Here is a 111,886-nt window from a genome sequence, read left to right as displayed (position 1 = left end):
CTGGGCCTCGTGCTCATCGCCTACGGTTTCCACCTCTATCGCCAGTCCGGCTACATCGCCGTGTGGGACCCGCCGGTCTGGACCCGCCACCTGGCCCTGCTCCTGACCGCCCTGGCCTTCGTCGCCCTGGCCTCCGCCTACCTGCCGGGCCACATCCGCGCCAGGGCCAAGCACCCGATGCTGCTGGCCGTGAAGATCTGGGCCACCGCGCACCTGCTGGCCAACGGCGACCTCGGCTCCATCCTGCTGTTCGGCAGCTTCCTGGCCTGGGCGGTCATGGCCCGGATCAGCGCGAAGCGCCGGGCGCTCGCCCCCGGGGCCGTGGTCGCGCAGCATGCCGGCCCGGCCGCCGCGCCGGCCGGCTGGCGCAACGACGCCCTGGCGGTGGTGATCGGGCTCGCGGTCTGGTTCACGTTCGCCCGCTACCTGCATCCGCTCCTGATCGGCGTCGCCGCCTGGCCGGGCCAGGCCTGAGGCGCATCCGCACCGGAGGCCCTGCGTCGAGGCGGGGCGCGCCGCGTCGTAAGCCGGTCGCGCCGCGTCGTGAGCCGGCCGGGCCGCGTCGAAGCCGGTCGCCAACGGCCCGCGCCTGTGATAGGCGCAGGCCTTCCTCTTCATGCAGCGGCCGCTCGGTTCCCGATCGGCGTGAGACGACATGGCCGAAAACAACGAGTTCATCCGCGAGGTCAACGAGGACTATCGCCGCGATCAGGTCGCCGAGATCTGGCGCCGCTACAGCGGCGTGATCATCGCCCTGGCGATCCTCGTGGTGGCCGCCGTCGGTGGCTGGCGCTACTGGCAGCATGACCAGCGGGTGCGCGCCGAGGCCGCCTCCGAGCGCTTCGAGGTCGCCAACCGCCTGGCCCGCGAGGGCAAGTCGGCGGAGGCCGACAAGGCCTTCGAGGCGATCGAGAGCGACGCGCCGTCCGGCTACGCCCTCCTGGCCCGCTTCCGGTCCGCCACCGAGACCGCCAAGCGCGATCCGAAGGCGGGCGCCGCCGAGTACGACGCGCTGGCCAACGACACCAAGGTGAGCACCGGCCTGCGCGACCTCGCCCGCCTGCGCTCGGCCCTGCTGCGCGTCGACGGCACGGAGCCCGACGCCGCCCTGGCGACGCTCCAGGGCCTCGCCGCGCCGAACGGCCCCTTCCGCCACACCGCCCGCGAGATGCTCGGCCTCGTCGCCCTGAAGCGCGGCGACTACGACGGCGCCGGCCGCTGGTTCGACCAGATCAACGCCGATGCGCAGACGCCGCAGAACCTGCGCCAGCGCATCGAGGTCTACGCGGCCCTGGTGGCCGGCGGACCCATCACCGTGACCGCTGCGGCCCCCGCCGCCCCGGCCGCTCCCCCACCCGTCACGCGCTGAGCCCTCGACCCGCTTCTCACGGACGCCTGATCGAAACGAGCACACCATGGATATGCCGACCGTCGCGATCGTCGGACGGCCGAACGTCGGCAAGTCGACCCTGTTCAACCGCCTCGTGGGCAAGAAGCTCGCCCTGGTGGATGACCGCCCCGGCGTGACCCGCGATCGGCGCGAGGGCGACGTCAATTTCGGTGGTCTCGTCTTCCGCATCATCGACACCGCCGGTCTCGAGGAGGCCGATCCCGGCTCCCTCCTCGGCCGCATGCGGGCCCAGACCGAGGCCGCGATCCTCGAGGCCGACGTGGTGCTGTTCGTCATCGACGCCCGCGCGGGCGTCCTCCCGGCCGACCAGCCCTTCGCCGAGATGGTGCGGCGCGCCGGCTGCCCGGTGATCCTCATCGCCAACAAGGCGGAGGGGGGCGCCGGCATGTCGGGTGCCTACGAGGCGTTCTCCCTCGGCCTCGGCGATCCCATCCCGTTCTCGGCCGAGCACGGCGAAGGCATCGGCGAGTTGCACGATGCGCTGATCGAGTCGCTGCCGAAGCCGGACGACGAGGACGAAGACTATGACGACGATCCGTCGAATCGCTCGCTCAAGGTCGCCATCGTCGGCCGCCCCAATGCGGGCAAGTCCACGCTGATCAACCGGATGCTCGGCGAGGAGCGCCTTCTCGTCGGCCCCGAGGCGGGCATCACCCGGGACTCGATCTCCCTCGACTGGGAATGGCGCGGCCGCCGGATCAAGCTGCACGACACCGCCGGCATGCGCCGCAAGGCGCGCATCGACGACAAGCTCGAGAAGCTCGCGGTCTCGGACGGCCTGCGCGCCGTGCGCTTCGCCGAGGTGGTGGTGGTGCTCCTCGACGCCACGATCCCGTTCGAGAAGCAGGACCTGACCATCGTCGACCTGATCGAGAGCGAGGGCCGCGCCCTCGTCATCGGCCTCAACAAGTGGGATCTGGTCGCCGACCAGAACGGGCTCCTGAAGAAGCTGCGCGAGGATTGCACCCGCCTGCTGCCCCAGGTCCGCGGCGTCGCCGTGGTGCCGCTCTCCGGCCTCGCCGGCGAGGGCATCGACAAGCTGATGCAGGCGGTGACCAACGCCGAGTCGATCTGGAGCACCCGCGTCTCGACCTCGCGGATCAACGACTGGCTCAGCGAGGCGACCCAGCGCAACCCGCCGCCGGCGGTTTCCGGCCGGCGCATCAAGATCCGCTACGCCACCCAGGTGAAGAGCCGCCCGCCGCACTTCGCCCTGTTCGGCAACCAGCTCGACGCCCTGCCGAAATCCTACACCCGCTACCTCGTCAACGGCCTGCGCGAGTCGTTCGAGCTGCCCGGCACGCCGATCCGGCTGTCGCTGCGGACCTCGAAGAACCCGTTCGACCGCGAGAACAAGGGCTGAGGCCTGGGATCAGGCCGCGCCGCAGGTCGTCTGCGCCAGCCAGTCCACCACCGCGTCCAGGGCCTGGCGGTTCGAGGTGTCGCCGTCGCGGGCGCCCTCGAACGTCGCGGCCTGGCGCTCGGCGCTGGTGCCGTTCGCGAGGATGCTGCGGGCCCGGGCGACCTCCGCTTCGCAGCCGAGGGCGGCGGCGTCCTCGGCGATGAGCGCGAGGACGTTGTCGAGAGCCTGGGCGAAGGGCAGGGCCTCCTCGCTCGCCTCGTCGATCAGCTCCGCCTCGGTGCCGCTGCGCTGGGCGCGCCAGAGATTCTCCTGGGCGAGCGCCCGCGAGACGCCGTCGAGGTCGGCGTTGAGGTCCGGCCGGCGCACCGCGAGGCGGACGAGGCAGCGGTAGAGGGCCGCGATGGTGAGCGCGTCCTCCAGCCGGGTGCAGGAATCGGCGATCCGCAATTCGAGGGTCGGGAACTTGATCGACGGTCGGAGCGACCACCACAGGAAGCTCGCATCCTGGATCGAGCCCGCCCGGGTCATGATGCGGACGTAGCGTTCGTAGGCGGCATTGTCGGCGAAGAGGTCGGGCAGGCCGGTGCGGGGCAGCTCGCCGAAGGCGCTGAGGCGATAGGCGCTGAGGCCCGTCGGCTTGCCCTGCCAGAACGGCGACGAGGCCGAGAGCGCGAGCAGCAGCGGCTGGTAGGGCAGGAGCCGGTTCATCAGGTCGACGCGCCTGTCGGGCTCCGGCACCTCCACGTGGACGTGCATGCCGCAGATCAGGCTGCGGCGCCCGGCGAGGCCGACATCGCGCAGGATGCCGCGGTAGCGGTCGCCCTTGGTGGGGAGCTGGCGGGCCCAGTCCGCCACCGGATGGGTGCCGGCCGCGAAGACCAGCAGACCGTGCTCGCGACCGAGCTTGCCCAGGGCCGAGCGCTGTCGGGTCAGGACGTCGCGCGCCTGGGCGAAGTCCGTGGAGGGCGGGGTGCAGACCTCGACCTGGCACTGGAGCAATTCGCGCCCGATCTCGGGCAGTTCCTCGCCGGCCTGGACATGGAAGGGCTTCACCGAACGACGCGGCGTACCGCGCGTCTCGGCATCCGCCAGGAAATACTCTTCCTCGATGCCGAAGCGGAAGGGGGCGGACGTCATCGGGAGCCTTGTCGTTGGGTTGCTCCCCTCAACCCCCCAGCGGAGGGTTTGTGCCCTCAGGCGCGCAGGGCGCCGCCCACCAGCCAGGCCGGGTCGAACCAGCGATCGGCCTCGCCGTCATAGGGCAGGCGGGTGATGTCCCAGTGCTGGATATACCGGGCGTAGACGTTCCAGACCGCGATGCCGCCGCCCACGAAGATGCGTCGCCCGGGATAGCGCGCCAGCACCGCCTCCGGGTCCTCGTGGCTGCGGATGACGTCGATGGTCCGGTCCTTGAAGGCGAATTCGGGCACCGACGCGATGGTCTTCGGGCCGGCGATCAGGACGTGGCCCATGGTGATGGCGAAGAACCGCGTCACGTCCTCGACGAAGAGCGGATCGGTGTTGCCCTCCCAGGGCAGGTGCCCGTTCAGGCCGAGCTGTCCGCGAAGGCCGATGGCGCAGATGCAGCGAACGTCGATCATGGGCGTCTCGGGAAACGGGAGGAGGGAAGGCGGCGTCCGGCGTCAGCGCGCCATCTGCGGCGTCAGGATCCGGTCGCTCGGGAAGTCGTAGATCTTGCCGGATTCGGCGAAGTCCGGATGCGCGAGGCGCACGAAGTGCGGCGCGAGGTCGTCCGGGGTCTTCAGGGTCATCTCGTCCTCGCCCGGCATCGCGGCCTTGCGCATCGCGGTCCGCAGCGGGCCGGGATTGAGCAGCATCGCCCGCACCGGGGTGGTGGCGGTCTCGGCCGCGTAGGTGCGCACCAGGGCGTCGAGGGCGGCCTTGGAGACGGAGTAGGGTCCCCAATAGGCCCGGCACTTCTGCGCGGCGCCCGAGGTCACGAAGATGGCCCGGCCGGCATCGGAGGCCCGCAGCAGCGGATCGAGCGAGCGGATCAGGCGGTAATTCGCCGTGACGTTGATGTCCATCACCTGCGCCCAGGTCTTCGGCGTCACGTGCCCGATCGGCGTGAGGTTGCCGAGGATGCCGGCATTGCCCACCAGGATGTCGAGGCGCTGCCAGCGCTCGTGGATGCCGGCGCCGAGGCGGTCGAGGGCGTCGTAGTCGGTGAGGTCGAGGGGCACCAGGGTGGCGCTGCCACCGACGCCCCGGATGGCGTCGTCGAGCTCCTCGAGGCCCCCCTGCGTGCGCGCGACGGCGATGATGTGGGCGCCGGCCTGCGCCAACGCGAGGGCGGCGGCGCGGCCGATTCCCCGCGAGGCGCCGGTGACGACGGCGAGGCGGCCGGCGAGCGGCTGGGTCGGGCTGCTCATCGTGCGCTCAATCGGCTTCGGCGAGCATGGCGAGGCGGCGCGGTCCGGCGATGGCGAGGTCGGTCAGGCCGGTCGGATAGTCGCCGGTGAAGCAATGGTCGGTGTATTGCGGGCAGGCCTCGTTGCGCCGCTCCTCGCCCATGGCCTTGTAGAGGCCGTCGATGGACAGGAAGGCCAGCGAATCGGCGCCGATGTAGCGGCGCATGCCCTCGAGGTCATGGGTGGCGGCGAGCAGCTTCTCCCGCTCCGGCGTGTCGATGCCGTAGAAGTCCGGGTAGGTGATCGGCGGCGAGGCGATCCGGAAATGCACCTCGCGGGCGCCGGCCTCGCGCATCATGCGCACGATCTTCACCGAGGTGGTGCCGCGCACGAGGCTGTCGTCGACGAGGACGATGCGCTTGCCCTCCACCACCGCGCGGTTGGCCGAGTGCTTCATGCGCACGCCGAGCTCGCGCACCGACTGGGTCGGCTGGATGAAGGTGCGCCCGACGTAGTGGTTGCGGATGATGCCCATCTCGAACGGCAGGCCGGTCTCCTGGGCGAAGCCCAGGGCGGCCGGAACGCCGGAATCCGGCACCGGGATGACCACGTCGGCCGCGGTCGCGGATTCCCGGGCGAGCTCGTGGCCGATGTTCTTGCGCACGGCGTAGACGCTCTTGCCGTTCACCACCGAATCCGGCCGGGCGAAGTAGATGTACTCGAAGATGCACGGCCGCATGGGCTGCGCCGGGGCGAAGCGGATCGACTCGATGCCCTCTTCCGAGATCACCACGATCTCGCCGTTGTCGATGTCGCGGATGAACTTGGCGCCGATGATGTCGAGGGCGCAGGTCTCGGAGGCCAGGATGTAGCGGCCGTCGAGCTCGCCCAGCACCAGGGGGCGGATGCCCATGGGATCGCGGGCGCCGATGAGCTTCTTGTTGGTCAGGGCCACGATGGCGTAGGCGCCCTCGATCTGGCGCAGGGCCTCGGTGAAGCGCTCGACGATGCGCGGCGCCCGGGAGCGCGCGGCCAGGTGCAGGATCACCTCGGTGTCGGAGGTCGACTGGGTGATGGCGCCGTCGCGCACGAGGTCGCGGCGGATCGACAGGGCGTTGGTCAGGTTGCCGTTATGGGCGACGGCGAGGCCGCCGCTGGCGAGCTCGGCGAAGAGCGGCTGCACGTTGCGCAGGATGGTGCCGCCGGTGGTGGAGTAGCGGACGTGGCCGATGGCGGCCGGGCCTTCGAGATGCTCGATGGTCGAGCGGTCCGAGAAGGAATCGCCGACGAGGCCGGGCCGGCGCTCGGAGTGGAAGACCGCCCCGTCGAAGGAGACGATGCCGGCCGCCTCCTGGCCGCGATGCTGCAGGGCGTGCAGGCCGAGGGCGACGATGGCGGAGGCATCCGGATGGCCGAAGATGCCGAAGACGCCGCATTCCTCGCGCAGCGTGTCGCCGTCGCGGTCGAGCCCGTCCACGACCTCGACAGGGGGGCGGGCGCTCGACTTGGCTACAGACATGATGATGTCGATCCCTGCTTGGTCCCGCGCGAATCCCGGGCGGGCACCGTCAAGAAGCCGTCATGTAGTCGGCCTTCGCGCTGCAACCAAGCACGCAGAGACGCAGATCAGCGTCGCGGAGCGGGCGTGGCTGGTGCTTCGGTCCGGCGCTGGGCCGGGATTTCTCCTTCCGGCGGCTCGACGGGATCGGCCGGCGCGTCGGTCTTGGGCTTCTTGAACTGCTTCAACAAGCCTTCCGGATTCTCGGGCAGCTGGGCCACCAGGGCCTCGCCGGACTTCTCGAGCATCGGGCGGCTGCGCGCCTCGGACGCCCAGGGGGGCATCTTGCCCTGGACGAGCCAGGCCAGGAACACCCAGCCGATGACGCAGATCAGGAAGCCGCGGCCGGCGCCGAACAGGAAACCCAGCGACCGATCGATCGCGCCGATGCGCGAATCGAGGATCATGTCCGACACCTTCACGGTGATGATCGACACGACGATCAGCGTCACCAGGAAGATCGCCGCGATCGAGGCCACCAGGGCGACGGTGGCGTTCGACACGTGCTGGCTGACCGTGGGCAGCAGGTAGGGATGGAATTTCCACGCAATGGCGGCGGCGGCGACCCAGGCGATGATGGCGAGCACTTCGCGAGTCGCGCCACGCACGGCCGCCAACAGCGCCGAGACGACAACGATACCCAGCACAACGAGATCGAGAACGGAGAACGGCATCTCTGACGATTGTCACTTCATGGGGCGGAGCGGCGACGATGACCGGATCGTGCGGCTTCCCCCGGCCGCGGCCCTGTATATCGCGCGGAAACTCGGCCGTCACCCTGGCGTGGAGGCCCATTCCCGCCCGGTGCTCGCGCGGGTCCGGCGTGACGCGGGCGCGGCCTCACGCCGTCGTCCGCCCGTTTCGGACGGGCATCCGGCTTCTCCCGCGTCGGGCTGTTCAGCGGCGTGCCGGCCGATGACTTGCTTCGTGCCGGAATATTCGTCCCGGGGGCGGGCCAGACCTTCTGCGCGGCCGGGATCGACTGTCGATCCTCCACCATCGCCGGCCCCGTCTCCAGAGCGGGCCCACGCCGGGCCCAGGGCGGGCTCCGCCGGTCCGGGCCGACACCCTAATCGTCGTCGCCGTAATCGGGCGGATTGTGCCCGCGGCGCTGGGCGACCCGACGGGGACCGTTGCTGGCGATGCCCGCCACCATGTCGGCGATGTGGCGCAGGGCCTCCGTCGAGAGGGCGCTGTCGCCGCCCTCGCCGCGCCCCTGCGGCGTCACGGCCTTGGCGAAGCCGAGCTTCAGCGCTTCCTTGAGCCGCGCCGGCGCCTGCGCCACCGGGCGGACCGCACCGGAGAGGCCGATCTCGCCGAAATACACCGTCTCGGGCGGCAGCGTCGCCCCGGACAGGGACGAGACCAGGGCGGCGGCCACGGCGAGATCGGCGGCGGGCTCCGAGATGCGCAGGCCCCCCGCCACGTTCAGGTAGACGTCGTGCGTGCCCAGGCGGATGCCGCCATGGGCCTCCAGCACCGCCAGCACCATCGACAGGCGGTTCGGGTCCCAGCCGACCACCGCCCGCCGGGGCATCCCGAGGGAGGAGGGCGCCACGAGGGCCTGGATCTCGACGAGGAGCGGGCGCGTGCCCTCCATGCCGGCGAACACCGCGGTGCCGGGCGCCGCGTGGTCGCGGCCGGCGAGGAACAGCGCGGAGGGATTCGGGACCTCGGCGAGGCCACCATCGGTCATCTCGAACACGCCGATCTCGTCGGTGGGTCCGAAGCGGTTCTTCACCGCCCGCAGGATGCGGAAGTGGTGGCCCTGGTCGCCCTCGAAGGAGGCGACGGCATCGACCATGTGCTCGACCACCCGGGGTCCGGCGATCTGCCCGTCCTTGGTGACGTGCCCGACGAGGATCACCGCCGTGCCGGTGGTCTTGGCGAAGCGGATCAGGGTCTGGGCCGAACCGCGCACCTGCGTGACGGTGCCGGGGGCCGATTCCACGGTCTCGGTCCACATGGTCTGGATCGAGTCGATGATCGCCAGGGCCGGGGGGCGCCCCTGCGACAGGGTCTCGACGATGTCCTCCACGTTGGTCTCGGCCGCGAGCTCCACCGCGGCCGAGGACAGGCCGAGGCGCTCGGTACGCAGGCGCACCTGCGCCACCGCCTCCTCGCCCGAGATGTAGACGACGCGCTCGCCCGTGCGGGCCATGGCGGCGGAGGCCTGCATCAGCAGGGTCGACTTGCCGATGCCGGGATCGCCGCCGAGGAGGATCACCGAGCCGCGCACGAAGCCGCCGCCAGTGACGCGATCGAGCTCGTTGATGCCGGACGGGATGCGCGGCGCCTCCTTCACCTCGCCGGTGAGGCCCTCCAGGGCGAAGACCCGGCCGCGGGCCCGGCTCGGCCGTGTCTTGACCGGGCCGGATTGCGGGCCGGTGGCGCCGGTCTCCTCGACGATGGTGTTCCAGCCGTTGCAGGCCTCGCAGCGCCCGCGCCAGCGATTGTAGACCGCCCCGCAGGACTGGCAGACGAAGGTCTGTTGGATCTTGGCCATCGCGATTCCGCTGGGAGGGACGCCTCGGCGCCCATTCGTCCGGCGCCCATTCGTCCGACGGGCTTCAGGCCTCGTGTCCTGTCACATAATGGCGAACATAGCGAGAACCTAGCCCCGTCAGGATCTCGTACCCGATGGTGCCGGCGGCGCGTCCGACCGCGTCGACGTCGAGCCCGTCGCCGATCAGGGTCGCGGTCGCGCCGCGCCGGGTCGCGGGCGCCTCGGTCACGTCGAGGATGATGAGGTCCATCGAGATCAGCCCGAGGATGTGGCAGCGCACGCCATCGACCAGGGCGATGCCGCGGCCGCTCGCGGACCGCGGATAGCCGTCGGCATAGCCCATCGAGAGGGTCGCGAGGCGCCGCGGCTCGGTGGCCCGCCAGCGTCCGTTGTAGCCGCAGGTCTCGCCGGGAGAGACGTCGCGGATCTGCGCGACCTGCGCCTCCAGGCGGACCACCGGCCGCATCGGGTTGGGCTTCCACGGGGTCGGGTTGCCGCCGAACAGGGCATAGCCGGGCCGCAGCAGGTCGTGATGGGCTTCGGCTCCGAGGAAGATCCCGGAGGAGTTGGCGAAGGAGCCCGGCAGTCCGGGATGCGCGGCCCGGACCCGCGCGAAATCCGCCATCTGGCGCGCATTGATCGGGTCGCTCGCCAGTTCGGCGCTGACGAGGTGGGTCATCAGCAGCGCGATGCCGGCGCGCGCGATCAGGGGATCGCCCGAGAGCCCCAGGGCCTCGGGCACGGAGAGGCCGAGCCGGTTCATGCCGGTATCGACATGCAGGGCGGCCGGGCGGGGACGACCGGCGGTCTCCGCCAGGGCGGCCCATTCGGCGAGTTCCTCCCGGCTGCCGAGCACCGGGCGCAGATCGTGCGCGACGAGGATCGGGCCGAGGCCGGGCAGGAGACCGTTCAGGACGTAGATCGTCGCCTCGGGCAGGACGGCCCGGGCCTCCACCGCCTCGCTCAGGTGCGCGACGAAGAACGTCCGGCACCCGGCCGCCCACAGCGCGGGCGCGACCCGGGACAGGCCGCAACCATAGGCATCCGCCTTGACCACGGCCGCACAGCGCGCCTCCGGCGCCTGGGCATCGAGCCGCCGCCAGTTCTCCGCGAGGGCCGCGAGGTCGATGGTGAGGTGGGCGCCGTGGGTCGCTTCGCGCATCGGGCGCCGTTCCGGATCAGTCAGGCCTAGGATGGGTCGCGCGCCTTCTCAACGGCCGCCGGGGGCCAGGAAACCTCGCGGTTCAGAACCGCGTCGATGCCGCAGGGAGATGCCTCCGGGAAGGTCGCCTCCGCAAGGTTGGTTTCGGCCGCCGCCTCGATACGGGCACGACGAGAGGCGCGTTCGCAGCGCGCTTCCATCCGGCTCCCGAGGCTGGGGCTGTCCTCGACCCGTTCCTGGACAGCGAGACGCTGCACGCGGATGGATGGCGCCCCGTTCCGGGTCCGCAGGTCGGGCTGATGATCCCGTTTCAGCACCTGGAACAGGCTGATTCGCAGTGCGCTAGTCGGGGTATTTCGTTCCGCGCGCGCCGCCGCTTCCACCCCGTCGATCGGATGGGGAAGGTCGAGCTTCGCCCGGGCCCGCCGGCGCAGGTCTGCGGCCTGCTCGGTGAACCGGGCTGCGCGGCCGGTGTCAGAGGCAGTGCCGGGGCGCGGACCGACCTCGACGCGCTGGGGATGTGCCACGGTCGCTCCTTCTCGCGTCCGGGTGCGACGGTTCGCGGGTCCCGTCGACCATACGGGGTTTCGCGCTCGTTCGCGAGGCGCGTCCGCGCCAAGCGAGCCTGTCCAGGGGCGGCCCGCCTACATCTGCTCCGGCAGGCGGTCGGACTGCGCGAGGTTCGAGAAGCGCGTGATGTTGGCGTCGAACTGCAGCTCGACCGTGCCGGTGGGGCCGTGGCGCTGCTTGCCCAGGATGACCTCGGCCTTGCCGTGGACGCGGTTCATCTCGGCTTCCCAGGCGAAGAACTCCTCGGTGCCTTCGCGGGGCTTCTTGTTGTTGACGTAATATTCCTCGCGGAAGACGAACATCACCACGTCGGCGTCCTGCTCGATCGAGCCCGATTCGCGGAGATCTGCCAGCTGCGGACGCTTGTCGTCGCGGTTCTCGACCTGACGGGAGAGCTGCGACAGGGCGATGATCGGCACCGCCAGTTCCTTAGCGAGCGCCTTCATGCCGGTGGTGATCTCGGTCATCTCCTGCACGCGGTTGTCGCTGCGCTTGCCCGAACCGGAGAGCAGCTGCAGGTAGTCGACGATCAGGAGATCGAGGCCCTTCTGGCGCTTGAGGCGGCGGGCGCGCGCGGCGAGCTGCGCGATGGAGATGCCGCCGGTCTGGTCGATGTAGAACGGGATCGTCTGCATGTCCCGGGCGGCATCGGTGATCTTGTAGAACTCCGCCGGCTGAATGTCGCCGCGACGGATCTTGTAGGACGGCACGCCCGACTGCTCGGCGATGATACGGGTCGCCAGCTGCTCGGCCGACATTTCGAGCGAGAAGAAGCCGACGATGCCGCCGTTCTTCGTCTCGGTCCGGCCATCCGGCAGCTTCTCGGCCTGGTAGGCCTTGGCGACGTTGAAGGCGATGTTGGTGACGAGCGAGGTCTTGCCCATGGCCGGGCGGCCCGCGAGGATGATCAGATCCGAGCGCTGCAGGCCACCCATCTTGGCGTCGAGGTCCGACAGGCCGGTGGCGATGCCCGAGAGCTTGCCCTCGCGCTGGTAGGCCTTGGCCGCCATGTCCACCGCGGCCGTGAGGGCGTCGGAGAACTTCTGGAAGCCGCCGTCGTACTTGCCCGATTCGGCGAGCTCGTAGAGCCGCCGCTCGGTGCCCTCGATCTGGTCGCGGGGGGAGGATTCCACCGGCGCCTCGTAGGCGCCGTTCACCAGGTCCTCGCCGATGGTGATGAGCCGGCGGCGGATGGCGAGGTCGTAGATGGTGCGGCCGTAATCGCCCGCATTGATGACGGTGGTGGCCTCGGCCGCGAGGCGGGCGAGGTACTGCATCACCGTCTGGCCGCCGAGATCGGCATCGCCCAGGTAGGTCTTCAGGGTGATCGGCGTGGCGAGCTTGCCGGCCTTGATCAGCTGGGAGGCCACCTCGAAGATCTTGCGGTGGACGTCCTCCATGAAGTGCTCGGGCAGGAGGAAGTCCGAGATCCGGTAGAAGGCGTCGTTGTTCACCAGAACCGCGCCGAGCAGCGCCTGCTCGGCATCGATGTTGTGGGGCGCGACGCGGAATTCCTGCGCGACGGGCTGAAGGTTGGCCGTCAGGGCGTTGGGCAGGGCCATGGGCTGATTCGAGGCTCCGACTCGTCGATTCATCGTCCGCGCGGGGGTCCGCCGCCGCACGTCGCTATCGCCCGACCATGGCGCCGGCATGGTTAGCCGAACCTTAGCCGATTCGCGGTTTGCGGCCTTCCATCCCGTCCGTTCCGCACGTCGCGGAAGAGCGAGCGAGGGGACCGGTCGCAGAAACGCCCGCCATCCGGGGGGATGACGGGCGTCCATGCTGGAACAAATGCGGAACTAGTCAACCGTTAAGGCCGGTCATCCCCATTGTTCACCGTCCTGTGGCGCGATTACTCGCGGTCGTCGCCGGCCTCGGCGAGGGCGGCGCCGACCTCGAGGCCGAGGTCGTCGAGGTTGAACGCCTCACGCTCGGTGGTCGACTCGCCGCGGGCCTGACGCTCGGCCTCTTCCGGCGAACGGGCGACGTTCACCGTGATGCTGACCTCGACCTCGGGGTGCAGCACGATCGGAACGGTGTGCAGGCCGAGGGTCTTGATCGGCTGGTTGAGGGCGAACTGGTCGCGGCCCACGGTGAAGCCGTCGGCGGTGACGACCTCGGCCAGGTCGCGGGTCGAGACCGAGCCGTAGAGCACGCCGGTCTCACCCGACTGGCGGATGAGCACGAAGCTCTTGCCCTCGAGGGTCTCGGCGACGGCCTGGGCCTCGGACTTGCGCTCGAGGTTGCGGGCCTCGAGCTGGGCGCGCTGGGTCTCGAAGTGCTTCTTGTTGCCCTCGGTGGCGCGCAGGGCCTTGCCGCGGGCGAGGAGGAAGTTGCGGGCGTAGCCCGGCTTCACGTTCACGGTCTCGCCCATCTGGCCGAGCTTGGCGACGCGCTCGAGGAGAATGACTTCCATGGTGTTGGTCCTTCGGTTGGGGGGAGGATCAGGGTCGTCCGGCCGCGTCGCGGGGACGGCGGCGGTCGAGGGCGGTATCGGCCATGCCGAACAGGGTCAGGGCGAGGAGCGCGACGCCCTGGGTGAAGAAGAGGATCAGGTAGAGGCCGAGCAGGAGGGCGAGGCGCCCGGGCCGGCCGCGGCTGCGGTCGTGGAAGGCGGCGAGGCCCTGGATCGCGAAGGCGGCGCTGAGCGCCCCCGCCACGGCGACGCCCAGCGTGCCCGGATAGCCCGGCACCAGGGCGAGCACCACGGCGCCCACGAGCACGCCCAGCACGCGGCGCGGCATCATCGTCGCCGCGAGGTCCGGCCAGGGACGCAGCAGGCGCCCGGAGATCCGTACGATGCGGGCGGCGGCCCAGAGATAGAAGGTCAGCAGGACCGTGAGGCCGTGGGTGGCCAGCCCCGGCGCGATGGCCGCGAGGGCGTTGGCGACCTCGGTCCGCGTCGCCTCGGCGGGATCCTGCTGGCCGGACTCGGCCGGAGCTTCGGCGCCGGCCTCGGGGGCGTCCGGCTTCGGCGCGGGCGCCACCGGGCCGGGAACGGGAGCCGCCGGGTTGGCGGCGCGGTCGGCCCGGACCTGGATCAGCGTCCGGGTCATGCCCCGGAGCTGGGACTGGAAGGTCTCGTAGTTCGGGGCGGCGATCACCGCGATGGCCACGAAGGCGAGGCCAGCCGTGCCGGCGGTCCAGGCCAGGAGGCGCCCGGTCGGATACCACTCCATCGTGCCGTCGGCGCCCGGTCGTCCGAGCAGGGCCAGGTAGGCGAGCCACCAGGCGGGCAGGGCGAGATAGGCGAAGAAACCGAGGCCAAGGAAGGGCTGGACCACGAGGGCGAGGGCGAGCGCGCCGGTGACGGCCGCGACCAGGGCGGCCCGGTGGCTCCAGCCGAGCCCCACGATCAGGATCGGGAGCGGGGCGAGCAGGTAGAGCAGGATCGCGAGCGCCGTCGCCTTCAGCAGGACGCCGAAGAGGAGGGCGGAGACGAGACCCGCGCCGATACCGATGCCGAGAAACTGTGTCATCAATCCCGCTGTCCCACTGTCCCGTCCCGGGCAGGGTTAGAGGCGCCTGGCGCCCCAACGATTCCCGGCCCTCCTGTCGGATCGGCCGGTACGAACCCGTGTGCCGCGCGAGCGGCGTGGTGCCCCGGCCCGTGGATGACGGGCCGGGGCGCGCGCCGGGGCGCTTACTTGATCACGTAGGGGAGGAAGCCGAGGAAGCGGGCGCGCTTGATCGCCTGGGCGAGCTCGCGCTGCTTCTTGGCGGAGACCGCCGTGATGCGCGACGGCACGATCTTGCCGCGCTCGGAGACGTAGCGCGACAGGAGCTTGACGTCCTTGTAGTCGATCTTGGGCGCGTTCGCGCCCGAGAAGGGGCAGGTCTTCCGACGACGGAAGAAGGGGCGGCGTCCGCCACCTGCACCACCACCACCACCACCGCCGCCAGCGGCGGGTGCACCGGGTCCAGCACCAAATGCCATGACTTAAGCCTCCCCGCCGAAGCTGCGCTCGGGGCGGTCGCCCCGGTCGCCGCGATCACCACGGTCGCCGCGATCGCGGTCGCCGCCGAATCCACCACCGCCGAAGCCTTCGTCGTCACGACGACGGCCGCGCTCACGATCCTTGCGGTCGTCGCGGTCGCGCTTCTGCATCATCGCCGACGGCTCGGACTCGAGCTCCTCGACGCGGACGGTCATGAAGCGGAGGACGTCCTCGGAGATCTGCATCTGACGCTCCATCTCGGCGAGGGCCGCCGGGGGGGCGTCGACGTTGAGGAGCGTGAAATGCGCCTTGCGGTTCTTCTTGATGCGGTAGGCGAGGGACTTCACGCCCCACATCTCGATCTTCTCGACCTTGCCGCCATTGGCTTCGATGACGCCCTTGTAGGTCTCGACCATGGTCTCGACCTGCTGGGCCGTCACGTCCTGGCGCGCCAGGAAGACGTGTTCGTAGAGAGGCATTAACGGGCCCTTCATATTCAAAGGGACCCGACGGCACGAAGAACGTGCGGGAAAGGAAGCGTCGGGCCGGTTCATACGCAGTCGCCCGGCGCCAAGCCCTTCGAGCCGTTTGAAGGCCCGAGCGGTTGATCGAAGGCGGAGACACGGGACGACGGGATCGGCCCTTCGCAAGGCTTGACCCTGTGCCGAACGAATCGACACCGTCCGTTCAGCCCCCAGCCGGAGCGAACGCGAGGGGTGGCGCATAAACGAGTCGGCCGGGATTGGCAAGGCGGCGGGCGCGCGCGCGGATGCTGTGCAAGCCGTCGTCCGCAGCCTCGTCGGCGCCGGACGGACGGGGTTCGCCTCTGCGGTCGTCGACGCGGTCCGCCGCAGGGCGCAGGGACGCGTCCCGGACGCGGCGGGGAGGGCCGACTGACTTGTCGGGCGTCCCCGTGAGTATCGCGCCGGTCTTCGGGTCGGCATGGAACGGCATCCTGACGCCGTTCTTCACGCCCTCGCCCTCCCAGTGGCCGTCATCGGCCTCGAACGCGGTGATGCGGGTGTATCCGGCGGCCATCAGCTTCTGCTTGACCTGATCGGCCGGCATCCAGTCGGCGCCCGGCGTGTCCGCCAGGGCGAGGCTGGCCGGGCCCGTGCCGAGGGCGAGCGCCAGGAGGCGCGTCGGGAGTCGGTTCATGCGGATCACGGTTCGGGTAGGCGTTTGCCGATCCGACAGGTCGAGCAGGGTCCGGTTCCGGACCGATCAGGGCGCGTCGCCGGCGAAGATCGCGGCGATTTCCGCTTCGCCGAGAACGCGATGATCGCCGGGCGCCAGGTCGTCCGGCAGATCGAGACCCCCGACGCGGTCGCGGTGCAGGGCGGTGACGTGGTTGCCCAGGGCGGCGAACATGCGGCGGACCTGATGGTAGCGCCCCTCGTGCAGGGTCACCACCGCGCCGGTCTCGCCCTCGGCCTCGAACCCGACCGGCAGGAGCGGCTTCTCCTCGCCGTCCAGCATCAGCGTGCCGGAGGCGAGGGCCGCGCCCTCGGTGCCGGTCAGCGGACGATCCAGGGTGACGCGGTAGCGCTTGGCCACGTTCGCCTTCGGGGCGATGATCCGATGCAGGAGGGCGCCGTCATCGGTGAGGAGCAGGAGGCCGGAGGTCTCCTTGTCGAGGCGCCCGACCGTGGAGAGGGCGGGGTCGCGCCGGCGCCAGCGCTCGGGCAGGAGAGCGTAGACGAGTGGGCCGGCTTCCTTGTGCGAGCAGGTGACGCCGAGCGGCTTGTGCAGCATCAGGGTCAGGCCCGGCGGCGGGTCGAGGGGGGCGCCGTCGACGGTCATCCGCTGGGCGAGGTCCGGCGTGACCGGGATGCGCTGATCCGCGTCCCGCAGGGGCGCGCCGTCGAGGACCACGAGGCCCGCGCGGGTGAGGAGCGCGATCTCCCGCCGCGAGCCGTAGCCCATATTGGCGAGGAGCCGGTCGAGGCGCAGCTGCGCGATCTTGGCCGGCCGCGTCATCGGCGCGCCTCGTAGATCTTGTAGCCCCCGGCCGAGGCCTTTAGCGCCACGCTCTTGAAGGCAGCCTTGAGAGGCGCCTCGTAGGGCAGGTGGGTGTTGGCGGTGAGCCAGAGGCTGCCCCCCGGGCGCAGGGCTTCGGCCGCCCGGGCGATGAAGGCCTGGCCGAGGGCCTGGTCCTCGGTGCCGCCGTCGTGGAAGGGCGGGTTCATCACCACGAAGTCGAGGCGCGTCAGGCCGAGGCCGCCGGCGCGGATATCGGCCCAGCGCAGGGTGGTGCGCGGATCGCTGACGTTGCGCGTCGCCATCTCGATGGCGCGCCGGTCCAGGTCGATGAGGGTCAGGGCCGTGACCTTGGCCGAGCCGAGCACGGCGCGGGCGAGGATCCCGAGGCCGCAGCCGAAATCGGCGCCCGTTCCGGCGAGCGTCGGCAGGTTGGCCAGGAGCAGGGCGCTGCCGGGGTCGAGGCGGTCGTAGGAGAAGATCCCGGCCTGCGTGCAGAGGGCGAGATTGTCGATGTGGCGCGGACCGCCCTCGTGGATCGCCTCCTCGAGATCGCCGACCGCCTCCGGGCGCGTGCCGACGCAGATCCGGTGGTGGCGCCGCGCCTCCTCATGCACCGGGCAGCCGAACCCGGTGAGTTCCTTGGCGAGGCGGCTTCCGCCGCGATCCTTGAGCGCCAGTGCGGTCAGGCGCCCGCCGGGCCGCAGGGCCTTCAGGCCGAGCGCCAGCACGTAGCGCCGCTCGATCGTCCCGGCCGGCGCCAGGATGTCGAGCCGCTCCAGGCTCCCGGGCTCGAGATCCTCGAGGCGGGCCGCCCCGGGGCTCAGGGGCGAGACCTGGACCGCGTGCGGGGGCACCTCCACCAGTTCCAGGGGCGGCGCGCCGTAGACGGCTTCCGAGACAAGCATGGTGGACATCGTAACGGGATCCGGCGCGACGACGCGCGCGCCTCGACGGCTCAGGGCGTGACAGGAAATCGGGAGGCTCGGCCAGCACGCGACAAGAATCGCCGCGGCGTCGATCTCCCGTTCTCATAGCCCATGCTCAGCCGCGCGGGAACTCCAGACCCATCTCCCGGTAGCGCGCCGGATCGTCCGCCCAGTTCTCGCGGACCTTGACGTGCAGGAAGAGATGCACCGTCTGCTCGGCCGCTTCCGCGATCTCGTGGCGGGCCGCCTGGCCGATGGCCTTGATGGTCTGGCCGCCCTTGCCGAGCACGATGGAGCGCTGGCTCTCGCGCTCCACGAAGATGGTCTGCTCGATGCGGACCGAACCATCCGGACGCACCTGCCACTGGTCCGTCTCGACGGTGGAGCGGTAGGGCAATTCCTCGTGCAGGCGGTCGTAGAGCTTCTCGCGGGTGATCTCGGCGGCCAGCATCCGGATCGGTGCGTCCGAGACCTGGTCCTCCGGGTAGAGCCACGGGCTCTTCGGCATCATGCCGGCCAGCGTCGTCTTCAGCGTCTCGATCCCGTCGCCGTTCAGGGCCGAGACCATGAAGGTATGCACGAACGCGATGCGCTCGTTCAACGCGGCCGCGAGCGCCAGCAGGCGGTCGCGCGGGATCAGGTCGATCTTGTTGAGGATCAGCACCTTGGGGCGCTTCACGTCCGGCAGCTTGGCCAGGATCGCCTCGACCTCCTCGGTCACGCCCTTGCGGGCATCGATCAGCAGACAGACGGCATCGGCATCCGAGGCGCCGCTCCAGGCCGAATGCACCATCGCACGATCGAGGCGGCGCTTCGGGGCGAAGATCCCCGGCGTGTCGACGAGGATGATCTGCGCGGTCTCGTGCATGACGATGCCGCGCACCAGGGCACGGGTGGTCTGCACCTTGCGGGAGACGATCGAAACCTTGGTGCCCACGAGGCTGTTCAGCAGCGTCGACTTGCCGGCATTGGGGATGCCGATCAGCGCGACGAACCCCGCAGTGGTGTTTTCCGGCATCCGCACCGCGGGCAGCGGCTGCAGCGGTGGCGGCGCGAAATCGTCGTCGCCGTCGAAATCGTCGTCCGGCACATCGGCGTCAGGCATCTGGGGTATGTCCTTCAGCGACGTCCGCCGACGTCTCCTTGGTTTGCGAGGAATCATGGATTCGCGCGGGATCGGGGCCGGTGATCTCGCGCTCCAGCACGAGGCGGGCGGCCTCCTGCTCGGCGAGGCGCTTCGAGGGGCCGACGCCGATGCCGGCCTCCAGTCCCTCGACGCGGACCGCGATGTGGAACACCGGCGCATGGTCGGGCCCCGAGCGGTCGACCACTTCGTAGAACGGGATCGGCAGGGCACGGGCCATGGCCCATTCCTGCAGGGCCGACTTCGCGTCGCGGCCGCGGGGGGCCGCCGTGTCGGTGTCGGGGGTGAAGGCCGCGTTGACGATGCCCTTGGCGACGTCGTAGCCGGCATCGAGGAAGACCGCCCCGAGGATCGACTCGCACACGTCCGCAAGGATGGTCTGGTTGCGCCGACCGCCGCTCTGGACCTCGCCGGGGCCGAGGGCGAGGTGCGGGCCGACGTCCCAGGTGGTCGCGACGGCGGCGCAGGTCTCGCGCCGAACGAGCCCGGCCAGACGCCGCGACAGCTCACCCTCGTCGGCCTGCGGAAAGGCCTCGTAGAGCAGGTCGCCGATGGCGAGGCCGAGGACCCGATCGCCCAGGAATTCCAGGCGCTGGTAGCTGCCGAGCCGGCCGTTCCCGCCGGCCTTGCTCACGTGGGTGAGCGCCTGGACCAGCAGCTTCGGGTCGGCGAAGACGTGACCGATTCGCGCCTCGAGCACCGCGAGGTTGGGCTTCGGACGGGTCGCGCGCCGCGCCCGGTTCGAGGGACGCGCCTCTTCGGTCACGATGGATAACGTCCTAGTGGATGGTCGTGAATAGCCGGTTCCAGCGTACCTTCGCCGGCCAGTTCCAGATCTGCCATGCCGGCGTGCCTTCGTCGATGGAGAAGAAGATCATCTCCGCGCGGCCGACGAAGTTCTCGAACGGCACGAAGCCGACATTGGCGAGATCGCGCGAATCCGTCGAGTTGTCGCGGTTGTCGCCCATCATGAAGAAACGGCCCTGCGGCACGGTGTAGGGCTCGGTGTTGTCCCAGTAACCGTTGTCGCCGTCGCGCTCGATCACCCGGTGGGTGACGCCGTTGGGCAGGGTCTCGAGGTACTGCTCGGCCTTGGCCTGCTCGCCGTACGGCCCGGTGGTCTCGAAGGGCGCGATCTTCTCCCGCTTCACCGGCACGTCGTTGATGTAGAGCAGCCCGGCCTTCATCTGGATCTTGTCGCCGGGCAGGCCGATGACGCGCTTGATGTAGTCGGTGGAATTGTCCTTGGGCAGCTTGAACACGGCGATGTCGCCGCGCTTGGGCTCGGCGCCCCAGACCCGGCCGTCGGCCGTGAAGGGCAGGTACTCGCTCAGCGGCAGGGAGTACTTCGAGTAGCCGTAGGAATATTTCGAGACGAACAGGTAATCGCCGATCAGGAGCGTGGGAACGAGCGAGCCCGAGGGGATGTTGAACGGCTGGAACAGCAGCGTGCGCACCACCAGCGCGATCAGCAGCGCCTGGCCGCCGACCTTGAGCGTCTCCTTGATGCTCGCCCAGGTGCCGGTGTCAGCAGCCTTCAGGTCACGCTTCGTCTGCTGGTCCACGCGGGCACGTTCCATCTGGCTGCCATCTCCGGTCCGACGCTCGCACCCGTAATCCGGGCGGCTTCCGTCGTTGACGGTCGACCGGCGGCATAGACCATGCGGAAAGGCGCCGCAACGCAGGGGGGCTGTCGGCTAAGGCCCGGGCGTGCTGTCCGGCACCGCTTCGATGATCACGAAGGCCTGCGCCATGGGCGGGTCGTCCGTGAGGGTGATGTGCAGCTTCGGCACGTGGCCGGCCGGCACCATCGCGGCGAGGTGTTCCGCCGCCGCTCCGGTGAGGCGGAGGGTCGGGCGGCCGCCGGGCAGGTTCACCACCTCCATGTCGCGCCAGAAGACGCCCCGGGCGATGCCGGTGCCCAGGGCCTTGGCGCAGGCCTCCTTGGCGGCGAAGCGGCGGGCATAGGAGGGTGCCCGCGCCGCGCGGGCCTCGCACTTGGCGCGCTCGCCGTCGGTGAAGACCCGATGGGTGAAGCGCTCGCCGTAGCGCTCCAGCGATTTCGCGATCCGGCGGATGTCGCAGAGGTCAGAGCCGATGCCGAGAATCATGCCCGGGCCGCGTCCATGGCGGCGCGCATGTCGCGGATCGCCTGGGGCAGGCCGACGAAGATCGCCTCGCCGATCAGCGCGTGGCCGATGTTCAGCTCGGCGATCTCCGGCAGCGCCGCCACCGGACCGACGCTGTCGAGGGCGAGGCCGTGCCCGGCATGGACCTCGAGGCCGAGACCCGCCCCGTAGGCCGCGGCCCGGGTGATCCGGTCGAGCTCGTGGGCCGTCCGTCCCGCATCGCCCTCGGCCACCGCCTCGCAGTAGCTGCCGGTGTGAAGCTCGACCACCGGTGCCCCGAGGCGCCGGGCCGCGTCCATCACGGCCTCGTCCGGCTCGACGAAGAGCGAGACCCGGATGCCGGCCTCGGACAGGCGGGCGATGCGGGGCAAGAGCGAATCGTGCCCCCCGACGATGTCGAGGCCGCCCTCGGTGGTGCGCTCCTCGCGCTTCTCCGGCACCAGGCAGGCGGCGTGCGGCTTCAGCCGGATCGCCATCCCGATCATCGCGTCGGTGGCGGCCATCTCGAAATTGAGCGGCACCGTCAGGATGCGGGCCAGCGTCTCCATGTCGGCGTCGCGGATGTGCCGGCGATCCTCCCGCAGATGCGCCGTGATGCCGTCCGCCCCGGCCGCGACCGCCTCGCGGGCGGCGCGAATCGGGTCGGGCGCGGCGCCGCCGCGGGCGTTCCGCACGGTCGCGACGTGATCGATGTTGACGCCGAGCCGGAGGCGGCGCGATCGAGAGGCGGGGGAAGACATCGAGGCGGACTCCGGGCGCGGGCGTGAGGCGCGGGCGTCAGGCGCCGGCATGGCGCCCTGACGGAACGGCGGACGCGCCCCTACATAGGTGATGCGGGGCTTCAGGGGGATACGGCGCGCGATGGGTTTTCTCGATGGACTGCTCGGCCACGGCAGCGATCTCTCGCCGGCGGAGGTCAACGAGCAGATGGCCGGCATCCTCACCGAGGGCGAACCGGTCCAGGTCGCCTTCCGGATCCTGCGCGACCTCATCGTGTTCACGGACCGGCGCCTGATCCTGGTGGACAAGCAGGGGATCACCGGCCGGAAGGTCTCCTACCTGACCGTGCCCTACCGCGCGATCACGTCGTTCTCGGTGGAGACGGCGGGCAGCTTCGACCTCGATTCCGAGCTTGCGATCTGGGTTTCGGGCCGGGCCGAGCCGATCCGCAAGACCCTGAAGCGCGGCGCCAACATCCTGGCGATCCAGCAGGCGATCGCGGCCTCGATCCGCTGAAGGCGACAGCGCCGGCAAACCTTGCCTCGGCGGCCGGGCTCTGTTAAGGCCCCGCCCATTCCACACGCGGAGCCGGCCTCATGCCTGAATGAGGCGTTTCCGGTGGTCGTCGTCCCTCGGACGCGATCGCTTCCTCCGCGGCGGTACCAACCGGAGAGTACAAAGACATGGCCGTTGATTTCACCATGCGTCAGCTTCTCGAGGCCGGCGCCCACTTCGGACACCAGGCCCACCGCTGGAACCCGAAGATGCAGTCCTACATCTTCGGGACGCGCAACAACATCCACATCATCGACCTCGCCCAGACCGTGCCGGCGCTCCACCAGGCCCTGCAGGCGGTGAGCGACACCGTCGCCAAGGGCGGCCGCGTGCTGTTCGTCGGCACCAAGCGTCAGGCCGCCGACACCATCGCGGAAGCCGCCAAGCGCTCGGCCCAGTACTACGTCAACTCCCGCTGGCTCGGCGGCATGCTGACCAACTGGAAGACCATCTCGGGCTCGATCCAGCGCCTGCGCAAGGTCGACGAGACCCTCGACGGCGGGGCCCAGGGCCTCACCAAGAAGGAGCGCCTGATGCTGGGCCGCGAGAAGGACAAGCTCGAGAAGGCTCTCGGCGGCATCAAGGACATGGGCGGCGTGCCGGACCTGCTGTTCGTGATCGACACCAACAAGGAGCAACTGGCGATCAAGGAGGCCCAGCGCCTCGGGATCCCGGTGGCGGCCATCGTCGACACCAACTGCAACCCGGACGGCATCACCTACGTCGTCCCCGCCAACGATGACGCCGGCCGCGCCATCGCCCTGTACTGCGACCTGATCGCCCGCGCCGCCATCGACGGCATCTCGCGCGGCCAGGGCTCGATGGGCGTCGATCTCGGCGCCTCCGAGGAGCCGGTCGCCGAGGAGCTGCCGGCCAACGACGATGCGGCGACTTCCGTCGAGTCGGGCTCGGTCAACCAGGCCGACGTCGCCGCCCTCGTCGAGTCCACCGAGCACTTCGAGCTGCTCTCGGCTCCCCGCGGCGCACCCGACGACCTGTCGAAGCTCCACGGCGCCGGCCCGCAGATCGTGCAGAAGCTCAACGAAGCCGGCATCTATCACTACTGGCAGCTGGCCTCCATGAGCGCCGACGACATCGCCAAGGTCGATGCCGACCTGAAGCTGAACGGCCGCATCGGTCGCGACGGCTGGGTCGACCAGGCCCGCGGCTTCGTCGAGGCTGCCGCTGCCGCCTGATCCCGCTTCGGCGGCCCGTCATCGAGCCGCCATCGCCAGATCGGACACTGCTTCCTGAAGCCCGGTGCTTTTCATGAGCGCCGGGCTCAGTCGCTTCAAAAGACTTCGCTTCACTCGAAACGTCCGCTTCAGAAGACTTCCCTCGGGAAGGCTTCGCATCTGACAAGACACGGAAAGGACCCGCCATGGCCAACATCACCGCCGCACTGGTGAAAGAGCTCCGCGAAAAGACCGGCGCGGGCATGATGGACTGCAAGGGCGCGCTCAACGAGACCGATGGTGACATCGAAGCCGCCGTCGACTGGCTGCGCAAGAAGGGTCTTGCCAAGGCCGCCAAGAAGGCCGGCCGCGTGGCCGCCGAGGGTCTGGTCGCCGTCGAGTCCGCCGGCCATCACGCCGCGATCGTCGAGGTGAACTCCGAGACCGACTTCGTCGCCCGCAACGACAGCTTCCAGGCCTTCGTCCGCGAGGCCGCCAAGCTCGCGCTCAACACCGACGGCACGCTGGAAGGCCTCGAGGCCACCACGTTCCCCGGTGCCTCGACCACGGTCAAGGAAAGCCTCGCCAACCTCATCGCCACCATCGGCGAGAACATGACCCTGCGCCGCGTCGCCAAGCTCGACGTGACCAAGGGCGTGATCGCCTCCTACGTCCACGGCCAGGTGGTCGAGGGCCTCGGCAAGATCGGCGTGCTCGTGGCGCTGGAATCCGAGGGCGACGTCGAGGTGCTCTCCACCCTCGGCCGCCAGATCGCCATGCACGTCGCCGCCACCAACCCGGTGGCCCTCGACGCGGCCGGCGTCGACCAGGCGACCCTCGACCGCGAGATCAACATCCTGCGCGAGAAGAACGCCGGCAAGCCCGAGAACGTGCTCGCCAAGATCGTCGAGAGCGGCCTGAAGAGCTACTACAAGGAGGTCACCCTCCTGGAGCAGCCCTTCGTGCATGACGGCTCCAAGACCATCAGCCAGGTGCTGAAGGAGGCCGAGGGCAAGGCCGGTGCGCCGGTCAAGCTCAGCGCCTTCGTGCGCTACGCCCTCGGCGAGGGCATCGAGAAGGACGAGGCGCCGGACTTCGCGGCCGAAGTCGCGAGCCTTTCGCGCTGACACGTCACCGGCGCCGATCGTCGAATCGGCGTCGATCCCTACGAAAACACCGGGGGGCGGTGCCAGGGATGGCGCCGCCCCTCGACGTTCCGGCCTCCCTTGGGCTAGACACCCCTCCGCTTCCGATTGGCTCCCCGACCTGATCCAGGCCGGGTTAGAGGGGACTGGCTCGATGCCGGAGACCACACCGTTTCGCCGCGTCCTCGTGAAACTCTCCGGCGAGGCGCTGGCCGCTCCCGACGGGTACTGGCTGCATCCCCCGACCCTGGCGGGCATCGCCGACGACATCGCCCGCACCCGCGAGGCCGGGGTGCAGATCGCGCTGGTGGTCGGCGGCGGCAACATGATCCGCGGCGCCCGCATCTCGGCGGCCGGCTGGATCGACCGGGCCACCGGCGATTCCCTCGGGATGATGGCGACGGTCATGAACTCCCTGGCCCTGGAAACCGCCCTGAACGCCGCGGGCGTCCCGGCGCGCACGATGTCGGCGGTCTCGATGCCGACGATCTGCGAGACCTATGCGCGCCAGCCCGCGCTGCATCATCTCGACAAGGGCCAGGTGGTCGTCCTCGCCGGCGGCACCGGAAACCCGTTCTTCACGACGGACACCGCCGCCGTCCTGCGGGCGGCCGAGCTGCGCTGCGACGCCGTGCTGAAGGCCACGCAGGTGGACGGGGTCTACTCCGCCGATCCGAACCGCGACCCCACCGCCACGCGCTACGACCGGCTGACCCATGACGAGGCCATCTCACGCGATCTCAAGGTGATGGACACCGCCGCCTTCGCGCTCGCCCGCGAGAGCCGCCTGTCGATCGTCGTCGGGTCCGTTCACGCGCCGAGTTCGATCCTGGCGATCCTGACGGGTGGGGCGCCGGCGACCCAGGTCGTCCCTTAGGCACCGTCGCAGGCGCCGTCCCGGACGGCGCCTGCGCCAGCGGTCACAACGGCGGATGTCGCGCCTGGACGTCCGCCGATCGCTCTCAATGTTTGTTGAGAGTTTTCGGATCTGTTGCCGTAACGAGCCGCCAGCAACTGGGTCGGGCGGTCGTCGAGCGCGGCCATGTCCCTTTCGCAGATTGTTTTCTACAGTCACAACCTCCTGACGTTGCACGGCGGGACCATGCGCGAGCTGGTCCGGGACATCCTGGCTTCCTGCAATCGCTACGATCGGGCATCCGGATTCACGGGTGCGTTGGTCTTCAACGAAAAGTTTTTCCTGCAGGCCATGGAGGGGGACCCGGTCGCCCTGTCCGATCAGCTCTGGACTCTTGCGGCGGATAGCCGCCACAGCGGCATGGTGTTGGTCGCGGCGCGCGCGATCGAGCAGCGCGACTTTCGCGGCTGGACGGTGGGGTATGCCGGTCACACCGAACCCCTCGAGACGCTCTATCTGCGGTACGGCCCGAAGCCGCGGCTCGATCCGACGCAGATGACCGCCGCCGGCGCGGTCGCGCTCCTCCGGGCCTTCACCGAGGTCGAGGGAAACCACTGCGTGCAGCGCTCCGGGCCCGCCGCGGCGAGTGCCGCGAAGGCCTAGGCGCGCAGCGCGCGCGCCCGGCTCGGGGGTTTCCTGCCGAAACGACGCGAACGCCATTTGCGACCCACTGGATTTTGGTTCATTGAGGCCCACGAACGGGCCCCGGCGGCCCGACCCACTCCCTCAAGTTCGCGTCGGGATAGTCCAGCATGGCAGCCATTCCAGAATTCGACCTGAACGACATCAAGCGTCGCATGCAGGGCGCCGTGGCGTCGTTGAAGGGTGATCTCGGATCGCTCCGGACCGGCCGCGCGACCCCGAGCATCCTCGATCCGATCCAGGTCGACGCCTACGGAGCGATGATGCCCATGGCCCAGGTGGCGACGGTGAGCGTGCCCGAGCCCCGTCTGCTCAGCATCTCGGTCTGGGACCGCGGCATGATCGCCGCCGTCGAGAAGGCGATCCGCGAATCCGACCTCGGCATGAACCCGCAGACCGAGGGCCAGACCATCCGCCTGCGCGTGCCCGAGATGAACGAGCAGCGCCGCAAGGAGATGGTCAAGGTCGCCCACAAGTACACCGAGGAAGCGCGCGTCGCCGTCCGCCACGTCCGCCGTGACGGTCTGGACCATCTCAAGAAGCTGGAGAAGGACGGCGCGATCAGCGAAGATGACGAGAAGCGTCAGGCCGGCGATGTCCAGAAGGCCACCGACCAGTTCATTGCCGAGATCGACGGCGTGCTCGCCGCCAAGGAGAAGGAGATCATGCAGGTCTAGGATCCAGGATCGGGATCGGGACCACGTGTGATCGGCACGAGAGACGGTTGGGGGAGAAGCGCGTTGGGTCGCTCAGAAGGCGCGCGTCAGATCGAGACGGCGAGGGTGCACGGCACGGACGTCGCGCTGGGCGCGGCGGAGAACGCTGCGGCGGTCTATCCGGGCTCCCCCGTGCCCGCCCTGGCGGCGCCCCCGACGCACGTCGCCATCATCATGGATGGGAACGGCCGCTGGGCCTCCGATCGCGGGCTCCCGCGGGTCGAGGGGCATCGGCGTGGCGTCGAGGCGGTCCGGCGCGCCGTGCGCTCCGCCATCGAACTCGGTGTGCGCTACCTGACGATCTACAGCTTCTCGTCCGAGAACTGGCGTCGGCCGCCGGCCGAAGTCGCGGACCTCATGGGCCTGATGAAGCTCTTCGTCCGCCGCGACCTGGCGGATCTCCACGGCAACAACGTCCGCATCCGCATCATCGGTGAGCGCGAGGGACTGCCGGCGGATATCGCCGGATTGCTCGACGAGGCCGAGCAGCGGACCCGGGCCAATACCGGCCTGACCCTGATCGTGGCCTTCAACTACGGCGGCCGGCAGGAGATCCTGCGGGCGGTCCGCAGCCTCGCCCGGGACGTGGCGGCGGGACGGCTGTCGCCCGAAGCCATCGATCTCGACGTGCTCACGGGCGCCCTCGACACCACCGGCATCCCGGACCCGGATCTCGTGATCCGCACCTCCGGCGAGCAGCGCCTGTCGAACTTCCTCACCTGGCAGACCGCCTACGCGGAATACGTGATCGTGCCGGAGTTCTGGCCGGATTTCGACCACGCCGCCTTCCGCGCCGCCGTCGACGAGTACCACCGCCGCGATCGTCGCTTCGGCGGCCTCAGTGGCAAGGCCGGCTGACCATGGCACCCGGAGAGGCGGCACCCGCCTCGCAGCGCGGCCTCCTCGCCAGCCGTGAGTTCCAGACCCGCCTGGTCTCGGCCGTCCTGCTCGGCGCGGTCGTGCTGTCGGCCCTGGTCCTCGGCGGCTGGCCCTTCGCGGTGATCTGGCTCGCCGCCGGGATCGTCTTCGCCGCCGAGTGGATCGGCATGAGCGCGGTCGTCCCCCGGCGCCTCGTCCTGGCGCTCACGGCCGCCACCCTGTTCGGCCTCGTCCTCTGCCTGCACGGGGACGCGGCGCCCGGGATGACCCTCGGGGTCGGTGCCGTCGGGGCCGTGCTCGTGACGGCCGTGGCCCGTGGCGGGGCCGGGCGGGGGCGGGCTCTCGCGGGCCTCGCGAGCTCGGCGGTGATCGCCCTGGTCCCGACCGCCCTGCGCGACGATCCCGCCATCGGCATCCTGGGACCGGCCTGGATGTTCGCCGTGGTCTGGTCCACCGACATCATCGCCTACTTCACCGGCCGGACCTTCGGCGGTCCGAAGCTGATGCCGAAGGTCAGCCCGAAGAAGACCTGGTCCGGAGCGCTCGGCGGCCTCGCGGCCGGCACCCTGGCCGGCGTCGCCCTGGTGGTGGTCGCGCGTGACCATGGCTGGAGCGATCTCGCGACCACCTCGCTCGCCCTCGTCGCCCTCATCAGCGCCACCGCCTCCGTCCTGAGTCAGGCCGGGGATCTCGTCGAATCCGCCCTCAAGCGCCGCTACGGCGTGAAGGATTCGGGCCGCGCCATTCCCGGCCATGGCGGGGTCATGGATCGCCTCGACGGCTTCTTCGCCGTGGCCGTCCTGGCCGGCTTCTATCTCATCGCCCGCCGCTTCGTGGCGGCCTGAAGGACCCTTCCGTTGCTGACCGTCACCATTCTCGGCGCCACCGGCTCCATCGGCCAATCGACCATCGACCTGCTGCTGCAGCATCCCGATCGCTTCCGCATCGGCGGTCTGGTGGCGGGGCGCGATGTCGAGGCCATCACCCGGCTGGCCGGCAATCTGCAGCCCGATTTCGTGGCCCTGGCCGACGAATCCACCGGTCCGGCCCTGCGCGACGCCCTGGCCCATACCGGTATCCGGAACGGGGCCGGGGAGGGCGCCGTCCTCGAGGCGGTCGCCCGGGATGCCGACATCGTAGTGGCGGCGGTCAGCGGTGCCGCCGGCCTGCGCCCGACCCACGCGGCGCTGAAGCTCGGCCGTACCGTCGCGCTTGCCAACAAGGAGAGCCTGGTCTGCGCCGGCGACGCCTTCATGCGCGACGCCAAGCGCTACGGCGCCACCCTGCTGCCGGTCGATTCCGAGCACAACGCCCTCGCGCAGGCCCTCGGAGACGGCCGCCTCGACGACGTCGCGAAGATGACCATCACCGCCTCGGGCGGTCCGTTCCGCACCTGGACCCGCGAGCGCATCGCCGCCGCTTCGCCCGCGGAGGCCGCCGCCCACCCGACCTGGTCGATGGGCATGAAGATCAACATCGATTCGGCCTCCCTGATGAACAAGGGGCTGGAGCTGATCGAGGCGCATCACCTGTTCGCCCTCGAACCCGAGCGCCTCGACGTCATCGTCCATCCGCAATCGATCGTGCACGGCCTCGTCTACTGGCGTGACGGCGCGGTGACGGCGGGCCTCGCCATGCCGGACATGCGGGTGCCGATCGCGCATTGCCTGGGTCTCGGCGAGCGCCTGACGATCGCCCGCGGTCGCCACCTCGACCTCGCCGCTGCCGGCAGCCTGACCTTCGAGGCCGCCGACGAGGCGCGCTTCCCCTGCCTGCGCATCGCCCGGGCGGCGCTCGCCGCCGGAGGCGCCGCGCCCACGGTGATGAACGCGGCCAACGAGATCGCGGTCGCGGCCTTCATCAAGGGGGCGATCGGCTTCTACGGCATCGCCGACCTGGTCGAGCGCGCCTGCGCGCACTTCGCCGGCCCGTACCGGACCGCGCCCGCGGATGTCGACGAGGCCCTGGCCATCGATGCCGAGGTTCGTCGCTGGAGCAGCCAGGCCCTCACGGCGGCCTGACCCGGGGCTCAAGCTTCGGGGCTGTAGCCGGCCAGGAACACGCGCACGGCCTCGCTGACGTTGTGCTCGATCTCCGCCTGGGAGACGCCGTCGCCGGCGTTGAAGAGCAGGCGCGTCAGCAATCCGGCCTGGCAGATCTGCAGGAACTGGCGCGCGGCGAGATTCGTATCGGCCGGGCGCAGGCGCGACGCCGCCACCTGCGCGTCGAGATAGGCGGCCAGCCGCGTCGTGCCCTGCACCGGCCCGGCCTCGAAGAAGGCTTGGCCCAGGCGCGGGAACTTCTCGCAGGCGCCGATCACCATCCGAATCACCGTGACGTGCTCCGGCCGGATCATCTCGGCGAGGTAGCTCCGCCCGAGCCGGGTGAGGACACTGCGCACGTCGGGATCGTCGGCGTCGAGGCGGAACAGCACCTCGGCGAGACCCCGCTTCTCGGACAGCGCCAGATCCTCGAACAAGGCTTCCTTGCTGTCGAAGTAGACGTAGAGCGTCCCCTTCGAGACGCCTGCCGCCTTGGCGATCTCGCCCATGCTGGCGCCGTCGAAGCCGGAGGCCATGAAGACCGCGCGCGCGCCGTCGAGGATCTGGCGACGCTTGTCGGTCTCGCCCGATGTGCGTTCCCGCGCATCGAGCGCGGTATCTGCGGTCGCCATGGTGTGGATCCTCATTGACCGAACGGTTCGGTCATAATATCTGAATGCCCCAGGCCGCGCCAGCGTGCATGGCCCCGAAAATGACCGAACGGTTCGGTCAACTCCTTCGAAGAACCGGATCGATGCCATGAGATCGAAGTCCATGAGATCGAAGTCCATGAGATCGAAGTCCGTGAGAACGTCGTCCATGAGATCGAAGTCATGAGCTTGCGCGAGGACGACGGGTTTCGAGCCGAGCCGGTTCCGGTCGACGCTGTCGAGACACGGACGGTGGCGGCGCCTCCGGCGGCCGTCCCGGCCCAGGCGATGGCGCCGGCGGTCATCGTGCCGCCGCTGGGTGAGGCGCGCGTCAAACCCCGGCGGACGCGCAAGTTCGTCCTGGCGACGCTGCTCCTCGCCGCCCTCGGCGGCGGCGCCTACAAGGCGCATGCCTGGTGGACCGTCGGACGCTTCTTCGTCAGCACCGACGACGCCTATGTCCAGGCCGACATCTCGGTCCTGGCCGCCAAGATCCCCGGCTATCTCGCGGCGGTTCCGGTCGTGAATGGGCAGGCGATGCACAAGGGCGACGTGATCGCCCGGATCGACGACGGCGATTATCGCCTCGCCGCGCAGGCCGCCCACGACAAGCTGGAGACGCAGCAGGCGGCCATCGCCCGCATCGCCCGCCAGGTCGAGGCCGCGCAGGCGCAGATGCTGCAGGCCTCGGCCCAGATCGACGCCAACCGGGCCGATGCGGTCCGCGCCGCGGCCGATTATGCCCGCCAGCAGCAACTCGAGAAGGTCGATTTCGTCGCCAAGGCACGCATCGAGCAGGCGCGGGCAGACCGCGACCGGACGGAGGCCGCGGTGAAGGGGGCCGAGGCCTCCCTCGTGGCCATGCGGGCCAATGTCGAGGTGCTGCGGGCGCAGGGCAAGGAGGCGGAGGGCCTCGCCGCCGAACTGCGCACCGCCGAAGCCAGGGCCGCGCGCGACCTGGACTTCACCACGATCCGGGCGCCCTTCGACGGCGTGATCGGCAACAAGGCCGCGGAGGCCGGCGCCTATGTCTCCCCGGGTTCGCGCATCGCCGCCCTGGTCCCCCTGGAGAGCGTCCGCATCGACGCGAACTTCAAGGAGACCCAGGTCGAGCGCATGCATCCGGGCCAGCGCGTGCACATCGCGGTGGACGCCTACCCGGACCGCGACATCGTCGGCGAGGTCGAGTCGTTCTCCCCCGCGTCCGGCTCGGTCTTCAGCCTGCTGCCGCCCGACAATGCCACCGGCAACTTCACCAAGATCGTCCAGCGCCTGCCGGTGCGGGTCCACGTGCCGGCCGATGTCGCCCGCGAGGGCATCCTGCGGCCAGGCCTTTCGGTGACCGTCCGGGTGGACACGCGCGATAGCGCCGAGACCGCGGTCGGGGACGACCGGCTCCGCACGGCCTCCCGGCACTAGGCGCCGCCGATGGCCGCGACCGCCACCCTGGCATCGGCCCCACCGGCCGCCGAGCCGCCGCTGGACCGCCGCCGCATGGTGGCGTTCGTCTGCATGGTGTTCGGGATGTTCATGGCGATCCTGGACATCCAGATCGTCTCGGCCTCGCTGGCCGAGATCCAGGCCGGCCTGTCGGCCTCGGGCGACGAGATCCCCTGGGTGCAGACCAGCTACCTCATCGCCGAGGTGATCTCGATCCCGTTGTCCGGCTTCCTGTCGCGGGTCGTCTCCACGCGCTGGATGTTCGTGATCTCGGCCGGCGGCTTCACGCTGATGAGCCTGATGTGCGCCACCTCCACCTCGATCAACGAGATGATCCTCTGGCGGGCGGCGCAGGGCTTCATCGGCGGCGGCATGATCCCGACTGTCTTCGCCTCCGCCTTCACGATCTTCCCGCCCTCGAAGCGCTCCATCGTCTCGCCGATGATCGGCCTCGTGGCGACGCTCGCGCCCACCATCGGGCCCACCGTCGGCGGATACCTCACCGACCTTTTCGACCGGCACTGGCTGTTCCTCGTCAACGTCGTGCCGGGCATCTTCGTGACGGTGTCGACCTACCTGCTGGTCGATTTCGACGAGCCGAATCTGGCCCTGTTCAAGCGCTTCGACTGGTTCGGCCTCGTGTTCATGGCCCTGATGCTCGGCTGCCTCGAATACGTGCTGGAGGAAGGGCCGAACCACGATTGGCTCGCCGACGAGGCGGTCCTCGCCTGCGCGATCGTCTGCCTGACCGCCGGACCCGCCTTCTTCTGGCGGGCCTTCACGGCCGCCGAGCCCATCGTCGACCTGCGCGCCTTCTCCGACCGCAACTTCACGGCCGGCTGCATCTTCAGCTTCGTCCTCGGCATCGGCCTCTACGGCCTGACCTATCTCTACCCGGTCTATCTCGGGCGCGTGCGCGGCTACTCGGCACTCCAGATCGGCGAGACGATGTTCGTTTCCGGCCTCTGCATGTTCGCCACCGCGCCGATCGCCGGGCGCTTCTCGGGCAAGGTCGATCCGCGCCTGATGATGGGGCTCGGCTTCCTCGGGTTCGCCACCGGCACCTGGATGGTCACCGGCCTGACCAAGGACTGGGACTTCTGGGAACTCCTGGTGCCGCAGATCCTGCGTGGCTGTTCGCTGATGCTGTGCATGATCCCGATCAACAACATCGCCCTCGGCACCTTGCCGCCGGCGCGCATGAAGAACGCCTCCGGCCTCTACAACCTCACCCGCAACCTCGGCGGTGCCGTCGGGCTCGCGCTGATCAACACCGTCCTGAACGACCGCTGGGACCTGCACCTCGCCCGCCTGCACGAGCGCTTCACCTGGACCAACACCGCCGTCCTCGAGCGCCTGGAGATGACCCGCCGGCAGTTCGAGGTGCTCGGCGGCAACGCCGACGCGATGGCGCTGAAGGCCCTGATGAACACCGTGCGCCTCCAGGGCTTGGTGATGGGTTTCACCGACGTGTTCCTGGTCTTGACCTTCCTGTTCGTGGCCATGGCCTGCGCCGTGCCCTTCATCCGGCGGCCCCGGGCCGCGGCCGGCGCCGGTGGCGGTCACTGAGGACTTTGCTGGCTGCTTCGAAGCCGCCGTGGTTCTTTACCGTGACCTCGGGAATGCGGGGATAGTCCGGTCCGCTGACCCCCCTGCGACCGCAAAACCCGGTCGAAAGGTTTGCGTTCGCGTTCAACACATCCGATCTGCTACAGCGGAGCGACGGCCCCGGGGGAGGCCGAGAGGATCGACCAATGGACTTCCTGAACGCCATGGGCGGCACGGCGAGCGGATTCTTCGGCGCCGTGATCCCCTTCCTGATCGTGCTGAGCATCGTCGTGTTCGTGCACGAGATGGGGCACTTCCTGGTGGGGCGTTGGTGCGGGGTCGGCGTGCACGCCTTCTCCCTCGGTTTCGGACCGGAACTCTTCGGCTTCAACGACCGGCACGGAACGCGCTGGAAGCTCTCGGCGATCCCCCTCGGCGGCTACGTGAAGTTCCACGGCGACGCCAACGGCGCCAGCGTTCCGGACCCCGAGGCCGTCGCCCGGATGTCCCCGCAGGAGCGGGCCACGAGCTTCCCGACGCAGTCCCTCCCGAAGCGCGCCGCCATCGTGGCCGCCGGGCCGATCGCCAACTTCATCCTCGCCATCGCGCTGTTCTCCGGCGCCATCTACGTCGGCGGCCGTTACGAGACGCCGGCCCGCGTCGAGGCCGTGATGCCCGACAGCGCCGCGGCCCGCGCCGGCTTCGAGCCCGGCGACGTGATCCGCGCCATCGGCGGGTCGCGGGTCAACAGCTTTACCGACATGCAGCGGACGGTGTCGGGGGCGGCCGGCTCCAGCCTCACCTTCACGGTCGAGCGCGGCGGCGAGACCCGCGAGCTCGTGGCCGTGCCGGAGCGCAAGGAGGATGTGACCCCCTTCGGGCGGCACCGCTTCGGCCGTTTGGGAATCCAGGGTCCGAAGGCGAGCGAGGCCAAGCTCGTGCATTACGGCCCGCTCCAGTCCCTCGGCCTGGGGACTTACGAGACCTACTTCGTGGTCGACCGGACGATCGACTACATCGGCAAGCTGGCCACCGGCCGGGAATCCCCCGATCAGCTGTCTGGACCGATCGGCATCGCCCGCGTCTCCGGTGCCGTGGCCCAGAGCGGCGGCCTTGCCGGCCTGGTCGGGCTGATCGCGTTGCTTTCGGTCTCGATCGGCCTCCTCAACCTCTTCCCCGTGCCCCTGCTGGATGGGGGCCACCTGTTGTTCTACGCCTTCGAGGCCGTTCGCGGCCGGCCCCTGAGCGAGCGGGCACAGGAGATCGGCTTCCGCATCGGGCTCGCCCTGGTCTTGTTCCTCATGCTGTTCGCCGCCTGGAACGATATTCTCAATCTCGGCGCCTCCTGGGGCGCCCGCGGAACCTGACCGGGCGTGAGCGGGGCCGGTCGGCACGCACCGTCCGGTCCCGTTCCGAGACATGCAAACGCCTCGATCTTAACCACAATCCCCCTCGCGCGCGGAACCTCCGGGTTTCGCGCGCAACCGTTTGTTGACCCTGTTCGACGATCGGCCCGGGGCGTTAAGTGACCGGAAGGCCACGTCTCCCCAAAATCCCCAGTGAGCGGGACCCCCCGGCGTTTGCTTAACGCCGGAATCCCGATAGAAGCTGAGCTTGGGACCAGGTGTCAGGACGCCCGGAAAACGGGCGCCTGATTGCGGGTGCAAACTCGCGCTGAAGATATAAAGAGACGGGCGATTACATGATGTCGATGACGGGGAAGCGCCGGCGTAAGTCGGCGGAACAGACCATCGTCCTAGTCGCCGCGGCGGCCGCTGGCCTCGTTCTCGGTGGAGCCGCTCAGGCGCAGCAGATCGTCGTCCAGGGTAACAAGCGTGTCGATGCCGACACCATCCGGTCCTACGTGACCGGCACCGCCTCCGGATCGCCCGAGGAAGCCCGCCGCAACCTGCTGGCGAGCGGCATGTTCTCCGACGTCAAGGTCTCCCGCAGCGGTGCCAGCACCGTCGTCAGCGTCCGCGAGAACAACCTGATCAACCGGGTGGTGTTCGAGGGCAACAAGAAGATCGAGAAGGCCACCCTCGAGGGCGAGGTCGAGGCCAAGGCGCGCGGCGCCTTCAGCGAGGCCGTGGTTCAGGCCGACATCCAGCGCATCAAGGAAGTCTACCGCCGCGCCGGCCGCGGAACGGCCAAGGTCACCTTCCGGACGGTGGACCTGCCGAACGGCCGCCTGGACGTCATCTACGTGATCGAGGAAGGCGACAAGACCGGCATCAAGGCGATCAACTTCGTAGGCAACAATGCCTACTCGTCGTCCAAGCTGCGCGAGCTGATGTCCTCTTCGGAGATGAACTTCCTCAGCTTCATCAAGACTTCCGATGTCTACGATCCGGATCGCATCACCAACGACCTCGACATCGTCCGGCGCTACTACCTCAAGAACGGCTACGCCGACTTCCGCGTGATCAATGCGGATGCCCGCTACGTCGAGGGCGAGGGCGATGCCGGCTGGGTCGTCACCGTCACCGTCGAAGAGGGCGAGCAGTACCGCGTCGGCGCGGTCGCGATCGATTCCCGCCTGCCGGGCCTGGACACCCAGGTCCTCGACGGCGAGATCCGCGCGCAGGTCGGCGACGTCTACAATGCCGAGGACGTGGAGCGCACCCTCAACGGCGTCACCAACCAGGTCGGTCGCCAGGGCTACCCCTTCGCCCAGGTGCGTCCCACCGGCCAGCGCGACCGCGCCACCCACACCGTGGCCCTGGGCTTCGTGGTCGAGGACGGCCCGCGCGTCTACGTCGAGCGCATCAACATCCGCGGCAACACCCGCACCCGCGACTACGTCATCCGGCGCGAGCTCGATATCACCGAGGGCGACGCCTACAACCGGGTGCTGACCGACCGGGCCGAGCGGCGCCTGAACGGCCTCGGCTTCTTCAAGAAGGTGCGCTTCTCCAACGAGCCGGGCTCCTCGGCCGACCGCGTCATCATCAACATCGATGTCGAGGATCAGCCCACGGGTTCGTTCTCGGTGGCGGGCGGCTACTCCACCCAGGACGGCATCATCGGCGAAGTCTCGATCTCGGAGTCGAACTTCCTCGGTCGCGGCCAGTACGTCCGCGTGGCGGGCACCGGCGGCCAGTACTCCCGTGGCCTCGACTTCTCGTTCACCGAGCCGTACTTCCTCGGCTACCGTCTCGCCGCCGGCTTCGACGCCTTCTACAAGTACAGCGACCAGACCCGCTACTCGCGCTACGAGACCACGGTCTATGGCGGCCAGCTCCGCGTCGGCCTGCCGATCACCGAAGAGTTCGGCATCACGATGCGGTACTCGCTCTACAACACCGAGCTGAAGGTTCCGAACACGATCAAGCGTCCGTACAACGACTGTTCGAACCCGATCCCGGGTTACACTGTGTTGACGGGTGGAACGGTTGCGACCGGCGCGCCGGGTGAGCAGGCTGCCTATCCCGCCTGTGCCCTCGACGGCGAAGCCTCGATCGCGCTCAAGGGGTCGCAGGGCAACACGCTGACCTCGCTCGCCGGCCTGACGCTCGCCTACTCGACCCTCGACAACCTCGGCTCGCCCCGCAACGGCCTCTACGCCGAGCTGAAGCCTGACGTCGCCGGCCTCGGCGGCGACTCGAAGTTCTTCCGCGTGACCGGCGATGCCCGGTACTACAAGGAGCTCTACGAGGACGTGGTCGGCTTCGTCCGCTTCCAGGGCGGTCACATCACGGCCCTGAACGATCAGCCCCTGCGCATCACCGATCAGTTCTTCCTCGGCCCATCGCTGGTCCGCGGCTTCGCGCCCAACGGTATCGGTCCGCGCGACGTCGGCATCAGCGACAGCCGTTCGAACGCCATCGGCGGCTCGACCTACTTCGGCGGAACGGTCGAAGTTCAGTTCCCGCTCCCCGGCGTGCCGCGGGATCTGGGCCTGAAGGGCGCGGTGTTCGCCGATGCCGGTACGCTGTTCGGCTATAACGGCCGGACGCAGTTCAACGTGAACGGCGATGCCTTCATCAACGGTATCGCACCGGGCGGCGCCTGTAACTTCAACCAGAACACCATCGGCGTCGAACCCGAGTGCGTGAACGTGCGCGACAAGATGACGATCCGGTCCTCGGTCGGTGCGTCGATCCTCTGGAACTCGCCGCTGGGCCCGATCCGCTTCGACTACGCCTACGCCCTCTCAAAGGATGAAGGCGTGAAGGCCTACGATGCGACCGGCAACTACCTCGGCCGCGTCGGCAAGGATCAGCTGCAGGCCTTCCGGTTCTCCGGCGGCTCGCGGTTCTGACCCGGAGCGTTGCCTCCTTTCGGGGAGGTAGCGCGTTGTGACGGCATGTCAGATCCGATCTTCTTCTCCGCGACCACCACCCTCAGCCTCGGCGCCATCGCCGAGGCTGCTGGCGTTTCGCTGCCCGAGGGCACGAACCCGGACGGCGTGATCACCGGCGCCGCGCCGCTGGAATCCGCCACGCCGACCGACGTCGCCTACATGGACAACGCCCGCTACGGCGACGCGCTCGTGGCGACCCGGGCAGGGCTCTGCCTCGTCTCGCCCCGCTTCGCCCCACGGGTCCCGGCCGAGACCGTGGCCCTGGTCCTGCGGGATCCCTACCGGCTCTACGCCGGCCTGCTGGCGCGGCTCCATCCGGAGGCGATGCGGCCCGCCTCGCTCTTCGGCTCGACCGGCATCGCCCCGGGGGCACACATCCATCCCGAAGCGCACCTCGAACCCGGCGTGCAGGTCGATCCGGGCGCCGTCATCGGTCCGGGTGCCGAGATCGGCTCCGGCACGGTCATCGGCCCGAATGCCAGCATCGGCCCCCGAGTCCGGATCGGGCGCGACTGCACGGTCGGAGCCGGGGCCACCCTGACTCATGCGCTTCTCGGCAACCGGGTCATCATCCATCCGGGCGCGCGCCTCGGCCAGGACGGTTTCGGCTTCGCCATGGGGCCGGGGGGTCACCTGAAGGTACCGCAGATCGGCCGGGTCATCGTTCAGGACGATGTCGAGATCGGCGCCAACACCACGATCGATCGCGGCGCCAGCCGCGACACGATCATCGGTGAGGGCACCAAGATCGATAACCTCGTGCAGATCGCCCACAACGTGGTCGTCGGACGCCACTGCGTGATCGTTTCAGGCGTTGGAATCTCCGGGTCGACCACCCTCGAGGACTACGTCGTCCTGGGTGGTCAGGTCGGCGTCGTCGGCCACCTGCGCATCGGCATGGGATCGCAGATCGCCGGCTCGTCGAACGTGAATCGCGATGTGCCGCCCGGCAGCCGATGGGGCGGCACGCCGGCCAAGCCCGTGAGGGCCTGGTTCCGCGAGTTGACCACGCTCGCGCGCCTGGCCGAGCGTTCCACCGGCGGGGACGAGCCCAAGGCCTGAGCCTCAGCCGCGCGGGTGGCGATCCTCCAGGTGGAGGTAGTCGCCGCCGAATCCGGCGAGCGCCTTCAACCCGCCGGGATCGCGGATGAGGAGCATCCCGTCGGACAGGGCGACCAGATCGCGGCCCGTGAGGTCCTGGATCGCCCGGGTCACGTGCACGCTGGAGAGGGCGGTCGCGTCTGCGAGGTCCGACTGCGACTGGGGCAGCGGGAAACCCCGTGGACCCGCCAGCCCGACGACCTCGAACCGGGCCTGCAACTCGCAGAAGAGATGGGCGACCCGCTGGAGCGGCCCGCGGGACCCGAGACCGACCAGCCATTCGCGCAGGGTCGCCTCGTCGACGAGGGTGGTCTTGCGCAGGGCCGCCGCGATATTGGGATGGCTGCGGATCAGGTCGAGCACGGTTGCCCGGTCGAGTCGGGCCACCCGACTGTCCGTCAGGGTCATGATGGTGTGATCCATCCGGCTCAGCAGGGCGACGTCGAGGTCGCAGACATCGCCCGGAAGCAGGTAGGCGGTGATCTGGCGCCGATCCGGACCGACCCGCCTGTAGCGACAGGCCATTCCCTCCAACATCAGGAAGACGCCGCCCGGGCGATCGCCCTCGCGGATCAGATCGATCCGGGCCGGCACGGCGACGGCCTCGTCCGTCAGGCGCTGCAGGCGCTCCCGATCCGCCGAGGTGAGCGGAACGAAGCCGTGCAGCTTACGAATGAACGGGTTCGCGTCGGCCAGCGTCGGCGGGGTGCGGTGGGCCGCGCGGGCGGGCTTCGCCCCGGGCTCCGGCGCCGCGTTGCCGGACCCCTTCAGGGCCAGCACGAACAGCCCTGCGAATTGCTGCAGGATCCGGGCGTCTTCCGCATCGAACCGCGCGGTCACGTCGTGGTGGATGGCCCAAAGCACGCCGAGCACCCGCCCGGCGGTGTCCCGCACGGGCGTGAACAGGCCCTCAAGCAGGGGCGCGCCCGCCTCGTCGGCGAGGCCGGCGAACGGGCGACTGACGAGGATGGTCTCTCCCGTCTCCACACAGTGACGCTGCGCATCGCCATCGGGCGGAAACCGTAGGCCGGCCTGGTCGGCGAGCCGGCCGGCGACGCGGCTCCAGACCAGCGCGTCCGCCTCGACGTCGCGCAGGGCGAGCCCTGCCGAGCCGCATCCGCAGAGCCGAAGGATCGCGTCGAGGATCGCCTGGCCGGCCGCGGCCGGGTCCGGCACCAAGTACGCGGCGACCGCGCCGAGGGCCGCGGCGGTGCCGGCGAGATCCATCGCCCGCACGGGGCGATGCGCCAGGTCGGCGGAGATGACGACGTCTCCAGGACGGAGCGCCTGAACGTTGTTGCTCGCTGAAACTTCGATGTTCCCTGGTCTCACGGCCCCGCTTTGAGGGAACCGATCCTTATCGGGTGAAACCATCAGGTCTTGTCCTCGGAAAGGGAGGTCTTCGGACAACCGCCGTTTCTGGGTCGGCCCTCATGGATTCTGGGGCTCGCAAAGGCGACGTCAAGATCGGGAAACTTCTACTCAGACGTTAGCCTCCGCCCTGGAATGACAACGTGGCGATCGGTCGCCCCGGATCGTTGCTCCGCTGGGCGGGCGACCGCAGCTTTCGGCCCTGAGGGCTTGCATCCGCGGTCCATCTGCCGAATGAAGGCGCTTCCTCCAGATCTGGCGGCGAACGGGAACGAGGCGGGACGGCGGGGCGCCGACGCGCAGTAGGATCAGACAATCGATGAGCGACATGCCGCGTGAACTCGGCTCGGCTGATATCCAGAAGGTTCTGGAACTCCTGCCGCACCGCTATCCCTTCCTGATGATCGACCGGATCGTTGAGATCGACGGCGACCGAAGCTGTGTCGGGATCAAGAACGTCACGATCAACGAGCCGCAATTCACCGGGCATTTCCCCGGCCTGCCGGTGTTTCCCGGCGTCCTGCTGATCGAGGGCATGGCACAGACCGCGGGCGCCATCTGCTGCCGCCACATCATGAGCGACGAGCTGCGCACCAAGCAGGTGTTCTTCATGACCATCGACAAGTGCAAGTTCCGCAAGCCCGTCGTCCCCGGCGATACCGTGCGTTACCACATGACCAAGACCAACCACCGCCGGACCATGTGGTGGTTCCGCGGCGAGGCGCGGGTCGACGGCGTCCTGGTCGCCGAGGCCGAGATCGGCGCCATGCTGGTGACCGAGTGAGCGCCGCCGCGGAGATCCACCCGAGCGCGGTGGTCGAGGACGGCGCGACCCTGGGCGAGGGCGTCCGGGTCGGTCCGTTCTGCCATGTGGGTCCGTCCGTGACCCTCGGGGCGGGCTGCGAGCTGGTCAGCCACGTGGTGGTGGCCGGCCGGACCACGATCGGCCCCCGGACCCGGATCTTCCCCTTCGCCTCCATCGGCCATCCGCCGCAGGACCTGAAGTTCAGGGGCGAGACCTCGACCCTCACGGTGGGCGCCGACTGCCTGATCCGCGAGGGCGTGACCATGAATCCCGGTACGGCTGGGGGCGGCCTCGAGACGACGGTCGGCGACAACTGCACCTTCCTCGCCAACGCGCATGTCGGCCACGATTGCCGGGTCGGCGACGGCGTCGTGTTCTCGAACAACGTCATGCTCGCCGGCCATTGCAGCGTCGGCGACTACGTCATCATCGGGGGCGGCGCGGCCGTGATCCAGTTCGCGCGCGTCGGGGCGCACGCCTTCGTCGGCGGCCTGTCCGGCCTCGAGAACGACTGTATCCCGTACGGGATGGCCCTCGGCAACCGCGCCTACCTGTCGGGCCTGAACATCATCGGCCTGCAGCGGCGGGGCTTTGCCCGGGAGGACATCCACACCCTGCGGCGGGCCTATCGGCTGCTCTTCGCCAACGAGGGCACGCTGATGGAGCGCCTCGAAGACGTCGCCGCCGAGTTCGAGACCCATCGCGCCGTGACCGAGATCGTCGCCTTCATCCGCGCCGGCGGCAAGCGTTCGCTCTGCACACCGCGCGAGACGCCGAGCGCCGCTTGAGCGCGAATCCGGCGCCGGCCGCGCGCATCGCGCCCGCACCGGCGGCGCTGGTCCTGGTGGCGGGCGCCGGCCGCCTGCCGGAACTCGTGGCCGCCTCCCTCGACCGGGCGGGGCGTCCGTTCCGCGTCCTGGCCATCCGGGGGTTCGCCGAGCGGGCGATGCGCGCCCGCGCGGCCGCCACCGTCGACCTCCTCGACATTGCCGGCATCCTGGCGATCCTCAAGGCCTGGGGGCCGGTCACCGTGGTGCCGGCCGGCGGCGTGTCCCGGCCGAACCCGGCCGCGATCCTCAACGCCGCCGCGGCCCTGCGCAACCGAGACGCCCTGAAGGCGATCTCCGACGGCGGCGACGACCGCCTGCTGCGCGGCGCCCTGGCGCTCCTGGAGGAGCACGGCCACGGCGTGGTCGGCGTCCACGAGGTCGCCCCGGATCTGCTCAGTCCCGAGGGCCTGCTCGGCCGGCACGCCCCCGATGCCGCGGCGCGGGACTCCATCGCCACCGGCCGCGCCCTGCTGGCGGCCCTGTCGGATTTCGACGTCGGCCAGGCCACCGTCGTCGTCGGACAGCGGGCCCTGACCGTCGAGGGTCCGGAGGGGACCGACCGGATGCTGGCCCGGGCCCGGATGCTCGGACGCCGGCCCTTCGGCTACGGCAGCGCACAGCCCGGCACCGTGCTGGTGAAATGCGCCAAGACCGGCCAGGACCTGCGCGTCGACCTGCCGGCGATCGGCCCCCGTACGGTGGCGAACGCGGCGGCGGCGGGCTGTGCCGGTTTGGCCGTCCAGGCGGGCTTCACCCTGATCATTGACCGTCCGGCGACGATCGCGGTCGCGGATCGGGCGGGCCTCTTTCTCCTCGGCCTGGGCGCCGACGCGGGCGGTCCGGAGGCCAGAACGGGATCGGGATCATGAGCGAACCGCGCAGCGAGCGGACGATCTGGCTGGTGGCCGGCGAGGATTCCGGGGATCAGCTCGGGGCCAAGCTGATGCGCGGCCTGCGCGAGCTTTCGGATCGCCCGATCCGCTTCGGCGGGGTCGGCGGCGAGGCCATGGCGGCGGAGGGCTTCGCCTCGCTGTTTCCCATCGACGACGTGGCGGTGATGGGCTACCTGCCCGTCGCTGCCCGGCTGCGCACCCTGCTGCGGCGCATCCGCCAGACCGTGCGCGACGTGGTCGAGGCCCGGCCGGACGTCCTCGTCATCATCGACAGCCCCGGCTTCACCCACGCGGTCGCCGCGCGGGTGCGCAAGCGGATGCCGGACCTGCCCATCGTCGACTACGTCTCCCCCAGCGTCTGGGCCTGGCGCCCCTGGCGGGCGGCGAAGATGCGCCCCTTCATCGATCACGTCCTCGCCCTCCTGCCGTTCGAGCCGGAGGCCCATCGGCGCCTGAACGGCCCGGCCTGCACCTATGTCGGACACCCGCTGATCGAGCGGCTTGGGGAGCTGCGGCCCGGGGCCGCCGAGGCCGAAGCCCGCATGACGGGGCGGCCGGTCCTGGCGATCCTGCCGGGTTCGCGCCGCTCGGAGATCGAGCGGCTAATGCCGGTCTTCGGCGCCACCCTGGCGCGGCTCACGGCGCGCTTCGGACCGATCGAGGCGGTGCTGCCGGCGGTGACCCGGCACAGGGCCCTGATCGAGCGTCTGGCGCTGGCCTGGGACAGTCCGGTCACCCTCGTTCACGGCGAGGCGGCCAAGCACGCCACCTTCCGCCGGGCCCGGGCGGCGCTCGCGGCCTCGGGCACCGTCACCCTGGAACTGGCCCTGGCCGGCGTGCCGATGGTGGTCGCCTACAAGGTCTCGCGGATCGAGGAGGCGGTGGCCCGCCGCCTCATCCAGGTGCCCACGATCGTGCTGCCGAACCTGATCCTCGGACAGAATGCGATGCCGGAATTCATCCAGGCCGAATGCACAGCTCCGCGCCTCGCCGACGCGGTGGCACCGCTCCTGGCGGGAGAGCCGGCACGGGATGCGCAGGTGGACGCGCTCGCCCGCATCGACAGCCTGATGCGCCTACCGGACGACGACCCGCCGAGCCGGAGCGCTGCCCGCATCGTCCTCGCCGCCCGCCGGGCGGCCTGACCGCTCACGCGTCTGCGGGGACCGGACCGTAGCGGTTGGCCCCCGGGCTCCCCGCCCGGAACACCGTCTCGACGAAGAACCAGAGGAAGAAGCCGAGCATTGCCAGAACCAGGGCGATGACCGGGAGCGGATGGGCGTCGACGGCCCGCTCCAGGGGCAGGACGCCGACCGTTTCGGCCAGGACATACAGGCCGAACCAGCCGCCGCTGCGGTTGCGGTCGTGCAGGCGCCGGACCGTCTGGATCGCCGTCGCCCCGATCACCGGCAGGATGCCGGCGACCGCCAGGACCCCGGCCCAGCGCAGGCCGAGGCTGGCGAGCCAGATCCCAAGGCAGAGCAGCCCGAAACCGAGCAGCAGCGTGCGGATCAGCAGGTGCCGGTAGGCCGGGGCCGCGAGCCGTCCGCGCGGATCGTAGAGGGCGAGGGTGGCGCGAAGGCGTTCGGTCACGTGCCCCTCGGCTTCACCCGCCGGGTCGGCGGTTCCGCGACCGGGTCCTCGGGCCAGGGATGGCGCGGATAGCGCCCGCGCATCTCCGAACGCACGGCGCTCCACGACCCGTGCCAGAAACCCGGCAGATCGCGCGTGATCTGGATCGGCCGCGAGGCCGGTGAGAGCAGGTGCAGGACCAGGGGAATGCGGCCCCCGGCGATACTCGGATGGCGCTCGAGCCCGAACAGCTCCTGCACCCGGACGGCGAGCACCGGCCCGCCCTCGGCCTCGTAATCGAGGGCGATGCGCGAGCCGGTGGGCACCTCGACATGGGTCGGGGCCTCGGCGTCGAGGCGCGCGCGCAGGGTCCAGGGCAGCAACGCCTGCAGGGCGCGCGCGAGATAGTCGGCGCCGACCGCGTCGAGGCTGGTGCGCCCGACGATCTCGGGCGCCAGCCAGGCCTCGATCGTGTCCAGGAGGTGGGCGTCGGACAGGTCGGGCCAGGTCTCGGGATCGGCCGCCCGCAGGAACTGCAGGCGGGCCCGCCACTGCGTCAGCGCCGGCGTCCACGGCAGGGCCGGGAGGCCGATCTCGGCAACGCCCCGCGCCAGGATCTCCGCCGCGGCGAGGTCGCCCGGCACCGGCAGGGTGCGCTCGCCCAGGGTGAGCGCTCCGAGGCGCCGCAGGGAGCGGGCCCGCAACGCCCGGGCACTCCGATCGAAGGTGACCTGTGTCGTCGCCGCGATGGTCGATCCGAACAGGGCCTCGATCGCCTCCAGGGTGATCGGCGCTGCCGCGAGGATGCGCCCCTGGGCGGCGGTGCCGGTCAGCTCGGCCACCACGAGGAACGGCGCGCGGGCCAGGGCGGAGGCCGCATAGACGCGGCCGGCCCGGCCGTTGGCCATCACGAACTCGCCGTCGCGGCCGCGGGCGCGTGCGACGCGATCGGGATAGGCCAGGGCGAGGAGCGGCCCGGCCTCGCTCATGTCGAGGCCCCCGGCTGCGCCGGCCCGGGCCCCGGCGAAGCTCTCCGCCTGCCGGGCCCAGCCCTGGGCGAGGCGGCGCATGTCCGCGGCCCGCTGGGCGCGGTCGCGGGCGAAGCGCTCGGTCCGATGGGTCACGTCGGTGTCGTCCCCGCCGAGGCCGCGCTCGACCAGCACCGCCGCGAGATCCGCCGCCGCGCGAGCCGTGCCGTACCCTGCCGCGCCGACCACCATGCGGGCGAGGCGCGGCGGCAGCGGCAGGGCGCGCAGGGCCCGGCCGGTCTCGGTGAGACGGCCTTCGGCCTCGATCGCCCCGAGGTCCCGCAGCATCGCCCGCGCCTCGGCCAGGGCGGGGGCGGGTGGCGGGTCGAGGAAGGCGAGGGTCGCGGGATCGGCGACGCCCCAGGCGGCGCAGTCGAGCACCAGGCCCGAGAGGTCGGCGGCGAGGATCTCCGGGCGGGTGAAGGGCTCCAGGGCGTTGGTGGCGGCTTCCGCCCAGAGACGGTGGCAGACGCCCGGCTCGGTGCGGCCCGCACGCCCCCGGCGCTGGTCGACGGAGGCGCGCGACGCCCGCGCGGTGACGAGCCGGGTCAGCCCGAGGCCGGGCTCGTAGACGGGCACGCGCGACAGGCCGGAATCGACGACGATGCGCACGCCCTGGATGGTCAGCGAGGTCTCGGCGATGCTGGTGGCGAGCACCACCTTGCGCCGTCCCGGCGGCGCGGGCGCCACGGCGCGGTCCTGCTCGGCGGGCGTCAGCGCCCCGTAGAGGGGCGCGATCTCCGTGACGGCGTCGACCTTGTCGGCCAGCAGCGTCGCGACCCGGCGGATCTCGCCCTGGCCCGGCAGGAAGGCCAGGACCGAGCCCGGATCCGCCCGCAGGGCCCGCAGGATGGCCTCGGCCACGACGTCCTCGATCCGGCGATTCGGGTCGCGGTCCCAGTACCGCGTCTCGACCGGGTAGGCGCGCCCCTCCGATTCGATCACCGGCGCGGTGCCGAGCAGCCCGGCGACCCTGGCGCCGTCGAGGGTCGCCGACATCACCAGGATTCGCAGGTCCTCGCGCAGGGCGCCCTGGGTGTCGAGGGCCAGGGCGAGGCCGAGATCCGCGTCGAGGGAGCGCTCGTGGAACTCGTCGAAGAGGACCGCACCGATTCCGGTGAGTTCCGGATCGTCGAGGATCATGCGGGTGAAGACGCCCTCGGTGACGACCTCGATCCGGGTGCGCCCGGAGATCTTCGAGCCGAGGCGGACCCGGAGGCCGACCGTGTCGCCGACGCGCTCGCCGAGGGTGGCGGCCATGCGCTCCGCCGCTCCGCGGGCGGCCAGGCGGCGCGGCTCCAGCAGGATGATCTTGTCGGCGGGGCGCAGCCAGGGCGCGTCGAGAAGGGCCAGCGGCACCCGGGTGGTCTTGCCCGCGCCGGGCGGCGCGACCAGGACCGCGGCCGACCCCCCGGCGAGGGCGTCGCGCAGGGCCGGAAGGGCGTCTTCGATCGGCAGGTCCGATGCGGCGTTGGCGGAGCTTGGGTGGGCCATCCCGGTGCTGGTGACGCGATCCGGCGCGATCCGCAAGCCGGGGGATCGCCCTGTGCGGGCTGAGGGCCGCCATGCCGAACCGGCCGTCGTCCCGGAGCCGGAGGTCCGCTATGGGTATGCCCCGACGGGCGGCGATGCGAGCGGCCAGCCATCCGGGCGGCCCCGAGGGACAGCGACATGACGGTATCGAGCGACGACGATCTGGCTGCGTTGAAGCGGATCGGGCGCATCGTCGCCCAGACGTTGGAAGCGATGGGGAAGGCGATCGAGCCCGGGATGACGACGGCGGAGCTCGACCTCGTCGGACGCCGTCTGCTGGAGGCGGCCGGTGCCCAGCCGGCGCCGGAGCTGGCCTACGGCTTTCCCGGCGCCACCTGCATCAGCGTCAACGAGGAGGTCGCGCACGGCATTCCGGGGGCCCGCCGGATCAACCCGGGCGACCTCGTCAATATCGACGTCTCCGCGGCGAAGGACGGCTACTTCGCCGATACTGGGGCCTCGTTTCCCGTGCCGCCCGTGACCCGCGCGGTGGAGCGGCTGTGCAAGGATGGCCGCCGGGCGATGTGGACCGGCCTGCGGCAGGTCGGGACCGGCAAGCCGATCGCCGCCATCGGCCAGGCGGTCGGGGCCTTCGCGCGCCGGAACGGCTACACCCTGGTGCGCAACCTCGCCAGCCACGGCGTCGGCCACTCCCTCCACGAGGAGCCCACCGAGATCGCCACTTGGCCCGACGCCTCCGAGCGCCGGGTCGCCACGGACGGCCTGGTGTTCACCGTCGAACCCTTCCTGTCCCTCGGGGCCGAGTTCGCCGAGGATGGCGACGATCCCTGGACCCTCTACAGCCGGCCGCAGGCGCCCACGGTCCAGTACGAACACACGGTGGTCGCCACCCGCAACGGCCCGCTCATCGTCACCATGGCGAGCTGAGGGCTGCGCCGGCGGCGCATCGGCGGGGTCCCGTGCGGGCTGATCCGTCGCGTCAGGCTCCGCAGCCCACGGCCCCACGACCGGCCCCGCTCGCGGCGATTGCGTCAGGGCGTGGGCGTCGTGCCCATGGTCGAGGCCTTCAGCTCGGGATTCTTCAGCTGGGCATAGGTGACGCTGGCGAAGCTGCCGATCACCGCGTGCCAACCGGGCTTGTCGTAGCGCGCGTCGTTCCGCCCGGCCTTGCAGAAGGCCGTCGTCAGGCCGTTGACGATGTCGTCGCCCTTGGCGTCGGGAACCGCCGCCTTGATCTTCGGCAGGAGCGCGTTGACGATCGGGATGAAGTTCTCGGGCTCGAGCCCGGCGAGGCTCTGGGCCGCACCCGACTCGGCCACGGCCTTGGCGATGTCCGGCTGGGCGATCTCCGCGCAGGGCGCGGTGCCCGCCAGCATCGTCTCCGTGGCCTTGCGCGCGGTGGCGACGACGCCGCGCTCGCTGATCACCGGAGCGGCATTGCCCCAGGCGTTGCGGACGTAGTCGGTGACGTCGGCCACCTCCTGGTCGGTCATGCCGGCGCCGATGGCCGGCATCGGCGCGTAGCCGTTCTGGGCCGAGAGGCCGCCGAGGATCACGCGGATCACCGTCTCGGGGCCCTGCGCCTGCACCGAGGTGTTGCCGGCGAGCGCCGGGATCGCGCCCTCGACGCCCCTGCCGTCCGGCTTGTGACAGGAGGAGCAGTAGCTGAGATAGGTCGCCGCGCCGGGGGCGTCGGCCTGGTTGAAGGCCTGGATGTCCTTGACCTTGTAACTCTCCTTGGCCTTCTGCGTGCGCAGGTAGGCCACCATCGCCTTGAGGTCGGCGTCGCTCATCTTCGACAGGGATTCCTGGATGGTCTGGCGCATCGGGCCCGCCGCGACGCCGGGCTGGTTCCCCGGGGCGGCGCCGGTCTTCAGGTAGGTCACGACCTGATCGTCGCTCCAGCCACCGATGCCGGTATGGTCGTCGGGGGTGATGTTGGGGGCGTACCAGCCGTCGATGACGCCGCCGCCGAGCTTGCCGGCCAGGCCGCTGTTGCCCACGATCTTGTTGGCGTTGTGACACATGCCGCAATGGCCGAGCCCCTCGACGAGGTAGCCGCCGCGGTTGACCTCGGCGCTCGCCTGCGGGTCCGGCTGGAATTCACCGGCGGTGAAGAAGGCGGTGCGCCAGGTGATGAGCGCGGTGCGGATGTTGAACGGGAAGGGGATCTCGGAGGGCTTGCGCGGCTCGTGCACCGCCGGCAGCGACTTCAGATAGGCGAAGATCGCGTCGGAATCGGCGCGGGTGACCTTCGTGTACCAGGCGAAGGGAAAGGCCGGGTAGAGGTAGGAGCCGTCCTTGGTGATGCCCTCGTGGAAGGCGCGGTAGAAGTCGTCCGCGCTCCACGTGCCGAGGCCGGTCTCCGGGTCCGGGGTCAGGTTCGGCGTGCGGATCTTCCCGATCGGCGTGTTGAGCACGTAGTTGCCGGCGAAGGGCTTGCCGTCCGGCGCCGTGTGGCAGGCCACGCAGTCCCCGGCGGTCGCCAGGTACTCGCCCCGCTTGATCAGCTCGGCATCCTGCGCCGAGGCGCCCTGGGCGGCCAAACCCACGACGAGGCCGGTCCCCATTCGGAGAGCGGTGCGGCGGTAATCCATGGCGTCTCTCCGGAGCTGTGGTGTCGGGGGGTGGTCAGGCGCGCCCGTCGTGGGGATCGCGAAGGCGGACGGGCGGAGGAAGGAGGCCGAGGCGCAGCGCCATCTCGGCGAGGTGCGCCAGGCCGGCCAGGGCGAGGCATCCGGCGATCACGGGCCAGCCGGCACCGGTGAGGGCGCCGCGCAGCGCCAGCATCAGGGCCGCGCCGGAGGTCAAGTTGCACAGGAGCGCCAGCGGCCAGGCGCCCTGCGTCCGACGACTCCACAGGATCAGGCCCAGCGCCTCGCCGGCGACGAGGAGCAGGATCGCGTCCACGAGGTGACCGCTGGCGAGAAGTGCCTCCATCGCTCACGCGCTCCGGAATGGACCGTTGAGGCGAACGATCGCCCGGTTCAGGCAGGCGGCGACCCCGACCCAGAGGAGGTAGGGCAGCAGGAGAAGGGCAGCCATCCCGTGCACGCGCCCCGTGACGACGATGAGCACGCCGATGGAGAGCCAGAGGAACAGCACCTCGACGAAGGTCCAGTCCGGCCGGCGCAGGCGGAAGAACAGGCCGCTCCAGGCGATGTTCAGCACGGCGTTCACGGCGTAGGCGGCCACCAGCGACGCGCGGGCGGCGGGGCTTGCATCGGCGTTCCAGGCGAGGACGGCCGAGATCGCCGTCAGCGTGAAGATCGTGGTCCAGACCGGGCCGAAGGCCCAGTCCGGCGGCTTCCACGCGGGACGCCGGAGGGCCTGGTACCAGGGCCCCGTCGTGGTCAGGAGGCCGCCCGCCAGCGCCACCAGGATCGCCGCGCCCGCGGCGATTCCGGCCGGTCCCCAGCCGCCCGCCCCGTCGAGACCCACCGCGAGATCCCCGGCGAGACTCACGGCGAGACCCAGCGGAACAGGTGCGCGAGGTCCTTGAAGAAGATTCGCGCATGGGCCGCGGGCTTGGCCCGGACCAGCTCCTTGTTCATGTAGGAATCCCAGGTCAGCTGCTGCACGTCGCGATCCCGGCAGATCGACACGAAGCGCTCGCGCAGTCCGTCGTTGCGGTACCAGACCGCCTGCATGATCCGCAGGATCAGGAAGACGCGCCCGTGCAGCCGCATGAAGTTGCGTCGCGCCCCGGCCAGTGCCCGGACCTGCCCGGTGGCAAGGAAGGCCTGCGCGGCCTCGGCGGCGAGGCGCCCGCCGAGCATGGCGTAGTAGATGCCCTCGCCGGAGGCCGGTGCGACGATGCCGGCCGCGTCCCCGGTCAGGAGGACGTCGCGGCCGTTGTCCCAGCGGCGCAGGGGCTTCAGGGGCAGGGGGGCGCCCTCGCGCCGGACGGTCTCGCCCGCCGCGAGGCCGGTGGAGGCGCGCAGGGACCGGATGGCTCCGCGCAGGGAGAAGCCCTTGCGGGCGCTTCCGGTGCCGATGCTCACCGTGTCGCCGTGCGGGAAGACCCAGGCGTAAAAGTCCGGCGAGAGCTTGCCCTGGTAATAGACGTCGCAGCGGGTGGCCTCGACGTCGTGCGCACCGCCCTCGGGCAGGCGGACGATCTCGTGATAGGCGAAGACCTGGCGCATGGCGGCGTGGCCGGGGATCTCGGCCCGGCCGACGGCGGAACTCGCGCCGTCGGCGCCGATGACGAGGCGGGCCCGGGCGGCACGGGGAAAACCGTCCTGGAGATAGTGGACGGCGGCCCCCTCCGTGTCGCGCTCGATGTGCCGGAAGGTGGCGGGCCGGAGCACCGCGCCCGCGGCCGCGGCGCGCTCCCGCAGCCAGGGATCGAAGTCGGCCCGGTCGACCATGCCGACGAAGCCGTCGCCGATGGGCATGTCCACGCGCTTGTCCCGGGGCGAGACCATCCGGGCCGAGCGGATGCGGGCAACGAGGAGATGGTCGGGAATGGCGAAATCGCGGATCAGGCGCGGGGGAATGGCGCCGCCGCAGGGCTTGATCCGTCCGGGCTTGTCGAGGAGCAGCACGCGCCGCCCGCTGCGGGCTAGGTCGGTGGCCGCGGTCGCACCCGCCGGGCCACCGCCCACCACCACCACATCGTAGGTTTCGAGCTCGGTGTCCCGCACGGCAGCCATGATCTCACCTCGTGGAAAGCGTTGCCTCGAACGATGTTCGACGACGCAGGCCCCGCGGCACGGGGGTCGCTGGCGCGTGCGCGATGCGCAGCGCAAGGGCGGCGGCGAGGACGAAGAGCAGCGCCTCGGCGGCGAAGACGCCGGCATAGGCGTCGACCACCCGCGGCGTGACCAGGCGGGCCAGGTCCACCGCGACGGTGCCGAGGAAGCCGCCGGCTCCGAAGGCCAGGCCCTGAGCCGCGCCCCAAACGCCCATCCGCGTGCCCCGTTCGGCCTCGCCGCCGGCCCCGGCCAGCGCCATCATCGAACCGATCGCCGCCACCGCGAAGATGCCGTTGAACAGGCCGAGGGCGAAGACCGGCACCCGCAGGGGGAAGTCGGCGCCCGCGAGGCCACCGGCCGCGATGGCGAGGAGGGCGAGGGCCGAGCCGAGGCAGCCCAGCGTGGTCCAGACTTTCAGGGAGCCCAGCACCGGGCCGCCGATGCCCATGGTGAGGCCGGCCACGGTCAGCATGCCGGCGAGGACGCCGCCGTGCTGCAGGCCCGCGAGCTTGGTGGTCACCCCGGGCGTCATCGCGAAGACGAGGCCGGCGAAGGGTTCGAGGATGAGTTCCTGCGCGCTGTAGGCCAGCATCGCCATGAAGATGAAGACCGTGAAGCGCCGGGATTCCGGCTCGGCCCAGACCCGCGCCAGCACCACGCGGAACGGACGCTTCTCCGCCGCCTCGGCGCCGGCGGACGGCCCGGCCGCCGGCTCGACACCGCGCAGAGCCAGGAACGCCATGGCGAAGGCGACGAGCGAGACCGTGCCGGAGACGGCGATCAACCGTGCGCCCGAGAAGGGATCGAGGAAGTGCCCGGCCAGCGGCGCGGTGATGGCGAAGCCCGCGATCATCATGACCCAGACCACCGTGGCGGCGGCGCCGCGGCGGCGCGCGTCCACGCCGGTGGCAAGGAGCACGAGGAGCGAGGTTCCGGCGGCCCCCGCGCCCATGCCGACCGTGAGGAACGAGACCACCGCCAGCGCGAGGCCGGCGGCCTGGTGCGTCTCGGCAAGGGCGGTGGCCACGGCCGCGCCCAATCCGCCGAGGGCCAGGGCCGCCATGCCGCCGATGATCCAGGGCGTGCGCCGGCCGGTGCGATCCGAGCCGTAGCCCCAGCGCGGGCGCAGGACCTGAACGGCGTAGTGCAGGGCGATGAGCCCGCCGGGCACGATCGCCGGGAGGGCGAGCTCCACCACCATCACGCGGTTGATGGTCGAGGTCATCAGCACCACGACGGCGCCGAGGGCGGTCTGCACGAGGCCGAGCCGGACGATGGCGCGCCAGCTAAAGGTCGGGTTCGCCATCACGGACCTCCCTGGACCAGGGGCCGCAGGGCGAAGGCCGCCACCAGCATGCCGAGCACGTAGAGGGTGGTGCCGGTGCCGTTGTACCAGGCCGCCCGCTCGCGGGGCGCGGCCAGGAGCCGGCGCATCAGAACGAACTGACCGAGCAGCAGGACGCCGATGACCGTTCCGTGCCAGGGCCGGTTCCAGGCGAACAGGCCGAGGATGACGGCCACCTGGGGAACGGCCATGACGAGGCAGGCGAGGCGGGCGGCCCCGAGGGTTCCGAGCTGAACGGGCAGGGACCGGATGCCGGTCCGGCCGTCGCCCTCCACCGACTTGAAGTCGTTCAGGGTCATGATGCCGTGCGCGCCGATGGAATAGAGCAGGGCGACCAGCAGCACGCGCCCGTCCGGTACGGCCGCCGCCATCACCGCGGCACCGGTGAACCAGGGCAGCCCTTCGTAGCAGATCGCCACCGCCGAATTGCCCCACCATCCGTTGCGCTTCAGGCGCAGGGGCGGGGCGCTGTAGATCCAGGCGAGGACCAGGCCGAACAGGGCGGCGCCGAGGATCCAGGGGCCAAGGGCGGCGGCGACGAGGAGCGACAGCACGGTCCAGCCGGCGGCGACGTAGAGGCCCCAGCGCCCGGGCATCCGGCCCGAGGGGATCGGCCGGTGCGGCTCGTTGATGGCGTCGACGTGCCGATCGTACCAGTCGTTCACCGCCTGCGAGGTGGCGCAGACCAGGGGACCCGCCAGGATCACGCCCGCGGCGATCACCGGCCATTGCCCGGTGGGCGAGGCGCCGGAGGAGACCACGCCGCAGGTGAAGGCCCACATCGGCGCGAACCATGTGATCGGCTTCAGGAGCTCGATGAGGGCGCTGGGTGCCGGCGTTGCCATGGGGATGACGCTAGATTTTAACACCCACAAGTGTCAAGTTTGATTTACAACATTGTCGTGAGTTCGGGCCGGCGCGACGTCGTCTCGGATCGCGCGCAAGTACCGGCGCGCGAGCGGGTATCCGGGGGGGCGTCAGGCTTCGTCGGGGGCGTCGCGGCCTTCGAGATCGCCGATGCCGTAGCGGTGCATCTTGGCGTAGAGGCCCTGGCGACTCAGGCCCAGCATCTCGGCGGCGGAGGCCCGGTTGTCGCGGGTGATGCGCAGGGCGGCCTCGATGCACAGCCGCTCGATGAGATCGGTCGATTCGCGCACCAGGTTCTTCATCGAGACACGCCCGACGAGCTCCGTCATCTGCTCGACGGAGCGGGGCAGCTCGCGCCCGCCCGCGACCGCCGCCGCGCGCCGGGGCGTCGCGCGGAGGGTGAAGCCGATGCAGGGCTGGCTGCCCCCGGCGACCGAGACGGCGGCGACCTCCACGTCCTCGACGCTGCCGTAGGCGCCGCGGATCTGCGTCGGGAAGTGGCGGACGGAGCCATGCTGCGCCAGCGTCGCGAACAGGGCCGCGGCCTCGGATTCCTCCCGCCCGATCCAGTTGTCGAGGGGCTGTCCGCGAACCTGCTCCTCCGTGGCGAGCTGGACGAGGTCCAGGAAGGCGGGATTCGCCGTCAGCACCCGCCGGGCCGGGTCGGTGACCACGAAGCCCTCGGGCATATTCCTCACGACGTCGAGGGCGCCGGCACCGGTTCGGGCCGCGCTCGTCTCAACGGGCTCGGGGGAAGCCAGCCGCAGCAGGATGCTGGTGGCGTTCTCCTGGCGGAACAGCGAGGCGGCGACCCGCACGGCACCGCGGCCATGCCCGAGCCGGGCCTCCAGGTCCGCCGCCTGTCCGGTCATCCGGAGGCCGGCGAAGAGTGATTCGAGGTCGCGGGCACAGGCGCCGTCGAACAGGTCGACCGCGTCCTGGCCGACGATGCGCTTCTCGGCCCGGCCGATCAGCCGGGAGGCGGCGGGGTTCACCTCGGTCACCCGCCGGGTCGCGGCATCGACCACGAGGACGGGCTCGGAGCCGAGCTGGAACAGCAGGCGGTACCGGGTCTCGGCGCCGCGCATGCGCAGGTAGTCGCGTTCCAGGGCCTGCTGCGTCTCGGCGAGCGTCCGCTGCAGCGAGGCCATGGCGCGCAGGTTTCGCCCGAGGACGAGGATCTGGCCGTCCTTGGCCAGCCGCATGGCGGCGTAGCGCACGGGCAGGTCCGTGCCGGTGGGCGAGACGTGATTCACCTGGCGCCAGCGCGTGACGGCGCCGGGCGCGGCATCCTTGAGGAGCGCGGCGATCTTCGGGCGGCTCTCGACCGTCACGGTATCGACCCAGGGACGACCCAGCCAGGTGTCGCAACCCTCATCCGCGAGATCGGCGCTGCCGAAGGTCGCTTCCCGGATCATGCCTTCGCCGTCGATGACCAGGGACAGGTCCGTCGCGGCAGCCACCAGCAATCCCGCCGCCTGCGCGTCGAGGGGTCCGAGGGACTTTTGAAGCGCCGCAAGCGCATGGCTCGCGGCAGGAAGCGCCAGGCTGGTCACGGATCACCAGGTCGGAATGGGGTCGGGCAGGTCGGATCGGGGAGGGCGTGTTTGTCGATCGGGACTTCTTTCAGCAGGGTCTGACCGGCAGATCAAGCAAGCATTCGGCAACGGACAGGGCCATGCGGGCGTCACCGGCGCTCGCGTCGGCCCCGACGCGCCGGAAGCTGTCGGGATTGGCCGCAAAGGCCGGACCTCCAACCAGGACCCGCAGCGCATCGTTCCGCGAATTCCGGCGCAGCGCCGCGACGGTCTCGGTCATCGCGGGAAGCAGGGCCTCGCAGGCGAGGGAGAGGCCCACGACGTCGAACCACTCCTCCCGGACGCAGCGGAGGCTGTCCATCTCCGGCTGCGTGACCGTCGAGGTCACCGACCAGCCGGCTTCCCGAAAGAACTGCTCGACCAGGGTCAGGCCAAACCTGTGGGAATCTCCCGGACAGGGCAGCAGCAGGATCTTCCGGTTCACAGGGGGCGCCGCGGGCTCGCTGCGAAAGCGGCCGGTGATCTCGCGCATGATCCGCTGCAGCCGTCCCATGGCGCGGGTCACCTCGACGAAGTCGCAGAGGTCCTCCTCCCACAGGATGCCGAGGTGCCGGGCCGTCGGGGCGAGGAGGTCCAGGAGGAGGCTGTCGGTCCCGAGGCCACTCGCCAGGAGTTCGGCGAGCCGGCCCTCCACGTCGTCGCCGGCCGGGTCGAGCATGAGGGCCGTGAACGCCGCGATCTGCGCCTCGCTCGGCAGTACGTCCGTCGGGTCCGGGACCTGTTCGATCCGGTGCGCCAGCATCAGGCGGGGAATGATCTCGGCTTCGACGACGCGGGCCAAGTCTCGCTGCAGCCGGATCGCCTGTCCAAAGACCGCGAGCTGCGCACTGATTTCCGACTCGCACAGGTCTGCCACATCCCGGCTGGATGGTTCGTAGCGCAAGCGATCACCGAACTGCCTCACATCATCCATTGGTCCCTCCCAATGTGTCTGACGGCCTGTGTGTCGGTTCGATCTTGCGCGTCGAATTCCGGGACTTTTGAGCGTGCACCGCAATATCCCGGTGCCGGGGTGGGCCAGCTTGGCCGGCACCTGCAACGAGGCTGCACGATACGCCCGAAACTCGCTTTATCAATACTCGCTATATAACTATTTTGCATTCAACCTGTCACTCGCTTTTGACGTAAAGCTGGCTTGACACTCCGAGGCCGCCTTCCTAACCTCCCTTCAACGAGGCCCGGCGACCTGGTCGCAAGGGGTCTCCGCAAGGGGGCGGACAGCATGATCCGGAGAGCGGACAGGCCCAGACGACCGCTCTACGACGCCGATCAGCGCGCCCGTCGCGACGCCACCCGCTGGACCCTGGTCCAGGGTGTTCTGGCCCCCCTTCAATTCCTCGTGTTCGCCGTGAGCCTGGGCCTCGTCCTCCGCACCCTGTGGACAGGCGAGGGCGCAGCCGTCGCCAACGCGTCCGTGGTGCTGAAGACCCTGCTGCTCTACGCGATCATGATCACGGGCTCGATCTGGGAGAAGGCCGTCTTCGGCCGCTACCTGTTCGCACCGGCCTTCTACTGGGAGGACATGGTCAGCATGCTCGTGCTGGCCCTGCACACCGCCTACCTCGTGGCCCTGGCCGCGGGCGTCCTCGACACCGCCGGCCTGATGGGCCTCGCCCTGGCCGCCTACGCCTCCTACGCCGTCAACGCGGCGCAGTTCGTGCTGAAGCTGCGGGCCGCCCGCCTCCAGGCGCTGCCGTCCGGCCTCGTCACGGAGGCCGCCCGATGAACGCCCACGCGCCGGTTTCCGATCTCACCGCCCCCGTTCTCGAGACGGGCTGCGACATCCGCCAGGAGCGCGGCCAGCGCGCGGTGTTCTGCGGGCTCACCGGCATCGTCTGGCTGCACCGCAAGATCCAGGACGCCTTCTTCCTCGTGGTCGGCTCGCGCACCTGCGCGCACCTCATCCAGTCCGCCGCCGGGGTGATGATCTTCGCCGAGCCGCGCTTCGCCACCGCCATCATCGACGAGCGCGACCTCGCGGGTCTCGCCGACGCGAACGAGGAGCTCGACCGGGTGGTCCGCCGCCTCATCGAGCGCCGCCCCGACATCCGCCTGCTGTTCCTCGTCGGCTCCTGCCCCTCGGAGGTGATCAAGCTCGACCTGTCGCGGGCGGCGCAGCGCCTCTCCCACACCTTCCACCCCGACGTGCGGGTGCTGAGCTACTCGGGCAGCGGCATCGAGACCACCTTCACGCAGGGCGAGGATGCCTGCCTGGCGGCCCTGGTCCCGGAGATGCCCCGCGCGCCGGAGGCCGAGGCGCCCGCGCTCCTGGTGGTCGGCGCCCTGGCCGATGTCGTCGAGGACCAGTTCGCCCGGCTGTTCGCGGATCTCGGCCTCGCCGCGGTGGCCTTCCTGCCGGCCCGGCGCGCCGGGGCGCTGCCGGCCGTCGGACCCAACACCCGCTTCCTCCTCGCCCAGCCCTTCCTCGCCGACACCGCCCGCGCCCTCGAGGCCCGGGGTGCGAAGCGGATTGCGGCGCCGTTCCCCCTCGGGGCCGAGGGCACGACGGGCTGGCTCGCCGCCGCCGCCGAGACCTTCGACGTGTCGCCCGAGCGCTTCGCCCGCGTCACCGCACCGGGTCGCGCCCGCGCCGCCATCGCCCTCGACCTCTACCGCGAGCGCTTGACCGGCAGACGGGTGTTCTTCTTCCCCGATTCCCAGCTCGAGCTGCCGCTCGCCCGCTTCCTCGCCCGCGAGATGGGGGCGGAGCTGATCGAGGTCGGGACGCCCTACCTGCATCGCCAGCACCTCGCCCCGGAACTCGCGCTTTTGCCCGCCGGCACCCGGGTGGTGGAGGGTCAGAACCTCGACGCCCAGATGGATCGCTGCCGCGCGGAAAAGCCCGACCTCACGGTCTGCGGTCTCGGCCTCGCCAACCCGCTGGAGGCGGAGGGGCTGGCGACCAAGTGGTCGATCGAGCTGCTGTTCACCCCGATCCAGGGCTACGACCAGGCTGGGGACCTCGCCGAACTCTTCGCGCGCCCGCTGAAGCGCCGCGCCCGGCTGGAGGTCTGAGGCGATGCAGCTCACGCTCTGGACCTACGAGGGCCCCCCGCATATCGGCGCCATGCGGATCGCCACCGCCATGCGGGGCCTGCACTACGTGCTGCACGCGCCGCAGGGCGACACCTATGCGGACCTGCTGTTCACCATGATCGAGCGGCGGGACGCCCGCCCGCCGGTGACCTACACCACTTTCCAGGCGCGGGACCTCGGCGCCGACACGGCCGCGATCTTCCAGGATGCCGTGGCGCACGCCTACGCCCGCTTCCGTCCGCAGGCGATGATCGTCGGCGCCTCCTGCACCGCCGAGCTGATCCAGGACGATCCGGGCGGCCTCGCCCGCGCCCTCGACCTGCCGATCCCGGTCATTCCCCTGGAGCTCCCGGCCTACCAGAAGAAGGAGAACTGGGGGGCCTCGGAGACCTTCTACCGCCTGGTCCGGGCGCTGGCCGGCGGCACCGCTGCGCCGCGCGCCGGGCGCCGCCCCCTCTGCAACGTCCTCGGCCCCACGGCCCTGGGGTTCCGCCACCGCGACGACCTCGTCGAGATCACCAAGATCCTCGGGGCGCTGGGCATCGACGTGAACGTGGTCGCCCCGCTCGGCGCCACGCCGGCCGATCTCGGACGCCTGGGCGAGGCCGACTTCAACGTCGTGCTCTATCCCGAGATCGCCCGCGCCGCCGGCCTGCACCTGCAGAAGACCTTCGGTCAGCCGATGGTCGAGATCGTCCCGATCGGCGTCCAGGCCACCATCCGCTTCGTCGAGGCGGTGGCCGCCGCCGCCGGGGTCGACCCGGCTCCCGTCCTCGCCGGCGCCCCCTCGCGCCTGCCCTGGTACGCGCGCTCGGTCGATTCGACCTACCTCACCGACAAGCGGGTCTTCATCTTCGGCGATGCCACCCACGCGCTGGCCGCCGCCCGGGTCGCCGCCACGGAGCTCGGCTTCCGGGTGGTGGGTCTCGGCACCTACACCCGCGAATTCGCCCGCGAGGTCCGCGCCGAGGCGGCCCTGCACGGCATCGAGGCCACGATCACCGACGATTATCTCGACGTCGAGGCGGCGATCCAGGCCGCGGGGCCCGAGCTCGTGCTCGGCACCCAGATGGAGCGCCACATCGCCAAGCGCCTCGGCCTGCCCTGCGCGGTGATCTCGGCCCCGGTCCACGTCCAGGATTTTCCCGCGCGGCACGCGCCGCAGATGGGTTTCGAGGGCGCCAACGTCCTGTTCGACACCTGGGTCCATCCCCTGATGATGGGCCTGGAGGAGCACCTGCTCGGCATGTTCCGCGAGGATGCCGAGTTCCACGGGGCGGCCGCGCCCTCGCACCTGCCCCGGCATGGCACTGCCCCGGCCGCAGCCCACACGGAGGCGCTGCCCGCGCAGGCCGAACCGATCCGCGTCGCCTGGGCGACCGAGGCCGAGAAGGAACTGAAGAAGATCCCGTTCTTCGTGCGGGGCAAGGCCCGCGCGAACACCGAGCGCTTCGCGCGGGAACGCGCCCTGCCGCTCATCACCGTCGAGACCCTGTACGATGCCAAAGCGCATTTCGGACGCTGAGCGCCCGGCGCTCCGGGTCGTCCTCGTGACGATGGACAACCATGTGGCGAGCGCCCTGGAGCGCGCCCGCCAGCGCCTGGCGCGCGACCTGCCCGGCCTCGTCCTCGACTTCCACGCCGCGGCCGCCTGGGACACCGACCCGGCCGCCCTGGACGCCTGCCGGGCCGACATCGCCCGGGGCGACATCGTCATCTCCACCATGCTGTTCATGGACGAGCACGTCCGGGCCATCCTGCCGGCCCTGCTGGCGCGGCGGCCCCAGTGCGACGCGATGATCGGCTGCCTCTCGGCCAGCGAGGTGGTGAAGACCACCCGCCTCAACCGCTTCGACATGGACGGCAGCAAGCGCGGCGCCCTGGACTTCCTGAAGAAGCTGCGCGGCAAGCCCGGCGCCCAGGGCAACGGCGCCCGCCAGATGGCGATGATCCGGAAGCTGCCCAAGATCCTGCGCTTCATCCCGGGCTCGGCCCAGGACGTGCGCGCCTACTTCCTCACCCTGCAATACTGGCTCTCGGGTTCGGACGAGAACATCGCCAACCTCGTGCGCTTCCTGGTCGGCCGCTACGCCGCCGGTCCGCGCGAAGGCTGGCGCCGGATCGCGGCCGCGCCCGCACCGTTGAGCTACCCCGAGACCGGGCTCTACCACCCGCGCATGGCCGGCCGCATCGGCGAGGACCTGGCGAAGGTGCCGGCGCCCACCGTCCCGGCGAAGGGCCGCGTCGGCCTGCTCGTCATGCGCTCCTACGTGCTGGCCGGAAACACCGCCCATTACGACGGCGTCATCGCTGCCCTGGAGGCGCGGGGTCTCGCCGTCGTGCCGGCCTTCGCCAGCGGCCTCGACAACCGCCCGGCGGTGGACGCCTTCTTCCGCCGCGACGGGCGCCCGAGCATCGACGCCCTGGTCTCGCTCACCGGCTTCTCCCTGGTGGGCGGCCCCGCCTACAACGATGCCGCGGGGGCCCAGGCGCTCCTCGGCGAACTCGACGTGCCCTACCTCGCGGCCCACGCGCTGGAGTTCCAGACGCTGGAGCAGTGGGAGGGGTCCGACCGGGGCCTCTCGCCGGTCGAGGCCACCATGATGGTGGCGATCCCCGAGCTCGACGGCGCCACCGCCCCGATGGTGTTCGGCGGGCGCTCCAGCCGCTCCCTCGGCGCCAGCGCCCGCGACATGGTCGTGCACCCCGAGCGCGCCGACATGCTCGCCGCCCGCATCGAGCGCCTGGTGGCCCTGCGCCGCAAGGTGCGGGCCGAGCGCCGGGTCGCGGTGGTGCTGTTCGGCTTCCCGCCCAATGCCGGCAGCATCGGTACCGCGGCCTTCCTGTCGGTCTACCACTCGCTCCACAACACCCTCGTGGCGATGGCGGCCGAGGGCTACGCGGTCGAGGTGCCCGAGAGCGTCGATGCCCTGCGCGAGGCGGTGCTCGCCGGCAACGCCGCCCGGTTCGGCACGCCCGCCAACGTCCATCACCGCATTTCCGCGGACGAGCACGTCCGGCGCGAGCGGCACCTCGCCGAGATCGAGGCCCAGTGGGGCCCGGCTCCGGGGCGCCAGAACAGCAACGGCGCCCAGATCTTCGTGCTCGGCGCACGGTTCGGCAACGTCTTCGTCGGCGTGCAGCCGGGCTTCGGCTACGAGGGCGATCCGATGCGCCTGCTGTTCGAGCGCGGCTTCGCCCCGACCCACGCGTTCTCGGCCTTCTACCGCTACCTGCGCGAGGATTTCCGCGCTGACGCCGTGCTGCATTTCGGCACCCACGGGGCGCTCGAATTCATGCCCGGCAAGCAGACCGGCCTCTCCGACGCCTGCTGGCCCGAGCGCCTGATCGGCGCGCTGCCGCACGTCTACCTCTACGCCGCCAACAATCCGTCCGAGGGCCTGCTCGCCAAGCGTCGCTCCGCCGCGACCCTGGTGAGCTACCTGACCCCGAGCCTGGCCCAGGCCGGACTCTATCGCGGCCTCATCGACCTCAAAGCCTCGATCGAGCGCTGGCGCGGCCTGGAGCCCGGCGCCGTCGCCGAGCGCCGCGACCTCGCCGAGCTGATCCAGGCCCAGGGCGCCGGCCTCGACCTCGTGGCCGCCGAGCCGGCCTGGGACGCGGATCTCGCCGGCCATGTCCATCGCCTCGGCGCGGCGCTCCACGAACTGGAGCACACCCTGATCCCGCACGGCCTGCACGTCACGGGCGCCGCCACCCCGCCGGAGGAGCGGGCCGACATCCTCCTCGCCCTCGCGGAAGCCAGCCACGGCCTCGTACCGGTTCGCGCCGGGCTCCAGGCCCTCGTCGCCGGGAGCGAGATCGACGTCGCCCTGGCGCAGGGCGGCCTCGGCCTCACCGACGCGAACCGCGCCGCCTTCGCGGCCTTGCGCGAGACCGATCGCCTGTTGTCACAGGATCACGAGATCCGGGGCCTGCTCGCCGCCCTCGACGGCCGCTTCATCGCCCCCGTGGCCGGCGGCGATCTCCTGCGCAACCCGGACATCCTGCCCACGGGGCGCAACCTCCACGGCTTCGATCCCTACCGGCTGCCCTCCGCCTTCGCCCTCGCCGACGGGGCCCGCCAAGCGGCCCGCCTGCTGGCGCGCTTCCGCGACGAAGGGGCGGCGCTGCCCGAGAGCATCGCCCTGGTGCTCTGGGGCACCGACAACCTGAAGAGCGAGGGCGGCCCCATCGCTCAGGCCCTGGCGCTGATCGGCGCGGCTCCCCGCTTCGACGGCTACGGCCGCCTCTGCGGCGCCACCCTGATCCCCCTGGACACCCTCGGACGACCGCGGATCGACGTCGTCGTCACCCTGTCGGGGATCTTCCGCGATCTGCTGCCCCTGCAGACCCGGCTCCTCGCGGAAGCCTCCTACCTCGCCGCCACGGCCGACGAGCCGGTGGAGCGGAACTTCGTCCGCAAGCATGCCCTGGCGCTCCAGGCCGCGCACGGCATCGACCTCGAGACCGCGGCGCTCCGGGTCTTCTCCAACGCGGAGGGCACCTACGGCGCCAACGTCAACGCGCTGGTGGAATCCGGCCGCTGGGAGGAGGCGGACGAGATCTCCGAGACCTTCGCCCGGCGGAAATCCTTCGCGTACGGCCGCACGGGCGTTCCCAGTGCCCAGCGCGCCCTGATGGGGGCGGTGCTCGCCACCGTCGACCTCGCCTACCAGAACATCGACTCGGTCGAGGTCGGCGTGACCTCGGTGGACCACTACTTCGACGGGCTCGGCGGCATGGGACGCGCCGTCGCCGAGGCCCGCGGTGCGGCGGTGCCGATCTTCATCAGCGACCAGACCCGCGGCGAGGGCGTGGTGCGGACCCTGACGGAGCAGGTCTCCCTGGAGACCCGCACCCGGATGCTCAACCCGAAATGGACCGAGGGCATGCTCGACCACGGCTACGAGGGCGTGCGCCAGATCGAGGCGCACCTCACCAACACCCTGGGCTGGTCGGCCACCACCAACGGCGTCGCCCCCTGGGTCTACCAGCGCATCACCGAGACCTACGTCCTCGACCCCGCGATGCGTGCGCGCATGGCGGCTCTCAACCCGACCGCTTCGGCCAAGGTGGCTCACCGGCTGATCGAGGCGCACCAGCGCGGCTTCTGGACCCCCGATGCGGAGACGCGCGACGCGCTCGACCGCGCCGAGGAGGAGCTCGAGGACCGCGTCGAAGGCATCACCGCAGGGGTCGCCGCATGAACATCGCCATCCGCAATCCGGTCACGGCGCGCCAGCCCGAGGGCAGCGTCCAGGTCGAGCTCGACCCGAACCTCAAGATCGGCACCGCCAAGGTGTTCGCGGTCTACGGCAAGGGCGGCATCGGCAAGTCGACCACCTCGTCGAACCTGTCGGTGGCCTTCTCCAAGCTCGGCAAGCGCGTGCTGCAGATCGGCTGCGATCCCAAGCACGACTCGACCTTCACGCTGACCAAGCGCCTGGCCCCCACCGTGATCGATGCCCTGGAGGCGGTACAGTTCCACTCCGAGGAGCTGCGCATCGAGGACTTCGTCGCCGAGGGCTACAACGGCGTCATGTGCGTCGAGGCCGGTGGACCCCCCGCCGGCACCGGCTGCGGCGGCTACGTCGTCGGCCAGACCGTGAAGCTCCTGAAGGAGCACCACCTTCTCGAGGACACCGACGTGGTGATCTTCGATGTACTCGGCGACGTGGTCTGCGGGGGCTTCGCCTCGCCGCTCCAGCATGCCGACCAGGCGCTGATCGTCACCGCCAACGACTTCGACTCGATCTTCGCCATGAACCGGATCGTCGCGGCGATCCACGCCAAGGCCAAGAACTATCCGGTGCGGCTCGGCGGGGTCATCGCCAACCGCTCGGCCAAGACCGACGAGATCGACCGCTTCAACGCCGCGACCGGCCTGGAGCGCATCGCCCACTTCCCCGACCTCGACGTGGTCCGGCGCTCGCGCCTGAAGAAGTCGACCCTGTTCGAGATGGAGCCGACGCCGGAGCTCGAAGCCGTCACCACCGAGTACATGCGCCTCGCCGCCCATCTCTGGGCCGGCGGCAAGCCGCTGAACGCGCTCCCCATGAAGGACCGCGACCTGTTCGAATTCCTCGGCTTCGATTGAGCGGGCGCCCCACCATGACCTCGCACAGCTACGCCGCCCGGCGCTCTCAGCTCACCACCTACTTCGACCGGACCGCCGTCGAGGCCTGGGCCCGGCTGACCTCGGACGCGCCGGTCTCGAAGATCCGCGCCACGGTGCGGGCCGGGCGCGATGCCATGCGGGCCAACCTCCTGTCCTGGCTGCCCGCCGACCTCACCGGCCGGCGCCTGCTCGATGCCGGCTGCGGCACCGGGGCCCTGAGCCTGGAAGCCGCCCGCCGGGGCGCCGAGGTCGTCGCCATCGACGTCTCGCCGACGCTGATCGGCCTGGCGCGGGAGCGCACCACCCTGTCGGGGCCGGGACGGATCGACTTCCGGGTCGGCGACATGCTCGACCCGGCGCTGGGCCGGTTCGACGTCGTGGTCGCGATGGATTCGCTGATCCACTACGCCACGCCCGACATCGTGCAGGCGCTGGCGGCGCTGGCGGCCCGGACCGAGGCCGGGATCCTGTTCACCGTGGCGCCGCGCACGCCCCTCCTCACCCTGATGCACATGGCCGGCCGCGCCTTTCCGCGCGCCGACCGGGCGCCCGCCATCGTGCCTGTCGGCGAGGCGGACCTGCGCCGCCGCCTGGCCGCCGAGCCGGCCCTGGCCGATGTCCGGATCGCGCGGGCGCACCGGGTCAACAGCGGGTTCTACCTGTCCCAGGCCTTCGAACTCCGGCGGGCACCGTGACCCGCCTCGGCGCGTCCATGGCCCGCGCGATCCAGCGCGTCGGCCCCGGCTTCCTGCCCTTCGCCGACGCGGCGACGGCGGAACTGCCGATGGGGCGCCTGCTGCGGCTCGCCCTGTTCCAGGTCACGGTCGGCATGGCCGCGGTGCTGCTCATCGGCACGCTCAACCGGGTGATGATCGTCGAGCTGGCGGTCCCGGCCTGGATCGTCGCCGTGATGCTGTCCCTGCCGCTGATCTTCGCGCCCTTCCGCGCCCTCGTCGGGTTCCGCTCGGACACCCACCGTTCGGTCCTGGGCTGGCGCCGGGTGCCCTACATCTGGTTCGGCACCCTGCTGCAGTTCGGCGGGCTGGCCATCATGCCCTTCGCCCTGCTGATCCTGTCGGGCGACACCACCGGCCCGGCCTGGCCCGGTCACGTGGCCGCCGCGCTCGCCTTCGTCATGGTCGGCGCCGGCCTCCACACCACCCAGACCGTGGGCCTGGCGCTGGCCACCGATCTCGCCCCGGCCCATGCGCGGCCCCGCGTGGTGGCGCTCCTCTGCGTCATGCTCTTGGCCGGCATGGTAGTCAGCGCCGTCGCCTTCGGGCTGCTGCTGGCGGATTTCTCGGCCCTGCGCCTGATCAAGGTGATCCAGGGGGCGGCCCTCCTCACCGTCGTGCTCAACGGCATCGCGCTGTGGAAGCAGGAGCCGCGGTCGCCCGCCCGCACGGCGCGCGACCTGCCGCGCCCGGCCTTCGCGCAATCCTGGGCACTCTATGCCGGCAAGGGCCGGGCGCGGCGCCGCCTCGTCGCCACCGGGCTCGGCACCGCCGCCTTCTCGATGCAGGACATCCTGCTCGAACCCTATGGTGGGCAGATCCTGCACCTGCCGGTGGCCGCCACCACGGCGCTGACCGCGCTGCTCGCCGCCGGCGGCGGCCTCGGCCTCCTCGTCGCGGCCCGCTGGCTCGACCGGGGCGGCGACGCCTTCCGGGTCGCGGCCTCCGGCGCGGGGGTGGGCATCGCGGCCTTCTCCGCGGTGGTCTTCGCCGCCCCCCTGGATTCCGCCCGGCTGTTCGCCGTGGGCGTCGCCCTGATCGGCCTCGGCGGCGGCCTCTTCGCCCACGGGACGCTGACGGCCTCCATGGCCAAGGCCGGCCCCGAGGATACGGGTCTCGCCCTCGGGGCCTGGGGCGCGGTCCAGGCGAGTGCCGCCGGCCTCGCCATCGCGGCGAGCGGCATCCTGCGCGATCTCGGGGCGCATCTCGCCGAATCCGGCCGGCTCGGCGAGGCGCTGAACCTGCCCTCCACCGGCTACCTCATCGTCTACCACCTGGAGATCGCGCTGCTGTTCGCGACGCTGCTGGCCATCGGCCCGCTCGTCCGCGCCGAGAGCCGGGCGCCTCTCCCCCGATCCCTGCCCCGCTCAGCTTGAAGGAGACCGGCCATGCCGAGAGGTGAAATCACGGGCTACGTCGACGTCGCGCAGGTGGTCCTCTACGCGTTCTGGATCTTCTTCGCCGGTCTCGTCTTCTACCTGCGCCGCGAGGATCGCCGCGAGGGCTACCCGCTCGAATCCGAGGCCGCCCGCGGCCGGGCGATGCCGCCGGACCCGTTCCTGATCCCCTCGCCGAAGGAATTCCTCCTCTCCAACGGCCACGTGAAGCACGCGCCCCAGACCGGCGAGCGCACCCCCTGGAACTATCGCGGCCACAAGCACGAAGTCTGGCCGGGCGCGCCGCTCGAGCCCGATACGGACGGCCTGCACGACGCCATCGGTCCCGGCTCCTACGCCAACCGCGAGGACAGCCACGACGAGACCTGGGATCGCGAGAAGCGCATCGTGCCCCTGCGGGTCGCCGAGCACTTCATGGTCCACGAACTCGGGCCGAACCCCATCGGCATGTCGGTGTTCGGGGCCGACCGGCAGGTGGCCGGAACCGTGAGCGATCTCTGGGTCGATCGCGGGGAATCCATGGTGCGCTACTACGAGGTCGAGCTCGGCGCCGGCGGCCGACGGGTGCTGATGCCCGCTACCTTCTGCCGGACCGGCCGGTTCTCGCAGCGCGTGACCTGCGAAGCCCTGCTGGCGCACCAGTTCGCCGACGTCCCCACCACGAAGGACCCGGATTCGGTCACCCTCAACGAGGAGGAGCGCATCATGGCGTTCTACGGCGGCGGCACCCTCTACGCGACGCCCACCCGGCAGGAGGCCATCCTGTGAGCCGGTCCAGCCTGCGGCCCACGCCGCACAACCCGAAGACGCGGGCCGCGCCGCACCTGCCCGCCAACGCCTTCGACGCGCCGCCCGGACTGCCGGCGCCGCTGCCGGCCGGCGAGCACATCCTCTGGCAGGGCCGCCCCTGCGGTTTCGGCATCGCCTTCCGGGCGCTGCATCTGCGCCTGGTCGGCCTCTGGTTCGCCGGGCTGGCCCTCTGGGCGGCGCTCCCGGCGGCCCTGGCCGGACAGGGGCGGGAGGCCGCCTCCCTCGCCCTGCCGACCCTGGCGATCGGCACCGGCGCGGTGCTGCTCCTGAGCGTCCTCGGCTGGCTCTCGGCCCGCACCACCACCTACACCATCACCAACCGCCGGGTGGTGATGCGGATCGGCATCGCCCTGCCGATGACCCTGAACCTGCCCTTCGCCCTGGTGGAGGAGGCGGGCTGCCACCTCTACCGCGACGGCAGCGCCGATCTGCCCCTGCGTCTGCGCCCGGGCAACCGCGTCGCCTACCTCCACCTCTGGCCCCATGCCCGGCCCTGGCAGGTGAACCGGCCCGCGCCGATGCTCCGCACCGTGGCGCAGGGGGCCGAGGTGGCCGCAATCCTGGCCCGCGCGCTGGCGGCCCATCGCGCGGCGCCGGAGGAGGCCGCCGGCCCGGTCATCCTGAGGCCGCGCGCGGCCCCCGTCCCACGCCTCGCCACCGCGAGTTGATCCCATGACTCCAGCGAACCCGCATCCCCTCGCACGCACCGCCGGCCGCACCTCGCGGGGCCTCGTCCTCGGCGTCGGCCTCCTCCTCGGCTTCGTCGTCGCGGCCGTCACCGTCGGCCGGGTCGAGAGCATCGGCCTGACCCGGATGGCGCCGGCGCGCCCCGTCCAGAGCCTCGCCCTCCGGGTCGACGACGCGGCGGACGGCGCGATCACCCTGCGGGAGGCCGAGCACGGCGACCTCGTCGCCACCGTCCGGCCCGGTGAGGACAACTTCATCCGCGCCACCCTGCGGGGCTTCGCGCAGGGGCGGCTCCGGGCCGGCCTGCCGCGCGACGTCCCCTTCCGCCTGACGCGCTTCGATGACGGCTCGCTCCGGCTCGACGACGCGCTCACCGGCCGCAGCGTCGATTTCGGCGCCTTCGGGCCCTCGAACTTCGCCGCCTTCGCCCGCCTGATGCCTCGAGACGGAGCCGCACGATGATGGCCTGGCTGAACGGACGCCGCACCGTCGACGTCCCCTGCACCGTCGAGATCGAGCAGACCCCCGAGAGCCTGCACGCCCACGTGGTCCTCGACGCCGGCTTCGAGATCGAGCCCGGCGACGCCGTGCAGGTGCACGACGCACCCACCTCGGTGCCCTACGGCGAACGCCTCGTCGTGCGCCGGACCGCCACCGTGACCCGCGCCGGCCGCCTCGAGCGGCTCTGGACCAAACTCGCAGGCCACCTCGAACTCACCGAACTCTACGAAGTCAGCTTTTCCGAGAGGAGGCGCCTGTGACCGCAGCCATCCAGCAGTCCGTTCCCAAGGCTCCCGCGCCGAAACTGCCCCTCAACGAGGCCACCAAGGCCGCGCAGGAGACGACGTTCCTGTCCCCGCGCTTCTACACCACCGACTTCGAGGAGCTCGACCGCACCGACGTCGAGCCCGTCCGGGCGGAGTGGACCAAGCTCATCGCGGAGCTGCGCGCCGATCCGAACAAGCGCCACTTCACGCGCAACGCGGATTTCGACTGCGACATGTCCGGGCTCGACCCGGCCCTGCGCAAGGAGTTCATGGACTTCCTGGTGTCGTCGATCACCGCCGAGTTCTCGGGCTGCGTGCTCTACGCCGAGATGCGGAAGCGCGCGAAGAACCCCGACATCCGCGAGCTGTTCGGCTTCATGAGCCGGGACGAGGCGCGCCATGCCGGCTTCATCAACGACGTGCTGAAGGATTTCGGCATCGGCGTCGATCTGGGCTTCCTGACGCGTTCGAAGAAGTACACCTTCTTCCGGCCGAAGTTCATCTTCTACGCCACCTACCTGTCGGAGAAGATCGGCTACGCCCGCTACATCACCATCTTCCGGGAGCTGGAGCGCAAGCCGGAGCGCCGCTTCCACCCGATCTTCAAGTGGTTCGAGAAGTGGTGCAACGACGAGTTCCGCCATGGCGAGGCCTTCGCCCTGCTCATGCGCGCCAATCCGAAGCTGACCTCGGGCCTCAACCGCTACTGGATCAAGTTCTTCCTCCTGGCGGTCTTCGCGACGATGTATGTCCGCGACCATTGCCGGCCGGCCTTCCACGAGGCCCTCGGCGTCGATCCGACCGATTACGACTTCCAGGTCTTCCGGATCACCTCGGAGATCTCGAAGCAGACCTTCCCGCTGACGCTGGACCTCGACAATCCGCGCTTCAAGCAGGCCCTCGACCGGCTGCTCGCCTGCTCGGTGGGCATCGCCGATGCCAAGGCGCAGGGCGGCCTGCTCGGCCGGCTCAAGCAGGGCGCCTGGGTCGCCGCCTCGGCGCTGAACTTCGCCCGGCTCTACGCCCTGCCGACCCGCGACAACCCGATGCCGGCGGAGATCCGCCTCGAGCCGGTTTGGTAGGATGGCCGCCTACGCGCTTCCCGCCCTCTATGCGGTGCTGGTCTGGTGGTTCTCCACCGGCCTGATCCTGCTCCTCGACCACCGCCCGCGCGCGACGCACGGGGTCAGCATGGCGGCGGGCACCGGCGTGCTCGCCCTGGCCCTCTGGGCCATCGGCGCCTCGGCCGGGGATGCCAGCGCGGGAAGCGCGTACGTCGCCTTCACGGCGGCCCTGGTGGTCTGGGGCTGGCAGGAGATGAGCTACTACATGGGCTTCGTCTCCGGCCCCCGGGCGGAGGGCTGCCCGCCCGATGCGCGGGGCTTCCGGCGCTTCCGGGCGGCGGCGGCCACCAGCCTGTGGCACGAGGCGGCCATCGTCGCCGGCGGCCTCGCGATCCTGGCCCTGACTTGGCGCCAGGCGAACCTCTTCGCCCTGTGGACCTACCTCGTCCTGTGGGGAATGAACCTCTCCGCCCGGCTGAACCTGTTCCTCGGGGTGCGCAACCTCAACGCCGAGTTCCTGCCCGAGCACCTCGCCTATCTCGGCAGCTACCTGCGGGTGCGCGCCATGAACCCGCTGTTCCCGGTCTCGGTCACGGCGGCCGGCCTCGCCACCGCCGCCCTGGTGCTGGCGGCCCTGGCCGAGGGCGTCAGCGCCCACGAGGTCGCCGGACTCAGCATCCTGGCCACCCTGATGGCGCTCGCCACCCTGGAGCACGGCTTCCTGATGCTGCCGCTGCCCTCGGCCGCGCTCTGGCAGTGGAGCCTGCCGAAGCTGGACCGGCGCGGACCGGTGCCGTCGCCGGTCCCGGCCGCGCGCGGGGAGGGCGCCCGCGTCGGCGAGCCCTGCCTCGCCGAGGCCGAGGGACGCTGAACCGTTTCCCGGTCCGCTCCGGCGGACCGGCGCGATCGACGCCGCCGCGGCGGCAGGAGAGGCGAGCGGGCCAGAACCCGCCGTGCAACGAGGGAAGGGGACGGGCATGAACTACGAAGAGATCTTCGGCTCTGCTTTGGCCGGCCTGCATCGCGAGGGACGCTACCGCGTCTTCACCGACCTCGAGCGGCAGGCGGGGCGCTTCCCGCACGCCACCCACCACACGCCGTCCGGCACGCGGCCGGTCACCGTCTGGTGTTCCAACGACTACCTCGGCATGGGCCAGAACCCGGCCGTGCTCGACGCCATGCACGAGGCCCTGGACCGCTGCGGGGCCGGGGCCGGGGGTACCCGCAACATCTCGGGCACCAACCACTACCACGTGCTGCTGGAGCGCGAGCTCGCGGACCTCCACGCCAAGGAGGCCGCGCTGCTCTTCACCTCCGGCTACGTCTCGAACTGGGCGGCCCTCGGCACCCTCGGGAGCCAGCTCCCCGGCTGTGCGATCTTCTCGGATGCCGGCAACCACGCCTCGATGATCGAGGGCATCAAGGCGAGCCGCGCCGAGCGCCACATCTTCCGTCACAACGACCCCGAGGATCTCGACCGCAAGCTGCGCCTGGTCGACCCGGCCCGGCCGAAGATCGTGGCCTTCGAATCGGTCTACTCGATGGACGGCGACATCGCCCCGATCGCGGAGATCTGCGACGTGGCCGAGGCGCACGGCGCGCTGACCTATCTCGACGAAGTCCACGCGGTCGGTCTCTACGGCGCGCGGGGCGGCGGCATCTCGGAGCGCGACGGCCTCGCCCACCGCCTCGACGTGATCGAGGGCACGCTCGGCAAGGCCTTCGCGGTCCATGGCGGCTACATCACCGGCTCGGCCAAGCTCTGCGACTTCGTGCGCAGCTTCGCCTCCGGCTTCATCTTCACCACCTCCCTGCCGCCCGCCGTGGCGGCGGGGGCCGCGGCCAGCATCCGCCACCTCAAGGCGAGCGGGGCCGAGCGGGCCCGGCACCAGGAGAGGGTCGCCGCGGTCCGCGCCCGCCTCGACGCCGCCGGCATCCCCTATCTGCCGAACGACAGCCACATCGTGCCCGTGATGGTCTGCGATCCCGTGCTGTGCAAGGCGATCAGCGACACCCTGCTCGACGAGTTCGGCATCTACGTCCAGCCGATCAACTACCCCACCGTCCCGCGCGGCACCGAGCGCCTGCGGATCACGCCGTCGCCCCTGCATTCCGACGCGGATATCGACCACCTCGTCGGCGCGCTGAGCACGATCTGGGGCCGGATGGGCGTCCAGCGCGCGGCGGCCGAGTAGGACGCCCGCGAACCCTCCGCCCGTTTGGGGGGGAGGGGACTCCGTACGCGGCTTCGCGCAAGGAAGTTCAAGCCCATGATCGTGAACGGATCGATCCGAGCGATGTCCCTGAAACCGGTCTCGGCGGCGTCGGCGAGCGAGACCCCGCCGATCCTGCGGGCCGCCGGGTCGGGCAAGGCGCCGCGAACCAACCCGGGCGGGGCCGCGCCGACCTTTCCCTTCTCGGCCATCGTCGGTCAGGACGAGATGCGCCGGGCGCTGCTGATCGCGGCCGTCGATCCGTCCGTGGGCGGCGTGCTGGTGTTCGGCGACCGCGGCACCGGCAAGTCGACGGCGATCCGCGGCCTCGCCGCCCTGCTGCCACCGATGTCCGCGGTGGTCGGCTGTCCCTATGCCTGCGATCCCGGTCGCCCGGCCGAGCAGTGTCACCTGTGCCGCGAGAAGCCGGTCCTGCGCGCCGAATCCATCCCCGTCCCGGTGGTGGACCTGCCGCTCGGCGCCACCGAGGACCGGGTCGTCGGCGCCCTCGACCTGGAGCGCGCCCTGACCCGCGGGGAGAAGGCCTTCGAGCCGGGCCTGCTGGCCCGGGCCAATCGCGGCTTCCTCTACATCGACGAGGTCAACCTGCTGGAGGACCATCTTGTCGATCTCCTCCTCGACGTCGCCGCCTCGGGGGTGAACACCGTGGAGCGCGAGGGCCTGAGCATCCGCCATCCGGCCCGCTTCGTCCTCGTCGGCAGCGGCAACCCGGAGGAGGGCGAGTTGCGGCCCCAGCTCCTCGATCGCTTCGGCCTCGCCGTCGAGGTGACGACGCCCACCGACCTGCCGACCCGCATCGACGTGGTCCGCCGCCGCGACGCCTACGAGCGCGATCCGGCGGCGTTCTGCGCCGGCTACGCCAAGGCCGACCGCGCCATCCGCAAGGCGCTCACCGCCGCCCGCGCCCGGCTCCCCGGCCTCGGCGTGCCCGACGCCACCCTGGAGGCCGCGGCGCGGCTCTGCCTGGCGCTGGGCACCGACGGCCTGCGCGGCGAACTCACGCTGATGCGGACCGCCCGGGCGCTCGCGGCCTACGAGGGCGCCGAGACCGTGGGCCTCGACCACCTGGCCCGGATCGCCCCCTCGGCCCTGCGCCACCGGCTGCGCCGCAATCCCCTCGACGAATCGGGCTCCACCGCGCGGGTCGCCCGCGCCGTGGAGGACCTCCTCGCCCGATGAGCCCCGCCTGGGCCCGCGCCCTGCGCGTGGCGCGCCTCGTCGCCACCGATCCGCAGGTTTGCGGCGGTGTCGTCGTCCGGGCCGGGGCCGGCCCGGTGCGGGACCTCTGGCTCGACCGTCTCGCCGGCGAACTCGGACCCGGCCGGCCCTTCCGCCGGATGCCGGCGGGCATCGCCGACGACCGCCTCCTCGGCGGGCTCGACCTCGCCGCGACTCTGGCCGCTGGGCGCCCCGTCGCCCAGTCCGGCCTCCTGGCCGAGGCGGATGGCGGGTGCGTGGTCGTGCCGATGGCGGAGCGCCTCTCGCCCGGCACCGCCGCCCGCCTCGCCGCCGCCCTGGACACCGGCGAGGTCCGGGCGGAGCGCGACGGGCTGGCCGCGCGGGCGCCGGCGCGGATCGGCCTCATCCTCCTCGACGAAGGGCAGGGCGACGACGCCCGGGTTCCCGAGGCCCTGGCCGATCGCCTGGCCTTCCGCCTTGACCTCACCGGCATCGCCTGGGGCGAGACGCAAGGGGCGGCGGCCGAAGCCGAGCCGAACCCGGCCGAACCGGACGTCGACATCGACATCGACGCTGCGGTGGCGGATCTCTGCGGAGTCGCGGTCGCCCTCGGCATCGCCTCCCTGCGGGCCCCGCTGCTGGCGCTGCGCGTCGTGCGCCTCCTGGCGAAAGAGGGAGCGCTCGGCACGGCGGATCTCCGCGAAGCCGCCTGCCTCGTCCTGGCGCCGCGCGCCACGCGCCTGCCCCCGAGCCCGGAGGAGGCGGACGCTGCGCCGCCGGAGCGGTCCGAGCCGCCGGCGCCGGACGATGCCGCGCCCCCTGAGGCCGGCCTCGAACCGGGGGCCGAGAGCCTCGTCGAGGCCGCCCGCGCGGCGATCCCGCCGGATCTCCTCGCCCGGCTGGCGCAGGCCGGCCCGGCGCCGTCCGCGCCGAAGGCCGGCCGCGTCGGCGCGGTGATGCAGGCGCCGCGCTCCGGGCGTCCGGCCGGCATAAGGCCTGGCTCGCCCCGCACCGGCCGCCTCGCCCTCCTGCCCACCCTGCGCGCCGCCGCTCCCTGGCAGCGTTTGCGGGCTGGCGCCGGGGGAGCCCCGCGCCTGATTCAGGTGCGGAGCGAAGATTTCCGCATCACCCGGTTCCGGCAGTGCAGCGAGACCACCACCATCTTCGCCGTCGATGCCTCCGGCTCGGCCGCCCTGGAACGCCTCGCCGAAGCGAAGGGCGCCGTCGAACTGCTCCTGGCCGAGGCCTATGTCCGCCGCGACAAGGTCGCCCTGGTGGCCTTCCGGGGGAGCGAAGCCGAGATCGTGCTGGCGCCCACCCGTGCCCTGGCCCGGGCCCGGCGCGGCCTCTCGGCCCTGCCGGGGGGCGGGGGCACGCCCCTCGCCGCCGGCCTCGACGCCGCCGGCGACCTCGCCCGCGCCGTCCGGCGCAGCGGTGGAACCCCGGTGGTGGTGGTGCTCACCGACGGGCGCGCCAACGTCGCCCGCTCCGGTGCGCCCGGCCGGGCCGCGGCCGGCGCCGAGGCCCTGAACGCCGCCGGCCTTCTGCGGGCCGCCGCGATCCGCACGATCCTCATCGACACCGCGGCGCGGCCGCAGGAGGCCGCGTGGCGCCTCGCCGAAGCGATGGGCGCGCGCTATGTCCCGCTTCCCTACGCCGATGCCGCGGCCATGAGCACCGCGATCCGCTCGGCCCGCTGAAGGATCTGCGATGCCTGCGCCGAGCGACCGGCCCCAGTGGGAGCGCGACGGCGCGGATTGGCCCAACCGCGCCGCGAGCCGCTTCGTCCGGGCCGCCGACCTGACCTGGCACGTGCAGGAGTTCGGGGCGCCCGACGCGCCCGTGGTCCTGCTCCTGCACGGCACCGGGGCCGCCACCCATTCCTGGGCGGGCCTCGCGCCGCGGCTCGCCGACCACTTCCGGGTCGTGGCCCCGGACCTGCCGGGCCACGGCTTCACCGACCCGCTGCCCGCCGGGCGCCTGTCCCTGCCCGGCATGGCGGCGGCGATCCGCGACCTGCTGCGCAGTCTCGACCTGTCGCCGGACCTCGTGGTCGGGCATTCCGCCGGCGCGGCGATCCTGGTCCGGCTCTGCCTCGACGGGCTCGCGCCCCGCCTGCTGGTGGCCCTGAACGGCGCGCTGACGCCGTTTCCGGGCCTCGCCTCGGTGCTGTTCCCGGGGCTCGCCCGGATGCTGTTCCTCAACCCCGTCACCCCGCGGATCTTCGCCTGGACCGCCGACCGTCCGGCGGTGGAGCGCCTGATCCGCGGCACCGGCTCGCGGCTCGACGCCCGCGGTCTCGAGCTCTACCGGCGCCTCTTCCGCTGCCCGGGCCACGTGGCCGGTGCGCTGGGCATGATGGCGAACTGGAACCTCGCCGCCCTCGACCGGGAGATCGGCCGGCTCGCGGTGCCGACGCTGCTCCTCGTCGGCGGGGACGACAAGGCGATCGCCCCCGAGACCGCCTTCGCCCTCAAGGACCGGCTGCCCCAGGCCCGGGTCCGCCTGATCCGCAATCTCGGGCACCTCGCCCACGAGGAGGACCCGGGGCGCATCGCCGACGCCATCATCGCGGCCTACGGGGAGCAGATCGCTGCGGGACACCCGTCCGCCGGGGCTTGACGCGGCCGCGGCCCGGTCGCACCGACGGACGCAGGATGTCCGATTGCGGATGTCCGGAGACGGCGCCGGCCCGGCGCCTGTCCGCGAGGTTGCTGTCCATGGCCCTGACGCCCGTCACCCTCACCGGCCGGCATGTCGAACTCGTGCCGCTGGCGCTGGACCACGCCGCGGCCCTGTCCGAGGCGGTGCAGGACGGCCAACTCTGGCGCCTCTGGTACACGGCGATCCCCGCGCCGGAGCGGATGGCCGCCGAGATCGAGCGCCGCCTCGGCCTGCAGGACGCGGGCACGATGCTGCCCTTCACCGTCCTCGACGGACCCGGCGGCCGTCCCGTCGGGATGACCACCTACATGAACATCGACGCCGCCGGGCCGCGGGTGGAGATCGGCTCAACCTGGTACGCCGCACGGGTCCAGCGCTCCCCCCTGAACACCGAGGCGAAGCGCCTGCTGCTGGGCCACGCCTTCGAGACCCTCGGCTGCCTTGCCGTGGAATTCCGCACCCATGTGATGAACCAGGCGAGCCGGCGTGCCATCGAGCGCCTCGGGGCGCGCCTCGACGGCATCCTGCGCCACCACCAGCGCCTGGCGGACGGCTCCCTGCGGGATACCTGCGTCTACAGTATCGTCGCGCCGGACTGGCCGACCGTGCGGACCCACCTGACCTGGCAGTTGGCGAAGTCGCGCTAGCGCGACTTGGGAGGTGGAGACGCCGCGCTAGCGCGACTTGGGAGGTGGAGACGCCGCGCTAGCGCGGTCTGGCATCCCGCTCCGCCTGCGGGTCCCCGCGATGCTGATACCAGTCCCAGACGAGATAGGCAGGGACGGGCAGGATGATTGCGAAGAAGATCCAATCGAACATTTGCGGCATGGCAGAGCCCTCTGGTTCGGACGACCTCTGATATTGACGGGTCGTCGCGGGCCAATGTTCCCTGATCGTCCGCACGATCGGTCTCAGCCGGGATCCCTTCCGCCAGGGTTTACCGGTGGGGGTTGTGGTCGCCCGGCGATTTCCCGTGGCCATCGCGCCGCCGATGCGGGAAGACGCGGGGCCGGCGCGGATCGCAGTCGGTCGCGGCCGCCTCCCGGGCCGGCGTCCCCTTAAGCTTCACACGGAGTTGGACCCAAGGTGCCCGGAACCACGAGCCTCCTCGCCTTCGCGGCGATCGCCCTCGGCATGGCCCTGACGCCCGGGCCGAACATGGCCTACCTGATCTCGCGCTCGATCTGTCAGGGGCCGCGGGCCGGCCTGATCTCCCTGGGCGGCGTCGCCCTCGGGTTCGTCGTCTACATGCTGTGCGCCGCCTTCGGCCTCACCGCCCTGGTCCTGGCGGTGCCCTATGCGTACGACGCCATCCGCCTCGTCGGCGGCCTCTACCTGCTCTGGCTCGCCTGGCAAGCGGTCCGCCCGGGCGGGCGCTCCCCCTTCGCGGTGAAGGCCCTGCCGCAGGATAGCCCCCGCAAGCTGTTCCTGATGGGCTTCCTGACGAACCTGCTCAATCCGAAGATCGCGGTGATCTACCTGTCGCTGCTGCCGCAGTTCATCGATCCCGCCCGGGGCAGCGTCTTCGCCCAGGCCCTGAGCCTCGGGGCGATCCAGATCGCCCTCAGCGTCATGGTCAACGCCGCCGTCGCGCTCTCGGCGGGGGCGATCGCCCTGTTCCTGACGCGCCGGCCCTCCTTCGCCCTCGTCCAGCGCTGGGTCATGGGAACGGTCCTGGCCGGCCTCGCCGTCCGGATGATGACCGAAGCCCGCCGCTGAGCCTGCCCCGACGCCCGTCGCGTGCGGGATCCCGGCGAACGTCATGCGTAGGGAGCGCCCGCAGAATCGCGCTTGCGCCCGACGGCCTGACGCGAATAGTGTCAGTCTATGTTGACACTCGCCGACTCGCCGAGCCTCGCGACGACCCGGTCTCCCCGCCCGCACGCGGTGGTGATCGGCAGTGGCTTCGGCGGGCTGGCGGCGGCGGTGCGTCTCGGCGCCCGGGGCTACCGGGTGACGGTGCTGGAGCGCCTGGATCAGCCCGGCGGACGGGCCCGCGTCCACCGCCAGGACGGCTTCACCTTCGATGCCGGGCCGACCATCGTCACGGCGCCGTTCCTGTTCGAGGAGCTCTGGAGCCTGTGCGGGCGGCGCATGGCCGACGACGTCACCCTGGCGCCGATGCTGCCGTTCTACCGCATCCGCTTCCCGGACGGCGCCACCTTCGACTATAGCGGCGACCCGGAAGCGATGCGGGCCGAGGTGGCGCGGTTCTCGCCCGAGGACGTCCCCGGCTACGAGCGCTTCATGGCGCGCAGCGCCGCGATCTGCCGGGTCGGGTTCGAGGAACTCGGGCACGTCGCCTTCTCGTCGGTCCGCGACATGCTGCGGATCACGCCCTCGCTGCTGCGCCTCGGCGGCCATCGCTCGGTCTACGACCTCGTGGCGCGCCATATCCGCGACGAGCGCCTGCGCACCATCTTCAGCTTCCATCCCCTGCTGATCGGCGGCTCGCCCTTCCGGGCCAGCGCCATCTACTGCCTGATCGCGCACCTAGAGCGCCGCTGGGGCGTGCATTTCGCCATGGGCGGCACCGGCCGCCTGGTCGACGGCCTCGTCGGGCTGATCGCGGGGCAGGGCGGCGCCGTGCGCTACCGGGCCGACGTGGCCCGGATCGACGTCGCGGCCGGGGCGGCCACCGGAGTCACCCTCGCCGACGGCACCCGCATCCCCGCCGACATCGTCGTCTCGAACGCCGATTCCGCCGAGACCTACCTGTCGCTGCTCGGCGAGGAGGGCCGGTCCTGGCACCGGGCGAAGCTCAAGGCCTCGTCCTCCTCCATGGGCCTCTTCGTCTGGTACTTCGGCACGAACCGGCAGTTCCCGGACATCGCCCACCACACCATCCTGATGGGGCCGCGCTACCGCGCGCTGATCGAGGACATCTTCGTCCGCAAGGTCCTGGCGCCGGATTTCAGCCTCTACCTGCACCGCCCCACCGCCACCGACCCGCTCCTGGCGCCGCCGGGCTGCGATGCCTTCTACGTGCTGGCCCCGGTGCCGAATCTCGCCGGCGGGCAGGACTGGTCGGTGCTGGGCGAACCCTACCGGAAGGCCATCGCCGACAGCCTGGAGGGCTCGGTGATGCCGGGCCTCTCGGACGCGATCGTCACCTCCCGCGTCACCACGCCGGCGGATTTCGCCGGCGATTTCCGGAGCTTCCGCGGCTCCGGCTTCGGCCTCGAACCCGTGCTGACGCAATCGGCCTGGTTCCGTCCGCACAACGCCTCGTCGGCGTTCCGCAATCTCTACCTCGTCGGCGCGGGCACCCATCCGGGGGCCGGGCTCCCCGGCGTCCTGTCCTCGGCCAAGGTCCTCGACACGGTGGTGCCGGATGCGCGTCTCTTCGCCTGACAGGTCGCAGGGTCTCACCCGCCGGCCCGAACCGCTTCCGCCCGAACCCCTCCGGCCCGCGCTCACCCTGTTCGACGCCGTCCGGCGCGGGCCGGAGCGGCCGCCGCTCTGGGCGATGCCCCACGCGGATGCGGCCGACCATGCCGCCTGCCGGGCCGCGATCCGAGACGGGTCGCGCAGCTTCTTCGCCGCCTCCGCCCTGTTGCCGGCGCGAGTCCGGCGCCCGGCCTACGGGCTCTACGCCTTCTGCCGCCTCTCCGACGATGCCGTCGACGACGCGATCTCCCGCGACCGTCCGGCCGCCCTGGCGCGCCTCGCAGCGCGCCTCGCCCGCATCTACGACGACGCCCCGTCCGATTCGCCCCCCGACCGGGCCATGGCCGACCTCGTGGCCGCCCACAGGCTGCCCCAGGCCCTGCCCGCCGCCCTCATCGAGGGGCTGGCCTGGGACGCGCAGGGGCGGCGCTACGAGACCCTGTCCGACCTCACCGCCTATGCGGCCCGGGTCGCCGGCAGCGTCGGCGCGATGATGACCGTGCTGATGGGCGTGCGCGACGGCGCCGTGCTCGCCCGCGCCTGCGATCTCGGCGTCGCCATGCAGTTCACCAACATCGCCCGCGACGTCGGCGAGGACGCCCGGGCCGGGCGGCTCTACCTGCCGCTGGCCTGGATGCGGGAGACCGGCCTCGACCCGGACGCCTTCCTGGCGAACCCGGTCGCGGGCCCGGCGCTGCGGGCGATCGTCGGTCGCCTCCTCGCGGTCGCCGAATCACTTTACGCGCGCGCCGAGGCCGGCATTCCCGGGCTTCCCCTGGATTGCCGGCCCGCCATCCGGGCCGCCCGCCTGATCTACGCCGAGATCGGCCGCGATCTCGAGCGACGCGGCCTCGACCCGATCGCCAACCGGGCGCGGGTGCCCGGCCGTCGCAAGGCCGTCCTGATGGCCCGCGCGCTGCTGCCCTTCACCGCAGGAAACGGCTTGGCTCGGCCCGACTTGGTCATGCCCGAATTACTCATGCCCGGCTCGGTCATGCCCCACCGGATCGCGCTGCCCCTGGCCGAGACCGCCTTCCTGGTGGAGGCCGTGGCCGCCCAACCCGTGCCGGTGCCCCCCGCCTGGTGGAACGTTCCCGCCCAGGTCGCCCGGGTCCTCGACCTCATCGAGACCTTGCGCGAGCGCGAGGCCACGGTCCCGGCCGGTCCGTGACCGACCCGCTCTTCGCCGCCTTCGACATCGGTCTCGTCTTCGCGCTCGCCCTGGGGTTGGCGACCTGGCAGCTCGTGGTCCTGAAGCGCGGCATCCGGCGCGACCGGGCGGCGGCCGCGCGCGCGGCCGCCGAGCAGGCCGAGGGCCCGCCGGCCTGATCCGCCTCAGCGCGTCCGGCGCGGCATCCGGAACGGCAGCATCAGCCGCACCAGGGGGTGGCTGAAACGCGTGAGCGACAGGCTCTCGTGGACCGGTCGCACCGCCTCGCCGCGCAGGGTCGCGCGGAGACAGGACCGCGCGTAGAACGGCGTGTCCTCGAAGGTTCGCGCGACCTCCACGCGATCATCGTCGCTCCGCGTACTGCGCGGCATGCGCCAGAACCGCGTCGGCGGCAGGGCGACGCGCCGCGGCGGGTCGATGTCCCGGGGCGTCCCGTCGGCGGCGAAGCACAGGGTGAGTTCCTGCCGGGTGCCGTCCGTCCGGTTGACGTCGTACAGGATCGCCGCCCCGTCGCGCAGGTCGGCCCGGCACCAGGTCCAGTCGCGAAAGGCGGCCTCGAGCGACGTGTCGCCGTGGTTGGTGTCGAAGTAGGCGGTTCCGCGCCAGGCGATCCCGGGCTCCTCCAGCGCCACCTCGACCGGGGAGGAGGGCGCCATCGGCCACCAGCGGTGCTGGCCCGCCGCATCGAGAGGGCGCGGGCCCGGCGTGAAGCCTCCCGGGCGCAGGCGCACCGTCCCTCGGACCCGGGCGGGGATCGGCGCCGTCACCTCGTCGAGGCGGATCGTCAGCGTGGTGCCGTCCCAGGACAGGCCGCTCGGCCCGATCTGGATGTGGTCGGCATCCCGGTTCAGACTCTTCCGGCCCCGCTCGGTCATGCAGAAGCGGTTGGCCCGTTCGCCGTAGAGCACGACGTTGACGGCGCAGTGGTCGAAGGGGTCGCGGCTGGGGTCCCAGGCGTAATAGGGCGAGAACACGCTGCCGATGAAGGCGATGATGGTCAGGCCCTGGCGGCCGTCCTCGCTCAGGGCATCGACGTACCACCAGACGTAGCCGTCGCGATCCACCCGCGTATCGAAGCGCGGGCGCCGCTCCGGTCCCGCAGCAGGCTGTCCGCCGCGATCCGCCCGGACTGCGCCGCCATCGGCACCCCCGGACCCGGATGCACGCTCCCCCCCGCGAGGTAGAGGCCCGGAATCCGCGTACGGGCGCCCGGGCGCTTGAACGAGGCCATCCAGCCGTGGGACGCCCGCCCGTAGAGCGCGCCCGCCGATCCCGGGAACAGGTGCGCGAACTCCGCCGGGCCCGTCGTCACCGGATCCGCCGTCTCCGAGAGGGTCAATCCGCTCGCGCTCAGGCGCCGCCGCATCGTGGTCACGCATGTCTCGATCTCCGAGGGGCTGAAGGTCCGGGCCGGGGCGTTGACGAGGCAGAGCAGGCGCTCGGGCCGATCCGACGGAGCGCTCGCGTCGGATCGGTCCTGCGCGCAGACATAGACCGTGGGATCGTCCGGCAGGTGCCCGGCCCGAATGCGCGCGAACTCCGCCGCGTAGTCGCCGGAGAAGAACACGGTGTGCCGCGCGAGCGGGAAGCCCGCGGCACGCGCCTGCGCGCAGACCGTAACCGCCGAGAGCGAGCGCTCGGAGGCCGGAACGGTCTCTGCGGCCCGGGCCGCGTCGCGTCCGAGCAGGCCATCGGCCAGGGCCGCCACGTCGGCGTTGCAGATCACAGCATCCGCGGGGAGCCGCTCGCCGTCGTCGAGGTCGACGCCGACGACGCGGCCGCCCTGCACGGCGATGCCGCGGGCGGCCGTCCCGTAGCGAAAGGCGGCGCCGCGCTCCCCGGCCAGCGCGGCGACCGCGCCGGCGAGGCGGCTGAGGCCGCCGGCCACGTGCCAGACGCCCTGGCTCTCCACGTGGGCCACCAGCATCAGGGTCGCGGGCGCCGCGAAGGGCGACGAGCCGCAATAGGTCGCGTAGCGGCCGAAGAGCTGCCGCAGCCGCGGATCGGTGAAATAGTCGCCGAGGGCGCGCCACAGGGTGGTGAAGGGCTGGATGCGCCAGAGGTCGCCCAGGCCCGAGAGGCCGGCCTGTCGGGTCAGGTCGATCGGGCTCGGGCGCTCGCCCCGGATGAAGGGCCTCTCCAGGGTGGCGTAGACCTCGGCGGCGCGGGCGCGGAACCGACGGTATCCGTCGCGCGCGCGCGGCCCGGCGAATTCCGCGATCGCCGCCTCCGAGGCGTCCGGATCGGCGTGGAGGTCGAGCTGTTCGCCGGGCCTCCAGGCATGCCGGGCCAGGATCGCGGCCGGCTCCAGCCCGACATGGGCGCCGAGGTCCGCGCCGCATTCGGCGAAGATTTCCTCGAAGACCCAGCGCATCGTGAACACGGTGGGGCCGGCATCGACCGCCGTCCCGCCCACCGGGACACGCCGCATCTTGCCGCCCGGCCGCTGCCCCCGTTCCAGCACCGTCACGTCGAGGCCCGCATGGGCGAGCCGCAGCGCGGCGACCAGACCGCCTATGCCGGCACCGATGACGACGACCTTCACGTGGCTTCCTCCCGTCAAGCGGATCCGTCTTGACGACTGTCAATAAATACTGACACTTTGAGTACGCAAGAACAAGTGACACGGGAGAGACGGCCAATGGACGCCAACCGTCGCATCGAGACCGCCCTCGACGCCGCCGTCGCGCACCTGGAGGCGCCCGGAGCGCCGCCACGCCTCGCCGAGTCGATCCGCTACGCCGTCTTCCCCGGCGGGCACCGGATCCGCCCGCGCCTGTGCCTGTCCGTGGCCCGGGCCTGCGGCGACGACGATCCGGCAGCCTCGGACGCCGCGGCCGCTGCCATCGAGCTCCTTCACTGCGCCTCCCTCGTCCACGACGACCTGCCCTGCTTCGACGATGCGCCCCTCCGGCGCGGCCAACCCTCCGTCCACGCCGCCTTCGGCGAGCCCCTCGCGGTGCTGACGGGCGACGCCCTCATCGTCTCGGCCTTCGAGACCCTCGCGCGCGGCGCGGCCCGGAATCCGAAGCGGCTGGCCGCCCTCGTCGGCCTCGTTGCCCGGGCGGCCGGTTCGCCGTCGGGAATCGCCGCCGGTCAGGCCTGGGAATCGGAGCCGACCGTGGCGTTGACCGAGTATCAGCAGGCCAAGACCGGGGCGCTGTTCGCCGCCGCGACGGTCACGGGGGCCGCCGCCGCGGGCGCTCCGTCGCTGCCCTGGCGACTCCTCGGGGAATGCCTGGGCGAGGCCTACCAGGTGGCCGACGATCTGCGCGACGTCGCCTGCCGCCAGGAGGAGGTCGGCAAGCCCGTCGGCCGCGACTCGACGCTCGGTCGCCCGAACGCGGCCGCGCTCCTCGGGATGGGCGGGGCGCTCACGCGCCTGAAGCGCCTGGTGCGCGAGGCCGTCGAGGTCATCCCGGATTGTCCCGGCGCCGAAACGCTGCGCACCGAGATCGAGGCGCAAACCCGGCTCTTCCTGCCGGCGAGCCTTGCGCGGGAGCTGGCGTGAGGTGGCGCGCGGCGCCACCCTCGATCCACCGCTTCCGCCCGGCACCGGGGGGCTCCGGGCGCGCTGGTACGCGCTCCGGGCCCGCATCATCGCCGATCCGCGCTTTCAGCGCTGGGCCGCCGGCTTTCCGCTGACGCGGCGGATCGCGCGGTCGAACACCCGCGCGCTGTTCGATCTCTGCGCGGGGTTCACCTACTCGCAGGCGCTGTTCGCCTGTGTCCGGCTCGACCTCTTCGGCCTCCTGTCGGACGGCCCGGTGCCGGGCGCGGCGCTGGCCCACCGGATGGGGCTGTCCCCCGAGGCCGGGACGCGTCTGCTCAAGGCCGCGGCCTCCCTCGGCCTGATCCGCGGGCTGCCGGACGGCCGCTATGTCCTGGCCGATCTCGGGGCGGCCCTGATCGGGAACCCCGCGATCGGCCGGATGATCGAGCATCACGCGCTGCTCTACGACGACCTGCGCGATCCCGTCGCGCTCCTGCGCGGCGAGGCGGGACCGACCCGTCTCGGCGGATACTGGCCTTATGCCCTCGGGGACGGGGCCGCGCTGGAGGCCGCGGCGGTGGCCTCCTATAGCGGGCTGATGTCGGCCTCCCAGGCGCTGATCGCAGCGGATATCCTCGAGGCCTACCCGATGCGCCGCCATCGCTGCCTCATGGATGTGGGCGGTGGCGAGGGCGCCTTCCTGGCGGCGGCCGGCCGCCTCGCGCCGGCGCTCCAACTCCGACTCTTCGACCTGCCGGCGGTGGCGCATCGCGCCACGGAGCAGGTTGGCCGGGCCGGGCTCGCGGGCCGCTTCCAGGCCTTCGGCGGCAGCTTCCTGTCGGACCCGCTCCCGCTCGGCGCCGACGCCATCAGCCTGGTGCGGGTGGTGCACGACCACGGCGACGCAACCGTCCGCATCCTGCTCAAGGCCGCGCACGCGGCGCTTCCCCCCGGCGGGCGTCTCATTCTCGCCGAGCCCATGAGCGGTACGCCCGGCGCCGAGCCGGTCACCGACGCCTATTTCGGCCTCTACCTCCTGGCGATGGGCAGCGGGCGCTGCCGCACCGTCGGGGATCTGACGGCGCTCCTCTCCGAAGCCGGCTTCCGACGCAGCGTCGAAGTCGCGACGCGCCGTCCGCTGTTGACCCGGCTGCTCGTGTCAACGCGATAAGACAGCGTTATTGTAAGTTTATCTTGACGTTCAAAAGTGTCTATCTAGGATGACATAACAGGTTCGGCGCCGAACGAACCGAGTCGGTGGATGGGGGAGGGCAGGCGCGATGCAAACAGATGCCGTCGTCCTCCACGATCCCGGAATGCTCAGCCTCGAAAGCCTGCCGCTCGACGATCCCACGGCCGGCGATGCCGTCGTGGCGATCCGTTGGAGCGGCATCAGCACCGGAACCGAGCGCCTGCTCTGGTCGGGCCGGATGCCGTCGTTTCCGGGGATGGGCTACCCCCTGGTGCCCGGCTACGAGTCCGTCGGCGAGGTCGTCGAGGCCGGAGCCGGGAGCGGCGTCCGTGTCGGGCAGACCGTCTTCGTCCCCGGTGCCCGGTGCTTCGGCCCTGTCCGCGGCTTGTTCGGCGGCGCCGCCGCCCACCTGGTCAGCGCCGGCGAGCGCCTCGTTCCCATCGACACGGCTTGGGGCGAGCGCGGAACCCTGATCGCCCTGGCGGCCACGGCGCGCCACGCCCTGGCGGGGATCGACCTGCGTCGGCCGCTCCTCGTCATCGGCCACGGCGTCCTGGGGCGCCTGGTGGCGCGCATCGCCCAGGCCCTCGGCGCCACGCCGCAGGTCTGGGAAACCAACCCCGTGCGGCGCCGGAATCCGGAATCCTACCCCGTTCTCGCGCCCGAGGACGATGCACGGCGCGACTACGCCACGATCCTCGACGTCAGCGGCGATCCCGGCATCCTCGATACCGGGATCGCGCGCCTCGCCCCCGGCGGCGAACTGGTCCTCGCCGGGTTCTACGAAGGCCGTCTCGGCTTCGCCTTCGCGCCCGCCTTCCTCCGGGAAGCCCGGATCCGCGTCGCCGCGCAGTGGCGGCCGGAGGATCTCGCCGCGACCCTCGCGCTCGTCGCCGAGGACCGGCTCTGCCTCGACGACCTCATCACCCATCGGCGCCCGGCCGCGGACGCTCCGGATGCCTATCGCACGGCCTTCGGTGACGGCGGATGCCTGAAGATGATCCTGGATTGGAGAGCCGCATGAACATCCAGCTGACGAACCGGCAGCTGAACGGCGGCGCCCTGGAGGCCTCCGAGGCCCTGCGCGCCGAGGCCGGCATCGAGCCGGATCCCGTGCCCGTCGCCGCCACCAAGGCGACGCAGATCATCGCGATCTACGGCAAGGGCGGCATCGGCAAGTCGTTCACCCTGGCCAACCTCAGCTACATGATGGCCCAGCAGGGCAAGAAGGTCCTGCTGATCGGCTGCGACCCCAAGAGCGACACCACCTCGCTCCTGTTCGGCGGCCGCGCCTGCCCGACGATCATCGAGACTTCGACCAGGAAGAAGCTCGCGGGCGAACAGGTCGCCATCGGCGACGTCTGCTTCAAGCGCGACGGCGTCTACGCCATGGAGCTCGGCGGTCCCGAGGTCGGGCGCGGCTGCGGTGGTCGCGGCATCATCCACGGCTTCGAGCTCCTGGAGAAGCTCGGCTTCCACGACTGGGGGTTCGACTACGTCCTGCTCGACTTCCTCGGCGACGTGGTCTGCGGCGGCTTCGGCCTGCCGATCGCCCGCGACATGTGCCAGAAGGTCATCGTCGTCGGCTCGAACGATCTCCAGTCGCTCTACGTCGCCAACAACGTCTGCTCGGCGGTGGAATACTTCCGCAAGCTCGGCGGCAACGTCGGGGTCGGCGGTCTCGTCATCAACAAGGATGACGGCACCGGCGAGGCCCAAGCCTTCGCGGCGGCCGTGGGCATTCCGATCCTGGCCTCGATCCCGGCCGACGACGACATCCGCCGGAAGAGCGCGAATTACGAGATCATCGGGCGGCCCGAGAGCCCCTGGGGTTCCCTGTTCTCCGAACTCGCCCGGAACGTCCACGAGGCGGCGCCGAACCATCCGACGCCCCTCAGCCAGGATGGTCTCCTGGGCCTGTTCAAGGGCGAGGCCGTCGGCCGCGGCGTCACCCTGGTGCCCGCCACCTTCGAGGACATGTGCGGTACGACGCAGGTCGTGAAGCCGTCCCTCGAAGTCGTCTACGACGAGGTCTGACGCATCATGGCCGTCACCCTCGACATCGCCGCTCTTCGCGCCCGCAAGGAGCGCCCGGCCTCGACCCTGGGGGCCGTCCCGGCCTCCGCCGAGGTGGTGAACCTGGCCGCCGCGCGCGAGGACGGCCATGGCTGTCACGCCGGCAAGGATGCGATGCGGGCGGCTGCCCAGGCCGCGGGCCTGAACGAGACCCTGGACACCTATGCCCGGGACTACCCGGCCGGCCCGCACGACCAGCCCCAGAGCATGTGCCCGGCCTTCGGCTCGCTCCGGGTCGGCCTGCGGATGCGCCGCACGGCGACGATCCTCTCCGGCTCGGCCTGCTGCGTCTACGGCCTGACCTTCACCGCACATTTCTACGGGGCCAAGCGGAGCGTGGGCTACGTGCCCTTCAACTCCGAGACCCTGGTCACCGGCAAGCTGTTCGAGGATATCCGCGAGGCGGTGTTCCAGGTCGCCAAGCCGGCCGATTTCGACGCCGTCGTCGTCATCAATCTCTGCGTGCCGACCGCGTCCGGCGTGCCGCTCCGCCTGCTGCCGAAGGAGATCGACGGCGTCCGCATCATCGGCATCGACGTTCCGGGCTTCGGGGTCCCGACCCATGCCGAGGCCAAGGACGTCCTGGCCGGCGCGATGCTCAGGGTCGCGCGGACCGAGGCCGAGCAGGGGCCCGTGCAGGCGCCCCGCACCGGCCGGGCCGAGCGTCCCACCGTGGCCCTCCTCGGCGAGATGTTTCCCGCCGACCCGGTCGTGATCGGCGGCCTGCTGGAGCCGCTGGGTCTCAGTGCCGGCCCGGTAGTCCCGACGCGGGAATGGCGCGAGCTCTACGCCGCCCTGGACTGCACCGCCGTGGCGGCGATCCACCCGTTCTACACCGCGTCGCTGCGCGAATTCGCCGGCGCCGGGCGGCCGATCGTCGGTTCGGCCCCCGTCGGGCATGACGGCACCGCCGACTGGCTCGACCGGATCGGCGAGGCCTGCGCCGTGCCCCGTGCCACGGTGGAGGCGGCCAAGAACCGCGTCCTGCCGATGATCCGGGCGGCGCTCGGCGCCAATCCGATCCGGGGCCGGATCACGCTGTCGGGCTACGAGGGCTCCGAGCTGCTGGTCGCCCGGCTCCTGGTGGAGAGCGGCGCGGATCTCGCCTACGTGGGCACCGCCTGCCCGCGCACGCCGTACTCCGAGGCCGATCAGGCCTGGCTCGAGGCGCGCGGCGTCGCGGTGCGCTACCGGGCGTCCCTGGAGGACGATCTCGCAGCCCTGATGGATGTCCGGCCGGACCTCGCCATCGGCACCACGCCCGTGGTGCAGAAGGCCAAGACGCTCGGCATTCCCGCCCTCTACTTCACCAACCTGATCTCGGCCCGCCCGCTCATGGGCGTGGCGGGCGCCGGCTCGCTGGCGAAAGTCATCAACGCCGCCCTCGGCAACCGCGCGCGCTTCGATGCCATGCGGGACTTCTTCGACGGCGTCGGCGAGGGCCATGCCGCCGGCATCTGGGAAGACGTGCCGACGCTTCGTCGCAACGTCGCCGCGGCGGTCCGGCCGAAACCGACCCACGATCCGATCGGGGAGATGGCCTGATGCTCGTCCTCGATCACGACCGGGCCGGCGGGTACTGGGGCGCCGTCTACGTCTTCACCGCGGTCAAGGGTCTGCAGGTCGTCATCGACGGCCCGGTGGGCTGCGAGAACCTGCCGGTGACCTCGGTGCTGCACTACACCGACGCGCTGCCGCCGCACGAATTGCCCATCGTGGTCACGGGCCTGGCCGAGGAGGAACTCGGCCGCCACGGCACCGAGGCCGCGATGAAGCGGGCCCACGCCACCCTCGACCCGGCCCAGCCGAGCGTGGTCGTCACCGGCTCCATCGCCGAGATGATCGGCGGCGGCGTGACCCCGGAGGGCACCAATCTCCAGCGCTTCCTGCCGCGCACCATCGACGAGGACCAGTGGCAGGCCGCCGACCGCGCCATGGCGTGGCTCTGGAACGAGTACGGCGCCAAGCGCTTCGCCAAGAAGGGCATCCCCGCGCGGCCGCCCCGCCAGGAGGGCGTGAAGCCGCGGGTGAACCTGATCGGGCCGGCCTACGGCACCTTCAACATGCCCTCCGACCTCGCCGAGATCCGCCGCCTGGTGGAGGGCATCGGCGCCGAGGTGAACCTCGTCTTCCCCCTGGGCTCGCATCTGGCCGATGTCCCGGCCCTGGTGAATGCCGACGCCAATATCTGCCTCTATCGCGAGTTCGGCCGGCTGCTCTGCGAGGCCCTCGAGCGCCCCTACTTCCAGGCGCCCATCGGCATCCACTCGACGACGCGGTTCCTGCGGGCCCTGGGCGAGGCCCTCGGCCTGGACCCGGAGCCGTTCATCGCGCGGGAGAAGCACACGACCATCAAGCCGGTCTGGGATCTCTGGCGCTCGGTGACGCAGGACTTCTTCGGCACGGCGAGTTTCGGGATCGTGGCCTCTGAGACCTACGCCCGGGGTGTCCGGCACTTCCTCGCGGACGAGATGGGGCTGCCCTGTCATTTTTCGGAGTGCCGCACGGCGGGTGCCAAGACCGACAACGCCGCCATTCGCGAGATGATCGCGAAGAACCCGCCCCTGGTGCTGTTCGGCTCCTTCAACGAGCGGATGTACGCCGCCGAGGCCGGGGCCCGCGCGGTCTTCGTGCCGGCCTCCTTCCCGGGCGCGATCATCCGGCGGCACACGGGCACGCCCTTCATGGGGTTCGCGGGTGCGACCTACCTCGTCCAGGAGGTCTGCAACGCCCTGTTCGACATGCTCTTCCACATCCTGCCGCTCGCCCGCGACATGGACCAGGTCGAGCCGACGCCGTCGCGGCTCCACCGGGAGTTGCCCTGGGACGAGGCCGCCCGGGCCCGTCTCGACGAACTCGTCGAGGCCCATCCGGTGCTGGTGCGGATCTCGGCGGCCAAGCGCCTGCGTGATGCGGCCGAGCGCGTCGCGCGCGGCGAGGGCACGGCCCGCGTGGTCGCCCACCATGTCGAGCGCGCCCGCGCCGAAGCCCGCCTGGGGGCCGCCGCATGAGCGCGCATCCCGTCCCGGGCACCCATTCCCTTTCCGGCTGGAACGGCGCGGCGCCGTCCGACCGGTCGATGCCGACCCCGCGCGTCCCGACCCGGATGCGTCCCGCCGCGGAATGCCAGGAGGAGACCCATCCCATGCAACGTTCGCTGAATCCGGTGTCGCGCCTGCATCAGGACGAGGTCCAGTTCCGGATCATCCTGGCCAGCACCTATCCGTTCTTCCTCATCGCCGCCCTGGTGCAGCGCGTGATCCCGCAGGCCCGGACGGCGCTGCCGCAGCGGCGGCGCTCGGTCTTCGCCGAGGCCCGCGCGATGGCCGTCTCGGCCATCCCCTTCGTCTTCATGGGCTGACTTCGTCCTCGGGACGAGGCGTTCCGCCCGCCCCCGATCGACCTCCCGTCCGAACAGGCGGGAAGGACCGCCGAGGCCGCTCCGCGCGGTCCGGTGACACCCACCGTACCCGGACGTGCGGGCGCGGCTAGTCAAAGCGGAGGTTTGAACCAATGGCCAATGGCATTGTCGAGAAACCGAGCAGCCTGTCCGGGCTGACGGAACCGGAAGCCAAGGAGTTCCACGCGATCTTCTTGACCAGCTTCATCATCTTCACGGCGATCGCCGTGGTCGCCCACATCCTGGTGTGGCTGTGGCGTCCGTGGCTGCCCGGACCGAAGGGCTACGCTGCCCTCGAGACGGCGGCCCAGGGCGTCGTCTCCCTGCTCTCCTGAGAAGGACCCTCATCATGCACAAGGTCTGGCTTCTCTTCGATCCGCGCCGCACGCTGGTGGCGCTCTTCACCTTCCTCTTCATTCTGGCGCTGCTGATCCACTTCATCTTGCTCAGCACCGACCGGTTCAACTGGCTGGAAGGCCCCAAGGCGCCGCGGGCCGCCGACGCGCAGACGCTGGTCCTGCCGACGATGCCCGCCTGACAGGCGCGGCCTCGACAGCAGAGGACCTCGAACACGGATGATCGGCGGGCGGGCGCCAAGGCCCCCCGTCGATCATCGCGGAGACTCGTGATGGTGGGCCCGGGAGGTCGCGATGGCGATGCTGAGTTTTGAGCGAAAATACCGCATCCGCGGCGGCACGCTGGTCGGCGGCGACCTGTTCGATTTCTGGGTCGGGCCGTTCTACGTCGGCTTCTTCGGCGTCACGACGCTGTTCTTCTCGGTGCTTGGCACGGCACTGATCATCTACGGGGCGGCGCTCGGACCGACCTGGAACATCTGGCAGATCAACATCGCACCGCCCGACCTGAAATACGGGCTCGCCCTGGCGCCGCTCCAGGAGGGCGGCCTCTGGCAGATCATCACCTTCTGCGCCGTCGGCGCGTTCTCGTCCTGGGCCCTGCGCGAGGTCGAGATCTGCCGGAAGCTCGGCATCGGCTACCACGTCCCCTTCGCCTTCGCGGTGGCGATCTTCGCCTACGTGACGCTGGTGGTGATCCGGCCGCTGCTGATGGGCGCCTGGGGACACGGGTTCCCGTACGGCATCCTCTCGCACCTCGATTGGGTCTCGAACACCGGCTACCAGTACCTGCACTTCCACTACAATCCCGCGCACATGCTGGCGGTGACGTTCTTCTTCACCACGACGCTCGCGCTCTCGCTGCACGGCTCGCTGATCCTGTCCTCGACCAATCCGGGCAAGGGCGAGGTGGTGAAGACCCCCGAGCACGAGGACACCTTCTTCCGCGACACCATCGGCTACTCGATCGGCACGCTGGGCATCCACCGGCTCGGCCTGTTCCTGGCGCTGTCGGCTGGCTTCTGGAGCGCCGTCTGCATCGTCATCAGCGGTCCGTTCTGGACCCGCGGCTGGCCCGAATGGTGGGGCTGGTGGCTCAATCTCCCCGTCTGGCGCTGATCTCCGAAGAGGGAGGCTCGTGACCCCATGGCCTACTACCAGAACATCTTCTCCGAAGTGCAGGTCCGACCGACCCAGCCGGAACACGGCATCCCGGTGGATGTCGACAAGCGCTGGGGCACGCCGTTCAACTCCTACCTGTTCGGCCTCATCGGCAACGCGCAGGTCGGCCCGATCTATATCGGCTACCTCGGCGCCCTCTCCTTCGCCTGCGGGCTGATCGCCTTCGAGATCATCGGTCTCAACATGTGGGCGAGCGTGAACTGGGATCCGATCCAGTTCGTGCGCCAGCTGCCCTGGCTGGCCCTCGAGCCGCCCCGCCCGCAATACGGCCTGAAGGTGCTGCCGCCCCTCGCCGAGGGCGGCTGGTGGCTGATCGCCGGATTCTTCCTAACCGCCTCGATCCTGCTCTGGTGGCTGCGGCTGTTCCGCCGCGCCAAGGCGCTGGGCCTCGGCTACCACGTGCCCTGGGCCTTCGCCTCCGCGATCTGGCTGTTCCTGGTGCTCGGCTTCATCCGCCCGGTGCTGATGGGCTCCTGGAGCGAGGCCGTCCCGTTCGGCATCTTCCCGCACCTCGACTGGACCGCCGCGTTCTCGCTGCGGTACGGCAACCTGTTCTACAATCCCTTCCACATGCTCTCGATCGTCTTCCTCTACGGGTCGACGCTGCTCTTCGCGATGCATGGCGGCACCATCCTGGCGGTGAGCCGCTTCGGCGGCGAGCGCGAGATCGACCAGATCGTCGACCGCGGCACCGCCACCGAGCGCGCCGCCCTGTTCTGGCGCTGGACCATGGGCTTCAACGCCACCATGGAATCGGTCCACCGCTGGGCCTGGTGGTTCGCCGTGCTGACGACGCTCACCGGCGGCATCGGAATCCTGCTCACCGGAACGGTGGTCGACAATTGGTACCTCTGGGCGGTCAAGCACGGCGTCGCCCCGTCCTACCCGCAGGTCTATCCGCCGGTCATCGATCCGCTGAGTGTGCCGCCCACCACCATGCCCGGGGGAGCTCCATGAAGACCTTCTTCACCGTCCTCGGCGCGTCCATCGCCTTCTTCCTCACGGTGGCGATGGTCGGTCTGACCGATTGGGACCGGCCGCCGCTGGCGGTCCATCAGAACGGATTTCGCGGGACCGCGATGGCGCAGGTCCACACTCGCGAAGCCGTCGAGGACATCCGGGACGCCAACCGCGCGCCGGCGCCCGCCGATCCGGCCGAGCCCGGCGAGGAGCTTGCCGGCACGACCTACGAGAACGTCCAGGTTCTCAAGAACGTCAGCGTCAACGAGTTCAATCGGCTGATGGCTTCGATGACCGAATGGGTCAGCCCCGAGCAGGGCTGCACCTACTGTCACAACACCGAGAACATGGCCGACGACAGCCTGTACCAGAAGAAGGTCGCCCGCCGGATGCTGCAGATGACGCAGCACATCAACAGTTCCTGGAAGGAGAACCACGTCGGCGGGGCGGGCGTGACCTGCTACACCTGCCACCGGGGGCAACCGGTGCCGGCCAATATCTGGTTCACCCAGCCGGGTCCCAATCGCCCGGGCGGCTTCATCGCCCGCAACAACGGGCAGAACCTGGCCGCGCCGTCGGTCGGCCTGGCGTCGCTGCCCTACGACACCCTGACCGAGTACCTCGCCGACAAGACCATCGACAACAACGCGATCCGGGTGAACGCCACGACGGCGCTGCCGACGAGCAAGGGCAAGCCGATCCAGGATGCCGAGAAGACCTACGGGCTGATGATCCACATGTCGGAGGGACTGGGGGTCAACTGTACCTTCTGTCACAACACCCGCGCGATCTCGAACTGGTCACAGAGCACGCCGCAACGGACCACCGCTTGGCACGGCATCCGGATGGTGCGGGACATCAACGGCAATTACCTCGAGCCGCTGCTCTCGACCTTCCCGCCGAACCGCCTCGGCGCCCTCGGTGACGTGCCGAAGGTCAATTGCACCACCTGCCACAACGGCGTGAGCAAGCCCCTGAACGGGGCGCACGTGGTCGAGGCCTATCCCGAACTCGCCAAGTCGACCGAGACGGCGAATGCGGCCGATCCGCAGGCTCCTGTCACGGCACCGCCCGTCACGACCTCGCCCGCTCCGGATCAGCCCGCGATGCCCGCCCCGGCGCCGCAATAAGCCGGCGGCGCGCCCATCAGACGCGAAACGCCGCCGGACGGACATCCGGCGGCGTTTCGACGGTCAGGAACGATCAGGCAGAAGCGTCGCTTCGTGCCGCGACCGATTACTTCTTGGATGCGAGGTAGGCGATCACATCGTCGATCTTCTTGTCGTCGGGATAGCCGGCAAAGACCATCTTCGTGCCCGGGACCTTCGCCTTCGGGTTCTTCAGCCACTCGTGCAGATTGGCTTCATCCCAGGTGATCCCGGACCCCTTGAGGGCGGCGGAATAGTTGTAGCCTTCCTCCGACGCAGCCTTGCGGCCGACGACGCCCGTCAGGTTCGGCCCGACGCCGTTCTTGCCGAAGGCGTGGCAGGCTTTGCAGGGTGCGAACGCCTTCTCACCCGCCGCGGCATCACCCTCTGCATGCGCGGCCATGGGGAGCAGGGCGGCAAACAGAGCACCGTAGATCATGTATCGCATGGGGTTTCCTCGCAGATCGTTCTGGTGGCGAGGAGTAGCTAAAGCTCCGCTTCTAAAAGTAATGCGGACCGTGTCGAATATCACGCGAACGTGATCGGTCGGGATGGATTAAGGCGCGACCGCGTATGGTCGGGATTGTCGGCGCGCCTACCCTTAAGCGCCTGCGCGAAATCCATCGCCTCAGGTGGAGCCATGCCGGTCCGACCCGCCGACGTCTGCCAATTCCTCGATCGCACCGGCTGGAGCCAAGCGCGTCTCGCCTGGGAACTGGGGATCAACCAGCCGCGGATCTCGCGTTTCATCAACGGCATGAAGAAACCCAATCCGGACCTTGTGCGTGCCCTGGAAACCTTCTTTGCGGAGGACGCGCTCGCCCGCGTCGCGACGCGGACGGGCGACGGGGATCGGTCCGCCCATCCGCACGCCTAAGCCCCTGTCTGCGGGACGCCCCGATCGATGCCGTTCCGGCATCGCTCCCTCCCGTCTTCGCGTCGGACGGCCGCCCGAAGCGCGCCGTCGCCCGGTCAGGTCCGGGCGTAGGCGGCCGCATCCGCCACCTGGGCGGATGTGGGCCGCACGCCGGTGTAGCGGACGAACTGTTCGAGGCCCTGCAGGACCAGGACCTCGTGTCCGGTGATCGACGGCGTCCCGAGGCGTTCCGCCGCCTGCAGGAACGGGGTCCGTGCGGGCAGGGCGACCACATCGAAGGCGATCGCGGCGGCGGCGATGGCCGTCTCCGGAAAGGCCAGGGCCGCCGCATCCGGGCCCTCCATGCCGAGGGGGGTGACGTTGATGAGGAGCGGCGCCGTGCGGTCGCCGAGCTCGGTCGCATGGGCGAAGCCGTAGCGCTGCGCCAGGGCGGCCCCGGCCGCCGCGTTGCGCGCGACGACCGTCCCGTGGCGAAAGCCGGAATCGCGCAGGGCCGCCACGACCGCCTTGGCCATCCCGCCGGACCCCCGCAACACGAATGCCGTCGACGGATCGATGGCGTGCTGGGCCAGCAGGGCGCGCACCGCGAGGTAGTCGGTGTTGGCGCCGGTCAGCGTGCCGTTGTCGTTGACGATGGTGTTGACGCTGTCGATTGCCCGCGCGGACGGGTCGAGGGCGTCGAGGAGCGGGATTACCGCCTCCTTGAAGGGCATCGAGACCGCGCAGCCGCGAATGCCGAGCGCGCGGATGCCGGCGATCGCCCCGGGGAGGTCGGTGGTCGCGAACGCCTTGTAGACGTAGTCGAGCCCGAGCAGCGCGTAGAGCCGGTTGTGAAACCGCGACCCGAAATGCCCCGGTCGCGCCGACAGGGACATGCAGAGGGTGGTGTCCCGCCCGATCGGGGGACGCTCGGGACAACGCCTGTCCGCGTCGTCCGCCCTCCCGTCCAGGCTCAGGGCTGCGATCCCGCGTAGAACTTCGGGTTCAAGGCGGCGAGCGCCAGCAGGGGCGGGGGCATGACGACGCCAGCGACCCGCATGGCACGCGCCGCCGCGCGGCAGGCGGTCTGGTCGTTCGCGCCGGCGGCCGTCTCGAGCTGCGCAATCACGGCCGGATCCGGCTTCGGGCTCGGGGCCGGTGCACCGGGCGGCGGCGGAGACTTGGCCGAAGCATTGGCCTGGGTCATGACCGTCTTGCCGTCGCTGACGGGCGCCCGCGTATCGCTGGTCGGCGCCTTGGTGTCGCCGGCCGGCGCCTTCGCCTCGGTAGACGGCGCCTTGGTGTCGCTGGACGGCGCCTTGGTGTCGGCGTTCGTGGGTCCGCTCAGGCCGGATTTCTGCTGCGGTTCACCCGCGCCCGTCGAGGGCTGCCCCTCGCTCTTGCCGGAGGAATTGGAGACGGCGGTCGCCTGCTTCGCCGGTGTGGCGGCCTCCTGTTTCTTCTCCTCCGGCTTCTGCACGAAGGCGACCAATTCCTGGCACAGGTTCGCCGGCCCCTTCGCGGGGGCCGCCGCCGGGGCGGGCGCCGCATCCTGGGCGAAGGCCGCGGGCGCCACGAGGCAGCTCGACAGGAGCAGCGCGGCGAAGGGCAGGCGTCGGATCATCTTCGGTCCCCTGTGGTCCGGGCGCTTCGTTGGGTTCGGCGATCGCAGGATGGATCAGGACCGCTTCGGGTGGGAGGGCTCACCGGTCGCCTTGCCGTGTGCCGATTCCCCGGTGTCGTTCGTGCGCGGATCGCCGTTCCACTTGTCGCCCACGAGATTGGTGCCCGGCTCCGACACGCGGGCGCCCGACGTCGCGAAGGCCTGGTAGGCGAACTTCTGATTGCTCGTCAGGGCGTACATGGCGACGACGCCGAGCCCGATGGCCGCGATGACGGCGAGGATGAAGGCTTTCATGGTCTGGTTCCCCGTCGCCGTGCCGGCGTCCTCAGGCAGCGTTGGAAGGTCACTCGGCCGCGGCGGGGTGGCGCCCGGTCAGCTGCGGACCGCTGGCGGTCTTGGCCTGCTCCTGCTCCACCCAGAGATCGTGGTGCGCGCGCGCCCAGGCGAGATCGACCTTGCCGCTGCCCATGGCGTCGTAGGCGCCCTTCATGCCGAGCGTGCCGATGTAGATGTGCGCCAGGATGCCGGCGATGAAGGTGATGCCGATCAGCGAGTGGATCACCTGCATGACCTGCATGCCGTTGATGTCCAGCAGCGCGAACGGGAACAGCATCATCAGGCCGGTCAGGCTCATGGCGACGCCGAAGCCGGCGACCATCCAGAACACGCCCTTCTGGCCCGCGTTGAAGCGCGCGGCATGGGGGTGCTTGTTGCCGATGAAGCCGCCGCCAGCCTTGATCCAGGCCCAGTCCAGGCGGTTGGGGATGTTGTCCTTGATCCAGACCACGAACATCATCACCACGCCGAACATGAACGGCCAAGCCAGGTAGACGTGGCTGTACTTCGCCCATTGCGCCAGGGCGCCGAAGGCCTCGGGGCCGATCAGCGGCATCAGCAGGCGCTTGCCGAAGATGTAGTTCAGGCCCGAGAGCGAGAGGATGATGAAGCACACGGCCGTCATCCAGTGGGTGAAGCGCTCGAAGGTGTTGAAGCGCAGGATCTTGCGGCCGGATTCCTGGCTGTGCTCGGTCAGGATGCGCCCGCGCCAGAGGAAGAACGCGCCCAGCGCGCCGATCATGCCGAGGATGAAGGCGGCACCGATCCACGGCAGGTAGTGCTCGCGGAACGACTGGTACTCGCGCCCCTGCGGCTGGATCAGGTTCGCGGCCTTCCGGTCCGGGATGCTGATCCGGCCGGTGATCTTGTCCGCGTTCTTGAAGAGAAACTCTTCGTTCACCGAATCCGCCGTGGGCTTGGCGCCCATGGGGTTCTGCCCGTCCTGCGTGATCGGATTCTGGGCCTGCGCCGGTTCGAACGCTGCCGGCGCGGCCAGGAGCGTCGTCGCGACGACGAGGGTGCTGAGGAGCGTAACTGCCCGCCGCATCGGCGTTCCTTTCGATGGCGTGTCGCCCGATGGCGTGTCGTCTGGGAGCCGCCGGACGGCCGCCGGCTCCAGGGGCGAGGGGGCGATCAGATCGCCACGGTCTCGCGGTAGGCCGTCTTCCAGCCCCAGGCGCCGGAACCGTAGCCGCGCTTGATCACGCGCTGCTTGTAGATCTCGGCGATCATCTCGCCGTCGCCGGCGAGCAGGGCCTTGGTCGAGCACATCTCGGCGCAGAGCGGCAGCTTGCCCTCGGCGAGGCGGTTCGAGCCGTACTTCTCGTACTCGGCCACCGACAGGTCCGGCTCCGGTCCACCCGAGCAGTAGGTGCACTTGTCCATCTTGCCGCGCGAGCCGAAGTTTCCGACGCGCGGATACTGGGGCGCGCCGAAGGGGCAGGCATAGAAGCAGTAGCCGCAGCCGATGCAGATATCCTTGGAGTGCAGCACCACGGCGTCGGCCGTGGTGTAGAAGCAGTTCACCGGGCAGACTGCGGCGCAGGGCGCGTCGGTGCAGTGCATGCAGGCCATCGAGACCGAGCGCTCGCCGGGCTTGCCGTCGTTCAGCGTGACCACGCGACGGCGGTTGATGCCCCAGGGCACCTCGTGCTCGTTCTTGCAGGCGGTGACGCAGGCGTTGCACTCGATGCAACGGTCGGCGTCACAGAGGAACTTCATACGGGCCATGGTCGATGCGCTCCTCTCACGCGGCCTTGATCTGGCATAGGGTACACTTCGTCTCCTGCATGCCCGTCACAGGATCGAAGCCGTAGGTGGTGACCGAGTTGACGCTCTCGCCGAGCACCACCGGGTCGGTGCCCTTCGGGTAGTAGTCGCGCATGTCCTTGCCGTCGTACCAACCCGAGAAGTGGAAGGGCATGAACGCGACGCCCTTGCCGACGCGGTCGGTGACGAGCGCCTTGACCTTGGCCTTCGAGCTGTTCTCGGCGCCGGTGACCCAGACCCAGGACCCGTCCTTGATGCCGCGGTCGGCGGCATCGCCGGTGTTGATCTCGACGAACATGTCCTGCTGCAGCTCGGCGAGCCACGGGTTCGACCGGGTCTCCTCGCCGCCGCCCTCGTATTCCACGAGGCGGCCCGAGGTGAGGATGATGGGGAAGTCGCGCGCCACGTTGCGCTCGACCGCCGCCTTCTGCACCGACAGGCCGATGTTCGGCATGCGGAACTGCCGCTCGTCCGGCCGGGTGGGGTACTTCGCCACCAGGTCCGGCCGCGGCGAGTAGACCGGCTCGCGGTGCACCGGCACCGGATCGGGCAGGTTCCAGGCATTCGCCCGGGCCTTGCCGTTGCCGAACGGGATCACGCCGTGGTCGAGGCAGACCCGCTGGATGCCGCCCGACAGGTCGGTGGCCCAGCTCACGGTGTCGGGCTTGTCGCCGCCGATCTTCAGGATCGTGGCGAGTTCGTCCGCCGTCAGGTCCTTGTCCCAGCCCAGCTTCTTGAACACCCCGAAGGTGAATTCCGGGTAGCCGTCGGTGAGGTCCGAATCCTTGGTGAAGCTGTCCTCGGCCAGCAGGGTCTGGCCGTTGCGCTCGGTGCCGAAGCGGGCCCGGAAGGTGCTGCCGCCGTCCTTCACGTGCAGCGACGTGTTGTAGAGGATCGCCGAACCGGGATGGCGCAGCTCGGGTTTGCCCCAGCACGGCCAGGGCAGGCCGTAATAGTCGCCGCCCACCTCCGGGTCGTCCTTGGGCGCCCGAAGGGTGATGAGATCGAACTTGTGCTGGTTGCGCATGTGCGCCTTCAGCCGCTCGGGGCTCTGGCCGCAATAGCCGGTCGACCAGCCGCCACGGTTGATCTCGCGCAGCAGGTCCTCCGCGGACGGGACGTTGTTCTCGACCTTGATGTTCTTGAACAGCGTCTCGGCGAAGCCGAGCTTCTTGGCCAGGAGGTAGAGCACCTCGTAGTCGTTCTTCGATTCGAAGGCCGGCTTCACGATCTGCTCGCCCCATTGCAGCGAGCGGTTCGAGGCCGTGCGGGAGCCTTCCATCTCAAGGGAGGTACAGATCGGCAGCAGGTAGGTGTTGTCCTGCCGGGCATCGAGGGCCGCGAAGGTGGTCGGGTGCGGATCGGCGACCACCAGCAGCTCGAGCTTGTTCATGCCCTCGATCGCCTCGGGCAGGCGGGTCACGGTGTTGCCACCGTGGCCGAACACCATGAACGCCTTGATCGGGCTGCGCTGGTCGATCTGCTCCGGCGGCAGGTTCACGGCGTCGAACCAGCGCGTCGAGGTGATGCCGGGCGCTTCCATGTTCTCCTTGCGCGAGCGGGCCTTGCGGCCGGCCACGGCGGGAACCTCGTCGAAGCGGGACTGCAGCCACTCGTAGGGCACGTCCCAGACGCGGGCCCAATGGCGCCAGCCGCCCTCAACGAGACCGTAGTAGAGCGGAAGCGAGGTGACATCGAGGCCGAGATCGGTCGCGCCCTGCACGTTGGTGTGGCCGCGGAAGATGTTCGCGCCGGTGCCGGGCTTGCCGACGTTGCCGGTGGCCAGACACAGGATGCATAGGGCGCGCACGTTGGCGGTGCCGACCGTGTGCTGGGTGGCGCCCATGCACCAGATCAGGGTCGCGGGCTTCTCCTTGGCGAACTTCTCCGCCACCCGGCGCAGCTGCTCGCCCGGCACGCCGGAGACGCGCTCGACCTCCTCGGGCGTCCACTTGGCGACTTCCTTGCGGACGTCGTCCATGGCGTAGACGCGCTGGCTGATGAACTCCTTGTCCTCCCAGCCATTCTGGAAGACGTGCCAGAGGATGCCCCAGACCACCGGGATGTCGGTGCCGGAGCGGATGCGCACGTACTCGGTGGCGTGGGCGGCGGTGCGGGTGAAGCGCGGATCGATGACGATCATGTTCGCGCGGTTGATCTCCTTGCCGGACAGCACGTGCTGCATGGAGATCGGGTGCGCCTCGGCGGGGTTGCCGCCCAGGATGATCATCGTCTTGGCGTTGCGGATGTCGTTGTAGGAATTGGTCTGGGCGCCGTAACCCCAGGTGTTGGCGACGCCCGCCACCGTGGTCGAGTGACAGATGCGCGCCTGGTGATCGACGGAGTTGGTGCCCCAGAAGGCACCGAACTTGCGCATCAGGTACGCCGCTTCGTTGGTGAACTTGGCGGAGCCGAGCCAATAGACCGAGTCCGCGCCGTTCTTCTCGCGGATGGCGCCGAGCTTGTCGCCGATCTCCTCGATCGCCTGTTCCCAGGAGACGCGCTGCCACTGCCCGCCGACGAGCTTCATCGGGTATTTCAGGCGGCGGTCGGACGAGACCAGCTCACGGATGGCCGCGCCCTTGGCGCAGTGGGTGCCGCGGTTGATCGGGCTCGCGTAGGACGGCTCCTGGCCGACCCAGACGCCGTTCACCACCTCGGCCGTCACGGTGCAGCCGACGGAGCAGTGGGTGCAGACGTTCTTCTTGATCTGCACGTCCGGCGCCGTGGCCGAGGACCCGGCCGCGCGCGCCTGACGCACCGACCCGAGCTGGATCGTGCCGGCCGCCGCGAGGGCGCCGGCGGTCAGGCCCGACTTCTTCAGGAAGCCACGCCGGTCGAGCACGCCGGCCGCGAGGCCCGCGGCGACGGCCTGATGCTTGGTGCGGCTCGCCTCGCCGCTCTTGCGCTTGGTCAGCATCGCAGGCTCACTTCTTTCCGGCGTTCGTGCTGTTCTGGAGGGTCTCGTAGCCGTTGGTCCGGTAGAACGCCTTCACCTCGTCCGTGAGGCGGTAGCGCGACCGTGTCTCGTCCGTGCCGGGGTCATAGGCCTGCGCCTCGGTGACCGAGATCGGCGACGCCATGCCGGCCGCGGCCGCCACCGTGCCGCCGCCGAGCGCGCGGAAGAACTGGCGACGGCCGAGCTGGTCCTTCTGATCCTGTCCCATCGCCCACACACTCCTGACGGTGCTCGCCCATGCGGGCCGAGCGCCATAATCCCAAGTGACGAATGCCTCAGGCATCCATCGCGAAAGCTGCCGCCTCGATCTCCAGGAAGGCTCGTCCCAGAGCCCCGACCGGGCGGTAGAAGCGCGCTGCCTTTGCGCGCTCCAGATCCGTGAAGAAGCGTTCGCCCCACGGCGCGATGTGCCGGAGGAAGAACGCGCGGGACGCCTCGGGCTCCGCCTCGAGCCGTCCGGCCGTGAGCCCGGCCATCACATCGAAGAGAATCGCGAGATGATCCTCGGGTTCGGTTGTCGCCGGTTCGCGCTCGATGCCGAGATTCGAGAGATCCTCCCGAACCCGGGCAAGGGGTCGCTCGTTCAGGAACCCCGTCAGGTAGTAGGAGGCGTAGGGAAGGAGCTCGCCCCGCCCGACACCGACGAAGAGCGCGAAATATTCCCGCTCCACCGCCTCCACCGACGTCTCCCGCGCCAGGGCGGCGAGGGCGGCGACCTCGCGTCCGAGCACGCTGTCGCCGCCGCTCAGTCCGGCCAAGGCGCGCAGAAGATCCGCCGTAGGAGGGCGACCCAGCAGGACCGCGAGCAGGTCGTACTGCTGGGCACGCAGGTAATCGACCTCGTCCAAGGCCAAGCTCGCCACCGCGGCCTCGTCGATCCGATCCGTCACCCCGAAGCCTACTTCCCCTGGCGGCTCTGAAAACGGCGCACCGGAACGCATACCACTCCTCGACCCTTGCGGCCCCCGCCGCTCCACCTGAGGTGCGGTCTAGTTTGTATTGATAATAAAAAGCGTTTCGCCGGACGGCAATCGGCTTTCTTCCGATTAGCTCGGCATCGCGCCGCCATGGCGTCGCAGGGGCGAAACAATCGGAGGCGATTGAAACGCGCGCTCATTAATTTTCGATGGATGAAGCTCCGCGACGCCGACGTGCGCCGGCTGCTCCGGGACGGCGAGCACGTCCGGGGATGCGAGTACGTCTGCGGATGCAAGCAGGTCCGGATCGGCGAGTCCGTCGGGTGCCGCGAGCTTTTGCGGCTCGGGCTCCGGTTCGTCCGCACCCGCTCCGGCCGATGGTGTGACCTCGACGACACCCTCTTGGATACCGGCGGGCTCTTCGACCCGTCGCGGGGCGTGGCCGGTCATGATCCGTTCGACCATCGCCTTGATGTCGTCCGTGGGGAGCATGGGGCCAAGCCCCGGCACCCCACCGGGCGTATTCCAGTCATAGGCATATTCGCGGGCCTCGCTCACGAAGTCACGGATCGCCGGATCGACGGACCACATCCGCCGCAGGGCGGCTTTGCGCAAAGCCGCCGGAACCCCCACCCTGAGAAACGGAGCGAGCTCGGTCTCCGCGGTCAGATCCTCGATCTTCGGCAACCGGGCGATCGCGTCCGCCAGGCTCTCGTCGTCGATCGCCGGTTCCAAGGAAACCAGAGCGTCGTCAACGGCTTGCGGTTCAGTCGGGAGCGGTTCCGGGACCGCCTGCTCGCGCTCGCGCCGACGAACCTCCTGCTTGCGTCGCGCCCAGCGTGAGAGAAGGCCGTCGCTCATTCGCCGCGTCCCTTGCCCTGACCGCCCCGCGCCAGCGCTTCCGGATCGGCGCGGTCGCGCTTCCGCTTCTCGAACTTCCGCTCCACATGGAACGCCTCGAAGAAGGCGCGCAGGATGCCCTGGCACTCGTTCGGCATCGGAACGGCCTCCACGATCTCCCCGATTCCTTCCGCCATGGCCTCGCCCTCGTAGGGATCCGCCGTCACGGTGGCGATTTCGTAGGAATCCTCACCGAGTTTGCGCAACGAGACCCAGAGGGAGGGACGTCCGGACACGAGGTTGTCGCGATAATGCGAGGTCTCCGCAGGGTGCAGGAGAACCTCGTAGGATCCGGCGTAGAACGTTGATTCCGCTTCGGTTTCTGCAAGCTGGGTCCAGTTCGCCACGGGGGGCGCCGCCGGCAGTGCCGCGACCGGCAGCCAGGCATGGGTCGCCCAGGGGCCGCGCAGGCGCCGACGGGCGACGAGGATACCGACCTCGAAATGGTTCTGCGGCAGGACCCGCTCCTGCGCGGGTTCGTCCGGCGCTCGTCCGGTCCGCTCGTCGTCGGGGATTGTCGGAACGTTCGGCATCAGCAGGGCGCCTGCGCTGTCTTGAGGGGGAGGCCTGCGATCAGATTCTGCGGCTTCAGCGTCACGAGGTTCGCGCCCGTTGCCGCCAGCAGGAGGTAGACCGGACGGTCGCCGACCGAGTCTTCGAGGCGCGTCCGGTCGGTGAACGTCAGGCTGAAGAGCGCGATGACGCGCTCCTGATCGGCGCTCGAGACCGGGTCTCCGCGCCAGAGGGCGTTGCCGATCCGGGTCGCTTCCGCATCCAGGCCGACGAACCAGCGCCAGTCGGAATCCTCGAGCTTGTCGAGGGGGTTGACCCGAACCTCGACGTTCAGGAGGTGTCCGATGAAGGCCTCGATCACCCGGGCGAGCGCCTCGCGGCTGCGCACGCTGGAGCCGAGGTTCAGCGCCATCGAGAACGCATCGGAGCGGCTCCAGTAGCTCCAGGCGTTGTCCTCGTTCAGAACGTCGAGTTCGTTCGCCGCGTCCTTGCCCAGCATGCTCACCAGCGGCGACAGGGGCGCACTCCCCTCCCGGGCCTCGATCACCTCCGCATCGGCCAGGAAAACGGCGCCGTCGAGGCGACTGATCCGTTGTGGCCGGAACAGCAGTTCCGCTGCGCGCAGCACGAACGGGTCGTCGCAGCCGTCGAGGGCATTGCGCAGGATCAGGTGGACCAACTGGTTGAGAAATAACGAGGGAATGCCCTGCAGGCCCTGTCTGACCATGCCGAGATAGGCCGCCTCGATCGAGCGCGCGGCCAGCAGGCGATCCCGGAAGGCGAGCAGCACCTCCCAGTTTTCCCGAGCGTCCGGATCGGCAATGGCCGTCACGGCCGCCGGCGCCACGGGGCGGCGGGGGTGAGCGAGCAGGTCGGCGTAGAGGTCGCGCTCCGCAGCGCAGGCGTCGTCGGGCGGCAACACTTCCGGGCGAGCGAGATAGGCGAGGATCAGTTCGTCGGTGACGGCCAGCCCGCCACCCTCGGTGCGCTGCGTCAGGTGGTGGCCGCTGGAGACCCAGAATTCGGTCATGGCAGGGTCTGTCCCGGTACGAAGGCTGGCATCGATCAGGTTCCCGAGGACGTGGAAGCCCGCGCGAGACCGATCAGGTCGGCCCGTTCCTCGGGCTCCTCCTCATCGGTCTCGACGAAGCGGAAGGCGCGGGCATGGGCGTGCAGGCGGTCGGCTCCGGGCGTTCCGGCATCGCGCTGGTGCAGCGTCCGGAAGGCTTCCGAGATCTCGCCGTTCGTCTGAGTCCGATGCATCGCCACGACGCTTCCGATGGGAACGCCGCAGAGGGAGGCCGCGAAGTCGATCTCTTCGCGGGCCGCGGCGCGCGCGGTCGCTCTGTCCGGGGCACCGAGCCGCTCCTGGATATGCCGAGCCAGATCTTCGACCGCCGCATCGCGCTCGGCTTCGGACGCTTCGCAAACCACCACGAGGGTCGAGAAACCGAGCGACGTCACCCCGACGAAACCGGACCGAAAGGCGGCGCGCGCCTTCCCCTCCAGCGCGGGAAGGTCCTGGTCCCAGAACAGAAACGACCCCGTCACCGCCCATTCTCCCGGCTCGGCCGGATGGGCGAAGACGAAGGTATCGGAGGGGTCGAGCCGCAATGTGCGCGGTAACTTGAGCGCCGTCATAGGCGGACCGTCCCGGTTTCCGGATCGAGCCATGCCGGTTCGCGCAGCAGCCGCGCCAGAGACCAGCGCTCGGACTCCCCGAGAATGACGTCGCCCTCTCGATCGATGCGGACCGACAAGCCCGATGGGGTTGGCAGATGCGCGAGGTAGCGGGCTGCAATCCCATCGAAGCCGTCTTCGGCCCACAGAGAGAACGTCCGAATGAGATTGCGGGCGAAGCTCTCGACCAGCGGATAACGGATGTCCGCGGGAAATCCCTCCTCATCGAGGGCCGTCGAGCCAGGGGTGAGCCCCGGATCGCCGGCGCCGGCCTTCGAGAGGATGAGCATGGCCGAGAACACGAGCCAGTCCGGCGTGGATGTTTCGGTGCAGGTGGCGGGCCAGCCCAACCGTCCGCCGCCGAGCCGGGCTCCGTCGAAAACGAGAACGTCCGGCCAGCCGAAGGTCAGCGGCATTTCCGGTGGGCCGTGTGCGCCGACAGCGTCGGCAAGGGCCGTCATAGCTGCCAGGAATGCACGGCGCGCCGAACCCAGCGGCTCGTCCGGCGCCAGCACCACTGCCAAGTCGAGGACGTTCGCGCGTTCTGTGAGGATGAGGGTGCCTGCCGCGTCAGACCCGTCTCGCCCGACCAGTGCCAGGGCTTCCGTGAAGGCATCGCAAGCACCTTGTACCAACAGGCCGGTGAAGGCTGGTGGCAGGGCGAGTGCCGTCGATGGAACGTCGAGGTCCAGGGCTGTCATCACGGAAACGGCAAGACTCACGGGGGATTGGTTGCGGGAGGGATACGCGCACCCGACATGTTCAGCCGACGACGAAGTCACAAGACGCAAGATGCGCGCGGGACGTGTCGTCGCTGCGCTCCGGTGTCGGATCGCAGTTTTGAACCATTTGAGTATATGCGATACGAACGTTGACGCGAAGAGGCCACCGCTGTTCGGGCCGTCGTCTGCGTCAGCCTCCTCCAAATCCATCCAGGGTTCGTCCGTGTCCGATCGTATCGTATTCGCCTGCTCCTGCGAGAAGACGATGTCGCTCGACGCCGAGGCGATCGGGCGGGGATGTGGCGGGACGCTGGAGCTGGCCGATCAGCTCTGCGGCCGCGAACTCGACCGCTTTCGGGCTGCCGTGCAGGGGGGTGGCGCGGTCACCGTTTCCTGTACCCTGCAGTCGCCCCTCTTCGACGAAGTCGCATCCGAACTCGGCGCCGAGGACCGGGTGGCGTACGCGAAGATCCGGGAGACGGCAGGCTGGTCAATCCAGGGTCACGAGGCTGGCCCGAAGATGGCGGCTCTGCTCGCTGCGAGTGCCGAGCCCGTTCCGAATGCCGCTACCGTCGCGATCGAAAGTCAGGGCGTCGCTCTGATCTACGGTCGTGACGAAGCCGCCATTGAGGTTGGCCGTCGTCTTGCGGAACACCTCGACGTCACGGTGCTGCTGAGCCGGCCCGGAACGGTCGAGCCGCCCATGCGCAACGATTTTCCGATCGTGCAGGGTACGGTCGCCGGCGCCACGGGACGGCTCGGGGCTTTCGCGTTGCGCATCGACGATTACGCCTTGCCGGCTCCATCGTCGCGATCGCAGCTCATTTTCGGACCGAGCCGAAACGGCGCAAATTCGACCTGCGACATCGTCATCGACGTTACCGGGGGCACCCCCCTGTTTCCGGCCCACGAAGTTCGGCTCGGCTATCTGCGCGCAGATCCGAGAGATCCGGCGGCGATCGAGCGCATGATCGCCGAGGCGTCACACCTCGTCGGCACCTTCGACAAGACGCGCTTCGTGGATTTCCACGCCGAGCTTTGTGCCCATTCGCGCTCGCGCATCACCGGTTGCACCCGCTGCCTCGAGGTTTGCCCGACGGGGGCGATCTCGCCGGCCGGCGATACGGTGGCGATCGATCCCTATATCTGCGCCGGATGCGGGAACTGTGCCTCGGTCTGTCCGACCGGGGCTGCCGCCTATGCGCTGCCGCCGGCCGATGCTCTCATGCGGCGGCTGCGGACCCTCATGGTCGCCTATCAAGCGGCCGGTGGGCATGACGCGGTGATCCTGTTCCACGACGGCGACCACGGCGAGCCCCTCATCGACGCGCTTGCGAGGCATGGCGACGGCTTGCCGGCGCGCGTCCTGCCCGTACGGGTGAACGAGATCACGCAACTGGGTCCGGAGGCGTTCGCAGCCCTCTTTGCCTACGGCGCCGCTGGGGTCCGAATTCTTGGCCGCGACCGACCCAAGCATGACCTCGACAGTCTGCGCCGAGCGGTGGTCCTCGGCGACACCCTGGCGCGCGGACTCGGTTATGGCAGCGGGATCTCAGAGCCGGTGGTCTCCCTGATCGAGACCGACGACCCCGACGTTCTGGGCGCCACCTTGGCGGCGCAGCCGAGCGGACAGGCGGCCGGCGCGCCCTCTCGCTTCATGCCCGTCGGCGGCAAGCGAGAAGTTTTGCGCTTTGCCTTCAACGAGATGCATGCGGCCGCTCCCGAGCCGGTCGCGCGGATTCCGCTGGCCGCGGGCGCTCCGTTCGGAGGCCTGGAGTTCCGGACGGAGGATTGCACGCTGTGCCTGGCCTGCGTCGGTGCCTGCCCGACCCATGCACTGTCCGACAGTACCGACCGGCCGTTCCTCGCCTTCGAGGAGAGCCTCTGCGTGCAATGCGGGCTCTGCGCCAATACCTGCCCGGAGAGTGTCATCACCCTGAAGCCCGGCGTCGATTTCGAGGCCTGGGCCGCACCACGACGTGTGGTGAAGGAAGAGGAGCCCTTCGCGTGCGTCGCTTGCGCCAAACCCTTCGGCACTCGCAGCACGATCGAGCGAGTGGTGGAGAAGTTGCGCGACCGGCACTGGATGTTCCGGGGCGAAGCGGGCGAGGCGCGCGTGCAGGCCCTGATGATGTGCGAAGACTGTCGTGTCGAGGTCGCGGTGAACCAGGGCTTCGATCCCCATGCCGGACCCGAACGCGCCCGTCCGCGCACCACCGAGGACTACCTGCGTGAGCGTGCCGCTCGCGGCGAGGCGATCTAGCCGGATTGGGCCCTGTTATGGGCGCCTGGGCATGGCGGAGCATGGCGGCGCGCGACCTCGGGCAGGTCGTCGCCCTGGCCGATCGGCTGTTTCCGGACCATCCGGAGGATGCGGTGCATTTTGCCGAACGGCTGGCATTCGGCGCCGGCCTGTGTCTGAACCTGAGCGACGCAGATGCGGGCGTGTCGGGATACGCCATCGCGTATCCCTGGCCTCTCGGGCGAATTCCGCCCTTGAACCGATCGCTTGCGCCCGTGCCGCCGGCGGGGGGCGGGGCCTATCTCCATGACCTCGGCATCGACCCGGCGCTCGCCGGAGCCGGGCATGCCGGAGCGGGTTTGGCGCTCCTGATCCATCGGATGCGGGAGGCCGGGCTCCGCGACCTCGCCCTGGTGGCGGTCAACGGAACCCTCTCGTTCTGGGAGCACCACGGCTTTCGGATCCGCGAGCCGAGCGACGGAATGGCCAGGAAACTCGCCAGCTACGGCGGCGCGGCTCATTACATGGTCCGGACTTTGTGATCCGATCTCAGCGCGTCGTGGTCGCGCGCTCCAGGAACTTCACCAGTGCCTCCCGGTCTTCCGCCCGGTTGATCGTCTGCTCCGGCATGCGTGTCCCCGGGGTGTAACGGGCGGGGCCGACCTCGAAGAGTTGCGCGATCGTCCGCGCGTCCCAGACGATGTCCATACCCCTCAGCGCGTCGGAATAGCGGTAGCCCGGCGCGGTGGCGATTCGCCGGCCCATGATGCCGGCGAGCGTCGGTCCGGCGCGGGGGCCGTCTTCCGACGTGAGGGCGTGGCACGCAACACAGGCGCGGAACACCTCGGCGCCGCGGTCCCCATGGTAGACGGCCAGGGCATCCGCCGGGCGGGGCATTGCCAGGGGGCCGATCGGCTCTCCGGTCCGAGCATCCCAGCGTCGGATGAGCCGATCGCTGCCCCCGGTGAGGAGTTCCTGTCCGTCCGGGCGCCAGGCGATGGACCAGACCGGCAGACCCGGCCCGACGAGTCGGTGCAGGATCGCGCCCGATCTCCGATCGATCACGGCGACTGCGCCACCGGCGGTGGCGGCGGCGATCCGGCTCCCATCGGGGGAGGGCGCGAGCGCAATCACCGGGTTCGGCCCGACATCGACCGAGGCCCGGGCCGATCCGTCAGGGCGCAACAGGCGTACGACGGCGTCCCCGCCTGCGACCGCAATTTCGCCGTCCGGCATCACCGCCAGCGCGTTCAGGATGGTGGGCAGCGTGAAGACGATGGTCACGCCCGCCGGGTCGTCGGCCTGGGGCCAGATCCGTAAGGTGGCGTCGTAGCCGGCGGTGACCGGCCGTCCGTCCGGCAGGAAGCCCACGGCGTTCACGTTGCCCTGATGCCCCGCCAGTACGCGGACCGGGCCGCCGGTCAGCGGGCGAATTCGGGCGGTCCCGTCCCAGGAGGCCGAGGCGAGGAGCAATCCGTCGGGCGAGACCGCCAGTGCCGCCACCGGCCCCGAATGTTCGGTGAAGACCCGCTCGGGCTCCGGCTGTCCAGCGCGCCAGAGTGCGATACGGCCATCTTCCGAAGCGGTGACGAAGGCGCCATCGGATAAGGCCGCAACCGCGTTCACCGCTCCATCGTGAAAGCGCAGGACGGTAAGCGCTGCGTCGCTGTCTATCGCCCACAGGATCGCGGCTTGATCGAAGCCGCCCGAAATCGCAACGGCACCACCCGGCGCGACGGCCAAGGCTCGAACCGGGCCGCCATGTCCGCGCAATTGCGCCGCTGCGGGTGATCCAGACGAGGCGGTGACGAGGAAGCAGAGGGCGAGTGCCCGCAGAGACTGGGCCCGATCGACCAAGGCTTTGCCGAATATCTGCAACGCATCCCTCGCGATGATACGCCGGGGTCCCGGCCCGGTGCGCGAACCTAGACGATCCGCCCCGCAGATGTCGCTGCGCGAAGACGGGACCCGGTGACGCGGTATACCCGGTGGGCGCTTGATCATCGCCCGACGATGGCGCATCGCTCGACGCATGATCGCTCCCGCCCGCAGCGCCCCCGAAACGGAGGTCGGCTCGCCCGCATCGGCACCCGGCCAGCGCCGGACCGCATCCTCGGCCCTCATGCCCCTGATGGAGGCTGTTCATCTGTTGACGCAGCATCTTGCCCCGGTCGCACCGGAGGCGGTACCGCTCGGTGAGACCGTTGGCGGGACCGGCGCGGTGGATTGTCATGCGCCGCGGGCCATCCCGGAATTTCCGACGGCCCTGCGGGACGGTTGGGCCGTGCGCGGCGCTGACGTTGTCGGCGCCTCGCCCTTTGCGCCGATCCTCACCGGGCGTCGTCCGCTCTGGGTCGAGGCCGGCGCGCGGTTGCTCGAAGATGCCGATACGATCCTGCCGCCCGAAGCCCTCGACGGATCGTCCATCGTGGACGAGGTCGCGGTCGGTGAGGGTGTGCGTGCGATCGGTGCCGAAGCCTCGTCCGACACCCTGCTACTTGCGACCGGTCAGCGGGTGACGGCCCTGCACCGGCTGGCCCTTCAGGCGACTGGGTTCGCAAGCATCGCGCTGCGCCGTCCGCGCTTGACCCTGATCGTTGCGGGCGCACCCGAGCTTGACACCGTGTCCCCCCTACTCGCGCATTGGGTCGCCGAGGCCGGCGCCGTCGTGCTCGGCATCATGGCGGCCAACACACCGGACGCGATCGCGGATGTGCTCCGGACACAGGAAGGTGACGCCGTTCTGATGATCGGTGGGACAGGTTTCGGACACAACGACCATGCCGCTGCCGGATTGGCTCTTGCGGGAACGGCGCGGGTACACGGCATTGCCCTCCAGCCCGGGGACAGCGCGGGCTTCGGCGAGGTCGGAGGGCGCCCCGTCGTTCTGCTGCCAGGGCGGCCCG

110 protein-coding genes (2 of these 110 running past the window's edge) are annotated in these 111,886 nt (G+C 70.6%); 60 read left to right on the top strand and 50 right to left on the bottom strand.

The features are described 5' to 3' along the window. From ASF58_RS19250 to der, 3 genes are all read left to right on the top strand, one after another. A protein-coding gene (locus ASF58_RS19250) for an NnrU family protein (RefSeq protein ID WP_055956218.1) crosses the window boundary here: on the top strand, positions 1–474 show its 3' portion. It extends 135 nt beyond the left edge of the window; the window shows 474 of its 609 coding nt (coding positions 136–609); the start codon falls outside the window, past its left edge; it ends in the stop codon at positions 472–474. Positions 475–655: 181 nt separating this feature from the next. After that, a complete protein-coding gene (locus ASF58_RS19245; protein WP_055956215.1) occupies positions 656–1,369 on the top strand; it encodes a tetratricopeptide repeat protein in 714 nt (237 codons plus the stop codon). A gap of 46 nt (positions 1,370–1,415) precedes the next feature. Beyond that, a complete protein-coding gene (gene der / locus ASF58_RS19240) occupies positions 1,416–2,774 on the top strand; it encodes a ribosome biogenesis GTPase Der (protein WP_055956212.1) in 1,359 nt (452 codons plus the stop codon). Positions 2,775–2,783: 9 nt separating this feature from the next. Here the strand turns inward: der and ASF58_RS19235 are convergent, their stop codons facing one another. The 21 genes from ASF58_RS19235 to ASF58_RS19135 form a co-directional block, all read right to left on the bottom strand. Next, complete coding sequence (locus tag ASF58_RS19235) at positions 2,784–3,911, bottom strand: carboxylate-amine ligase (RefSeq protein WP_055956209.1); 1,128 nt, start codon at positions 3,909–3,911, stop codon at positions 2,784–2,786. A 56-nt stretch (positions 3,912–3,967) separates the two neighbouring features. Then, the gene (locus ASF58_RS19230) at positions 3,968–4,375 is read right to left on the bottom strand and encodes a dihydrofolate reductase (protein WP_055956208.1); all 408 of its coding nucleotides are present in this window, start codon (positions 4,373–4,375) and stop codon (positions 3,968–3,970) included. A 42-nt stretch (positions 4,376–4,417) separates the two neighbouring features. Continuing rightward, on the bottom strand, positions 4,418–5,167 hold the full coding sequence (locus ASF58_RS19225) for an SDR family NAD(P)-dependent oxidoreductase (RefSeq protein ID WP_055956204.1): 750 nt from the start codon (positions 5,165–5,167) through the stop codon (positions 4,418–4,420). A gap of 7 nt (positions 5,168–5,174) precedes the next feature. Next, positions 5,175–6,665 carry an amidophosphoribosyltransferase gene (gene purF, locus ASF58_RS19220; RefSeq protein ID WP_055956201.1) on the bottom strand — a complete coding sequence of 497 codons (1,491 nt, stop codon included), beginning with the start codon at positions 6,663–6,665 and terminating at the stop codon, positions 5,175–5,177. A gap of 107 nt (positions 6,666–6,772) precedes the next feature. Further along, positions 6,773–7,378, bottom strand: coding sequence for a CvpA family protein (locus ASF58_RS19215; RefSeq protein ID WP_055956198.1), 606 nt, complete (start codon positions 7,376–7,378; stop codon positions 6,773–6,775). Positions 7,379–7,773: 395 nt separating this feature from the next. Beyond that, a complete protein-coding gene (gene radA, locus ASF58_RS19210; protein ID WP_055956195.1) occupies positions 7,774–9,210 on the bottom strand; it encodes a DNA repair protein RadA in 1,437 nt (478 codons plus the stop codon). Between the two features lie 64 nt (positions 9,211–9,274). Next, positions 9,275–10,372, bottom strand: coding sequence for an alanine racemase (gene alr / locus ASF58_RS19205; RefSeq protein ID WP_055956193.1), 1,098 nt, complete (start codon positions 10,370–10,372; stop codon positions 9,275–9,277). A gap of 26 nt (positions 10,373–10,398) precedes the next feature. Beyond that, positions 10,399–10,899, bottom strand: a complete 501-nt coding sequence (locus ASF58_RS19200) for a DUF29 domain-containing protein (RefSeq protein WP_055956190.1) — start codon at positions 10,897–10,899, stop codon at positions 10,399–10,401. A 117-nt stretch (positions 10,900–11,016) separates the two neighbouring features. Continuing rightward, complete coding sequence (locus tag ASF58_RS19195) at positions 11,017–12,504, bottom strand: replicative DNA helicase (RefSeq protein ID WP_055956187.1); 1,488 nt, start codon at positions 12,502–12,504, stop codon at positions 11,017–11,019. Between the two features lie 290 nt (positions 12,505–12,794). Then, entirely contained in the window at positions 12,795–13,358 is a 564-nt protein-coding gene (gene rplI, locus ASF58_RS19190; protein ID WP_055956184.1) for a 50S ribosomal protein L9, read from the bottom strand. A gap of 28 nt (positions 13,359–13,386) precedes the next feature. Next, positions 13,387–14,421, bottom strand: a complete 1,035-nt coding sequence (locus ASF58_RS19185; RefSeq protein WP_055956181.1) for a DUF2232 domain-containing protein — start codon at positions 14,419–14,421, stop codon at positions 13,387–13,389. Between the two features lie 164 nt (positions 14,422–14,585). Further along, a complete protein-coding gene (rpsR, locus tag ASF58_RS19180; RefSeq protein WP_055956178.1) occupies positions 14,586–14,879 on the bottom strand; it encodes a 30S ribosomal protein S18 in 294 nt (97 codons plus the stop codon). Positions 14,880–14,882: 3 nt separating this feature from the next. After that, positions 14,883–15,359: a 30S ribosomal protein S6 gene (gene rpsF / locus ASF58_RS19175; RefSeq protein ID WP_055956175.1), complete on the bottom strand. Its 477-nt coding sequence runs from the start codon at positions 15,357–15,359 to the stop codon at positions 14,883–14,885. 208 nt (positions 15,360–15,567) lie between these two features. Next, a complete protein-coding gene (locus tag ASF58_RS27640; protein ID WP_082513184.1) occupies positions 15,568–16,038 on the bottom strand; it encodes a PepSY domain-containing protein in 471 nt (156 codons plus the stop codon). 66 nt (positions 16,039–16,104) lie between these two features. Next, the gene (locus ASF58_RS19165; RefSeq protein WP_156375808.1) at positions 16,105–16,842 is read right to left on the bottom strand and encodes a pseudouridine synthase; all 738 of its coding nucleotides are present in this window, start codon (positions 16,840–16,842) and stop codon (positions 16,105–16,107) included. Between the two features lie 14 nt (positions 16,843–16,856). Next, complete coding sequence (locus ASF58_RS19160; protein WP_156375799.1) at positions 16,857–17,777, bottom strand: methyltransferase; 921 nt, start codon at positions 17,775–17,777, stop codon at positions 16,857–16,859. 127 nt (positions 17,778–17,904) lie between these two features. Continuing rightward, a complete protein-coding gene (era, locus tag ASF58_RS19155; RefSeq protein ID WP_156375807.1) occupies positions 17,905–18,807 on the bottom strand; it encodes a GTPase Era in 903 nt (300 codons plus the stop codon). Positions 18,808–18,886: 79 nt separating this feature from the next. After that, positions 18,887–19,699 (bottom strand): ribonuclease III, encoded by an 813-nt coding sequence (rnc, locus tag ASF58_RS19150; RefSeq protein ID WP_055956167.1) that lies wholly within the window; start codon positions 19,697–19,699, stop codon positions 18,887–18,889. Between the two features lie 13 nt (positions 19,700–19,712). Beyond that, on the bottom strand, positions 19,713–20,513 hold the full coding sequence (lepB, locus tag ASF58_RS19145; protein WP_055956165.1) for a signal peptidase I: 801 nt from the start codon (positions 20,511–20,513) through the stop codon (positions 19,713–19,715). A gap of 117 nt (positions 20,514–20,630) precedes the next feature. Next, positions 20,631–21,044, bottom strand: coding sequence for a holo-ACP synthase (acpS, locus tag ASF58_RS19140; RefSeq protein WP_055956162.1), 414 nt, complete (start codon positions 21,042–21,044; stop codon positions 20,631–20,633). Beyond that, on the bottom strand, positions 21,041–21,802 hold the full coding sequence (locus tag ASF58_RS19135) for a pyridoxine 5'-phosphate synthase (protein ID WP_055956158.1): 762 nt from the start codon (positions 21,800–21,802) through the stop codon (positions 21,041–21,043). The genes acpS and ASF58_RS19135 overlap by 4 nt, the downstream gene beginning before the upstream one ends. Positions 21,803–21,923: 121 nt before the next feature. Between ASF58_RS19135 and ASF58_RS19130 the strand changes: the two genes are divergently transcribed. From ASF58_RS19130 to dxr, 9 genes are all read left to right on the top strand, one after another. Then, positions 21,924–22,298, top strand: a complete 375-nt coding sequence (locus ASF58_RS19130) for a PH domain-containing protein (protein ID WP_055956155.1) — start codon at positions 21,924–21,926, stop codon at positions 22,296–22,298. A 167-nt stretch (positions 22,299–22,465) separates the two neighbouring features. Beyond that, positions 22,466–23,533: a 30S ribosomal protein S2 gene (locus ASF58_RS19125; protein ID WP_055956152.1), complete on the top strand. Its 1,068-nt coding sequence runs from the start codon at positions 22,466–22,468 to the stop codon at positions 23,531–23,533. 185 nt (positions 23,534–23,718) lie between these two features. Beyond that, the gene (gene tsf, locus ASF58_RS19120) at positions 23,719–24,639 is read left to right on the top strand and encodes a translation elongation factor Ts (RefSeq protein ID WP_055956149.1); all 921 of its coding nucleotides are present in this window, start codon (positions 23,719–23,721) and stop codon (positions 24,637–24,639) included. 172 nt (positions 24,640–24,811) lie between these two features. Next, positions 24,812–25,534 carry a UMP kinase gene (gene pyrH / locus ASF58_RS19115; protein WP_055956146.1) on the top strand — a complete coding sequence of 241 codons (723 nt, stop codon included), beginning with the start codon at positions 24,812–24,814 and terminating at the stop codon, positions 25,532–25,534. A gap of 165 nt (positions 25,535–25,699) precedes the next feature. Next, complete coding sequence (locus ASF58_RS19110) at positions 25,700–26,176, top strand: BLUF domain-containing protein (RefSeq protein WP_055956143.1); 477 nt, start codon at positions 25,700–25,702, stop codon at positions 26,174–26,176. A 149-nt stretch (positions 26,177–26,325) separates the two neighbouring features. After that, complete coding sequence (gene frr, locus ASF58_RS19105) at positions 26,326–26,892, top strand: ribosome recycling factor (RefSeq protein WP_055956140.1); 567 nt, start codon at positions 26,326–26,328, stop codon at positions 26,890–26,892. Between the two features lie 171 nt (positions 26,893–27,063). Further along, positions 27,064–27,789, top strand: a complete 726-nt coding sequence (locus ASF58_RS19100; RefSeq protein WP_244477410.1) for an isoprenyl transferase — start codon at positions 27,064–27,066, stop codon at positions 27,787–27,789. A 2-nt stretch (positions 27,790–27,791) separates the two neighbouring features. Beyond that, positions 27,792–28,655: a phosphatidate cytidylyltransferase gene (locus tag ASF58_RS19095; RefSeq protein ID WP_055956137.1), complete on the top strand. Its 864-nt coding sequence runs from the start codon at positions 27,792–27,794 to the stop codon at positions 28,653–28,655. A gap of 12 nt (positions 28,656–28,667) precedes the next feature. Then, positions 28,668–29,831, top strand: coding sequence for a 1-deoxy-D-xylulose-5-phosphate reductoisomerase (gene dxr, locus ASF58_RS19090; RefSeq protein WP_055956133.1), 1,164 nt, complete (start codon positions 28,668–28,670; stop codon positions 29,829–29,831). An 8-nt stretch (positions 29,832–29,839) separates the two neighbouring features. Here dxr and ASF58_RS19085 read toward each other — a convergent pair whose 3' ends face one another. Continuing rightward, positions 29,840–30,484 (bottom strand): TetR/AcrR family transcriptional regulator, encoded by a 645-nt coding sequence (locus ASF58_RS19085; RefSeq protein ID WP_055956130.1) that lies wholly within the window; start codon positions 30,482–30,484, stop codon positions 29,840–29,842. Between the two features lie 201 nt (positions 30,485–30,685). Between ASF58_RS19085 and ASF58_RS19080 the strand changes: the two genes are divergently transcribed. The 5 genes from ASF58_RS19080 to lpxD all read left to right on the top strand — a co-directional run bounded on the left by ASF58_RS19080 (position 30,686) and on the right by lpxD (position 38,858). Beyond that, entirely contained in the window at positions 30,686–31,921 is a 1,236-nt protein-coding gene (locus ASF58_RS19080; protein WP_055956127.1) for an HlyD family secretion protein, read from the top strand. A gap of 9 nt (positions 31,922–31,930) precedes the next feature. Further along, positions 31,931–33,511, top strand: coding sequence for a DHA2 family efflux MFS transporter permease subunit (locus ASF58_RS19075; RefSeq protein ID WP_055956124.1), 1,581 nt, complete (start codon positions 31,931–31,933; stop codon positions 33,509–33,511). 185 nt (positions 33,512–33,696) lie between these two features. Further along, the gene (gene rseP / locus ASF58_RS19070; protein ID WP_055956121.1) at positions 33,697–34,857 is read left to right on the top strand and encodes an RIP metalloprotease RseP; all 1,161 of its coding nucleotides are present in this window, start codon (positions 33,697–33,699) and stop codon (positions 34,855–34,857) included. Positions 34,858–35,192: 335 nt separating this feature from the next. Then, the gene (gene bamA / locus ASF58_RS19065) at positions 35,193–37,754 is read left to right on the top strand and encodes an outer membrane protein assembly factor BamA (protein WP_055956118.1); all 2,562 of its coding nucleotides are present in this window, start codon (positions 35,193–35,195) and stop codon (positions 37,752–37,754) included. A 45-nt stretch (positions 37,755–37,799) separates the two neighbouring features. Continuing rightward, entirely contained in the window at positions 37,800–38,858 is a 1,059-nt protein-coding gene (gene lpxD / locus ASF58_RS19060) for a UDP-3-O-(3-hydroxymyristoyl)glucosamine N-acyltransferase (RefSeq protein WP_055956115.1), read from the top strand. A 3-nt stretch (positions 38,859–38,861) separates the two neighbouring features. Here the strand turns inward: lpxD and ASF58_RS25320 are convergent, their stop codons facing one another. Further along, positions 38,862–40,229: a cyclic nucleotide-binding domain-containing protein gene (locus ASF58_RS25320; protein WP_210166883.1), complete on the bottom strand. Its 1,368-nt coding sequence runs from the start codon at positions 40,227–40,229 to the stop codon at positions 38,862–38,864. A gap of 358 nt (positions 40,230–40,587) precedes the next feature. Here ASF58_RS25320 and fabZ point away from each other — a divergent pair, with 358 nt between their 5' ends. The 4 genes from fabZ to lpxB are packed head-to-tail and all read left to right on the top strand — an operon-like array spanning position 40,588 to position 43,941. Beyond that, positions 40,588–41,052 (top strand): 3-hydroxyacyl-ACP dehydratase FabZ, encoded by a 465-nt coding sequence (fabZ, locus tag ASF58_RS19050; RefSeq protein ID WP_055956113.1) that lies wholly within the window; start codon positions 40,588–40,590, stop codon positions 41,050–41,052. Further along, a complete protein-coding gene (gene lpxA / locus ASF58_RS19045) occupies positions 41,049–41,861 on the top strand; it encodes an acyl-ACP--UDP-N-acetylglucosamine O-acyltransferase (RefSeq protein ID WP_055956109.1) in 813 nt (270 codons plus the stop codon). The genes fabZ and lpxA overlap by 4 nt, the downstream gene beginning before the upstream one ends. After that, the gene (gene lpxI, locus ASF58_RS19040) at positions 41,858–42,772 is read left to right on the top strand and encodes a UDP-2,3-diacylglucosamine diphosphatase LpxI (RefSeq protein WP_082513181.1); all 915 of its coding nucleotides are present in this window, start codon (positions 41,858–41,860) and stop codon (positions 42,770–42,772) included. Before lpxA ends, lpxI begins: the two co-directional genes overlap by 4 nt. After that, entirely contained in the window at positions 42,769–43,941 is a 1,173-nt protein-coding gene (gene lpxB, locus ASF58_RS19035) for a lipid-A-disaccharide synthase (RefSeq protein WP_055956107.1), read from the top strand. The genes lpxI and lpxB overlap by 4 nt, the downstream gene beginning before the upstream one ends. Positions 43,942–43,945: 4 nt before the next feature. Here the strand turns inward: lpxB and ASF58_RS19030 are convergent, their stop codons facing one another. Continuing rightward, positions 43,946–44,389 carry a DUF805 domain-containing protein gene (locus tag ASF58_RS19030; RefSeq protein ID WP_055956104.1) on the bottom strand — a complete coding sequence of 148 codons (444 nt, stop codon included), beginning with the start codon at positions 44,387–44,389 and terminating at the stop codon, positions 43,946–43,948. After that, positions 44,386–46,890, bottom strand: a complete 2,505-nt coding sequence (gene hrpB, locus ASF58_RS19025; protein ID WP_055956559.1) for an ATP-dependent helicase HrpB — start codon at positions 46,888–46,890, stop codon at positions 44,386–44,388. Before hrpB ends, ASF58_RS19030 begins: the two co-directional genes overlap by 4 nt. Before the next feature lie 177 nt (positions 46,891–47,067). Here hrpB and map point away from each other — a divergent pair, with 177 nt between their 5' ends. Continuing rightward, on the top strand, positions 47,068–47,817 hold the full coding sequence (gene map / locus ASF58_RS19020; protein WP_055956101.1) for a type I methionyl aminopeptidase: 750 nt from the start codon (positions 47,068–47,070) through the stop codon (positions 47,815–47,817). 104 nt (positions 47,818–47,921) lie between these two features. On the opposite strand, the gene ASF58_RS19015 is transcribed toward map, so the two are convergent. The 8 genes from ASF58_RS19015 to ASF58_RS18980 form a co-directional block, all read right to left on the bottom strand. Further along, entirely contained in the window at positions 47,922–49,460 is a 1,539-nt protein-coding gene (locus ASF58_RS19015; protein WP_244477409.1) for a cytochrome c, read from the bottom strand. A gap of 61 nt (positions 49,461–49,521) precedes the next feature. Continuing rightward, a complete protein-coding gene (locus ASF58_RS19010) occupies positions 49,522–49,830 on the bottom strand; it encodes a hypothetical protein (protein WP_200930227.1) in 309 nt (102 codons plus the stop codon). A gap of 3 nt (positions 49,831–49,833) precedes the next feature. Further along, positions 49,834–50,331: a TspO/MBR family protein gene (locus tag ASF58_RS19005; RefSeq protein ID WP_055956556.1), complete on the bottom strand. Its 498-nt coding sequence runs from the start codon at positions 50,329–50,331 to the stop codon at positions 49,834–49,836. A 20-nt stretch (positions 50,332–50,351) separates the two neighbouring features. Next, the gene (locus tag ASF58_RS19000) at positions 50,352–51,548 is read right to left on the bottom strand and encodes a geranylgeranyl diphosphate reductase (protein ID WP_055956097.1); all 1,197 of its coding nucleotides are present in this window, start codon (positions 51,546–51,548) and stop codon (positions 50,352–50,354) included. A 4-nt stretch (positions 51,549–51,552) separates the two neighbouring features. Beyond that, positions 51,553–52,896 (bottom strand): BCD family MFS transporter, encoded by a 1,344-nt coding sequence (locus tag ASF58_RS18995; protein ID WP_055956094.1) that lies wholly within the window; start codon positions 52,894–52,896, stop codon positions 51,553–51,555. Then, positions 52,896–53,780: a chlorophyll synthase ChlG gene (chlG, locus tag ASF58_RS18990; RefSeq protein WP_055956091.1), complete on the bottom strand. Its 885-nt coding sequence runs from the start codon at positions 53,778–53,780 to the stop codon at positions 52,896–52,898. The genes ASF58_RS18995 and chlG overlap by 1 nt, the downstream gene beginning before the upstream one ends. Before the next feature lie 132 nt (positions 53,781–53,912). Then, positions 53,913–55,358, bottom strand: a complete 1,446-nt coding sequence (ppsR, locus tag ASF58_RS18985) for a transcriptional regulator PpsR (protein WP_055956088.1) — start codon at positions 55,356–55,358, stop codon at positions 53,913–53,915. A 70-nt stretch (positions 55,359–55,428) separates the two neighbouring features. Further along, positions 55,429–56,313, bottom strand: a complete 885-nt coding sequence (locus ASF58_RS18980; protein WP_055956086.1) for a cobalamin B12-binding domain-containing protein — start codon at positions 56,311–56,313, stop codon at positions 55,429–55,431. 309 nt (positions 56,314–56,622) lie between these two features. On the opposite strand from ASF58_RS18980, the gene bchF reads away from it, so the two are divergent. The 22 genes from bchF (at position 56,623) to ASF58_RS26750 (ending at position 80,812) form a co-directional block, all read left to right on the top strand. After that, positions 56,623–57,126, top strand: a complete 504-nt coding sequence (bchF, locus tag ASF58_RS18975; RefSeq protein ID WP_055956083.1) for a 2-vinyl bacteriochlorophyllide hydratase — start codon at positions 56,623–56,625, stop codon at positions 57,124–57,126. Further along, positions 57,123–58,415: a ferredoxin:protochlorophyllide reductase (ATP-dependent) subunit N gene (locus ASF58_RS18970; protein ID WP_055956080.1), complete on the top strand. Its 1,293-nt coding sequence runs from the start codon at positions 57,123–57,125 to the stop codon at positions 58,413–58,415. Before bchF ends, ASF58_RS18970 begins: the two co-directional genes overlap by 4 nt. A 4-nt stretch (positions 58,416–58,419) precedes the next feature. Beyond that, positions 58,420–59,961 (top strand): ferredoxin:protochlorophyllide reductase (ATP-dependent) subunit B, encoded by a 1,542-nt coding sequence (bchB, locus tag ASF58_RS18965; protein ID WP_055956079.1) that lies wholly within the window; start codon positions 58,420–58,422, stop codon positions 59,959–59,961. Then, entirely contained in the window at positions 59,936–63,646 is a 3,711-nt protein-coding gene (locus ASF58_RS18960) for a magnesium chelatase subunit H (protein ID WP_055956076.1), read from the top strand. The genes bchB and ASF58_RS18960 overlap by 26 nt, the downstream gene beginning before the upstream one ends. Further along, positions 63,643–64,536, top strand: a complete 894-nt coding sequence (gene bchL, locus ASF58_RS18955) for a ferredoxin:protochlorophyllide reductase (ATP-dependent) iron-sulfur ATP-binding protein (protein ID WP_055956073.1) — start codon at positions 63,643–63,645, stop codon at positions 64,534–64,536. The genes ASF58_RS18960 and bchL overlap by 4 nt, the downstream gene beginning before the upstream one ends. A 14-nt stretch (positions 64,537–64,550) precedes the next feature. After that, positions 64,551–65,252, top strand: coding sequence for a magnesium protoporphyrin IX methyltransferase (bchM, locus tag ASF58_RS18950; RefSeq protein ID WP_055956070.1), 702 nt, complete (start codon positions 64,551–64,553; stop codon positions 65,250–65,252). A 17-nt stretch (positions 65,253–65,269) separates the two neighbouring features. Continuing rightward, positions 65,270–66,667 (top strand): MFS transporter, encoded by a 1,398-nt coding sequence (locus tag ASF58_RS18945; protein ID WP_055956554.1) that lies wholly within the window; start codon positions 65,270–65,272, stop codon positions 66,665–66,667. A 12-nt stretch (positions 66,668–66,679) separates the two neighbouring features. Further along, entirely contained in the window at positions 66,680–67,456 is a 777-nt protein-coding gene (gene puhA / locus ASF58_RS18940; protein ID WP_055956067.1) for a photosynthetic reaction center subunit H, read from the top strand. Then, a complete protein-coding gene (gene puhB / locus ASF58_RS18935) occupies positions 67,453–68,166 on the top strand; it encodes a photosynthetic complex putative assembly protein PuhB (RefSeq protein ID WP_244477401.1) in 714 nt (237 codons plus the stop codon). The genes puhA and puhB overlap by 4 nt, the downstream gene beginning before the upstream one ends. A 4-nt stretch (positions 68,167–68,170) precedes the next feature. Beyond that, the gene (puhC, locus tag ASF58_RS18930; RefSeq protein WP_055956064.1) at positions 68,171–68,647 is read left to right on the top strand and encodes a photosynthetic complex assembly protein PuhC; all 477 of its coding nucleotides are present in this window, start codon (positions 68,171–68,173) and stop codon (positions 68,645–68,647) included. Next, positions 68,647–68,946: a hypothetical protein gene (locus tag ASF58_RS18925; protein ID WP_055956547.1), complete on the top strand. Its 300-nt coding sequence runs from the start codon at positions 68,647–68,649 to the stop codon at positions 68,944–68,946. The genes puhC and ASF58_RS18925 overlap by 1 nt, the downstream gene beginning before the upstream one ends. A gap of 44 nt (positions 68,947–68,990) precedes the next feature. Then, the gene (gene acsF / locus ASF58_RS18920; protein WP_200930229.1) at positions 68,991–70,034 is read left to right on the top strand and encodes a magnesium-protoporphyrin IX monomethyl ester (oxidative) cyclase; all 1,044 of its coding nucleotides are present in this window, start codon (positions 68,991–68,993) and stop codon (positions 70,032–70,034) included. Position 70,035: 1 nt separating this feature from the next. Continuing rightward, positions 70,036–70,887: a putative photosynthetic complex assembly protein PuhE gene (gene puhE / locus ASF58_RS18915; RefSeq protein WP_082513180.1), complete on the top strand. Its 852-nt coding sequence runs from the start codon at positions 70,036–70,038 to the stop codon at positions 70,885–70,887. 106 nt (positions 70,888–70,993) lie between these two features. Beyond that, complete coding sequence (gene hemA / locus ASF58_RS18910; protein ID WP_055956058.1) at positions 70,994–72,211, top strand: 5-aminolevulinate synthase; 1,218 nt, start codon at positions 70,994–70,996, stop codon at positions 72,209–72,211. 102 nt (positions 72,212–72,313) lie between these two features. Further along, entirely contained in the window at positions 72,314–73,429 is a 1,116-nt protein-coding gene (bchI, locus tag ASF58_RS18905; RefSeq protein ID WP_156375798.1) for a magnesium chelatase ATPase subunit I, read from the top strand. Beyond that, positions 73,426–75,129, top strand: a complete 1,704-nt coding sequence (locus ASF58_RS18900) for a magnesium chelatase subunit D (protein ID WP_055956055.1) — start codon at positions 73,426–73,428, stop codon at positions 75,127–75,129. Before bchI ends, ASF58_RS18900 begins: the two co-directional genes overlap by 4 nt. A gap of 10 nt (positions 75,130–75,139) precedes the next feature. Continuing rightward, positions 75,140–76,051: an alpha/beta fold hydrolase BchO gene (gene bchO, locus ASF58_RS18895; RefSeq protein ID WP_055956052.1), complete on the top strand. Its 912-nt coding sequence runs from the start codon at positions 75,140–75,142 to the stop codon at positions 76,049–76,051. A gap of 98 nt (positions 76,052–76,149) precedes the next feature. Beyond that, positions 76,150–76,740: a GNAT family protein gene (locus ASF58_RS18890; RefSeq protein WP_156375797.1), complete on the top strand. Its 591-nt coding sequence runs from the start codon at positions 76,150–76,152 to the stop codon at positions 76,738–76,740. A gap of 439 nt (positions 76,741–77,179) precedes the next feature. Continuing rightward, complete coding sequence (locus ASF58_RS18885; RefSeq protein ID WP_055956049.1) at positions 77,180–77,812, top strand: LysE family translocator; 633 nt, start codon at positions 77,180–77,182, stop codon at positions 77,810–77,812. A 108-nt stretch (positions 77,813–77,920) separates the two neighbouring features. After that, positions 77,921–79,447 carry a phytoene desaturase gene (locus tag ASF58_RS18880; protein WP_055956046.1) on the top strand — a complete coding sequence of 509 codons (1,527 nt, stop codon included), beginning with the start codon at positions 77,921–77,923 and terminating at the stop codon, positions 79,445–79,447. A gap of 115 nt (positions 79,448–79,562) precedes the next feature. Further along, a complete protein-coding gene (locus ASF58_RS18875) occupies positions 79,563–80,654 on the top strand; it encodes a phytoene/squalene synthase family protein (protein WP_055956540.1) in 1,092 nt (363 codons plus the stop codon). Beyond that, the gene (locus tag ASF58_RS26750) at positions 80,651–80,812 is read left to right on the top strand and encodes a hypothetical protein (RefSeq protein WP_200930226.1); all 162 of its coding nucleotides are present in this window, start codon (positions 80,651–80,653) and stop codon (positions 80,810–80,812) included. Before ASF58_RS18875 ends, ASF58_RS26750 begins: the two co-directional genes overlap by 4 nt. A 6-nt stretch (positions 80,813–80,818) precedes the next feature. On the opposite strand, the gene ASF58_RS18870 is transcribed toward ASF58_RS26750, so the two are convergent. Both ASF58_RS18870 and crtD read right to left on the bottom strand, forming a co-directional pair. Then, positions 80,819–81,718, bottom strand: coding sequence for a carotenoid 1,2-hydratase (locus ASF58_RS18870; RefSeq protein ID WP_200930225.1), 900 nt, complete (start codon positions 81,716–81,718; stop codon positions 80,819–80,821). Continuing rightward, positions 81,676–83,199 carry a 1-hydroxycarotenoid 3,4-desaturase CrtD gene (gene crtD / locus ASF58_RS18865; RefSeq protein WP_244477400.1) on the bottom strand — a complete coding sequence of 508 codons (1,524 nt, stop codon included), beginning with the start codon at positions 83,197–83,199 and terminating at the stop codon, positions 81,676–81,678. Before crtD ends, ASF58_RS18870 begins: the two co-directional genes overlap by 43 nt. 96 nt (positions 83,200–83,295) lie before the next feature. On the opposite strand from crtD, the gene ASF58_RS18860 reads away from it, so the two are divergent. The 12 genes from ASF58_RS18860 to pufC all read left to right on the top strand — a co-directional run bounded on the left by ASF58_RS18860 (position 83,296) and on the right by pufC (position 94,443). Beyond that, the gene (locus ASF58_RS18860) at positions 83,296–84,165 is read left to right on the top strand and encodes a polyprenyl synthetase family protein (RefSeq protein ID WP_055956038.1); all 870 of its coding nucleotides are present in this window, start codon (positions 83,296–83,298) and stop codon (positions 84,163–84,165) included. Position 84,166: 1 nt separating this feature from the next. Further along, the gene (locus ASF58_RS18855; RefSeq protein ID WP_055956035.1) at positions 84,167–85,318 is read left to right on the top strand and encodes a methyltransferase; all 1,152 of its coding nucleotides are present in this window, start codon (positions 84,167–84,169) and stop codon (positions 85,316–85,318) included. A 109-nt stretch (positions 85,319–85,427) separates the two neighbouring features. Further along, positions 85,428–86,363, top strand: a complete 936-nt coding sequence (gene bchC, locus ASF58_RS18850; protein ID WP_055956032.1) for a chlorophyll synthesis pathway protein BchC — start codon at positions 85,428–85,430, stop codon at positions 86,361–86,363. Then, entirely contained in the window at positions 86,360–87,376 is a 1,017-nt protein-coding gene (locus ASF58_RS18845) for a chlorophyllide a reductase iron protein subunit X (RefSeq protein WP_055956029.1), read from the top strand. The genes bchC and ASF58_RS18845 overlap by 4 nt, the downstream gene beginning before the upstream one ends. 6 nt (positions 87,377–87,382) lie before the next feature. Continuing rightward, entirely contained in the window at positions 87,383–88,960 is a 1,578-nt protein-coding gene (gene bchY, locus ASF58_RS18840; RefSeq protein WP_055956026.1) for a chlorophyllide a reductase subunit Y, read from the top strand. Next, entirely contained in the window at positions 88,960–90,426 is a 1,467-nt protein-coding gene (bchZ, locus tag ASF58_RS18835; protein ID WP_055956023.1) for a chlorophyllide a reductase subunit Z, read from the top strand. The genes bchY and bchZ overlap by 1 nt, the downstream gene beginning before the upstream one ends. Positions 90,427–90,560: 134 nt before the next feature. Continuing rightward, the gene (locus ASF58_RS18830; protein WP_055956535.1) at positions 90,561–90,776 is read left to right on the top strand and encodes a hypothetical protein; all 216 of its coding nucleotides are present in this window, start codon (positions 90,561–90,563) and stop codon (positions 90,774–90,776) included. A gap of 152 nt (positions 90,777–90,928) precedes the next feature. Further along, on the top strand, positions 90,929–91,150 hold the full coding sequence (gene pufB, locus ASF58_RS18825; RefSeq protein WP_055956020.1) for a light-harvesting antenna LH1, beta subunit: 222 nt from the start codon (positions 90,929–90,931) through the stop codon (positions 91,148–91,150). A gap of 14 nt (positions 91,151–91,164) precedes the next feature. After that, entirely contained in the window at positions 91,165–91,353 is a 189-nt protein-coding gene (pufA, locus tag ASF58_RS18820) for a light-harvesting antenna LH1, alpha subunit (RefSeq protein WP_055956017.1), read from the top strand. A 112-nt stretch (positions 91,354–91,465) separates the two neighbouring features. Further along, entirely contained in the window at positions 91,466–92,290 is an 825-nt protein-coding gene (pufL, locus tag ASF58_RS18815) for a photosynthetic reaction center subunit L (protein ID WP_055956014.1), read from the top strand. Between the two features lie 27 nt (positions 92,291–92,317). Beyond that, the gene (gene pufM, locus ASF58_RS18810) at positions 92,318–93,310 is read left to right on the top strand and encodes a photosynthetic reaction center subunit M (protein WP_055956011.1); all 993 of its coding nucleotides are present in this window, start codon (positions 92,318–92,320) and stop codon (positions 93,308–93,310) included. Beyond that, on the top strand, positions 93,307–94,443 hold the full coding sequence (pufC, locus tag ASF58_RS18805; protein WP_055956008.1) for a photosynthetic reaction center cytochrome PufC: 1,137 nt from the start codon (positions 93,307–93,309) through the stop codon (positions 94,441–94,443). Before pufM ends, pufC begins: the two co-directional genes overlap by 4 nt. A 106-nt stretch (positions 94,444–94,549) precedes the next feature. Here the strand turns inward: pufC and ASF58_RS18800 are convergent, their stop codons facing one another. After that, a complete protein-coding gene (locus ASF58_RS18800) occupies positions 94,550–94,909 on the bottom strand; it encodes a cytochrome c family protein (RefSeq protein ID WP_055956005.1) in 360 nt (119 codons plus the stop codon). A gap of 192 nt (positions 94,910–95,101) precedes the next feature. Between ASF58_RS18800 and ASF58_RS18795 the strand changes: the two genes are divergently transcribed. Continuing rightward, entirely contained in the window at positions 95,102–95,338 is a 237-nt protein-coding gene (locus tag ASF58_RS18795; RefSeq protein WP_055956001.1) for a helix-turn-helix transcriptional regulator, read from the top strand. Between the two features lie 95 nt (positions 95,339–95,433). Here the strand turns inward: ASF58_RS18795 and ASF58_RS18790 are convergent, their stop codons facing one another. From ASF58_RS18790 to ASF58_RS18730, 13 genes are all read right to left on the bottom strand, one after another. Then, the gene (locus ASF58_RS18790) at positions 95,434–96,237 is read right to left on the bottom strand and encodes a shikimate 5-dehydrogenase (protein WP_280137564.1); all 804 of its coding nucleotides are present in this window, start codon (positions 96,235–96,237) and stop codon (positions 95,434–95,436) included. 53 nt (positions 96,238–96,290) lie between these two features. Next, a complete protein-coding gene (locus ASF58_RS18785) occupies positions 96,291–96,941 on the bottom strand; it encodes a hypothetical protein (protein ID WP_055955995.1) in 651 nt (216 codons plus the stop codon). A gap of 54 nt (positions 96,942–96,995) precedes the next feature. After that, entirely contained in the window at positions 96,996–97,235 is a 240-nt protein-coding gene (locus ASF58_RS18780) for a hypothetical protein (RefSeq protein WP_055955992.1), read from the bottom strand. Between the two features lie 49 nt (positions 97,236–97,284). Next, positions 97,285–98,325, bottom strand: coding sequence for a formate dehydrogenase subunit gamma (locus ASF58_RS18775; RefSeq protein WP_055955990.1), 1,041 nt, complete (start codon positions 98,323–98,325; stop codon positions 97,285–97,287). Between the two features lie 86 nt (positions 98,326–98,411). Beyond that, the gene (gene fdh3B, locus ASF58_RS18770) at positions 98,412–99,008 is read right to left on the bottom strand and encodes a formate dehydrogenase FDH3 subunit beta (protein WP_055955987.1); all 597 of its coding nucleotides are present in this window, start codon (positions 99,006–99,008) and stop codon (positions 98,412–98,414) included. Between the two features lie 16 nt (positions 99,009–99,024). Then, positions 99,025–101,967, bottom strand: a complete 2,943-nt coding sequence (locus ASF58_RS18765; RefSeq protein WP_055955981.1) for a formate dehydrogenase subunit alpha — start codon at positions 101,965–101,967, stop codon at positions 99,025–99,027. A gap of 7 nt (positions 101,968–101,974) precedes the next feature. Then, positions 101,975–102,214, bottom strand: a complete 240-nt coding sequence (locus ASF58_RS18760) for a formate dehydrogenase (protein ID WP_055955978.1) — start codon at positions 102,212–102,214, stop codon at positions 101,975–101,977. A gap of 67 nt (positions 102,215–102,281) precedes the next feature. Next, positions 102,282–102,896, bottom strand: a complete 615-nt coding sequence (locus tag ASF58_RS18755; protein WP_244477399.1) for a molecular chaperone TorD family protein — start codon at positions 102,894–102,896, stop codon at positions 102,282–102,284. Positions 102,897–103,052: 156 nt separating this feature from the next. After that, positions 103,053–103,784 (bottom strand): DUF3306 domain-containing protein, encoded by a 732-nt coding sequence (locus tag ASF58_RS18750; RefSeq protein ID WP_055955975.1) that lies wholly within the window; start codon positions 103,782–103,784, stop codon positions 103,053–103,055. Further along, positions 103,781–104,356 carry a DUF3305 domain-containing protein gene (locus ASF58_RS18745; RefSeq protein WP_082513175.1) on the bottom strand — a complete coding sequence of 192 codons (576 nt, stop codon included), beginning with the start codon at positions 104,354–104,356 and terminating at the stop codon, positions 103,781–103,783. The genes ASF58_RS18750 and ASF58_RS18745 overlap by 4 nt, the downstream gene beginning before the upstream one ends. After that, on the bottom strand, positions 104,356–105,366 hold the full coding sequence (locus ASF58_RS18740) for a DUF6352 family protein (protein ID WP_055955973.1): 1,011 nt from the start codon (positions 105,364–105,366) through the stop codon (positions 104,356–104,358). Before ASF58_RS18740 ends, ASF58_RS18745 begins: the two co-directional genes overlap by 1 nt. A 35-nt stretch (positions 105,367–105,401) precedes the next feature. Then, positions 105,402–105,977 carry a DUF6505 family protein gene (locus ASF58_RS18735; protein ID WP_055955970.1) on the bottom strand — a complete coding sequence of 192 codons (576 nt, stop codon included), beginning with the start codon at positions 105,975–105,977 and terminating at the stop codon, positions 105,402–105,404. Then, on the bottom strand, positions 105,974–106,717 hold the full coding sequence (locus tag ASF58_RS18730) for a biotin/lipoate--protein ligase family protein (RefSeq protein ID WP_055955967.1): 744 nt from the start codon (positions 106,715–106,717) through the stop codon (positions 105,974–105,976). The genes ASF58_RS18735 and ASF58_RS18730 overlap by 4 nt, the downstream gene beginning before the upstream one ends. A gap of 286 nt (positions 106,718–107,003) precedes the next feature. Here ASF58_RS18730 and ASF58_RS18725 point away from each other — a divergent pair, with 286 nt between their 5' ends. Both ASF58_RS18725 and ASF58_RS18720 read left to right on the top strand, forming a co-directional pair. After that, complete coding sequence (locus ASF58_RS18725) at positions 107,004–109,001, top strand: 4Fe-4S binding protein (protein WP_055955963.1); 1,998 nt, start codon at positions 107,004–107,006, stop codon at positions 108,999–109,001. A gap of 17 nt (positions 109,002–109,018) precedes the next feature. Continuing rightward, on the top strand, positions 109,019–109,522 hold the full coding sequence (locus ASF58_RS18720) for a GNAT family N-acetyltransferase (protein ID WP_055955960.1): 504 nt from the start codon (positions 109,019–109,021) through the stop codon (positions 109,520–109,522). Positions 109,523–109,529: 7 nt separating this feature from the next. On the opposite strand, the gene ASF58_RS18715 is transcribed toward ASF58_RS18720, so the two are convergent. Next, on the bottom strand, positions 109,530–110,816 hold the full coding sequence (locus ASF58_RS18715; protein WP_348271614.1) for a c-type cytochrome: 1,287 nt from the start codon (positions 110,814–110,816) through the stop codon (positions 109,530–109,532). A gap of 286 nt (positions 110,817–111,102) precedes the next feature. Here ASF58_RS18715 and ASF58_RS18710 point away from each other — a divergent pair, with 286 nt between their 5' ends. Next, a protein-coding gene (locus ASF58_RS18710) for a molybdopterin-binding protein (protein ID WP_280137562.1) crosses the window boundary here: on the top strand, positions 111,103–111,886 show its 5' portion. The gene runs 284 nt beyond the window's last position; 784 of the gene's 1,068 nt are visible here — the first part of the coding sequence; it begins with the start codon at positions 111,103–111,105; the stop codon falls past the right edge of the window.

The organism is Methylobacterium sp. Leaf125 (assembly GCF_001423085.1).
Lineage (GTDB): Bacteria > Pseudomonadota > Alphaproteobacteria > Rhizobiales > Beijerinckiaceae > Methylobacterium.
Note: the sequence above shows the minus strand (reverse complement) of the source record. Positions and strands in the feature narration are given on the sequence as shown.

What these genes read in the sequence shown, in the direction of transcription:
- ASF58_RS19245 (WP_055956215.1), top strand. Translation starts at nt 656, where the DNA reads ATGGCCGAAAACAACGAGTTCATCCGCGAGGTCAACGAGGACTATCGC.
- der (WP_055956212.1), top strand. Translation starts at nt 1,416, where the DNA reads ATGGATATGCCGACCGTCGCGATCGTCGGACGGCCGAACGTCGGCAAG.
- ASF58_RS19235 (WP_055956209.1), bottom strand. Translation starts at nt 3,911, where the DNA reads ATGACGTCCGCCCCCTTCCGCTTCGGCATCGAGGAAGAGTATTTCCTG.
- ASF58_RS19230 (WP_055956208.1), bottom strand. Translation starts at nt 4,375, where the DNA reads ATGATCGACGTTCGCTGCATCTGCGCCATCGGCCTTCGCGGACAGCTC.
- ASF58_RS19225 (WP_055956204.1), bottom strand. Translation starts at nt 5,167, where the DNA reads ATGAGCAGCCCGACCCAGCCGCTCGCCGGCCGCCTCGCCGTCGTCACC.
- purF (WP_055956201.1), bottom strand. Translation starts at nt 6,665, where the DNA reads ATGTCTGTAGCCAAGTCGAGCGCCCGCCCCCCTGTCGAGGTCGTGGAC.
- ASF58_RS19215 (WP_055956198.1), bottom strand. Translation starts at nt 7,378, where the DNA reads ATGCCGTTCTCCGTTCTCGATCTCGTTGTGCTGGGTATCGTTGTCGTC.
- radA (WP_055956195.1), bottom strand. Translation starts at nt 9,210, where the DNA reads ATGGCCAAGATCCAACAGACCTTCGTCTGCCAGTCCTGCGGGGCGGTC.
- alr (WP_055956193.1), bottom strand. Translation starts at nt 10,372, where the DNA reads ATGCGCGAAGCGACCCACGGCGCCCACCTCACCATCGACCTCGCGGCC.
- ASF58_RS19195 (WP_055956187.1), bottom strand. Translation starts at nt 12,504, where the DNA reads ATGGCCCTGCCCAACGCCCTGACGGCCAACCTTCAGCCCGTCGCGCAG.
- rplI (WP_055956184.1), bottom strand. Translation starts at nt 13,358, where the DNA reads ATGGAAGTCATTCTCCTCGAGCGCGTCGCCAAGCTCGGCCAGATGGGC.
- ASF58_RS19185 (WP_055956181.1), bottom strand. Translation starts at nt 14,421, where the DNA reads ATGACACAGTTTCTCGGCATCGGTATCGGCGCGGGTCTCGTCTCCGCC.
- rpsR (WP_055956178.1), bottom strand. Translation starts at nt 14,879, where the DNA reads ATGGCATTTGGTGCTGGACCCGGTGCACCCGCCGCTGGCGGCGGTGGT.
- rpsF (WP_055956175.1), bottom strand. Translation starts at nt 15,359, where the DNA reads ATGCCTCTCTACGAACACGTCTTCCTGGCGCGCCAGGACGTGACGGCC.
- ASF58_RS27640 (WP_082513184.1), bottom strand. Translation starts at nt 16,038, where the DNA reads ATGAACCGACTCCCGACGCGCCTCCTGGCGCTCGCCCTCGGCACGGGC.
- ASF58_RS19160 (WP_156375799.1), bottom strand. Translation starts at nt 17,777, where the DNA reads ATGTCCACCATGCTTGTCTCGGAAGCCGTCTACGGCGCGCCGCCCCTG.
- era (WP_156375807.1), bottom strand. Translation starts at nt 18,807, where the DNA reads ATGCCGGAAAACACCACTGCGGGGTTCGTCGCGCTGATCGGCATCCCC.
- lepB (WP_055956165.1), bottom strand. Translation starts at nt 20,513, where the DNA reads ATGGAACGTGCCCGCGTGGACCAGCAGACGAAGCGTGACCTGAAGGCT.
- acpS (WP_055956162.1), bottom strand. Translation starts at nt 21,044, where the DNA reads ATGATTCTCGGCATCGGCTCTGACCTCTGCGACATCCGCCGGATCGCG.
- ASF58_RS19135 (WP_055956158.1), bottom strand. Translation starts at nt 21,802, where the DNA reads ATGTCTTCCCCCGCCTCTCGATCGCGCCGCCTCCGGCTCGGCGTCAAC.
- ASF58_RS19130 (WP_055956155.1), top strand. Translation starts at nt 21,924, where the DNA reads ATGGGTTTTCTCGATGGACTGCTCGGCCACGGCAGCGATCTCTCGCCG.
- ASF58_RS19125 (WP_055956152.1), top strand. Translation starts at nt 22,466, where the DNA reads ATGGCCGTTGATTTCACCATGCGTCAGCTTCTCGAGGCCGGCGCCCAC.
- tsf (WP_055956149.1), top strand. Translation starts at nt 23,719, where the DNA reads ATGGCCAACATCACCGCCGCACTGGTGAAAGAGCTCCGCGAAAAGACC.
- pyrH (WP_055956146.1), top strand. Translation starts at nt 24,812, where the DNA reads ATGCCGGAGACCACACCGTTTCGCCGCGTCCTCGTGAAACTCTCCGGC.
- ASF58_RS19110 (WP_055956143.1), top strand. Translation starts at nt 25,700, where the DNA reads ATGTCCCTTTCGCAGATTGTTTTCTACAGTCACAACCTCCTGACGTTG.
- frr (WP_055956140.1), top strand. Translation starts at nt 26,326, where the DNA reads ATGGCAGCCATTCCAGAATTCGACCTGAACGACATCAAGCGTCGCATG.
- ASF58_RS19095 (WP_055956137.1), top strand. Translation starts at nt 27,792, where the DNA reads ATGGCACCCGGAGAGGCGGCACCCGCCTCGCAGCGCGGCCTCCTCGCC.
- ASF58_RS19085 (WP_055956130.1), bottom strand. Translation starts at nt 30,484, where the DNA reads ATGGCGACCGCAGATACCGCGCTCGATGCGCGGGAACGCACATCGGGC.
- ASF58_RS19080 (WP_055956127.1), top strand. Translation starts at nt 30,686, where the DNA reads ATGAGCTTGCGCGAGGACGACGGGTTTCGAGCCGAGCCGGTTCCGGTC.
- ASF58_RS19075 (WP_055956124.1), top strand. Translation starts at nt 31,931, where the DNA reads ATGGCCGCGACCGCCACCCTGGCATCGGCCCCACCGGCCGCCGAGCCG.
- rseP (WP_055956121.1), top strand. Translation starts at nt 33,697, where the DNA reads ATGGACTTCCTGAACGCCATGGGCGGCACGGCGAGCGGATTCTTCGGC.
- bamA (WP_055956118.1), top strand. Translation starts at nt 35,193, where the DNA reads ATGATGTCGATGACGGGGAAGCGCCGGCGTAAGTCGGCGGAACAGACC.
- lpxD (WP_055956115.1), top strand. Translation starts at nt 37,800, where the DNA reads ATGTCAGATCCGATCTTCTTCTCCGCGACCACCACCCTCAGCCTCGGC.
- fabZ (WP_055956113.1), top strand. Translation starts at nt 40,588, where the DNA reads ATGAGCGACATGCCGCGTGAACTCGGCTCGGCTGATATCCAGAAGGTT.
- lpxB (WP_055956107.1), top strand. Translation starts at nt 42,769, where the DNA reads ATGAGCGAACCGCGCAGCGAGCGGACGATCTGGCTGGTGGCCGGCGAG.
- hrpB (WP_055956559.1), bottom strand. Translation starts at nt 46,890, where the DNA reads ATGGCCCACCCAAGCTCCGCCAACGCCGCATCGGACCTGCCGATCGAA.
- map (WP_055956101.1), top strand. Translation starts at nt 47,068, where the DNA reads ATGACGGTATCGAGCGACGACGATCTGGCTGCGTTGAAGCGGATCGGG.
- ASF58_RS19015 (WP_244477409.1), bottom strand. Translation starts at nt 49,460, where the DNA reads ATGGGGACCGGCCTCGTCGTGGGTTTGGCCGCCCAGGGCGCCTCGGCG.
- ASF58_RS19010 (WP_200930227.1), bottom strand. Translation starts at nt 49,830, where the DNA reads ATGGAGGCACTTCTCGCCAGCGGTCACCTCGTGGACGCGATCCTGCTC.
- ASF58_RS19000 (WP_055956097.1), bottom strand. Translation starts at nt 51,548, where the DNA reads ATGGCTGCCGTGCGGGACACCGAGCTCGAAACCTACGATGTGGTGGTG.
- ASF58_RS18995 (WP_055956094.1), bottom strand. Translation starts at nt 52,896, where the DNA reads ATGGCGAACCCGACCTTTAGCTGGCGCGCCATCGTCCGGCTCGGCCTC.
- chlG (WP_055956091.1), bottom strand. Translation starts at nt 53,780, where the DNA reads ATGGCAACGCCGGCACCCAGCGCCCTCATCGAGCTCCTGAAGCCGATC.
- ASF58_RS18980 (WP_055956086.1), bottom strand. Translation starts at nt 56,313, where the DNA reads ATGGATGATGTGAGGCAGTTCGGTGATCGCTTGCGCTACGAACCATCC.
- bchF (WP_055956083.1), top strand. Translation starts at nt 56,623, where the DNA reads ATGATCCGGAGAGCGGACAGGCCCAGACGACCGCTCTACGACGCCGAT.
- ASF58_RS18970 (WP_055956080.1), top strand. Translation starts at nt 57,123, where the DNA reads ATGAACGCCCACGCGCCGGTTTCCGATCTCACCGCCCCCGTTCTCGAG.
- bchB (WP_055956079.1), top strand. Translation starts at nt 58,420, where the DNA reads ATGCAGCTCACGCTCTGGACCTACGAGGGCCCCCCGCATATCGGCGCC.
- ASF58_RS18960 (WP_055956076.1), top strand. Translation starts at nt 59,936, where the DNA reads ATGCCAAAGCGCATTTCGGACGCTGAGCGCCCGGCGCTCCGGGTCGTC.
- bchL (WP_055956073.1), top strand. Translation starts at nt 63,643, where the DNA reads ATGAACATCGCCATCCGCAATCCGGTCACGGCGCGCCAGCCCGAGGGC.
- bchM (WP_055956070.1), top strand. Translation starts at nt 64,551, where the DNA reads ATGACCTCGCACAGCTACGCCGCCCGGCGCTCTCAGCTCACCACCTAC.
- ASF58_RS18945 (WP_055956554.1), top strand. Translation starts at nt 65,270, where the DNA reads ATGGCCCGCGCGATCCAGCGCGTCGGCCCCGGCTTCCTGCCCTTCGCC.
- puhA (WP_055956067.1), top strand. Translation starts at nt 66,680, where the DNA reads ATGCCGAGAGGTGAAATCACGGGCTACGTCGACGTCGCGCAGGTGGTC.
- puhC (WP_055956064.1), top strand. Translation starts at nt 68,171, where the DNA reads ATGACTCCAGCGAACCCGCATCCCCTCGCACGCACCGCCGGCCGCACC.
- ASF58_RS18925 (WP_055956547.1), top strand. Translation starts at nt 68,647, where the DNA reads ATGGCCTGGCTGAACGGACGCCGCACCGTCGACGTCCCCTGCACCGTC.
- puhE (WP_082513180.1), top strand. Translation starts at nt 70,036, where the DNA reads ATGGCCGCCTACGCGCTTCCCGCCCTCTATGCGGTGCTGGTCTGGTGG.
- hemA (WP_055956058.1), top strand. Translation starts at nt 70,994, where the DNA reads ATGAACTACGAAGAGATCTTCGGCTCTGCTTTGGCCGGCCTGCATCGC.
- bchI (WP_156375798.1), top strand. Translation starts at nt 72,314, where the DNA reads ATGTCCCTGAAACCGGTCTCGGCGGCGTCGGCGAGCGAGACCCCGCCG.
- ASF58_RS18900 (WP_055956055.1), top strand. Translation starts at nt 73,426, where the DNA reads ATGAGCCCCGCCTGGGCCCGCGCCCTGCGCGTGGCGCGCCTCGTCGCC.
- bchO (WP_055956052.1), top strand. Translation starts at nt 75,140, where the DNA reads ATGCCTGCGCCGAGCGACCGGCCCCAGTGGGAGCGCGACGGCGCGGAT.
- ASF58_RS18890 (WP_156375797.1), top strand. Translation starts at nt 76,150, where the DNA reads ATGGCCCTGACGCCCGTCACCCTCACCGGCCGGCATGTCGAACTCGTG.
- ASF58_RS18880 (WP_055956046.1), top strand. Translation starts at nt 77,921, where the DNA reads ATGTTGACACTCGCCGACTCGCCGAGCCTCGCGACGACCCGGTCTCCC.
- ASF58_RS18875 (WP_055956540.1), top strand. Translation starts at nt 79,563, where the DNA reads ATGCCCCACGCGGATGCGGCCGACCATGCCGCCTGCCGGGCCGCGATC.
- ASF58_RS18860 (WP_055956038.1), top strand. Translation starts at nt 83,296, where the DNA reads ATGGACGCCAACCGTCGCATCGAGACCGCCCTCGACGCCGCCGTCGCG.
- bchC (WP_055956032.1), top strand. Translation starts at nt 85,428, where the DNA reads ATGCAAACAGATGCCGTCGTCCTCCACGATCCCGGAATGCTCAGCCTC.
- ASF58_RS18845 (WP_055956029.1), top strand. Translation starts at nt 86,360, where the DNA reads ATGAACATCCAGCTGACGAACCGGCAGCTGAACGGCGGCGCCCTGGAG.
- bchY (WP_055956026.1), top strand. Translation starts at nt 87,383, where the DNA reads ATGGCCGTCACCCTCGACATCGCCGCTCTTCGCGCCCGCAAGGAGCGC.
- bchZ (WP_055956023.1), top strand. Translation starts at nt 88,960, where the DNA reads ATGCTCGTCCTCGATCACGACCGGGCCGGCGGGTACTGGGGCGCCGTC.
- ASF58_RS18830 (WP_055956535.1), top strand. Translation starts at nt 90,561, where the DNA reads ATGCAACGTTCGCTGAATCCGGTGTCGCGCCTGCATCAGGACGAGGTC.
- pufB (WP_055956020.1), top strand. Translation starts at nt 90,929, where the DNA reads ATGGCCAATGGCATTGTCGAGAAACCGAGCAGCCTGTCCGGGCTGACG.
- pufA (WP_055956017.1), top strand. Translation starts at nt 91,165, where the DNA reads ATGCACAAGGTCTGGCTTCTCTTCGATCCGCGCCGCACGCTGGTGGCG.
- pufL (WP_055956014.1), top strand. Translation starts at nt 91,466, where the DNA reads ATGGCGATGCTGAGTTTTGAGCGAAAATACCGCATCCGCGGCGGCACG.
- pufM (WP_055956011.1), top strand. Translation starts at nt 92,318, where the DNA reads ATGGCCTACTACCAGAACATCTTCTCCGAAGTGCAGGTCCGACCGACC.
- pufC (WP_055956008.1), top strand. Translation starts at nt 93,307, where the DNA reads ATGAAGACCTTCTTCACCGTCCTCGGCGCGTCCATCGCCTTCTTCCTC.
- ASF58_RS18800 (WP_055956005.1), bottom strand. Translation starts at nt 94,909, where the DNA reads ATGCGATACATGATCTACGGTGCTCTGTTTGCCGCCCTGCTCCCCATG.
- ASF58_RS18795 (WP_055956001.1), top strand. Translation starts at nt 95,102, where the DNA reads ATGCCGGTCCGACCCGCCGACGTCTGCCAATTCCTCGATCGCACCGGC.
- ASF58_RS18785 (WP_055955995.1), bottom strand. Translation starts at nt 96,941, where the DNA reads ATGATCCGACGCCTGCCCTTCGCCGCGCTGCTCCTGTCGAGCTGCCTC.
- ASF58_RS18780 (WP_055955992.1), bottom strand. Translation starts at nt 97,235, where the DNA reads ATGAAAGCCTTCATCCTCGCCGTCATCGCGGCCATCGGGCTCGGCGTC.
- ASF58_RS18775 (WP_055955990.1), bottom strand. Translation starts at nt 98,325, where the DNA reads ATGCGGCGGGCAGTTACGCTCCTCAGCACCCTCGTCGTCGCGACGACG.
- fdh3B (WP_055955987.1), bottom strand. Translation starts at nt 99,008, where the DNA reads ATGGCCCGTATGAAGTTCCTCTGTGACGCCGACCGTTGCATCGAGTGC.
- ASF58_RS18765 (WP_055955981.1), bottom strand. Translation starts at nt 101,967, where the DNA reads ATGCTGACCAAGCGCAAGAGCGGCGAGGCGAGCCGCACCAAGCATCAG.
- ASF58_RS18760 (WP_055955978.1), bottom strand. Translation starts at nt 102,214, where the DNA reads ATGGGACAGGATCAGAAGGACCAGCTCGGCCGTCGCCAGTTCTTCCGC.
- ASF58_RS18750 (WP_055955975.1), bottom strand. Translation starts at nt 103,784, where the DNA reads ATGAGCGACGGCCTTCTCTCACGCTGGGCGCGACGCAAGCAGGAGGTT.
- ASF58_RS18745 (WP_082513175.1), bottom strand. Translation starts at nt 104,356, where the DNA reads ATGCCGAACGTTCCGACAATCCCCGACGACGAGCGGACCGGACGAGCG.
- ASF58_RS18740 (WP_055955973.1), bottom strand. Translation starts at nt 105,366, where the DNA reads ATGACCGAATTCTGGGTCTCCAGCGGCCACCACCTGACGCAGCGCACC.
- ASF58_RS18735 (WP_055955970.1), bottom strand. Translation starts at nt 105,977, where the DNA reads ATGACGGCGCTCAAGTTACCGCGCACATTGCGGCTCGACCCCTCCGAT.
- ASF58_RS18730 (WP_055955967.1), bottom strand. Translation starts at nt 106,717, where the DNA reads ATGACAGCCCTGGACCTCGACGTTCCATCGACGGCACTCGCCCTGCCA.
- ASF58_RS18725 (WP_055955963.1), top strand. Translation starts at nt 107,004, where the DNA reads ATGTCGCTCGACGCCGAGGCGATCGGGCGGGGATGTGGCGGGACGCTG.
- ASF58_RS18720 (WP_055955960.1), top strand. Translation starts at nt 109,019, where the DNA reads ATGGGCGCCTGGGCATGGCGGAGCATGGCGGCGCGCGACCTCGGGCAG.